Below are 113,909 nucleotides of genomic sequence, written 5' to 3'. Positions count from 1 at the left end.
CCCTGGGCTGCATCACGCTGGCGCCCGCCGCGCAGGCCCAGGACTTCTTCTCGCAGCTGTTCGGCGGCTTCACGCAGGGCCGCCCGCCAGTCATCCGGATGCCGTTCGATGACGGCGCGCCGGTCGTGCCGCGGGCCGAACGTCCGCGCTACAGCAGTGGTGGCGGCCAGGCCTATTGCGTGCGGACCTGCGATGGGCGCTACTTTCCGCTCGCGGCGACCGGCCGGCAGAGCAAGGAGGAGGCTTGCAACAGCTTCTGTCCGGCGTCCGCGACCGAGGTGGTCTATGGCGGCAGCATCGACAGCGCCGAGACCGAGGATGGAAAACCCTATTCGGAGCTGCCGAACGCGTTCCGCTATCGTGATGCGATCGTCGCGGGCTGTACCTGCAACGGCAAGGATCCGGTCGGGCTCGCGTCGGTGAAGATCGAGGACGATCCGACCTTGCGCAAGGGCGACATCGTCGCCGGCAAGGACGGGCTGATGTCGGTCACCCGCATCGACCGTCGCAGCGCCGAGGTGAACTTCACCCCGGTCCCGGACCGCATCCGCGCCAAGTACCTGCGGCCGCCGGTGGTGGCGCGGGAGTGATCTGTCGTCCTCAGGCTTGCCTCGTCGCTGAAGGAGCTTTGCGGTTCCGCAGTAGGGAACCCGTCGCCGTGTCGCACGTTAGGAAAGGGCTAACAGCACTTTTCAGTGCCATCAGGGGGCCCGCATGCTCGTCGGCGTACTCGTCACCTTCGTCGTCGTCATTCTCGTTCTTTATCTGATCAACATGCTGCCGCTCGACGGCCGCGCCAAACAGATCGCACGCGCGGTGGTGATCATCATCGGCATCGTGTCGCTCTTGAAATATCTCGCGGTGTTCTAGCGGGGCGTCGCCAGGGGCGAAGCGCCGTCCGATTTGGATCGCGAAGCCACTGTTCGTTCCGTCATCCTGAGGTGCTCGCGTAGCGAGCCTCGAAGGATCGACGGCCACCAGCCGGGCCGTGCATCCTTCGAGTCTCGCAAGAGCTCGCACCTCAGGATGACGGTGGGAGGGTGTGCGCAGAAGTACACGCCCAACAAAAAGCCCCGGCGGTGGCGCCGGGGCTTTTGCTGTTATGGCGCTGCCGATCAGCCCGCGGCCTTGGCCTCGCGGCGGCGGGCGGTGAGGATGTATTCGGTGTAGCCGTTCGGCTGGGTGCGGCCCTCGAACACGAGGTCGCAGGCGGCCTTGAAGGCGACACCGTCGAACGACGGCGCCATCGGCTTGTAGAGGCTGTCGCCGGCGTTCTGCTTGTCGACCACGACGGCCATCCGCTTCAGCGATTCCATCACCTGGTCCTTGCTGATGACGCCCTGATGCAGCCAGTTCGCCAGATGCTGGCTGGAGATGCGCAAGGTGGCGCGGTCTTCCATCAGGCCGACATCGTGGATATCGGGCACCTTTGAGCAGCCGACACCCTGATCGATCCAGCGCACGACGTAGCCCAAAATGCCCTGGCAGTTGTTGTCGATCTCCTGCTTGACGTCGTCCGGTGCCCAGTTCGACTGCGACACCGGGATGGTGAGGATGTCGGAGAGCTTGGCGCGCGGCCCGCCCTTGGCGAGCTCCTGCTGGCGGGCTGTTACGTTGACCTGGTGATAGTGCAGCGCGTGCAGCGTCGCCGCGGTCGGCGACGGCACCCAGGCTGTGGTGGCACCGGCCTGCGGATGGCCGATCTTCTGGGTTAGCATATCAGCCATCTTGTCGGGCGCCGCCCACATGCCCTTGCCGATCTGGGCATGGCCGGGCAAGCCATCGACGAGGCCCATATCGACGTTCCAGTCCTCATAGGCCTTGATCCAGGGCTGCGTCTTCATGTCGTTCTTGCGGATCATCGGACCCGCTTCCATCGAGGTATGGATCTCGTCGCCGGTGCGGTCGAGGAAGCCGGTGTTGATGAACATGATGCGCTTGGAGGCGCGCTGGATGCAGGCCTTGAGGTTCACCGTGGTGCGGCGCTCCTCGTCCATGATGCCGACCTTGATGGTGTTCTCGGCGAGCCCGAGCATCTTCTCGACCTCGGCGAACAGGTCGCAGGTCAGCGTCACCTCGTCGGGGCCGTGCATCTTCGGCTTGACGATATAGACCGAGCCGGTGCGGCTGTTCTTCGTCTTCGAATTGCCCTTCAGATCGTGGATCGCGAGCAGGCCGGAGACGGCCGCGTCGAGAATGCCTTCCGGAATCTCCTCGCCCTTGGCATCGAGCACCGCATCGGTGAACATGTGATGGCCGACATTGCGCATCAGCAAGAGGCTGCGGCCGTGCAGCTTCAGCTCGCCGCCTGCAGGCGTCTTGTAGATGCGATCGGCGTTGAGCGCGCGGGTCATGGTCTTGCCGCCCTTCTCGAAGTCGGCGGACAGCGTGCCATTCATCAGGCCGAGCGTATTGCGATAGACCAGCACCTTGTCCTCGGCGTCGACGGCGGCGACCGAGTCTTCCATGTCGAGAATGGTGGAGACCGCCGATTCCAGGATCATGTCGGCGACGCCGGCGGCGTCGTCCTTGCCGATGACGTTGTTGCGGTCGATCTTGACCTCGACATGCAGGCCGTTGTTGACCAGCAGGATCGCAGACGGTGAGGCCGCGTCACCCTGATAGCCGGCGAACTGCGCGGCGTTCTTCAGTGCAGTGGAATTGCCGCTCTTCAGCTTGGCCGAGAGCTGGCCGGCGATCACGCTGTAGGAGACGACGTCGGTGTGGCTGCCGGTCGCAAGCGGCACTGAAGCGTCGAGGAAGGCCTTGGCCTTCGCGATCACCTTGTCGCCGCGGGCCTTGTTGTAGCCCTTGCCGGCCTCGCTCGGATCATGCGGGATCGCGTCGGTGCCGTAGAAGGCATCGTACAGCGAGCCCCAGCGCGCGTTGGCGGCGTTCAGCGCGTAGCGGGCATTGGTGAGCGGCACCACGAGCTGCGGGCCGCAGATCTTGCCGATTTCCTCGTCGACATTGGCAGTCTCGACCGTGTGGGTCGCCGGCTCGGGGAGGAGGTACCCGATCTCCTTGAGGAACGCGGTGTAGGCGTTGATGTCGAACGCCTTGCCCTTGTGGGCGCGGTGCCAGTCGTCGATCTTGGCCTGCAGCGTGTCGCGGAACGCGAGCAACTCGCGGTTCTTTGGTCCGAGCTTCTGGAGGATGGCGGCGAGCCCGGCCCAGAACGCATCCGGCGCGATCCCGGTCTTCGGGGTCGCTTCCTTGGCGATGAAATCGAACAGGACAGGGGCGATCTTCAATCCGTGGGCATCGACACGAGTCATGATGGGCTTTCTCAGAAAAACCGGGCGTTTTGAGGCTGTTTTCGACAGAAATCAGCAAAAAACGCGCCAAAGGGCCGCGTTCACGGCCCTTTTAGCCTTAAAGCCACGGCTCTGAGAAGGCCCCTTTGTCACCCAGCATTTCGTCGTCATGCCCCGCCTTGAGCGGGGCATCCAGTACGCCGCGGCAGTGAGGCTGGAGCGCAACCGTCGCTGGGATACTGGATCGACCGGTCGAGCCGGGCGACGACAAGCGGCTAGATGTTCGCCGCGAGGTCGGTCAGCTCGTCGAACAGCACGCCGGTCTTCGCCAGCATCTGCTCGATCTCTTCGGTCGCCTCGGCGACCGAGCGGATCGAGGTGTCGATGGTCAGCTCATTGCCGGTCGGCGGCTGGTAGTCGTTGCCGATGCCGGTGAAGCCCTGCAGCGTGCCGGCGCGAGCCTTGGCGTAATGGCCCTTGGGATCGCGCTGCTCGCAGATCTCGGCGGGCGTTGCGACATAGATTTCGCGGAACGCGCTGTCGGCGATGCGGCGCGCGGCGGCGCGATCGGCGGCCGACGGCGACACCGCGGCCACGATGGCGATATGGCCGTTGCGTGCAAGGTGCGTCGCGACTTCGGCGAGGCGGCGGATGTTCTCGGCGCGATCCTGCGGCGAGAAGCCGAGGTCGCCGTTGAGGCCTGCGCGCAGCGTGTCGCCGTCGAGCAGGATCGGTGAGCCGCCATTGCCGAACAGCCGCCGTTCGAGCGCGCGCGCCAAGGTCGACTTGCCGGAGCCGGGCAGGCCGGTCAGCCAGATCACCGCGCCGTTGTGGCGGTAGCGCGCCGAGCGCTCGTCGGGCCGCAGCGCGGATTCGACGGGGACGATATCGACCGGCACTGCAGGACGGCCGGCGTCGACCGACAGCACGAGGCCGCCGCCGGCGATGCGGCCGTTGACCTCGATCACGAGGCGCCCGGTGCGCGGATTGTCGGTGTAGGGATCGGTCGCCACCGGCTGCGCCAGCGAGATGTCGATCTCACCAACATGGTTGCGCGCGATCGCGGTGTTCTCCTCGTTCGACAGCGCGCCGGGATCGATCGCCTTCTCGATCGCGACCACGGTGGCGCGGCTTTCCTTGGTGCCGAGGCGGATCACGATCTGCTCGCCCTTGGCGAGCGGCTTGTCGTGCAGCCAGAAGATCCGCGCGCGGATGCGGCGGGTGTCGCGCGGGCTCTGCCCGGAATGTCCGATGATGTCGCCGCGCTCGAGGAACAGCTCGCGGTCGAGCGTGATGCCGACCGAGCGCCCGGCGCCCTGCGGGCCCTGCAGCGGCGTCACCGGCCAGCTCTCGACGGTCTTGATCTTCGCGATCTTGCCGGCCGGCATGATGACGATCTCGTCGCCGGCCTTGAGGCTGCCGGATTCGATACGGCCGGCCACGATGCGGCGGTCGTCGAACTTGTAGATCGCCTGCACCGGCAGGCGCAGCGGCAATTCGGCCAGCGGCCGCGCCGGCTCGAGCGCATCGAGCGCGTCGACCACGGTCGGCCCCTTATACCAGTCGATCCGCGGCGTGCGCTCGGCGACGCCGTCGCCGTCACGCGCCGAGATCGGGATCACGGCGGTCGGCTTGACGCCAAGGCCGGTCAGATGTGCCGAGATTTCGTCGCTGATCTCCTTGAAGCGTTCGGCGCTGAACGCGACGCGGTCCATCTTGTTGACGACCACCGCGACCTGCTTCACGCCAAGCAAGTGCAAAAGATAGCCGTGGCGGCGGGTCTGGTCGCGCACGCCTTCGAGCGCGTCGATGATCAAGACCGCGCCGTCGGCCTGTGAGGCGCCGGTGATCATGTTGCGCAGGAATTCGGCGTGGCCGGGCGCGTCGATCAGCACGACGTCGCGCGAGCGGGTGCGGAAGCGGATCTGGGTGGTGTCGATGGTGATGCCCTGGTCGCGCTCGGTCTGCAGCGCATCGAGCAGGAACGACCATTCGAACGGCATACCGCGCCGCGCGCTGACCGCCTTCAGCATCTCCAGCTTGCCATCCGGCAGGCTGCCGGTCTCATGCAGCAGGCGCCCGACCAGCGTCGACTTGCCGTGGTCGACATGGCCGACGATGACGATGCGCACTTGCGGCCGCGTGGTGCCGTTGGGCGTTGCCGAGATCGCGGCGGTGGGGAGGATCATGTTCATCGGAACGCTCGCACCAGAGTAAAGCTAACAGGGATCAGAGATAGCCGGCGACACGCAGCCGCTCGAACGCATCCTCGGTCTCGTGGTCGAGCGCGCGGCCCGCGCGCTCCGGCACCTTGGTGCCGTCGAGCTCGGTCAGGATCTCGTCGATGTTGGAGGCGGTGGAAGCGACCGGGAAGGTGATGTCGGCATCGCCGAGCGAGCGGTAGCGCTTGCCGTCCTTGGCGAGATACAGCGGGATGATCGGGATGTTCTCGCGCTTGGTGTAGGCCCAGATGTCGGCCTCGGTCCAATGCAGGATCGGATGGATGCGCAGGTGCGCGCCGGGCGGCGGCGAGGCGTTGAACTGGTCCCAGAACTCCGGCGGCTGGTCGCGCACGTCCCATCCGCCCTCGGTGCCGCGCGGCGAGAACACGCGTTCCTTGGCGCGCGTCGCCTCCTCGTCGCGGCGGATGCCGGCGATCAGTCCGTCAAAACCATATTTGTTGAGGGCGAGCTTCAGCCCCTCGGTCTTGCGCGCGGCGGAGCGCGCGGCCGGCGGCAGGGTCGGGTCGACGCTGTCGATCGGCGGGCAGGGCTCGACGCGGAGGTCGAGATCCCATTCCTTTCCGAAACGGTCGCGGAACGCATACATCTCCGGAAACTTCTTGCCGGTGTCGACATGCAGCGCCGGGAACGGGACGCGGCCGAAGAACGCCTTGCGCGCCAGCCAGATCATCACGTTGGAATCCTTGCCGAGCGACCACAGCAGCGCCAGCTTCTTCAGCCGGGCGAACGCCTCGCGCAGGATGTAGATGCTCTGGGCCTCCAACTCGTCGAGATGGTCCATTGACGGGGGTTGGGCGGCGGCAATTCCCGGCACGGAAGATGCTTGGGCGAAGAGCGCGGGCCGCGATCCGGCAGCGGCGGATTCGTTGTCGAGAAGATGCATCTATCGGCCCTTGGCCTTTGGGGGTGAAAATTCTAAAGTTGCGCCGCAATATAGAAGAAATAATTTTCTATTTGTCGGCCTTGATCGAGAGATAAATAGAAAATAATTTCAGTCAACCCCCAAGTTGGGGAAGCGAGTGTCTGATGCGATACCTGCCTGTGTTTTTGGATCTGCAAAGCGGCAAGGTGCTGCTCGTCGGAGCGGGCGAACTCGTGCGCGCCAAGCTGCGGCTGCTCGCGGCCACCGGCGCCGCGGTCCGCTGGTATGCGACCGACGGCGATCATGACCTCGCGGGTCTTTCGGCCGAGCACGCCGCGCGCATCGAGCGCGCCGAGGGCGATCCGCTCGCGGCCGATCTGTCCGACGTCATCGCGGTGCTCTGCGCCGGGGCCGGCGACATCGGCGTTGCGATGTCGGCGCGCGCCAAGGCCGTCGGCCTGCCGGTCAACGTGATGGACGACCTCGCGCATTCCACCTTCATCATGCCGGCGATCGTCGATCGCGGCGATGTCGTGGTCGCGGTCGGCACCGGCGGCACGTCGCCGGTGGTGGCACGCCGCATCCGCGAGCGCATCGAGGCGGTGCTGCCGGCGCGGATCGGCGACCTCGCCGGCTTCATCGGCCAGTTCCGCAAGCAGGTTCACGCCCGCATCGCCGAATTTCCGCTGCGCCGCCGCTTCTGGGAGCGCATCATCGACGGCCCGATCGGCGCGCTGGTCTTGGCCGGCCGCAGGGACGAGGCCGAGCGGGCGCTGGACGCGGTCGCCGATCCGGCCGCATTCGCCGGCGCTGACGTCGAAGGAAAGGCTGTCGGCCACGTCACGCTGGTCGGCGCCGGTCCGGGCGATCCCGATCTGCTCACCGTGAAAGCGCTGCGCGCGCTGCAGGATGCCGACGTCGTGTTCTATGACGAACTGGTGTCTCCCGAGATTCTCGACCGCATCCGCCGCGATGCGTCGCGCATTCCGGTCGGCCGCCGCGTCGGCAAGCCCGGCATCGGCCAGGATGCGATCAACAAGCTGATGATCGAGGCGGCACAGTCCGGCCAGCGCGCCGTCCGGCTGAAGGGCGGCGATCCCTTCATCTTCGGCCGTGGCGGCGAGGAGATCGCGGCGCTGCGCGATGCCGGCGTCGCTTATTCCATCATTCCCGGCATCTCCGCCGGCCTCGGCGCCGCAGCACAGTTCGAGGTGCCGCTGACCTATCGGCACGAGGCGCTGCGCATCACCTTCCTGACCGCGCACAAGGCGCGCGATGCCGAAGTGGTCGACTGGTCGGTGCTCACAGACAAGAAGATGACCGTGGTCGTCTACATGGGCATGACCGCGGCGCCCGCGATCCGCGCCGGCATGCTCGCCGCGGGCCGCTCGCCGGAGACGCCAGTCGGCGTGTTCGCGCGCGTGACGCGGCCGGACGCCAAGGCCGCGGTCGGCACGCTGGCGCGGCTGCCTGAACTGGTCAAACAGGTCGATGGCGGTCCCGCCATTCTCGTTATTGGCGACGTGGTCGCGCATTCCGCGCCGTGGAGCCGATCCAACGTCACCCAACTCTTCTCCAACCAGATGTTCTCCGAACTGCTGAAGGCTGCCGAATGACCTCTCCGCTCGAACAGAAGAAAATCCGGATCACAGGCCCGTCGGTGGTGACCGCCAACCGCACCTGGGATGGCGCCGTCGTGTACCGGACCGCGCAAAAGGGCTGGTCCACCGAGCTCTCCGATTCCGCCATCGTCAGCACATCCGATGACGCCCGCGCGCTGCTGGCCGAAGCCGCCGCCGACGATGTCGGCGCGGTCGGTCCCTATATCGCGCCGGTCGAGCTCAAGGACGGCGGCAAGGTCAAGCCGGGCAATCTCCGCGAACAGATCCGCGCCAAGGGCGTCACCATCGATCTCCAGGTCCCTGCTTAAGGCGCGCCGGCGCAAGGCTCATCCATCATGTATGCATATGACGAACTCGACCGCACGCTGATCAACGAGCGTGTCTCGGAATTCCGCGATCAGGTGAAGCGCCGCCTCTCCGGCGAGCTCACCGAGGACGAATTCAAGATCCTCCGCTTGCAGAACGGCGTGTACCTGCAACTGCACGCTTACATGTTCCGCGTCGCGATCCCCTACGGCACGCTGTCGACCAAGCAGCTGCGCCGGCTCGCCCATGTCGCGCGCCGCTACGACCGCGGTTACGGCCACTTCACCACGCGGCAGAACATCCAGTTCAACTGGATCAAGCTCGCCGAACTGCCGGACGCGCTGGCAGATCTTGCCGAAGTCGGCATCCACGCGATGCAGACCTCCGGCAACAATATGCGCAACGTCACCTCGGATCAGTGGGCCGGCGTCGCGCCCGGCGAGATCGAGGATCCACGCATCTGGTCGGAGCTGATCCGCCAGCACACCACGCTGCATCCGGAATTCTCGTTCCTGCCGCGCAAGTTCAAGATCGCGATCACCGCTTCCGAGCACGATCGCGCCGCGATCAAGATCCACGACATCGGCCTGCGCCTGCACAAGAATGCCGACGGCGAGACCGGTTTCGAGGTGCTGGTCGGCGGCGGCCTCGGCCGCACGCCGTTCATCGCCAAGACCATCAAGCCGTTCGTGCACGGCCGCGACGTCCTGAGCTACATCGAGGCGATCCTGCGGGTCTACAACCAGTACGGCCGCCGCGACAACATCTACAAGGCGCGCATCAAGATCCTGGTGCACGAGCTCGGCATCGAGAAGTTCGCCAAGGAGGTCGACGAAGAGTGGCGGCAGATGGGCGATAGCGAGCTGCGGCTCGATCACCGCGCCATCGAGGAGGTGCGCTCGCGCTTCTCCTATCCGGCTTACGAAAAGCTGCCGCACATGCCGGACGAATTGAAGCAGGCCGCGCACGATCCGCTGTTCGAGCGCTGGCGCAAGAACTCGGTGTCGGCGCACAAGGTGCAGGGCTATTCGATCGTGACGCTGTCGCTGAAGCCGGTCGGCGGCCCGCCCGGCGATGCCACCGCCGAGCAGATGGACGCGCTCGCCGATCTCGCCGATAAATATTCATTCGGCGAAATCCGCGTCGGCCACGAGCAGAACCTGGCGCTGCCGCATGTCGCCAAGCGCGACCTGCCGGCCCTTTTCAAGGCGTTCGACCGCCTTGGCCTGGCGACGCCGAACGTCAATCTCGTCACCGACATCATCGCCTGCCCGGGGCTGGATTACTGCTCGCTGGCCAATGCGCGCTCGATTCCGATCGCGCAGGAGTTGACGCGGCGCTTCGCCAATCACGACACCGCCGGCCTGATCGGCCGTCTGCATATCAACATATCCGGCTGCATCAATGCCTGCGGCCATCACCATGTCGGCCATATCGGCATTCTCGGCGTCGAGAAGAACGGTGAGGAATTCTACCAGATCACGATCGGCGGCCGCGCCGACGAGAACGCGCAGATGGGCACCTTGATCGGCCCGGCCGTTCCCTATGCGGAAGTCGCCGACGTGATCGAAGACATTGTCGAAGCCTATCTCGCGCTGCGCGACCGTCCCGAGGAATTGTTCGTCGATACGGTGAAGCGTCTGGGCGTCGAGCCTTTCAGGGAGCGGGTTTATGCCACTCGTTAAGCAGGGAAGAATCACGACCGATCTGTTCGTGCACGTCGCCGACGGCGCCGAATTGCCGGGCGACGGCGCGGTGCTGGTGACGGCGGAGCGTTTCCTCGCCGATCCGGAGGCGCTGCTGCGCCGCGCCGGCAAGACCGGCGTGATCTGGCCGAACAACCGCAACCTCGACGATCTCGTGCCGTGGCTCGACCGGTTGGCGTCGGTCGCGCTGGTGTTCCCGACCTTCCGCGACGGTCGTGCCTACAGCCAGGCGCGCCTGTTGCGCGAGCGTCATGGCTATGACGGCGAGCTGCGCGCCACCGGCCAGATCCTGCGCGACCAGTTCGTGTTCATGACGCGGGCCGGCTTCGACGCCTTCGAGGTGAAGAAGGATGCCGACGCCGATGCCTTCGCCGAGACCATGAAGCGCTATTCGGTGTTCTACCAGCCGACCGGCGACGGCCGCGTCACCGCACTCAACCGCCGCATGCAGCTGCGTTACTCGGAGAGTGCCGGCCAGTGAGCACGCTCGCACCAGAGCTCGCACAGCAGCCGGCAGCGGATGCGCTCGACCGCGCGCTGCGCACGGCATCGCCCGCCGAGGTGATCGCGGCGGCGCTGCAAGCGGTCGGCCGCGAGAGACTGGCGCTGGTGTCGTCGTTCGGCACCGAGTCCGCCGCGCTGCTCAAGGTGATGGCCGACGTCGATCCGTCGATTCCGGTCGTCTTCCTCGACACCGGCTGGCTGTTCGAGGAGACGCTGGCCTATCGCGACACGCTGATCGAGACGCTCGGCCTCACCGATGTGCGCTCGATCAAGCCCGACGAGCAGGTGCTGGCACAACAGGATCCGGATCGCGAGTTGTGGTTCACCGATCCCGACGCCTGCTGCCGCATCCGCAAGGTCGAGCCGCTGGCGCGCGCGCTCGAGCCGTTCGCGGGATGGATCAACGGCCGCAAGCGTTTCCAGGGCGGTGCGCGCGCCGATATCCCCGTGGTCGAGGATGACGGCGTCAGGTTGAAATTCAACCCGTTCGCCAATGTTTCCCGCGAGGACATCGAGGCGATCTACGCCCTCGCAAAACTGCCGCCGCATCCACTTGTCGCATCGGGATATCAGTCGGTCGGGTGTATGCCTTGCAGCAGCCGGTCCGCTGCCGGCGAGGATGCGCGCGCCGGCCGCTGGCGCGGCCGCGCCAAGACGGAATGCGGCATCCATACGATGAAGATGTCGTAGAGCAGGCGCGAACAAAGAGCCGCACGACAAAGCCTTCGCAACGCAGCGCCTACGTAGCAAAACCGCGTTGCGCGGTCGCAAACAAAGAAAATCGGTTCCGTTGACTTACACCCACTTCGCCGCGAGTTATGTCAGGCGTGCTCCCTGACATTCTCAGGTTGAATGGAGACAGAAATGATCCGTCGTATGCTGCCGCTGGTCGCGGGACTGTTGTGGGCGAGCTCGGCCTTCGCCGCCGACGTGTCGCTGCTCAACGTATCGTACGATCCGACCCGCGAGCTCTATGTGGATTTCAACAAGGCGTTCGCCGCGGCCTATCAGAAGGAAACCGGCAAGAGCGTCGAGATCAAGCAGTCGCATGGCGGCTCCGGCTCGCAGGCGCGCGCCGTGATCGACGGGCTGCAGGCCGACGTCGTCACGCTGGCGCTCGCCTACGACATCGACGCGGTGGCCGGCAAGGGCCTGGTGGCCGCCGACTGGCAAAAGCGGCTGCCGCTCAACGCCTCGCCCTATACCTCCACCATCGTCTTTCTGGTGCGCAAGGGCAATCCCAAGGGCATCAAGGATTGGGACGACCTGATCAAGCCCGGCGTCAGCGTGATCACGCCGAATCCGAAAACCTCGGGTGGTGCGCGCTGGAATTATCTTGCCGCTTGGGGTTATGCCCAGAAGAAGTATGGTTCTGCCGACAAGGCCAGGAAGTTCGTCGCCGACCTGTTCCAGAACGTCCCGGTGCTCGACACCGGCGCGCGCGGCTCGACCGTCACTTTCGTCGAGCGCGGCGTCGGCGACGTGCTGCTCGCGTGGGAGAACGAAGCCTTTCTGGCGCAACGGGAATTCGGCAAGGACAAGTTCGAGATCGTGGCGCCGCCGCAGTCGATCCTGGCCGAACCGCCGGTCGCCGTGGTCGACGCGGTCGCCGACAAGAAGGGCACCCGCGCCGTCGCCGAGGCCTACCTGAAGTACTGGTACACCAAGGAAGGCCAGGAGATCGCCGCCCGCAACTCCTACCGGCCGCGCGACCCTGAAATCGCGAGGGAGTACGAAAAATCTTTCGCCAAGGTCGAACTTTTCACTATCGACGACGTTTTTGGTGGTTGGACCAAGGCGCAGAAGGAGCATTTTGCCGAGGGCGGCATCTTCGATCAGATTTACAAGAACTGATTGAAGCTCCGCGCATGATCCGAAAAAGTGTGAACTGGATCGCGCGCGAAACAAAGGACCGAAGCACGATCATCGCGCTTCGGGTCGAACAGGGGGATTTGTGAGCACAGCGGTTGCACGGCGCAGTACCCTGCCGGGATTCGGTCTCACCATGGGACTGACCCTGACTTGGCTCTCCGTCATTATCTTGATTCCGCTGGCCGGCCTGTTCCTGAAGACATTCGAGCTCAGCTTCGAGCAGTTCTGGGGCATCATCACCAGCCGCCGCACTTTGAACGCGCTGAAGATTTCGTTCGGCCTGTCGTTCGCGGCCGCCTGCGTCAATCTGGTGATGGGCACCATCATCGTCTGGGCGCTGGTGCGGTACCGCTTTCCGGGCCGGCGGCTGTTCGATGCCATCGTCGATATCCCCTTTGCTCTGCCCACGGCGGTTGCCGGCGTCGCGCTGACACAGCTGTTCGCGCAGAAGGGCTGGCTCGGCGCGCCGCTTGCCGAACTCGGCATCAAGGTCGCGTTCACGCCGATCGGCATCTTCATCGCGATGGTCTTCATCGGCATCCCCTTCGTCGTGCGCACGGTGCAGCCGGTGCTGATCGATCTCGACCCCGAGATCGAGGAGGCGGCGGCGAGCCTCGGGGCCAATCGCTGGCACACCGTCTTCCGTGTCATTCTGCCCAGCCTGATCCCGGCGCTGCTCACCGGTTTCGCGCTCGCCTTCGCCCGCGCCATCGGCGAGTACGGCTCGGTGATCTTCATCGCCGGCAATCTGCCGAACGTTTCCGAGATCGCGCCGCTCCTGATCGTGATCCGGCTATCCGAATTCCGTTACGCCGACGCCACCGCGATCGCCGTGGTGATGCTGCTGGCCTCTTTCCTGATCATCTTCGTGATCAACCGCCTGCAGCGTTGGGCGCAAACCCGCATTCCCGCGCATTGAGGCTCTAGATGTCGATGCAATCGGGATTGGCTCCTTCCACGTCGCAGTTGCAGGCTTACGCAGCCGCGACCGACGTCAGCGTCGCGGTTCCGGCGCCGCTGCTCGAGGTGGCGCGCATCCAGCCCGTCACCGCGCCGCGCGACCTGCGCACCGAGCCCGGCCCGATCCGCTTCATCATCATCACACTGGCGATCGCCTTCCTCAGCATCTTTGTCGTGCTGCCGCTGGTGGTCGTGTTCGCATCGGCCTTCTCGAAGGGCATCATGGCCTATTTCGCCGCGCTGGCCGAGCCGGAGGCGATGGCCGCCATCAAGCTGACGCTGCTGATCGCCGCGATCTCGGTCACCCTCAACCTCGTATTCGGGGTGATCGCGGCCTGGGCGATCTCGAAGTTCGAGTTCACCGGCAAGACCTTCCTGATCACGCTGATCGACCTGCCGTTCTCGGTCTCGCCCGTGATCTCCGGCCTCGTCTTCGTGCTGCTGTTCGGCGCGCAGGGCTTCTTCGGCCCGTGGCTGCAGGCGCACAACGTGCACATCCTGTTCGCGGTGCCCGGCATCGCGCTGGCGACGATCTTCGTCACCTTCCCCTTCGTGGCGCGCGCGCTGATCCCGCTGATGCAGGAGCAGGGCACCCAGGAAGAAGAGGCGGCGATCTCGCTCGGCGCCTCGGGCCTGCAGACCTTCTTCCGAATCACGCTGCCCAACATCAAATGGGGCCTGCTCTACGGTGTGCTGCTCTGCAACGCGCGCGCGATGGGCGAGTTCGGCGCGGTCTCGGTGGTGTCGGGCCATATCCGCGGCGAGACCAACACGATGCCGCTGCTGGTCGAGATTCTCTACAACGAATACCAGTTCGTCGCGTCGTTCGCGATCGCATCGCTGCTGGCGATGCTGGCGCTGATCACGCTGGTCATGAAGACCATCCTCGAGCGGCGGCTGGATGAGGCAGAGGTGAGCGATGGCGATTGAAGTCAAGAACATCGTAAAGACGTTCGGCAGCTTTGCCGCGCTCGACAATGTCGATCTCAAAGTCGCCGACGGCGAGCTGCTGGCGCTGCTCGGTCCGTCCGGCTCGGGCAAGACCACGCTGCTGCGGATCATCGCCGGCCTCGACTGGCCTGACTCGGGCGAGGTCGCGATCGATGGCGAGAACGCGCTCTCCCGGGGCGCCAGCGAGCGCCAGGTTGGCTTCGTGTTCCAGCATTACGCGCTGTTCCGCCACATGACGGTGTTCGAGAACGTCGCCTTCGGCCTGCGCGTGCAGCCGCGCGCGATCCGCAAGGACGAGGCGACGATCCGGGCCCGCGTCAAGGAATTGCTCGATCTGGTGCAGCTCGACTGGCTGGCCAATCGCTATCCGAGCCAGCTGTCCGGTGGCCAGCGCCAGCGCATCGCGCTGGCGCGCGCGCTCGCGATCGAGCCGCGCATCCTGTTGCTCGACGAACCGTTCGGCGCGCTCGACGCCAAGGTGCGCAAGGAGCTCAGGCAATGGCTGCGCTCGCTGCACAACGAGATCCACGTCACCTCGATCTTCGTCACCCACGACCAGGAGGAGGCGCTCGAGGTCGCCAACCGCGTCGTGGTGATGGACAAGGGCAAGATCGAGCAGATCGGCTCGCCCGGCGAGGTCTATGACAACCCGGCGACCGCCTTCGTGCACGGCTTCATCGGCGAATCCATCGTGCTGCCGGTCGATGTCGCCGGCGACGCGGTGCGGCTCGACGGCCGGTCCCTCAACTTACCGGCGCTGGGCGCGGCCTCGGGCGCCGCAAAACTGTTTGTCCGCCGCCATGACATGGCGATCGGACCGGCCGGCAGCGGCGCCTTGGAGGGCGCCATCCGCCATGTCCGCTCATTCGGCCCCATCCAGCGCGCCGAAGTGGCGCTGTCGGGCGGCGAGGGCCAGACCGTGATCGAGATCGACGCCCCCCGCGACCGCGAGCTGCAGGCCGGCGAGATCGTGTCCCTGCAACCCCGCCGCTACCGCATCTTCGCCGCCCAGGATTAAGGGCCGCAGCCCCGTAGCCCGGATGGAACGGAGCACAATCCGGGGTCCTCGCCGTGCGGCTGATGTTCCCGGATTGCGCTCCGCTCCATCCGGGCTACAAGGCACCGGCCCCGGAACGGTGGCATTTGACCGCCAAAAGTCAGCCCCCGTTCACCATTCAGCCACGGTTGGTATGCAACAACGGCGGGCCAACTTTGGGGGTCTTCTCTAGTGAAACGGACGACGGTTGCCCTGTTCGGGCTTCTGGTGCTTGCCGGCTGCGCCGCGGACACCAAAATCCCGGAAGAACCGGCCATGTATGTCAACCTGGCGCAGCCGGGCGCGGTGCTGGATGCCCAGGCGGCGGCGATCCTGTTCTCGCAATACCGCCAGAACAATGGGCTCGGCACCGTCGTGGTCGACCCGAACCTGGTGAAGCTCGCCGAGCAGCAGTCGCAGGCGATGGCCGCCCGCAACAAGATGGACCACGACGTCAAGGGCCCGCTCGGCAAGCGGCTGGAGGCCGGCGGCTATCCGGCGACCGTGGCGGTCGAGAACATCTCGGCCGGCTATCACACGCTGGCCGAAGCGTTTTCCGGCTGGCGCGATTCCCCGCCGCACAAGGCCAACATGCTGAAGAGCGGCGTCACAAAAATGGGCATCGCGGCGGTCTATGCTCCCAACACCAAGTACAAGGTGTTCTGGACGCTCATCCTGGCGGCAACCTGATTTCGATAAATTCCGCGTGAACACGATCCGGAGAAGTGTGATGCGCTTTTCCGAAACGATCACCCTTTGATGAGAGCCATGTCGCCGATTGACGCCGTGGCCAACAGACGCCACGCTGCGCTGCAACGTATTTTCCTGACCGAACGGTTTTCGAATGAATAGCTCGGATACCGCGCCGGACACGGCGCCCGCGCAAGCCCATCGCGTGCTGGTTCTCCAGGGTGGCGGCGCGCTCGGCTCGTATCAGGCCGGCGCGTTTCAGGCGCTCTGCCACGCCGGCTTCGAGCCGGAATGGATCGCCGGCATCTCGATCGGCGCCATCAACGCCGCGATCATCGCCGGCAACGAGCCGGCCAAGCGCGTGCCGCGGCTGAAGGAATTCTGGGAGATGGTGTCCTCGCCGGTGTCCTGGAATCCGGTCGCCAAGGGCGAGCATGCCCGCTCGCTGTTCAACGAGACCAGTGCCGCCCTGATCGCGACCTTCGGCGTGCCCGGCTTCTTCACTCCGCGGATTCCGCCGGCGCCGTTCTGGCCGCCGGGCAGCTCCTCCTCGCTGAGCTATTACGACACCGCGCCGCTGAAGAAGACGCTGGAGCGGCTCGTCGACTTCGATCGCATCAACGATCTGAAGACCCGCCTCTCGGTCGGCGCGGTCGGCGTCACCTCGGGCAATTTCTGCTACTTCGACAATTACGAGTTCAAGAAGCGCGGCAAGAAGATCGGCCCGGAGCACATCATGGCGTCCGGCGCGCTGCCGCCGGGCTTCCCGGCCGTCGTGATCGACGGCGAGCATTACTGGGACGGCGGCATCGCCTCCAACACCCCGCTCGACTTCGTGCTCGACGAGGAGACGACGCGGGACCTTTTGATCTTCCAGGTCGACCTGTTCAGCGCGCGGGGCGAGCTGCCGCAGACCCTGCTGGAAGCCGCCGAGCGCGAAAAGGACATCCGCTATTCCTCCAGGACGCGGATGAACACCGACAAGAACAAGCAGATCCACAACGCCCGCATGGCGGTGCGCGACCTGATCAGCAAGCTGCCGGATTATCTGAAGAACGACCCGTCGGTCGAGCTGCTGCGCAAGGCCTCCAAGGAGAACACCGTCACGGTGGTGCACCTGATCTACAAGAGCAAGAATTACGAGACCAATTCCAAGGACTACGACTTCTCCCATGTTGCGATGGTCGAGCACTGGGGCGCCGGCGTGCGCGACGTGCATTTGTCGATGCGTCACAAAGAATGGCTAGAACGGCCGCAGTCCGGGGAAACCATGGTGACTTACGACCTCACGGGGGATCTATCCAAGCCCCCGGAAAGCAAATAGGAGCGAATAGGAATGGGTACGCTGACAGGCAAGACCGCCGTTGTGACCGGCTCGACCAGCGGCATTGGACTGGCGATCGCGCGCGCCTTCGCAGGCGCCGGCGCCAACATCGTCCTCAACGGCATGGGAGTGCCGGCCGACATCGAGAAGGAGCGTTCCGGCATCGAGACCGACTTCAAGGTCAAGGCAGTGCATTCGCCGGCCGACATGACCAAGCCGGCCGAGATCGCCGAGATGGTTGCGCTCGGCGAGAAGACCTTCGGCTCGGTCGATATCCTCGTCAACAATGCCGGCATCCAGTTCGTCGCGCCGATCGAGGAGTTTCCGCCGGAGAAGTGGGAAGCCATCATCGCGATCAATCTGTCGTCGGCGTTCTACGGCATCCGCGCCGCCGTCCCCGGCATGAAGAAGCGCGGCTGGGGCCGCATCATCAACACCGCCTCGGCGCACTCGCTGGTCGCCTCGCCGTTCAAGTCGGCCTATGTCTCGGCCAAGCACGGCATTGCCGGCCTGACCAAGACCGCCGCACTCGAGCTCGCCCAGCACAAGATCACCGTCAACTGCATCAGCCCCGGCTATGTCTGGACTCCGCTGGTCGAGCACCAGATTCCGGAGACCATGAAGGCGCGCAACATGACCAAGGAGCAGGTCATCAAGGACGTGCTGCTCGCCGCGCAGCCGACCAAGGAGTTCGTGACCTCGGAGCAGGTTGCCGCGCTGGCGCTGTTCCTGTGCAGCGACGACGCCGCGCAGATCACCGGCTCCAACTACTCGATCGACGGCGGCTGGACCGCGGAATAATTCGCGCCGCCGGATTGTCGGCCACCAGCAAGAGCCGGTCCCTGATTGGATCAGGGGCCGGCTTGTTTTCCGGTCTGCTGCCTGGCGCTTGATGATCGGAGGCGCGATGGTATCAGCGCTTGCCGAACGCCAGCACGTGCAGGCCGAGGCGCGAGCGCACCACGTAGAACAAGAGGATCGTCTCGAACGTGAGCGACAGCGATGTCGAGGCCGCGGCGCCCATGCCGCCGTAGCGCGGCACCAGCGCGACGCAGAGCCCGACATTCATCAGGAACGACACCGCATAGGCCATCGCGCAGATGTTCTGGTGGCCGAGCATGTTGAGCAGGCGCTCGACCGGGCCGATCGCCGAGCGCACCACGAGCCCGATCGCGGAGACGAACATGATCTCGTAGCCGTCGACGAATTTCGGCCCGAACAGCCACAGCAGCGGCTTGCCGAACGCCAGCAGCGCGATCGTGGCGAACAGCGACGGCCAGAACGTCCAGCTGATCGCGTGCGCGACATAGGCCGACAGCCGGTCCTTGTCGCCGAGCGCATGGAATTCGGCGAAGCGATGCGCCGTCGTCGCCGCCATCGCGTAGTGGATGAAGGAGACCAGGGCCAGCGTCTTCACCACGGCAAAATAGATGCCGACCTCCTCGGACGAGCGGAACTGCTGCAGCATCAGCACGTCGGTGTAGCCGAGCAGGAGATAGAAACTCTCGACCAGCATGATCGGCAGCGACACCGCGAACCAGCCCCTGACGTCGTAGCTCTTCTCGCCGTGTCCGACATGGGCGGCGAGGCGGCGGTTCAGCACGACCATCTGGCCGATCGCGGCGATGTACACCGCGGCGGCGCTCGCCAGCATCGCGGCGGTGGCGCCGAGATCAAGGCCGAGCGCCAGCGCGCCGGCGGTCAGCGCGATGATCAGGCCCTGCCGCACGATGAATTGCGGCATCAGGCCGAGCTGCATCCAGTCGTGCGCGCGCGAGATGCCGTCCTGGGTGTTGGCGACGACGAAGGGCGGCAACGTCAGGCAGCCGATATAGAGCGGCACCACCGCATGCGGGTCGATCAAGGGCGAGGCGAGGTGGATCACGCCGGCAAGCAGCAGCGCTACCGCGCTCGACGTGGCCAGCGTCATCCAGCGGCTGCCCGAGAGGAAGCCGCGCAGCGCGGCGATGTCGCCACTGGCGCGATATTCCGGAATGATCTTTTGCGCCGAGGGGGCGATTCCGAAATCCATGGTGCTGCCGAGCAGCAGCACCCAGGTCCAGACGTAAACGTAGATGCCGTAGTCCGAGCCGCTCATCCAGCGCGCCAGCAGGATCTGCGCGAGATAGGCGATCGCCGCGCTGACGACGCGGATGATGAAGATGGTGCCGGCGAGCCGGTTGGTGACCGAGGCCTCATGGCTGGAGCCGACCATGCGCGCAACGAGGCCGCGCAGTCGCATGACCGGGCCCGACGGCTCAGGGATTGCGGATCGGCTCTCCATCACGGCCACGAAGGAAAATTCCTAAAGCGCCGCGAGGCGGCAATGGCCTCGACCTATCAACGAAACGTTAAGATTACGTTGGGCGGGGGTGTTCCCCGCGGTCGTCCTGGCGGAAGCCAGGACCCATAACCACAGGGAGCAGTTGGTGCGCAGACTGTAACCCCCAGCCTGCCAGAAACGGCGGCCGCGGCGTATGGGTCCTGGCTTCCGCCAGGACAACGACGGGGAGACGATCATTCAGTTCAAAGTGACGTTGAACTCGTAACTCTTGTCGCCGCCGACAAGCGTCAGCTTCAGCGCAGCGCCGTCGGCCTTGGCGCCGGGTGGCAGACCGTCGAGCTCGAAGCTGAAGCGCTTCACGCCGGGCGGCGATTGCGCCATGAGCTTCGGCACCGGCAGCGCCCAGTCGGGGGTTGGGCCCTCGACGAAGAGGCTGAGGTCTTTCGCCTCGGGCGCGGCGACGTCGACCAGCACGTTCTTTCCGTCGCGCTTGATGTCGCGGATCGTGAGCGGGGTGGGATCGCCGATATTGGCCGGCTTCGGCACCGCGTTGAGCGCTTCCGACAGCGTGGCATCTTCGGTCGAGGCGACACTGGCGAAGGCGAGCTCGGCGGTTGCCTCCACCGGCACGCACAGCTTCTCGCACACCGCGTAGTTGATATCGGCGCGCAGCACCAGCGGCTTGTCCGGGTTCTTGGCGACGATGCGCAGCGGCAGCACGACCTGCTTCTTGTAGCCGAGCGAGGTGCCGCCGGCGCCGTCATCGAATTGCCGCGGCGCCGGCCACATCACGGTGACGGCCTCGACATTGTCGGACTTCGAGAAGTCGAACCGCGGCGGCACGCCGGAATCGCCCGGCGTCCGCCAGTAGGTTTTCCAGCCGTCCTGCAATTGAATCGCGATGCCGCCGAGCAGCACCGCGCCGCTGCGCGATCCCGCGAGCAGCCTGACCGCGGAATGCTTGTCCTGCTGCCACGGCGAGGCGTCGTCGGCATGCGCCTGCGCTGCCACACACGCGACGGACAAGGCGGCGAAGCAGAGCGCGACCCGCAGGGGAACTATGACGGTCATGAGACGTCTTTACCTGCAACTTTCGTTGCAAACTATTGAATTGCTTGTGATGGATCGTCGCGGCAGGGGCGAAGCTTGATTGACAGAAGGGCCACCCAATATCAGGATGCCAAATCAGCAGGAAAGGCCTTTTGCGGATGAGCCCTGAAGGCAGAACAGGCAAGACACGCAAGACCGTCGCCGACCGCGGCGCCGGCGTCGGTCACAACCACGCCGAAGATGGCTATCTCGATGGCCAGTTGCTGATCGCGATGCCTGTCATGAGCGATCCGCGCTTCGAGCGGTCCGTGATCTACATGTGCGCGCATTCCTCCGAAGGCGCGATGGGCATCATCGTCAATCGCCCGGCCGGCAGCATCGACTTCCCCGGACTTTTGGTGCAGCTCGACATCATCCAGAAGGCCGACCAGATCCACCTGCCTGAAAATGCCGAGATGATGAAGGTGATGAAGGGCGGCCCGGTCGATACCGGCCGCGGCTTCGTGCTGCATTCCAGCGACTTCTACATCCAGGACGCGACGCTGAACATCGATGACGGCATTTCGCTGACCGCGACCGTCGACATCCTCAAGGCGATCGCCAAGGGCTCGGGTCCCAAGCACGCGATCCTCGCGCTCGGCTACGCCGGCTGGGGGCCGGGCCAGCTCGAGACCGAGATCCAGCATAATGGCTGGCTGCACTGCGACGCCGACCCGGAGCTGATCTTCGGCGACGACGTCGACGAGAAATACGCCCGCGCACTGCGCAAGATCGGCATCGAGGCCGGCATGCTCTCCAACGACGCCGGCCACGCGTAAGCCGTCGCTATCTCCTCCGCGTCGTCTGGGTCCCGGCCTTCGCCGGGACGACAGTGGAGGGGGCAAACAACCTACTCCGCCGCCTCCTGCGCTACCGTCGGATGGGTGCCGGCCACCGTGGCGCGGCGCATGTCGCGGGGCTGCGACTGGTCGTAGCGGCGGACGCGGTGCATGGTCTGGCGGTTGTCCCACATCACGAGGTCGTGCACGGTCCATTTGTGGACGTAGACGAACTCCGGCTGCGTGGCGTGCTCGGTGAGATCGCGCAGCAACAGCCGCCCTTCCGGCACGCTCATGCCCCTGATCGCGCCGGCATGCGACGACAGATACAGCGACTTGCGGCCATGCACCGGATGCGTGCGCACCAGGCGCTGCAGCACCGGCTTGAACATCTGCTTCTCCTCGTCGGTATAGTCGAGGAAGCCGAGCGAGCCGCGCGAATACATCAGCGAGTGCTCGCAGATCATGTCTTCGATCTCGGCCTTGGTGTCGTCGTCCAGCGCGTCATAGGCCGCGCGCATGTCGGCGAATTCGGTGTTGCCGCCTTTCGGGTTCACCACCCGCGCCGACAGCAGCGAGAATTTGGCCGGGATCGGCCGGAACGAAGAGTCGGAGTGCCACAGGCTGTTGCCGAGGTTGAACAGATGGGTGCGATGATCCTTCGGCAGCGGCTTGCCGTCCTTGCCGAGGTTGCTGACGTCGTTCAGTCCGGCGGAGAGGCGATAGTCCTCCTTCTTGGCCACGGTCCCGCCGCGGGATTCCTCGCGCTCGCCGAAGTTCAGCGCGAACGCCATCTGCTGCTCGTCGGTGATGTCCTGGCCGTGGAATACCAGCACGGCGTATTTGTCCATGCCGGCCTCGATGTCTTCAGCCTCCTGCTTCGTCAGCGGCTTGCGCACATCGACGCCGGAGACCTCGCCGACGAAGTGCTTGTGAAGCTGCCGGATCAGGACCGTCATTGGCGTATCTCCCCGTGCTTGCGGGCGGTTGTCCGCTTTGTTTGACGGAAAGGCTACTCCCGATGTGCGGTCTGTCAACGCTTCGCAGCCGCGCGCGGGTCAGGCATTCCGCGCCATCAACCCGCCGTCGACCTGGATCACGGCACCGGTCAGGAACGATGCGGCGGGCAGACACAGGCTGAGCGTCATGTGCGCGACCTCTTCCGGATCGCCGTAGCGGCCGAGCGCAGTGCGGCGCTTGGCGTAGATCGTCTTGTGCTCCTCGGAGATGCGGTCGGTGATCGCGGTGCGGATCGGCCCCGGGCAGATGCAGTTCACCGTGATGCCTTCACGGCCGAGCTCGACGGCGAGTGAGCGGGTCAGGCTGGTGACGCCGCCCTTGGCCGCGGAATAGGGGCTGTGCAGCGCGGTCGCACCGAGCGCCTCGGTCGAAGCGATGTTGACGATGCGCGGCGATTTCGACTTGCGCAGATGCGGCAGCGCGGCGCGGATGATGCGCGGATGTGCCGTCAGCATCACCGCGATCCCCTTGGCCCACGCGTCTTCGTAAGCGGGATCGTCGATCGGCACGCGCACCGAGATGCCGGCATTGTTGACGATGATGTCGAGGCCACCGAACTGCGCCGCGACGTCGTTGACCACCTTGGCGATCGCATCGCGATCGGCGACGTCGAGCACCCAGGCCTTCGCCGAGCCGCCCGCGGCGGTGATCTCGTTGACCACCGCTTGCGTCGCCTCGCTGTTCAGATCGGTGACCGCGACATTGGCGCCTTCATCGGCGAACACCCGCGCGGTGGCGCGGCCCATGCCGCTGGCGGCGCCGGTGACGAGAACGGTGAGGCCCTTCACCGAACGGCTGAGCTGCTTGTAGTCCGACATGGCGATCCCGGCTGATTTTCTTGTTGTAAGGGCCACGACGCTGGCACCGATCGAGAGGCGCGTCAAACCGGTGGCTCGTTTCCACCGCGCGCGCAGCGCGTCAACGCAAGTCCGGCGTTGGCTTTTCGCAAAGGATCATGCTGAATCAAGAAAATGGCGAGAGAGGAACACGCGATGAATGAGCTCGATTTCAGCGGCAAGCAGATGTTGGTGGTCGGCGGCTCCAGCGGGATCGGCAACGGCATCGCGCAGGCGTTCCGCGCCAAAGGCGCGCGCGTTGCGGTGTGCGGCACCCGCGCGCAGGCCAGCGACTATTCCGCCGACGAAGGCTCCGATCTTTCGGGCCTCACCTACGCGCAACTTGATGTCGGCAACCCGCAGGCGATCGACGCGTTCAAGCCGTCGTTCGACCGGCTCGACGTGCTGGTGCTGGCGCAGGGCGCGGTGATTTACCGCCGCGGGGAATTCGCGATGGACGGTTTCCGCAAGGTGCTCGAGGTCAATCTGATGAGCCTGATGGCCTGCGCGACCAAATTCCACGACCTGCTTAGCGCAAGCAAGGGATCGCTGATCATCGTCAGTTCGACCGCGGCCTACCATTCCACCATGGGCAACCCGGCCTACAATGCCTCGAAGACCGGCGCGATGGGACTGACGCGCACGCTCGGCGAGGCCTGGGCCGAGGACGGCATCCGCGTCAACGGTATCGCGCCCGGCCTCGTCGACACCAAGATGACCAAGGTGACGACGGCAAATCCGAAGCGGCTCGAAGGCGCGCTCGAACGCATTCCCTTGAAGCGGCTCGGCACGCCCGCCGACATGGCCGGTGCCGCGCTGTTCCTGGCCTCGCCGCTCGCCTCCTACATCGTCGGCCAGACTCTCATCGTCGACGGCGGGCTCATTCTGTAGCAACAGGAACTTGCGCAGAATTCGCAGGTTAGCTCCCTGATAAATGCAGGGAGCTTTTTCATGATGGACAAGGATCGGATTGTCGGAACGGCAAAGGAATTCGCGGGCAAGGCCGAAGGCGCTGTCGGCGACATGACTGACGACAAGCAGACGCAGGCCTCGGGCCGCGCCCGCGAGGCGGCCGGCGCCGTGCAGGATCTTTATGGTCAGGCCAAGGACACCGTGCGCGATGCGGCCGACACCGCGGCCAGCTATGCCAAGGATGCCTATGAGCATCGTGGCGAGACCATTCGCAGCGGGCAGAAGGCGATGACACAGGCGGTGCACGACAATCCGGTCGGCGCGCTCCTGATCGCCGGCGGAATCGGCTTCGCGCTCGCGCTGCTGATGAGCCGCCAGCCGCGCCGCCCGCCGCCACGCTGGCGCTATTACGGTTGAGTTGAAGGCGCAGGCCGAACGAGGCTCCGTTCGACTTACTGCACCGCCGCCGACCGTCCGACATTGCCCGGCGGCCGCGGTGGGCGCGGCGCCAGCGGGCGCTGCGGCTGCGGCGATCCGCCGAAGCCGAACAGGTCGCGCAGCCAGGGCTGCGGCTGGGCCTGCGGTGGCGCCTGTTGCGTCTGGGCCGGGCGGAAGATCCGCTTCTGCGCCGGCTTTTGCGGCGCCGTGATGATGCTGCCGTCAGGGGCGATTGCGGTGGTCGAGGGCGGCGGATTGGCAGGCGCGGTCTTTTCCGTTGCGGCCGGCTGGGTCGCGGCGACCGGGACGTCGCCCTTGGCCTGCTCGCGGCCCATTTCACGGCGCGGCCAGGCGTAATCGTCGGCGCGGCCGGCAGGGGCCGCCAGTGCCTCGCCTTTCACCAGCGTCCGCGCGGCGAGCGCGTCGACCGAGGCGGGCCGCGAGCCCGGTCCGCCAAGCAATTGATCGGTGCTGACCGTGGAGGCGACCAGCGGCAGCACCGGACCTGCCAGCGGCCGCGGCGCGGGCTTGCCCGGCTCGGTGCTGGTGTCGGGCGTTGCCGGCTCGCTCGGCAGGGCGATCGGGCCGGAGCGCACGGCGAGCAGCCGCGTCACCTCGCGCTCGACATAATGCGCGAGCTTGCGCGCGCCGGCCTTGGTGAAGAACACGCCGTCATAGGTGCGCAGCTGGCGGATCTGGCCTTCGAAGTCCGGGCCCTTCTGCATGAAGCGGCCGGCCTCATCGACGAAGCCGTCCCAGACGTCGACGTAGGTGATGCCGGCCTTGCCGGCGGCGTCGCGATAGAGCGCGTCGAGGAACAGCATGTCCGACGTGCCCTTCTGGCCGCGGATCGCGGGCAGCCCGACCCACAGCACCGGCACGCCCTTGCTCTTCAGCACGTTGATCATTTCCTCGATCTTCTTGCTGTAGAGCTCGACCCAGCGGTCGTCGCGGAATTCGGTGAAGCCGGTCGGCGAGCGCGCGGTCTTTTCCGGTGCGCTCTGCGGCGCGTCGTCGGCGTCGTCGGGCGACAGTTCGGTGTCGACCGGCTTGTCGTCGGGCTTCGCCGCGGTGTCGCCGGGTTTTGCGTCCGGTTTGCCGTCGGGCTTGGCGCGGGCGTCTTTCTTCTCGTCTTTCTTGTCGGCCTTCTTCTCAATGGCCGCCTCGCGGATCGAGGTGCGGTCGTTGAGGCCGAGCATTACGACGATGGCGTCGGGCTTCTCGGCCGCCAGAATGCCCCGCGCGGCCGCGGCCCAGTCCGCCGGATCGCCCTTGGGCTGATAGCGGATCAGGCCCGACACTGTCTTGTGCTTGCGGATCACGCCCATGTCGGGCTGGTCGGAATAGGCATCCTCGAGGCCATAGGCGAGCCAGTCGGCCATGGCGTCGCCGAGCACCAGCACGTTACGTTCGGCGGTCGCCTCGCGCTTGGCCGGCGCCGGGGCGCGCGAGAAATCCTCGCGCGGGCGCTGCTGCTGTTGTTGCGATTGCGGCGCCTGCTGCTGGAACGGCGCGAAGAAGTCGCCGCCGAACCAGCCACCGCCACCGCCGCGTGGCGGTGCATGGCGCGGGGGTGGCGCTGGAGAGCCGAAGCCCGGGAAGCCGAAGAACTGCGCCGAGGCAGGCTGCGCGATGCCGACCAAAAGCGCGAGCGCAACCGCCAGCGCGACCAGCGGGCCGGCCTCGGTGAACACGCGCAAAAAGGACTTTGGCTTCGGCATCGGGTTCGGTCGCAATGGTCCTGGAAGTACGTGAGCATACTAGCGGAATCGGGCCGCAAGCGGGCAGCTTTTCCACCATAAGTCGGGCGCCTCCGGCAGCCGTCAAGACGCCGGCCAAATATCGGCTTTCACGGTTACTTTTGGGGGCCGCCGTTGGTCCCGTAGCCCGGATGGAGCGGAAAGCGCAATCCGGAACAGTCGACCCGAGGGGCGAGAACCCGGACTTCGCTGCGCTGCTTCCGGGCTACGGGAGCTGCCCGCTACCGCCCGCGCAGCCGGTCCAGCACCTCTGACGTGGCAAATCCGTCCGCTGGCGCCCCGATCGAGGCCTGGAAGCCGCGCAGGGCCTCGCGGGTCTGGCCGCCGAACTGGCCGTCCGGGGTGCCCTTGTAGAAGCCGCGCTGCGCCAGCAGCTGCTGCAGTTCCAGCCGCTCGGCCCGCGATAGCACCCGTTCCTGGCGCGGCCAGGGCTGCACCAAAGGCGGCCCGCCCCGCAGCCGGTCGGCGAAATGGCCGATCGCCAGCGCATAGGCCTCGGCCGGGTTGTACTTCATGATCACGCGAAAGTTCTGCAGCATCAGGAAGCCCGGGCCCTCGGCGCCGGCCGGCGCCAGCAGGTAGGCCTTCTCGGCCGGGTGCGGGTACGGCTGGCCGTTGGCGCGCTTGAGGCCGAGATGCTCCCACTGCGACAGCGGCATCGCCTTGGCGCGGTCGGCCAGCATGTAGTTGAAGCCCTTCGGAAGCACGACCTCGTAGCCCCAGCTCGCACCGCTCTGCCAGCCGTCCTTCTTCAGGTTGTTGGCGGTCGAGGCGATCAGGTCGCCCGGATCGTCGACGACGTCGCGGCGGCCGTCGCCATCGCTGTCGACGGCATAGCGCTTGAACGCGGTCGGCATGAACTGGGTCGGGCCGAACGCGCCGGCCCAGGAGCCGCGCATCTGCTCGGGCTTCAGATCGCCGCGGTTGAGGATCTCCAGCGCCGACAGGAACTCGTCCTTGAAATAGGCCTGGCGACGACCGATGCAGGCGAGCGTCGCGGTCGACTGGACCACGCTCCGGTCGCCCATCTGGGTCGAGTAGTTCGACTCGATGCCCCAGATCGACGCGATGATGTAGCGGTCGACGCCGTAGGCCTTCTCGGTGGCGTCGAACTGCGTCTTGTACTTGGCAAGGATCTCGCGGCCCTTGGCGAGCCGGTTGTCGTTCACGAGGATGTCGAGATAGTCCCAGATCGCCTTGGTGAACTCGGGCTGCGAGTCCAGGAGATCCATGATGCGCAGATCGGGCTCGAGGCCGGCGGTGAAGCGCTCGAAATTCTCCCGCGTGATGTTGCGCCGTGCGGCATCCGGCCACATGCCGGCGACGCAGTTCGGAAAGTTCGATGCCGCCTCGCGGATTGCAGCCGCGGTCATCAGCGGATGGCCGGAGGCGCCGTCCTCACCGCTCCAGGGCGGCGGCGCGCCGCCCGGTCCGGTCGCGGCCTGTGGCGGCGGCCCCGAGAAGATGCTGTCGATCAGGCCGGTCAGCCCGTTGCCCGCGGATTGGGCCGAGGCCGTCGCCGGCAACAGCAGCGCGATCAGGATCGCGCTGACACGGCTGATCCTCGCACGGCTGATCGTCGATGTTCCCGTCGAGCGCATTGTCATCTGCCTGCCAAAAACTGCCGTTTCAGAAGGCCCGGCCACGGTTTCCAACAGCTTAACATGGGCGAGATTTTGTTGCCCGGCGCGGTTTCGCCGCTGGAAGCGGTGAAAAGATGCCGCACCACACATCCGCCTTTGTTAGCGGCTGCAACCGGGTTACCAAGGTGCAATGATTGCGTGTTCGAGCGAAGTTTAATCCGGTTCGCGCGACGAAGACGCATCAGAGCCAAAAGAGTTCGCGCAATCCCAACCGTTGCAAGGCTTCCGATCTCCATGAAAATCCGCAAAGCCGTCTTTCCCGTCGCCGGTCTCGGCACCCGCGTGCTGCCCGCCACCAAGGCCATGCCGAAGGAAATGCTGACCATCGTCGACAAGCCCCTGATCCAGTACGTGGTCGACGAAGCGCGGGAAGCCGGCATCGAACACTTCGTGTTCGTCACCGGCCGCAACAAGGGCGTGATCGAGGACCACTTCGACCGCATGTTCGAGCTCGACACCACGCTGGCGGCGCGCGGCAAGAAGGCCGAGCAGGACATTTTGGCGCAGAGCCAGCCCGAAGCCGGGGCGATGAGTTTTACGCGGCAGCAGGCGCCGCTCGGTCTCGGCCATGCGGTGTGGTGCGCGCGCGACATCGTCGGCAACGAGCCGTTCGCGGTGGTGCTGCCGGACGAATTGGTGCTGAACACGCCGGGCTGTCTGAAGCAGATGATCGAGGCGGCCGGCCAGCTTGGTGACAACGCCAACGTGCTCGCGGTCGAGGCAGTGCCCGATCATCTGACCCATCAATATGGCATCTGCGGCGTCGGCAAACGCACCGGCAAGATGTTCGAGGTCGACGGCATGGTGGAGAAGCCGCCGAAGGGCACGGCGCCATCCAACCTGTCGATCACCGGCCGCTACATCCTGCAGCCGGAGATCTTCAAGATTCTGGAGACCCAGGAGCGCGGCGCCGGTGGCGAAATCCAGCTCACCGACGCGATGATCGGACTTGCGAAGTCGCAGAAATTCTACGGCGTCGAGTTCGAAGGCGAGCGCCATGATTGCGGCTCGAAAGCCGGCTTCCTGCGCGCCAACATCGCCTACGGCCTGAAGCGCCCCGAACTGCGCGACGGGTTGATCGCCGAGATGAAGAAGTATCTGGGGGAATGAGGCAGCTTTGTCCTCAACCACGGCTGTCATCGCCCGGTCAAGTGTTCAAGCCGGGCGATGACCGAGCAAGTTGAGCAACCGACCCGTCATCCCTGAGAGGATGTGAATGTATTCACGGTCGCCTTGGCGAAAGCCAGGACCCATTACCCCAATCGCCTGTTGTCGTGCGACGCTAGAGCCGCTATCCCGCTCTCAATCGAATTCGGTGGCTATGGTCTTGGCTTTCGTCAGGACGACGACCTGGGCAGGCTGCTCGCTACAATTCTCACACCGTGACACCCTCTCAGGATGACGGTCACGCAGTTGCGCCCAACGACGATGGAGCACGCAGCTCCCACGGCATCAGCGAATCTGCGACGCCAGCCGATCAGGCCGCGCTTCGGTTCTCCTCCGGCGATCGCTGTTGCTCGGCCTTCCAGGCGTTGAGGTCTCCGGGCAGCAACTCGGGTTCGTCCTCGGCTCGTTTCCTTGAGCCGAAGGCCAGCCCGACGAGCCCGACGATCACCAGAAGGGCGCCGACAATGATCAGCCAATGCGGCAATTCCAACAATGGCATGGCGACACCTCGCTGCCCTTGATGAATACACACCTGCGAGTATCAGCCTATGCCTGCCGGCGGCCTACCGCCATATGCCATGTTGGTTAACGTCGATGCTGCCGGCGGCTCCCGGGGCGCTGGTCATCGCGCGGAGTCGTGCAACGTGTGGGCGTGAATCCGCGCTACGCCACCAGCGCGATCTTCTGCGTGCTGGCGAGCACCGACCGGTTGCGGCCGTTAGCCTTGGCGGCGTAGAGCGCCTTGTCGGCGGCCTCGACCAGGTCGGACCATTGCTGCGCGGCGGTCGGCTTGATGCTGGCGACGCCGATGCTCACCGTCGTGATCAGCTCGCCCTCGCACCATTGCTCGACTTTCATGCGGATGGTCTCGGCGACGTTGAACGACTCGATCGGGCTGGCACCGGGCAGCAGCACTGCGAATTCCTCGCCGCCGAACCGCGCGGCGCAGTCGCCGGCGCGGCGCACCGCATCCGAAATGCAGATCGCGATTCCGACCAGCACCTGGTCGCCGGCCTGGTGGCCGAAAGTGTCGTTGTAGGCCTTGAAGTGATCGGCATCGATCATCAAGAGCCCGATCGGCTGGCCCTGCCGCGCCGCGCGGCGCCATTCGAGCTCGATCTCGGCATCGAATTTGCGCCGGTTCTTCAGGCCGGTGAGGGCGTCGGTCGTCGCCATCTCCTCGAGCTTGTCCTCGGCGTCAGCGCGGCGGCCGATCTCGCGGGCGAGCACCAGCGCCGTCGAGAGCACGAACACGATCAGCGCCGCCATGATGGCGCCGATCCGCATCACTTCGGTGTGCCAGAGGTTGAACACGCTCTCGAGCGGCTTGCCGACCACAACATAGAGCGGGCTCGCGCTGTTGCGCCTGACATAGAGCCGCGGCGTCGCATCCACCGGGCCCTTGCCAGCAAAAGCGCCGCCCTCCTTCAGGTTCTCCGCCTTCCAGTCCAGCTGTTGTGCGAGATTGCGGCCGATCACGTCGAGATCGAACGGCGTGCGCATGATGATGGTGCGGTCGCGGCGCAGCACGGTGATGGTGTCGCCGGGCGCGAGATTCAGCCGGCCGAACAAATCGTGGAAATAGCTGAAGCGGATCGAGCCGACCACGACGCCGAGGAAGCGGCCGTCCTCGTCGCTGATGCGCCGGCTCAGCACGATGGCATAGGCGCCACGATGCAGCATCGGCCGGCTGATGAACAGGCCGGTGTCGGGATGGTCGCGGTGAACCGTGAAGTATTCCTCGTCGCTGCGGTTCTCCGGTCGCGGATCGAGGCTCGCGGCGTCGATCGAGAGGTTGCCCGCCGGGTCGAACACCTGGATCGCGCCGAAATGCTTGGCGGTCGCGGCGTGATCGAACAGGATCAAATGGCGGAGCTCCTTGCTGACATTGCGGATCGCCGGCATTTCCAGATTGCTGGCGACCGCGCGCAGCGACAGGTCGTAGAGCTCGATATTGCGGCTGATGTCGGCGTCGATGCCGGCGGCGAGGTTCTCCAGCGTCTGGCGGGCGATCTCCTCCTCGCTGCGGCGCATGTCGAGCATCACGCTGGCGCAGATCGCCGAGAAGCCGATCACGGTCGCGACCGACGAGACGATCAGCAATTTTGCCGAAAGCCGCCAGCGCCGTCTTGCCTCTTTTCCCCGTTGAAATGGCATTTCCCGCTCCAGGGCGCCGTCATGCATCGGGAAACGTTGTTGTCGCCTTAAGTGGCGACAGCGGCCGCCGAATGGGTTAACGGGTGGTTGCCGGAAGGCTGAACCTTGTCACCGAGGACGTTGTGAACGACTACGACGCGCTGCGCGACTATCTGAAGAAGCAGCATTTGCCTGAATTCGTGCTGACCTTCGACGAGATCGAGGCGATCATCGACGCCGCGCTGCCGCGCGCCGCGCATCGGGCGTCGTGGTGGGACACCTTGCGCAGCCCGCAGGAGAAGATGCCGCAACGCGAGGCCTGCCTCGATGGCGGCTACATCGCCACCCGCCAGGCGGATGGGAAGAGCGTGAAGTTCAAGCGGATGCCGAAGCCGCGGTAGCTCGAGCGACGAGCCACGATAGGAGCCGCAGCGAAAGTGCGCTCCCTCGCCCCGTTCTTACGGGGAGAGGGTTGGGGTGAGGGGCTGTCTCCTCGTCAACGGTGACAAGATCATCTGCGGAGGTTCCCCCTCACCCGGAATTCAAGCTGCGCTTGAATTCCGACCTCTCCCCGCAGGCGGGGCGAGGTGAAGAGGCAAGTCGTTCGACCCTAGCTCGCCGCTTCGAGCCGTTCCTCGGTGAGCAGCCGCGTCGCGGCGTCGGCGTCCATCGGCTCGCCGAAGGCGAAACCCTGCGCGTATTCGCAGCCGAGCTGATAGAGCTCGACCGCATCCGAATCCGTCTCGGCGCCTTCCGCGACCACTTCCATGCCGAGGTCGTGCGCCAGCGCGATAATCGATTTCAGGATCACCGGGCGGGTGCCGCGGCTGGTGGTGCGGACGAACGACTGGTCGATCTTGATGGTGTCGAACGGGAAGCGCTGCAGATAGGACAGCGAGGAGTGGCCGGTGCCGAAATCGTCGAGCGACAGTCCGGTGCCGAGCTCGCGGATCCGCGCCAGCATCTGCGCGGCGTGCTCCGGATTCTCCATCACCAGCGATTCCGTCAATTCAAGCTTGAGCGTGCCGCGCGCCACCGAGGAGCGCGACAGCACGGTTCTGATATCGTGGATCAGGTCGTGGCGCAGCAGCTGCCGCGACGAGACGTTGACCGAGGCGAAGATCGGGTCGCGCGCGCGCATCGCGCGCTGCCACACCGCGAGCTGGCGCGCGGTCTGGTCCATCACGAACATGCCGAGATCGACGATCAGGCCGGTCTCCTCGGCGACATTGATGAATTCCGACGGCGACATCCGGCCGAGTTTTGGATGGTCCCAGCGCGCCAGCGCCTCGAAGCCGGCGATCGCGCGATCCTCCAGCCGCACGATCGGCTGGTACAGGATGGTGATCTCCTGGCGCTCGATGGCGCGGCGCAGGTCGCTCTCCAGCGTCAGACGGTCGGTCTTGCGCGCCCGCATCGCCGGCTTGTAGACGTCGATGCGGTCGCCGCCGATCCGCTTGGAATGATACATCGCAACCATCCGCGCCAGCGTGTCTTGCGGCTTGAGGATGCGGGTCAGCCGCCGCGCCAGCGTCAGCAGGATGGAATCGCCGACCGCAATGCCGACGGAATCATTGACCTGCTTGAAGCGGTCGAGGTCGATCACCATCAAGGTCGGCCGAAGGTTCGGCACCGTCTTGGCGAGGTTCGCCACCGCGCTGAGGCGGTCCATGAACAGCTTGCGGTTCGGCAGGCCGGTCAGATTGTCGTGCACGGAGTCATGCAGCATCCGCTCTTCGGAGTTCTTGAACTCGGTGACGTCGGTGAGCGTGCCGACCACGCGCGAGACCTCGCCGTCGGAGCCGACCACGGGCCGCGCCTTCAGTGCGAACCACATGAAATGGCCGTCAGGCGTGCGCAGGCGGAAATCCTGCACCAGGCGGCCGCGGCGCTGGTCGAGTACGCTGTCGAGCGCGGCGCGGAAGCGGTCCTGGTCGAGCGGGTGCAGCACCTCGAGCCATTTCGCGGCCGGACCTTCCAGCGTGCCGCGCTTCAGCCCGAGCAGCGCCTCGGTTTCGGGGCTGGTGAACACCTTGTCGGCGGAGACGTCCCAGTCCCAGATCAGGTCGCCCGAGCCGGTCAGCGCCAGCGCGCGGCGCTCGACATCGGAGACGATGCCGGTGGTGGCGCCGCCGCCGGCGAACGCGTGCTGCATCACCGTGAAGCCGATCAGCATCACGATCAGCACGAGGCCGCCGAGCAGCGCCGGGCCGACGATGTCGTTGGTGACCGAGCCCGCCACCGTCATGCCCGCCGCGACCACCCAGACCACCAGCAGGAACCAGGTCGGGATCAATAGTACGGCGCGGTCGAAGCCGTGGGTCGAGAGATAGACAATCAGCGCAAAGCCGGCGAACGCGATCATCACCAGCGACATCCGCGCGATGCCGGAGGCGACCGCCGGATCGAACAGCGCCAGCGCCACCAGCGCGCCGAGGAACACCAGCCAGCCGAGCGTGATGTGCGAATAGCGCACATGCCAGCGGCTGAGATTGAGGTAGGCGAACAGGAATACCAGCAAGGTCGCAGCGAGGATCGCCTCGCCCGCCGCGCGCCAGACGCGCTCGGCGTTGTTCGACATGTCGAGCACCTTGCCCCAGAAGCCGAAGTCGACGCCGATATAGACCAGCACCGCCCAGGCCAGCGCCGCCGCGGCCGGGAACATGATGCTGCCTTTGACCACAAACAAAATCGTGAGCACCAGCGCGAGCAGACCGGAGATGCCGATCACGATGCCCTGGTAGAGCGTGAACGAGTTGACCTTGTCCTTGTAGGCCTCGGGTTCCCACAGATAGAGCTGCGGCAGCTTGTCGGTGCGCAGCTCCGCGACGAAGGTGACGACGGCGCCGGGATCGAGCGTAATACGGAACACGTCGGCGGTCGGGCTCTCCTGCCGCTCGGGGCGGTCGCCGACCGACGGCGTGATGGTCGCGATGCGCGACAGGCCGAGGTCGGGCCACAACAGGCCGGACGAGACGATGCGGTAATGCGGTGCAACGATCAGGCGGTCGAGCTGGTCGTCGGTGTTGTTGGCGAGTGCGAACACCACCCAGTTCTGGCCGCCTTCGCGGGCACGCACCTCGATGCGGCGCACGATGCCGTCGGTTCCGGGCGCGGTGGAGACCTGAATGCGGTCGGTTTCACTGCGCTGATGGTCGAGGACGGCGGTGAGGTCGATCGCTGGCGCATCGCTGCGGACGCTGACGGCGTCGATCGCATGCGCGGCAGGCGCAGCGGCAAACATCATGAGGCCCAGCGCGAGCAGCGCAAGGCACCTGATCAGACGCAATGTCAGTACTCCGCGATCGACAAACTGCCCGGGCCTTGCGAGCGGCTCGGTGGTGGCGCGATAAATGACACGAAAGCGAAGGGAATCAAAGGGTTTCCGCCCTCGCTCCCGCCGTCATCGTTGAACCGCCAACACAATTTTGCCAATATGTGCGCTGGTCTCCATGCGGCGGTGCGCGTCGGCAGCCTTTTCCAGCGGGAATGTGCTGTCCATCAGCGGTTTGACGCGGCCTTCGCGCAAGAGCGGCATCACCTTGGCCTCGATCGCGGCGACCATCGCCGCCTTGTCCGCATTACTACGGGGGCGCAGGGTCGAGCCGGTGTGATGCAGCCGTTTCACCATCAGCTTGGCGAAATTGGCCGACGCCTTCGGTGTTCCCGAGAGGAACGCGATCTGCACGATGCGGCCCTCGACGGCGGCGGCTTCGTAGTTCCGGTCGATATAGTCGCCGCCCACCATGTCGAGGATGACGTTGGCCCCGTTGCCGCCGGTGATTGTCTTCACCGCTTCGACGAAGTCCTCGCTCTTGTAGTTGATCGCATGATCGGCGCCGAGCTTGAGGCAGGCATCGGCCTTGTCCTGCGAGCCGACGGTGACGATCACCTTGGCGCCGAACGCCTTCGCGAGCTGGATCGCCATCGTGCCGATGCCCGACGAGCCGCCATGGATCAGCAGCGTCTCGCCGGCCTGCAGCGCGCCGCGCTCGAACACGTTGTGCCACACCGTCATCAGCGTTTCCGGAATCGCGCCGGCTTCCTGCATCGACAGTGACGGTGGCACCGTCATCGCCTGCGCGTCCTGCGCGATGCAATATTGCGCGTAGCCGCCGCCGGCGACCAGCGACATCACCTTGTCGCCGATCTTGTGCCTGGCGCCTTCGCCGAGCGCGACGACTTCGCCCGCGATCTCGAGGCCGGGCAGGTCGCTCGCACCGGGCGGCGGCGGATAGGAGCCGGAGCGCTGCGCGACGTCGGGACGGTTGACGCCGGCGGCCGCGACCTTGACCAGGATCTCGCCCGGCTTCGGCACCGGCAGCGCGCGGGTTTCCGGCACCAGCACCTCGGGGCCGCCCGGCTTGCTGATGGCGACGACGGTCATTTGCGCGGGCAGGTTCGTCATGGTGCGTCCTTGGGTCAGGAAGGGGATTTGGCGATGGCATATCGCGTTTCCCGCCGAACGGAAACGCGGTCAAGCCCCGAACCGCACAGCCAGTTGGCCTGCTCGCTCAGGCGTGATCTTCTTGACCAGCGGACCGAGCTTTGGGGCCGACTTGCCTCCATGTCATCCGGCAAGATTGCGAATGGGCCACTGGGCCAGTGCGGAACGATGTAGATGGCGGCCAAGGAAACTTGGCAATAGAATGCCATCGTCAAGGTAGCTTGGTGAAGCGTGAGAATCTGAATTGGGAGCCCAAAAATTGGGGCACGCTTGAGGCCGCAAATTTGTACCGATCTTTAAGGACGAGGCCGTGATGCGACTGCGTGCGGCGATTCGAGAGATAACCGGGAACACCAAGCATCTGCTTGGTGTGCGGGTTGGCGACGAGTTGAAAATGGCGGTTTTGCCTGATCCAGACTTTATCGAGATCGTCGAGGAAAATGGCGCCGTGTATCTACTCCGCTTTGACCAACAGGGGGAATGTATTACAGACACTTGGCACGAGACCGTCGAAGCGGCGAAGGGGCAAGCCAACTTCGAGTTCGGGGTCGAAAACAGCGACTGGAGAGACGTCGAGGCTTACCGCCACTATCGGAGCCTTGGCTGGTCGCGAGCCGCCAGATCATCATTGCCGGAAGCCATATGCCGATTGAGGATGACGACCGTCCCAGGAAGAAGATCACGCACGAGATCGGACAGGATCTCTCGCTGCTGTCGGTCGAGGAATTGACCGAGCGCATCGCGCTGCTCAATGCCGAGGTTGATCGTCTGAAAGAGGCGATGACGAAGAAGCGCGCCTCGAAGGACGCTGCGAACGCGTTCTTCAAGACGTAGCACTGATCTCTCTGGGGCTACGCGCTCCTTCACCGCCCCTTAAAAGGGGAGGTCGCTTTGCTCGTCGGAGCAAAGCGGGTGGGGATCTGCTCTCTACATCCGCTGGTGTCTGCGGCCGACCCCCATCCCGACCTCCCCCTTGTAGGGGGAAGGAGAAGAAGCACGCCCCTGTGCCAAACTCGGTCAATGGCCGACATGGCAAACAAAGCCTGAAGAAATCAGTTCATTTACGGTCGGTTAAGCTTTCTCGAATATGACTGCATTGTCCTCGTTTGGACACCGAGTGGCTCCTGTCCACTCTGTTTGACGCCTCCCTGTTATCAACTTCAAAAGCCGCCGGAAACGGCGGCTCTTTTTTGCGTGCCCGGCCGCCGGAAACCATAAATCCGCTTGCGGCTGGACTCTTGGCCGCCCTCGCGCAATGATTTGTTCATCATAAGCCGGCGCGACAGACGCCGGTGGGCGTTACGGTGGTGTGAGGGCGTTAACCATGGCGGATCGTTCCCAGAGCGAGTCCGGTCTCGTGCTGTTCAGTGAACGGCTGACCAATTCGGCGGCATTCGGCGTCTTGTTTCGGGAAGGCATGGACCTGGTCGAGCAGACCGCGGCCTATCTCGACGGCGACGGCCGCACCGAGGCCAAGGCGCTGGAGCGCTCCGTCAGCCTGACCTATGCCACCGAAAGCATGCGCCTCACCACCCGCCTGATGCAGCTCGCCTCCTGGCTCCTGCTGCACCGCGCGGTCAAGGAAGGCGAGATGACGCTCACGCAAGCCAACCGCGAGAAGACCAAGGTCAAGCTCACCGCCGCCGATCCCGGTCCCTCCGACATGATCGCGAAGCTGCCCGAGCAGTTGCAGCAGCTGATCGCCCGCTCGATGGATTTGCAGGCGCGCGTCCGCCGCCTCGACACCACGATCCATGCCCCGGCGCCGGACCGCTCCTCGATCGGCAACCCGCTGGTGCCGCAGCTCAACCGGCTGAAGGCGGCGTTCGAGCGGTAAGGCCGGCGCTTCTTCCACGGACGACGGACCTGACCATCGGCTGCTTTGACGCTATTCTGGCGCCGACAGCGAGAGGTCTCTCACGTATCTGCCGCCGCACTTCAAGATCGACGAGCTCGGCGCGATCCACGCCGCAATGCAGGCGTCGCGGCTGGCGCTGAGGCTTCGGCGGACAAGTCGCTCCGCTCGCAATGACGGCGGAGGGTATTGATGGAATTGTACCTTGCCTTCGCGGTCACGACCGCGACCTTCGCGCTGATCCCGGGTCCGGCCATGCTCTACGCCGCCGCGCGGACATTGGCAGGCGGCCGGCGCGCCGGGCTGATGGCCTCGCTCGGCCTGCATCTCGGCGGCTATGTCCATGTCATCGCCGCGGCCGCCGGCCTGGCGCTGCTGTTTCATGCGGTGCCGCCGCTGTTCATGGCGATGAAGCTCGCCGGGGCCGGCTATCTGGTCTGGCTCGGGCTGTCGCTGTTTCGCGATGGCGGCGATACGGCGCGGCCCGAACTGGTGCCGCTCTCGGGAAAACGCGCCTTCGCGCAAAGCATCGTCGTCGAGGTGCTCAATCCGAAGACCGCGATCTTCTTCCTGGCCTTCCTGCCGCAATTCGTCGATGCCTCGGCAAGCCTGCCGGTGTGGGCGCAGCTGTTCCTGCTCGGTGCGATCGTCAATGTGACGTTCTCGCTGGTCGATATCATCTGCGTGCTGTTCGCCAGCGCCGTGATGGCGAAGCTGCAGCGCTCCCGGAGCTCGCAACGCATCATGCAGCGGATCGGCGGCGGCATCCTGGTCGCGCTCGGCGCACGGCTCGTGTTGCAGGACCGGTAGGCGCGTCATTCCGGGGCTCGCGAAGCGAGAGCCCGGAATCCATCAGGCCGCAAAGTTGGTGGATGAATGGATTCCGGGCTCGCGCCACGGGCGCGCACCGGAATGACGGAGGGAGGTGCAATTCACCCACTTGCTGTCATCGCCCGGCTTGACGGGCGATCCAGTGCGCCGCGGCCTCTCGTTCAATCACTGACGTCTCTGGAATACTGGATCACCCGCCTGCGCGGGCGATGACACCGCGCGTGTGGAAGCTCCCGAAAACAAAAACGCCCCCGCGAGCGGAGGCGTCTGGATCGGCCCACGAAGGAGCGATTGGAGCTGAGCTCAATCCTTCTTGAGGAAGCCCGAAAACTTCTTCTGGAACCGCGACACGCGGCCGCCACGGTCCATGATCTGCTGGGCGCCACCGGTCCAGGCCGGGTGCGACTTGGGATCGATGTCGAGGTTCAGCGTGTCGCCTTCCTTGCCCCAGGTCGAGCGCGTCAGATACTCGGTGCCGTCGGTCATGACGACCTTAATCGTATGATAATTCGGATGAATATCGGCTTTCATGGCAGTTCCTTCGGCGCGCCGGCGCCCATCTTGCGATGTCTGGGATACGGGATTTGGGCGGCTCTATACCCGAAGGGGAACGCCAAAACAAGTCAGGAAACCGGCGGCAAACCGCCCTCAAGCCCATCACCGCATCGGGACGTTCGGTCCATTTGCCAGCCGGGGGTCCGCGGGCCTATTTGGGGGCAGTAGAACCGGTCCAGATTGATGAGCGTAGCCGAACAGCTTGAGACCCCTCGCGGCAATCCGCAGCCGCCCCGCGATGCGCTGCTGGAGGAGGAGGCTTTCATCGAGAGCCAGATCACCGAGCCGGCGAAGAGCCGCGCCCGCCTGCGGCCGCTGCTCGCGCTGGCGCCCTATGTCGCGCGCTACAAGGGCCGCGCCATCCTCGCGCTGATCTCGCTGACGGTTGCCGCGATCACCACGCTGATCGTGCCGGTCGCGGTCAGGCGGATGATCGACATGGGCTTCACGCCCGAAGGTATCGCGATGATCAACAGCTATTTCAGCGTGATGATCGCGGTCGTCGCGGTGCTGGCCGGCGCTAGCGCCTCGCGCTACTACCTCGTGATGACGATCGGCGAGCGCATCGTCGCCGATCTCAGGCGCGACGTGTTCGCGCATCTGATCTCGCTGTCGCCGTCGTTCTTCGATTCGGCGCGCTCGGGCGAACTGGTGTCGCGGCTCACCGCCGACACCACGCAGATCAAGTCGGCGGTCGGCGCCTCGGTTTCGATCGCGCTGCGGAATATGATGCTGTTCATCGGCGCCGCCGCGATGATGGTGATCACGAGCCCACGGCTGTCGCTGTTCGTGCTGCTGGCGATCCCGATCATCGTGATCCCGCTGGTCGCGTTCGGCCGCTGGGTGCGGCGGCTGTCGCGCAATGCGCAGGACACGCTGGCCGACGCCAGCGCCTACGCGTCCGAGCTCGTCAACGCGATCCGCACCGTGCAGGCCTATACCGGCGAGCGGCTGGCGCGGACGCGCTTCGCCGGCGAGCTCGAGCAGGCCTATGAGGCGGCGCGCAGCTCGACCAAGGCGCGCGCCGTGCTGACGCTGATCGTGATCTTCATCGTGTTCGCCAGCGTCGTCGTGATCCTCTGGGTCGGCTCGCACGACGTGCTGGTCGGCACCATCAGCCCAGGCCGGCTTGGCCAGTTCATCCTCTACACGGCGTTCGCCGCCAGCGGCCTCGGCCAGCTCAGCGAGGTCTGGGGCGAGGTCTCGGCCGCGTCGGGCGCCGCCGAGCGGCTGTTCGAGATCCTGCGCGTCAAGCCGGAGATCGCCGCTCCCGCCGCGCCGCGCGCGCTGCCGCAGCCCGCGCGCGGCGATGTCGGTTTTGACAATGTCAGCTTCGCCTATCCGACCCGGCCCAACGCGCTCGCGGTCGACGGCGTGTCGCTCGAGGTGCGCTCCGGCGAGAAGGTCGCGATCGTCGGTCCCTCCGGCGCCGGCAAGAGCACGCTGTTCCATCTGCTGCTGCGCTTCTACGATCCGAAGTCCGGCACCATCTCGCTCGACGGCGTGCCGATCAGGCAGGCGGATCCGGCCGAGGTGCGCGCGCGCATCGCGCTGGTGCCGCAGGATTCCGTGGTGTTCGCCGCCAGCGCCCGCGACAACATCCGCTTCGGCCGGCCCGATGCCAGCGATGCCGAAGTTGAGCGTGCCGCCGATCTCGCCCACGCCACCGAATTCCTGCGCCGGCTGCCCGATGGCTTCGACGCCCAGCTCGGCGAGCGCGGCGTGACGCTGTCCGGCGGCCAGCGCCAGCGCATCGCGATCGCGCGCGCGATCCTGCGCGATGCGCCGCTGCTGCTGCTCGACGAGGCGACCTCGGCGCTCGACGCCGAGAGCGAGACGCTGGTGCAGACCGCGCTGGAGGAGCTGATGCGCCACCGCACCACGCTGGTGATCGCGCACCGTCTCGCCACCGTCCTGTCCTGCGACCGCATCCTGGTGATGGACCAGGGCAGGATCGTCGAGCAGGGCACCCACGCCGAGCTGGTCGCTGCGAATGGTCTCTATGCCCGGCTGGCCCGGCTGCAGTTCGAAGGTATCTAAGGAGCAGGTAGCTCGGCAATCCGAGGCTCCGCCGCGCGCCGGATATTCCGTCACAGCATGTCGCCACAACCCTGACCCGGTTGCTGCGATGGGTGCGATGCGCTTCTCTGTGCCAGAGAAGAGGTCGGTCGGTTTCGGGATGCGGGAGTGGCGCAATGGGTGGTTTGGTGATCAGCGGCGGCCGGGTGGTGGATCCGGCCAGCGGAATGGATGCGGTCGGCGACGTCGCGGTCGTCGACGGCAAGATTGCCGCTGTCGGCACCGGGCTCGGCGGCGCCGAGCGGCAGATCGACGCGACCGGGCTCGTGGTGGCACCCGGCTTCATCGACCTGCATGCCCACGGCCAGACCATCCCGGCCGACCGCATGCAGGCCTTCGACGGCGTCACGACGACGCTCGACCTCGAGGCCGGCGTGCTGCCTGTTGCCTCCTGGTACAAGCGGCAGGCCGAGAAGGGCCGCGTGCTGAACTACGGCGCCGCCGCCAACTGGGCGTTCGCGCGGATCGGCGCCATGACCGGCTCCAATGCGGAGAGCTCGCTGGAATCGTTCGGCGCCGCGATGCGCGACCGGCGCTGGATCGAGAATGTCGCGACCGAGAGCGAGGTCGGCGGCATCCTCGAGCGTCTCGCCAATGGTCTGAACGAGGGCGGCATCGGCATCGGCATTCTCAACGCCTATGCGCCGGGCGCCGGCGTGCAGGAGCTGACCGCGGTGTGTCAGCTCGCGGCCACGCATGCGGTGCCGACCTTCACCCACGTCGCCTACATGTCGCGGATCGATCCTGAAAGCGCGGCCGAGGCCTATATCCGCCTGATCGGCTATGCCGGCGCCACCGGCGCGCACATGCACATCTGCCACTTCAACTCGTCGAGCAAGACCGACATCGAACGCTGCGTGGCGCTGATCGCGAAGGCGCAGGCGCAGGGCCTGCCGATCACGGTGGAGGCGTACCCGTACGGCACTGGCTCGACCGTGCTGGCGGCGACCTTCTTCAGCGATCCCAAATTCGAGGAGCGCAATGGCCTCGGCTACGACTCCGTGCAGCGCGTCACCGACGGGCACCGCTTCGGCAGCCGCGAGGAACTGCTGGCGGCGCAGGCCGAGGATCCGTCCGCATTGGTGCTGTGGCATGTGCTCGACATCGAGAACAACGCGCATCACCGCGACCTGCTCGACATGGCGGTGCTGTATCCCGGCGGCGCGATCGCCTCGGACGCGATGCCGTGGACGCTGTCGAACGGCAAGCCGTACAGCGGCGATGCCTGGCCGCTGCCTGACGATGCCACCTCGCATCCGCGCTCGGCGGGCTGCTTCACCCGCTTCATCCGCGAGTGGGTGCGCGAGCGCAGAAAAATCCCGCTGCTCGAGGGCATCCGCAAATGCGCGCTGATCCCGGCGGAGATTCTCTCGGCCAGCACGCCGGCGATGCGCAGCAAGGGCCGGTTGCAGGCCGGGGCCGATGCGGATGTCGTGGTGTTCGACTATGAGACCTTGAGCGACCGCGCGACGTTCTCGGCGATGAACCGCCCTGCGGAGGGCGTGCGGCATCTCGTCGTCAGCGGCCAGCCGCTGATCTCGGACGGTATCCTGGATGTGGCGGCGCGGCCTGGCCGGCCGGTGCGCCGGCCCGTCGTGGCAGGCTGATGATGCAAGTTCAAGTCCTGCCGGTCCCGATCCTGCTGGTCGCGGGGTTCCTCGGGGCGGGCAAGACCACGGTCGTCAACCATCTGCTGGCGCATGCCGAGGGCAAGCGGATCGCTGCCGTGGTCAACGACTTCGGTGCGATCAATATCGATGCCGAGCTGATCGCGGGCGCCAGCGACGGCGTGGTCAGCCTCAGCAATGGCTGCATCTGCTGCACGCTGGAGGGTGACCTGATCCGCACTCTCGCGGGGTTGCTGCGGCGTGATCCGCGGCCCGAGTTCATCGTGATCGAGACCAGCGGCATCGCCGATCCCGCCGACATCGTGCGCAACCTGATGGACCCGGTGATCTGGAAGGAGGCGCCGCTGGACACCGTGCTGTGCGTGGTGGATGCTACGCAGCCGGCGGCCGCGCTCAACGACGCGCTGCTGCGCTCCCAGCTTCGCGCGGCCGACATCGTGGCGCTGAGCAAGGTCGATCTCGCCGATGCGGCCGCGCGCTCAGCGATCCGTGATGCGATCCGCGCGCAGCGTCCGGCGGCCGTGATCGTCGATGCCGTGCAGGGCGAGGTGCCCACGGCGCTGCTGTTCCCGATCGACCCGGATCGAATGCCCGTGCCGCGCGAGGTCGAGCCGCGCCGGCCTGCGGCCGAGCGGTTCGAGACATTGAGCTGGACGTCGGACCGGCGCGTGCATTTGCCGCGCTTGCAGCAGGCGATCGTCCGGCTGGCGCCAAAACTCGCGCGCGCAAAAGGCTTGTTCGAGACGGTGGAGCAACCCGGGCGGCTCACCGTGTTTCAACTCGCCGGCGGCCGCGCGACGCTGGCCGCAGGCGGCACGCCCGCGCCGGATGTGCCGCGAACGCGAATCGTCTTCATCGCCGAGATGGGCGCGCTGTCGCGCGGTGAGATCGATGCGCTGATGGAGGGATGCGTTGAAGCTGAGTAGGTGCGCGTCCCGTCACCCTGAGCGAATGTGAATGTATTCAGCGTCGTCCTGGCGAAAGCCAGGACCCATTACCCAATCGCTTGTTGTCGTGCGACGCTGGAGCCGCTATCCCGCTCTCAATCGAATTCGGTGGTATGGGTCCTGGCTTTCGCCAGGACGACGATGTGGGCAGGCCGCTCGCTACAATTGTCACACCCTTATCCTGAGGTGCGAGTGCAGCGAGCCTCGATGGGGCGCCGGCCGGGCCGTGCATCCTTCGAGACGCCACCTGCTCCTCAGATGACGGGTTCGTTTGCTCAACTTGCTCGGTGTCATCGCCCGGCCTTCACCGTGTCGCCGCCGCCGCGCCGTCGTGCAAACGGCGTCACGTCGAATTGACAGTGCATCACGCGGCCCATATCGTCCCGCTCGACGGTTCTCCTTCGGGAGATCAAAAGGGAATGCGGTGCGGGAGCGATCCCAAGGCCGCAGCTGTCCCCGCAACTGTAAGCGGCGAGCCTCTCGTCAATTTGCCACTGGACCGTCCGGTCCGGGAAGGCGGCGACAGGCGACGATCCGCGAGCCAGGAGACCTGCCGTCAGTCGTGGTCACACGCGAGCACATCGGGCGGGGCGTCCTGGTGGGGATCGGCGCATTGTCTCTGGGGCGATGCGGTGTCCGCGTTCGCGGTGACGTGCCACGTTAGCCGCGAGTCCTTTCATGTCCCCGTCTTCTCCCGTCGCGCGCCGGATGCGCCTCGGCTTCGTCTGCTCCCTGTCCTCGCTGTTGTTGCCGGCCGAAGCGTTCGCGCAGAGCGCACCGCCAACCCGGCTCGATCCGGTCGAGGTCTCGCCGTCCTCGGCCTCCAGGCCGAAGCGCCCCGAGCGCAGCAGCAGCGCAGGCGCCGCGCCGCGGCTCCGTCCGCGACCGGCGATAGCCGCGGCCGCCGGTGGCGCGGCGCAAGCGGGAGCATCGTCCGCAGCCGCATCTGCGACCCTCAACGCCACCAAGCCGGAGAGCACCGGCAGCCGCCTCGACCTGACGCCGCTGCAGACACCGGCGAGCGTCGAGGTCATCACCGCGCAAACCATCGAGCAACGCGGCCAGCACAATGTGACCGACGCCGTCACCCAGAATGCGGCCGGTTTCATCGCAACTCCGGCGCCCGGCAATGGCGGGCTGTCGCTCAGCACCCGTGGCTTTGCCGGCAGCAATTCGGTCATGACGCTTTATGACGGCACCCGCTTCTACATCGGCTCCGGGACCCTGACCTTTCCCTACGATACCTGGTCGGCGCAACGCATCGAGGTGCTGCGCGGTCCGGCCTCGGTGCTGTATGGCGAAGGCGCGATCGGCGGCGTCATCAACGTGCTCCCGAAGAAGCCGCTCGATACGCCCTACAACCAAGCCGCTGTCACGCTCGACAGCAACATGACGAAGCGGCTCGCAGTCGACAGCACCGGCCCGATCAATCCCAATGTGTCCTACCGCATCAACGCCACCGGCAACATGTCGGACGGTTTCGTCGATCGCGACAAGACCTCGAACGCAGCGGTCTCCGCCGCGGTGCGGGTGCAGGCCTCCGACAATCTCGCCTTCACGCTGTGCGAGGACTATGGCGACCGCAGCCCGTCGCGCTATTTCGGCACGCCGCTGGTCAATGGTGTGATCCAGGACGCGCTGCGCTTCAAGAACTACAACGCATCTGATAGCGCGATCCGCTATCGCGACAGCTGGACCCAGTTCAAGACCGAGTGGGATGTCGCCGACGGCATCAAGATCAACAACACGCTGTATTACCTGACCAGCGAGCGGCACTGGCGCGACATCGAGAACTACGCCGTCAATCCGAAGACGCAGCTGATCGATCGCTCCAGCTATATCGAGATCTTCCACGACCAGAAGCAGTCCGGCAACCGGATGGACGCGACGTTCAGCGGTCACATCTTCGGCCTTGCCAACCAGTTCGTTGCCGGCTTCGACGTCAATCACATCGAGTTCTTCCACACCAACAACTCACCCTATGGCGGCGCGTCGTCGGTGAACCCCTACGTGTTCGATCCCGGATCGTTCTTCGCCACGACGACCGCGACGGCGCCGGGCTTCGGTTCGATCGTCAATCAATACGCGCTGTTTGCAGAGGACCGGCTGAAGCTGACCGATCAATTGTCGCTCGTGACCGGCGTCAGGTACGATCGCCCCGAGATCGATCGCACCGACTACAAGACCCCGGCGAACAGTTTTGAGACCACGCTGTCGGGCACCAGCTGGCGTACCGGCCTCGTCTACGAGCCGATCAGCAATCTCGCGCTCTACGGCCAGTATGCGGTCGGCGTCGACCCGGTCGGCAACCTGATCTCGCTGTCGGCCGCGCAGAAGAGCTTTCGGCTCTCTACCGGCAAGCAGACCGAGATCGGGATCAAGCAATCGTTCCTCGGCGGCCGCGGCGAGTGGACGCTGGCGGCCTATGAGATCGTCAAGAACAACCTGCTCATCGCCGACCCCGGCAATCCCGGACAATCGTTGCAGGTCGGCCAGCAGTCCTCCCGCGGCGTCGAAGGGACGATCGGGCTGGCATTGGATGACGGCTGGCGTATCGACGCCAATCTGGCGGTGTTGCGCGCCAGATACGACAACAACAGCCAGCTGGTCGGCGGCAAGATCGTGAGCTACGCCGGCAACGTCCCGGTCAACGTGCCGCAGCAGGTCGCGAACGTCTGGCTGACCTGGAATTTCGCGCCGAACTGGTCGGCCTATGGCGGCGTGCAGATGGTCGGCGCGTTGTATTCCGACCTCGCCAACGCCCAGCTGCGGCCGGGCTACAACGTGGTCAATGGCGGCATCAGGTGGAAGCCGGATGACCGCACCACGGTCGCGCTCCGCCTCTACAACCTGTTCGACAAGGTCTATGCCGTGACCGCGAACGGAACGGGGCAGTGGCTGCTGGGCATGCCGCGCACAGCGGAGCTCTCCGTCAGCGTGAAGTTCTGATCATGCGGCGCGCATGGATCCGGCGGGGACGACGGTGGCTCTATGTGATCCACCGCTGGATCGGCATCGCGACGTGCCTCCGGCCTCGTCATGATGTATGTGGCGTGGTCTGGCTGCTGTCGCTGGTCGGCACCATTGTCTCGATCCGCGGCATCATGATCGGCTGGCGAAGGTTGCGGCCGAGGCGAGCGCCGGCAACGAGGCGCTACGGATCCAGCTCCGTATCCCAGTAGAGATAATCGAGCCAGCTCTCGTGCAGATAGTTCGGCGGGAACAGGCGGCCGTTGCGATGCAATTGGTGCACGGTCGGTGCGTAGGGCGTCTGCTTCGGAAACATCTTGGCCTGCTGCGGCGTCAGATTGCCCTTGCGCAGGTTGCACGGCGAGCAGGCGGCGACGACGTTCTCCCAGGTGGTCTGGCCACCCTTGCTGCGCGGGATGATGTGATCGAAGGTGAGGTCGTCCGCGGACAGGCAGTACTGGCAACAGAAGCGGTCGCGCAGGAAGACGTTGAACCGGGTGAAGGCGGGGTGGGTGGTCGGCTTGACGAAGGATTTGAGGGATACGACGCTGGGCAGCTGAATCTCGAAAGACGGACTTCGTACCGCCCTGTCGTAATATTCGACGATGTTGACACGATCGAGGAACACCGCCTTGATCGCGTCCTGCCAGGACCAGAGCGACAGCGGGTAATAGCTCAGCGGCCGGAAGTCCGCATTCAGCACCAGAACCGGCCAGCCGCCTTGTGAGACATGTGCGTTCAAATAACGCTCCTGACTCCCATTAGCTGCGAAGCAGCATGCACTCACATACTACAGGCAGCGTGACGGGATTGTGAAGAGCTATGAGCGGCTTATCCGCGGCGCGCTTGCCATGTTCCTGCCCGGATTGCCACCCGCCGGCGAGGCCCGTAAAGGGAGCCGCAGAGGCCCCTGATCGGCCACTGACGGACCTGCCGATGACCACCACGTCCAGCTTTCTCGAGGCGCCGCGCCGCTTGCGTGCATTCGTGCGCGCGCACGAGACGAGCCTCGTGGTGCTGGCCGTGCTGATCGGTGCCATCGGCGGCCTCGTGGTCGCGACCATGAGCGCCCTGGTGACGGTGCTGCATGCGGTGCTGTTCAATTTGCCGTTAGGCGACCGGCTGTCGAGCCAGCCGAGCATCGATCCGCTGCGCGCGCTGCTGGTTCCATCGGTCGGCGGGTTGCTGCTCGGCGTCGCGTTCCTGCTGCTGCTGCGGATCCGGCCGGCCCGCGAGATCGATCCGATCGAGGCCAACGCGCTCTATGGTGGTCGGATGTCGTTCCGCGGCAGCGTCATCGTGGCGTTGCAGACGGTCTGGTCGAGCGGCGTCGGCGGCTCGGTCGGGCTCGAGGCCGGCTACACCCAATTGTCGAGCGGGCTCGCCGCCTCGCTCGGCCGCGGCTTTCACCTCAGACGGAACGACCAGCGAATCATGGTCGGCTGCGGCGCCGCCTCGGCGATCGCCGGCGCTTTCAGCGCGCCGCTGGCGGGCGCGTTCTATGCGTTCGAACTGGTGATCGGCGGCTACACGCCGGCGAGCCTGACCCCGGTCGGCGTCGCCGCGGTCACCGGCTATTTCGTCGCCCACGCATTCGAGCTGCTGCCGCTCGGCGTCGGGGTCGGCATGGTCGGCGACGTGCTCGGGCGCGACCTTGCGATCGCCGCGCTGCTCGGCATGGCCGCGGCGCTGACCGGCATTGCGATCATGCGCGGCGTCACGCTGTGCGAATCGCTTCTGGCCAAGAGCGGGCTGTGGCCGCCGCTGCGGCCGGCGCTCGGCGGGCTTGCGGTCGGCGCGATGGCGCTGCTGACGCCGCAGGTGATGTCCTCGGGCCACGGCGCGCTGCGTTTCGCCGGCATCGTGGCGATGCCGCTCGCCTTCATCGCCGGCGTGTTCGTGCTGAAGGCGATCGCCTCGATCGTCTCGCTCGGCTCGGGTTTCCGCGGCGGCCTGTTCTTCGCGACGCTGTTCATGGGCGCGCTCGGCGGCCGGCTGTTCGCCGCCGGCGTCGACATCGCCTGGCCGGGGCTGAACCTCGATCCCAACGCCTATGCGGTGATCGGGATGAGCGCGCTGTCGGCCTCGGTGATCGGCGGTCCGCTGACGATGTCGTTCATCGCGCTGGAATCCACCGGCAATCTCTGGCTCACCACGGCGGTGCTGGTCGCGGTCATCATCTCGACGACGATCACGCGCGAGCTGTTCGGCTATTCGTTCGCGACCTGGCGGCTGCATCTGCGCGGCGAGACGATCCGCAGCGCCGCCGACATCGGCTGGATCCGCGATCTCACCGTCGGCAAGATGATGCGCCAGGACCTGACGACGGTGGACGCGTCGATCCCGATCGAGGCGTTCCGCAAGAAATTCCCGCCCGGCTCGAAGACGCAGGTGGTCGCGGTCGACGGCGAGGGACGCTATGCCGGGCTCGCGCTGGTCGCCGAGGCGCACGCGCCCGACATCGAGATGGAGAAGGGCCTGGCCGGCATCCTGCACCATGCCGACGTGGTGCTGCATCCCGGCATGAACGTGCAGGAAGCGATCGCGGTGTTCGACGCGGCCGAAGCGGAATCGCTCGCCGTGATCGAGGGCGACGGCGACCGCCGGCCGATCGGCCTGCTCACCGAGGCACATGCGATGCGGCGCTACGCGGAAGAATCCGAGCAGCGCCGCCGCGAGGTGATCGGCGAGATTTGATGTATCTCTCCATGCGTCGTCCCGGCGAAGGCCGGGACCCATAACCACCGATGGTCATGGTTACGCGGCGCTGGAGCCACAGCGTTCTTCAGTAACTCGATCCTGTGGTTATTAGGTCCCGGCCTTCGCCGGGACGACCCGTGGAGAGAGCTACGCCGTCACCCGCTCCAGCTTCTGCAGGCACCGCGTCGCGCGCACCGCGGCCGGCATCTCGGTGTCGGGAAAACTCGTCTTCCAGTCGGTGACGCCGACCTCGCCGACATAGATGTCGCCCTTCGAATCCAGCGCGAGGCCGTGCGGCGCCAGGAATTTGCCGGCCTCGATGCCCGGACCACGCTCGCCGCCGAGGCGGGCGATGCGGTTGCCCCTGGTGTCGACGATCGACAGCCGCGGGCCGAGATTGGGCACCTTGCGGTTGATGGCCATGCCGGGGCCGAGCTCGCCGACGATGAAGGTCGGCTGCTTGCCGCCGCAACGACACAGCGCGCACGGGCGGTGCAGATTGTTCCACTGCGTCTCGTATTTGCCGTTGCCGTCGAACACCTGCACGCGGTGATTCTCGCGGTCGGCGACATAGACATACCCGTCGGCGTCGGTCGCGATGTTGTGCACGATGTTGAACTGGCCGGGATCGGTGCCGGGCTCGCCCCAGCTTCTGATCAGCTTCCCATCCGGCGTGTATTTGTGGACGCAGGCGTTGCCGTAGCCGTCGGAGACGTAGATCTCGCCCTGCGGCGACAGCGCGGTGTGGGTGCAGCGGTGGAACGGCTCGCCGCTCATGAACGGCGCCGGCTTGTGCGGGATGCCGATCGTCAGCAGCACCTTGCCCTCGGTCGAGCATTTGCGCACGGTGTGGTCGCCGTCGTCGGTGCAGTAGAGATTGTCGTCGGCGTCGATATGCAGGCCATGGGCGCGCGAGAACAGGCCTTCGCCCCAGCTGCGGAGGAAATTTCCGTCGCGGTCGAGCACCACCATCGGATGTTCGCCGCGGTTGAAGACGTAGATGCGGTCACGGCTGTCGACCGCGACCGAGGCGACGTCGGTCAGGCTCCAGCCGTCGGGCAGCTTTGCCCAGTTCTCGACGACGCGGTAGCGATGTTCGCCGGTGCCCAGGATGGTTGGCATGCGTTCTCTCCCCTTTCGTCACTCCGGGATGCGCGCAGTGCAGGCCCGGAATCCATTTTTCAGCAGAGTTGTGGCGGGATGGATTCCGGGCTCGCGCTGCGCGCGCCCCGGAATGACGGTGGTGCTATCTGAGCGCCGCCACCGGCCCGACATCGCGCGGCAGCAGCCCCTCCTCGATCGCCTTGATCTGCAGCGCGAGGAAGCGCGAGTTGATGCGGCATTGCGCGAGGCTGCCGGCGATGAACCAGAGGCCCGGCTGCGGCGTGCGGGTGTACATGTTGCGGAGCTCCTGGCCGTCGCCAAAGCCCCAGATCGGGCCGACGCGATCAGCCATCGCGGCGCCGAACAGCTTCTTCACCAGCTCTTCCTGCGGCCGATATCCGGTCGCGAGGACGATCAGATCGGCCGCGACCGTCTCGCCGTTCTTCAGCCGCGCGCCCTCGGGCACGAAAGTCTCGATATCGGCAAACTGCCTCAGCTTCACAGCACCGCTGGCGACAAGGTCGGAGCAGCCGACATTGAAGTAATAGCCGCCGCCGCGGGTCAGGTACTTGAACTGCCAGCCGGTGTTGCCGTCGCCGAAATCGAGCTTGAAGCCAACCCGGGTAAGGCTATCGAGCAACGGCTTGTCGAGCTCCTTCGATTTCTCGGTGATCAGCACATGGCTGCGCCGCGCGAGCGCGAGCGGCATCGAGGTCGCGATCAGATCGTTGTCCTCGAGCGTGCCCTCGTTGTAGGCGGCGTAGGCAAGCTGCGCCGACGGCTCGATATTGGTGACGAGGGTCGAGGAGCGCTGCACCAGCGTGACCTCGGCGCCGGAGGAATGCAGGTCCTGCGCGATGTCGTGGCCGCTGTTGCCGGTGCCGATCACCAGCGCGCGCTTGCCGGCCCAGTCCTCGCCATCCTCGTAGCCGCTGGAATGCAGCACCTTGCCGGAAAAATTCTTCAGCGAGGGAATGTCGGGCCGGTTCGGGATACCGCTGACGCCGGTAGCCATCACTATATGGCGGGGCTGCATCTTGCGCGTGGTGCCGTCGGCGCGGCGCAGCTCCACAGTCCAGCGCCCCTGCGCCTCGTCATAGCTGCCGCCGAGAAACTCCGTGCCGGTCCAGAAGTTCAGCTCCATGGCATCGACATAGGCCTCGAACCAGTTCGCCAGCTTGTCCTTCGGGATGTAGGTCGGCCAGTTCGGCGGGAACGGCATGTAGGGCAGGTGATTGACCTGCACCTGGTTGTGCAGGGTCAGCGCATGATAGCGCTTGCGCCAATTGTCGCCGACGCGCGCCTCGCGGTCGACGATCAGGGTGTCGATGTTGAGCTGTTGCAGCCGCGCAGCGATCGCGAGCCCGGCCTGTCCGCCGCCGACCACCAGCACATCGGGATCGCGATCGGCATAGGCGGCGGAGGTCTTGCGCTGGTCGAGCCAGTTGGGTCCGCGAAAATCGCGCGAATAGGCCTGCCCGCGCGGCCGCCGGTCGCCCTGCTGCTCTTCGAACCCTTTCAGTTCCTCGAGCGCGGTGAGCAGCGTCCAGGCCTTCAGCCTGCCGTCATCGGCGGCATCGCCGATCAGCCGCACGATGCCGTGGCCGCGGCCGACCGCGGTCTCGAACTTGAAGATCGCCTCGATCGCCTCGGTGCCGGCGCGCATCACCTTGCGCGGCGGCGCGCGGTCGGCAGCAATGCGGAAACCAGTCGGCTGGCTGCGCCGCGCATGCGCGGGCAGCTCTTCCAGGATCGCGAAGGCGCGGCCAACGGTCTGGATGTTCCAGCTCAGCGCCAGCACGTCGCGCCAGTAGCTGTCGGGGTGGAACAGCGGCCGCAACAATACGTCGTCGGGGCTTGCCAGCGCGTCCTCGAACTGCACCAGCCAATCGTCGGCGGCGACCGAAATATCGTCCGTCTTGTCGAGCATCGCGCGTTCCCGTCACCTTGGCGGCGTTTCCCTGCCGGGAAGCCTATACCGATCGGCGGGAGCGCAGAAAGGCCGTGACGGGATGCCGCCTATTCGGCCAGCGACAGGATCAGGCCTTGATCCGGCGGCACGCGGCCCTCCAGGGTCTTGAGATAGGCCTCTCGCACCGCCGCAGGCCCGCGCCGCTCGACGACCTTGATCCAATCAGGCAGATGCGGCGCGAGCTCGGCCCATGCGGCGCCGAAACGCTGGTCGACGCCGCCCGGTCCCCACTCCCTGGCGCGCTTGCGGATCTGGTCGGGGGCGAAGAACCACACCGGCCTGGCGCCTGGCAGCGCCGGCTCGTCCGGCTCGCTGGCGCGATGGGTCAGCCCGACGCGACCGGAATAGACCATCTGCGCGCCGAAATGCCGGTGCAGCGTCTCGCGCAGCGCGCTGTTGCCGGCCATATCGACATAGGCGACGGGTTCCGCCTGCGGCATCGCGGTGACCTGATCATAGGTGACGACCTCGTCGTAGCAGCCGAGCGAGGTCACGAAATCGACATTGCCCTTGGAGGTCAGCCCGATCACGCGAAGACCCTTCCGCTTGTGCAGCAGATGGGCGAGGCCGAATGCGGTCTTGCTGGAGGCCGAGGACAACACGACGCGCCGGGCACCGTAGAATTCGTTCTCGGCGAGGAAGTCATCGACCAGGAACGACAGCATGAACAGCGGCAGCAGCAGCGCACGATAGTCGCCATTCCGGCCGGCATAGGTCGGGTCGCCGGAGACGCGGCTGTAGGCATTGTAGACCGGCGACACCTGCTGGCGGTGCGCGGCCGCATCGCGCAGGCCGCGCTTGCTGACATCGGCGGCCTCGATCACCAGATGCGACGCCATCGGGAAATAGCCGAACAGCGTTTCGCCGACGGCGACGTTGGGATGCTTCGAGGCGATCACCTCGCCAAGGCCCCACACCGGGATGATGCCGTAACCTTCGGGCGCCGGAAACAGCTGCCAGTATTTCAGCTGCTCGCCGATCACGGCGTAAGTGATGTTGTTGGCGGTCAGCGCAAACCGCGTGACCTTCACCAGCAGCGCGTCGGCCGGCAGCGCCGCGGCGTCGGGCAGTTCGGTCTCGATCACCTTGCATTGCTGCAGGTCGTTGCGGACCACGATGAAATCGGTCGCGTTCATTTTGCTGACTCCGGCTTCTTGCGCACGTGATCCTTGCCTTGTCCGTGGGCGGATCCGCAACAGCAACAAAGTTTGAAACGTTGTTCGGTGTCCTGTTTTCGCGCGGCTGCGCTCGCGCTCCTTGAGCCCGGACCGCAGCGCGGCACTGGCACTTCTCGCGGATGCTGCAAATTGTCGCGCTCAAGTGTCGTTCATTTCATAACAACCACAGCTTGTCGTGTGGCATTCATGCGTGTAGGTTAGTCATATTTCAACTACGAGTTTTTTGGCCGTTTCGGAGGTTCAATTATGACCTCATTCGCTCGTGTGCAGGAAATCCTGGATAAGATTGTCGCGGACTGGTCGCTCGAGCACGAGCGGCCTCCCAATCTGCGCCGGCACGGATTGTCGTTCGGCTGGCGCACCAAGGACGAACTGCTGCAGAGCAGCGCGTTCGGCAAGCCGCTGATCGCCCCCGACGTGATCAGCAACAAGGCGGGCGACACTGCAAACCTGGTCGTCGCGCTGCGGACCGGCGTGTCGCCGTTTCCCAAAATGCCGCTGGGGGGCCCGTTCGCGGACGACCCCGAAATTCTAGAGATCGTGGATTGGATCAATAGCGGAACTCCGGATTAGGAGATCGACATGCCATGGACCCGGGGCCTCGTCGTGGGGCTGATGCTTGCCGCCGCGCCCGCAGTCTTGATGGACCGCGCAGCGGCGCAAACCAGGGAGCCGGGAGGGACTCCCGAGGCCGCCGTGCAGGCCTTGTCGAATCCGCATGAATTCGCCTGGCAGCTCTTTCTCTACCTGAATCGGCAGGCCCGCGCCGGGGTCGCCGGCGAGGTCGACGAGACAAAGCGTTCGATCGCAGAATTCGATCCGGACCGTTCGGTGGTTTGGGAGACCTGGGGACTGGCCAGCGGGCTGGACATCGACTTCAGCGCCGATCCCCCGGCCATCACCGCCAACAAGAGCGAGGTCTTCAAGAACCCGGCTACCGAGCCGGTGCCGTGGGAAGCGCTGGACCGCGGCGCGGGTGTCGCCAAGACGCTCTCGGCTCCGTTCAAGTCCTCGCCGCTGGTCGCATCTGGCATCAACCGGCTCGTGCCGCGCAAGCAGTTCGGACCTCTGATCGCGCCTCCGGGGACCAATCCGAGGTCGGATGAAACACGGATGAACCGGTCGACCTATGAGACCGTTCGCTCCAAGGGACTTTACAGCGTCGAGGGCCTCGAAGCGGCGGCGGCGAAGGCCAAGGCCGACAACGCGCGGGCGCTGGTCAATTTCGAGCCGGCGGCGAAGGAAGTGAAGGCGCGCTGGATCCGGTTGCGCCAATGCGACGCCAATCCCGACTGCGCGGAGAAGGCGAGGTATCATTGGCGCTCGGTGCAGACCGCGGCCGGCGCTACCCAGATCTACGGATTGATAACGCTGCACATCATCACCAAGGATCTGCCGAACTGGTTCTGGGCCGATTTCGGTCACATCGATTGCGAGAAGCCGGAAGGCGAATGCGCGCATCCGGCCGTGGAGGGCAGGCCGGCCATGACGCCCTTGGTCGATCCGACGACCAAGGCCACCGGCGGCCAGCGGCCGGAGACGAAGAACACCAATTGGGCAAACTATCGGCTCCGCGGCGTCCAGATCGACTTCGTCACCAGCACGGGCACGCCGACGATCCTCTCGAATCCGGTGATCGAGGCAACCTTCCAGAACTCGTCATGCATCACGTGCCATTCGAATGCGACCGTCGGCATCCGCAGCCTGGCCAGCAATGCTGCTGTGAGCCTGCCGTTCTTCGCCGGCCGGAAATCGGTTCTCAACGCCAAATTCATTGCGGAGGAAGTTGGCAGGCCGGATTGCCAGCGCTTCGTCAACAAGGCGGAGGAAACCTTCACGGTGCCGTGCCCAGGCATCTTCGACGACCAGTCCAAGACGATCTACTTCCAGACCGACTTTCTATGGTCGTTGCCGTTCCGTGCGTTCAGCGCGACCGATCAGTGACTGCCCAGGGAGATGAGCGATGGCCTACGAATACAAGGTAATGGGGCAAACCGTTCGGCTGGAGGTTGACCCGAACACCGTTGCGGTCCGATTTCAGCCGACCGCCCCGAAGAGCCTTCGCGCCAACGCGGCGCTGACCGCCGGTCTGTCCTCGTTTCAGGACCGGACGGAGATCCCCGACGAGGGCATTACGCTGATGCCCGCAACCGGTCATACTGCCGCGGCTCCTGTTTCCGACCGTATTTCCAACCTGACCGCGCGCCCGGAAGTGGTGCGGGCAACCCCGGTGTTTCGTCTGGGCGACAACAGGATCGTGCCCAGCGACCGTATCCTGGTCGGCTTCAAGGACGTCGGCGCGCGGGATGCACTCGTCAGCAAATACGGCTTGTCGGTGATCCGCAATCGCGACGCCGAATATCTGTTCAAGGTGCCGGGCGACCGCGACCCGCTGCAGCTCAGCCGGGAAATCGCCGAGTTGCCGGGCGTGGATTATTCCGAGCCGGACTTCATCACGGTCGGACGGCATCTGCCGAAATTCATGCCGCCGCAGCGTCGCGCCGCTGCGGTCGCACCGGCTGCGGCCGCGCAAGATCCGCTGCTGCCCCGGCAGTATGCGATGACCATCACCGGCGCGACGGCGGCCTGGGGGCTGGTCCAGGGAAGTCGTGACGTTCGTATCGCAATCCTCGACGAGGGCGTTCAGACCACGCACCCGGATCTGGAGCCAGCCGTGGTCGGCACCTATGACGGCACCGACGACGACACCCATCAGGAACCGAATCCCTGGGATGGTCACGGCACGAGTTGCGCCGGACTGGCAGCCGCCATCGGCAATTCGATCGGCGTCAAGGGCATCGGCGCGGGGTGTTCGGTGCTCGCGGTGCGGATCGCCTATTCGCGCGCGCCGGACAGCGACTGGATCACGACCAACGAAATCATCGCGCGGTCGATCGACTGGAGCTGGAAGAACGGCGCGTGGGTCCTCAGCAATAGCTGGGGCGGCGGGGTGCCTTCGAATGCAATCGCCGCCGCCTTCGAGCGTGCGCGGACCATGGGCCGCGACGGCAAGGGCTGCGTCGTGGTGATCGCCGCCGGCAACGCCAGCGGACCGGTCAATTTCCCCGCGACGCTTCCCAATGTTCTCGCGGTCTCCGCGTCCAACGAGTTCGACGAGTTCAAGAGCAAGACGAGCCGGGACGGCGAAGACTTCTGGGGATCGTGCTTCGGGCCGCAGATCTCGATCGCGGCGCCCGGTGTCCACAATTACACGATCGATATTGCCGGATCGGCGGGCTACGACCCGTCCGACTATACGGGCACGTTCAATGGAACGTCTTCGGCGACGCCGCTGGTCGCGGGCGCCTGCGCCCTGATCCTCTCGGCGGCTCCCAATCTTCGGGAAGATCAGGTGAGGAAGCTGATCGTCGAATCCGCGGACAAGGTCGGAGCCGCTCCCTACGTGGACGGACGAAACGATTTCTTCGGCTTCGGCCGGCTCAACGTGCTGCGCGCCATCCAAGCGGTGCAGCAGGTTGCTTGATCACGTCATGATGAGAGCATGATGTGATTAGATAGAACAAGGGCGGCATCGAAGGTTCACCTCTCCCCGCTGGGGAGAGGTCGGCGCGCAGCGCCGGGTGAGGGCTCTTGCTCTCTCGATAGACCGTAACCCTCACCCGGTTTGCTGCGCAAATCGACCTCTCCCAAGGGAGAGGTGCACCGAACGCGAGGCCAAACCGATTCAACTGACTCATCCCGCTTTACCCTACGAGAACGCCCTCGCGCTTCTTGAGTGTGCGGTAATACGCCCACCAAAGATGCGCCGCCGCGCCGCGCAGCGGGCGCCACGGTTCGGCGAGCGGCGCCATCTGCTTCGGCGTCGGCCGCTGCTTCAGTCCGAGGCCGGCCTTGACGGCTTCCTGCACGGCGAGGTCGCCGGCGGGCCAGGCGTCGCCATGGCCGAGGCAGAACAACAGATAGATGTCGGCGGTCCAAGGGCCGATACCGGGCAGCGCGGTCAGCGTGTTGTGCGCGGCATCGGCCTCCTCATTGGCCAGCACGTCGAGGTTCAGCCGCTCCTCGGCGAGCTCGCGCGCGATGTGCTTCAGCGTCTTGATCTTGGCGGCGGACAGCCCGAGCCGGCCGAGCCGGTCGGCGCGCGCCTTGCGGATCGCGTCATGGTGGAACGGATCGAACGCCTTGCTGACGCGGCCCCAGATCGCCGCCGCGCTCGCCGTCGAGAGCTGCTGGCCGCAGATGATCGCAGCGAGCCCGGCAAAGCCCGGTTCGCGCTGGCGGATCGCCGGCATGCCGGTCAGTTCGAGGATCGGCCGCAGGCGGCGGTCCTGATCGACCAGCTTGTGGATGGCGTCGTCGAGATCGGCCTGGGTTTCGAGGTGGATCAGCATCGGTGGACTGCTTCAATTTGTCATGCGCGGGCTTGACCCGCGCATCCATCTCCTATCGTAGCAGAGTCTCATCGAGATAGATCGTCGGGCATACGACGCTCTCCTTCAGACGGCTATGCCCGGCCATGACGCGCGACTGACCGCCATGCCACCCGTTTTCCGTTTTGCGCCGAGCCCGAACGGCTACCTGCACCTCGGCCATGCCTACTCGGCGCTGCTCAATTTCGATCTCGCCCGGCAGTCGGGCGGGCGGTTGCTGCTGCGGATCGAGGACATCGATGCGACGCGGTGCCGGCCGGAGTTCGAACAGGCGATCTATGAGGATCTGGCCTGGCTCGGCATCGGCTGGGAGACGCCGGTGCGGCGGCAGTCCGAGCATTTTGCCGCCTATCGCGCGGCGGTCGAGCGGCTGGCGGCGCAGGGCCTGGTCTATCCGAGCTTCGAGAGCCGCGCCGAGATCGCCCGGCTGGTGGCCGGGAAGGAGGCCCGCGGCGCCTGGCCGCGCGATCCGGACGGCGCGCCGCTCTATCCGGGAACGGCAAGATCACTAGGGCCCGAGGAACGCGACCGGCTGATGGCACACGGTCTGCCGTTCGCCCAGCGGCTCGACATGGCGGCCGCCTGCGCGCGCGCCGGTCGCCTCAACTGGCGTGAAGCCGGCGAGGGGCCGGGCGGCGAGACTGGGGAGGTGGCGGCCCGCCCGGAGGCCTGGGGCGACGTCATCCTGGCGCGCAAGGAGACGCCGACCAGCTACCATCTCTCGGTCGTGATCGACGATGCCCTGCAGGGCGTCACCGACGTCGTGCGGGGCATCGACCTGTTCTGGTCGACCAGCGTCCATCGCCTGTTGCAGACGCTGCTTGGCCTGCCGCAACCGGCCTACCGCCATCACCGGCTGGTCCGCGACGCGGCGGGGCAAAAGCTGTCCAAATCGACCCGCGCGACCGGGCTGCGCGAATTGCGGGCAGAGGGGGCGAGCCCGGCCGACATCCGCCGCATGGTCGGCCTGCCGTAGTCCGGCGCGGCGCAGCTGTGCTCCCGGCTTGCCCCGGGGCCGAGGTGTTTGCAGGATTTCGGAATAATGGAAGATTACCGGTGAGTTGCCCGACCGTGTCAAGTCGCCGTATCGCTCGCCGGCAGCCGCTCGGCTCCTTTGCATGGGGTTGTTTTCCATGTTTTGGCGACGCGCCCTGGTTCCACAAGTCGACAGGAGCGCTTACCATCATCCTGATTTGACCTGGCGCCTTCCAAACGGCGCCGTGACTTTGCCACGCCTGACATGCCATGCTGGCGCCGGGGCGGGGTCACGGAGATCATGGCGAAAGCATCGCGCGGAGGGCGCAGCAAGCGGCGAGCCAAGAGGCCGCCACCGAAGACGCGCGACCCGAAGACAAGGGCCCGAACGGCCAAGGCCCGCGCGGCAAAGGTGGCCGCGAAGCCGCGCCGCAAGGTCTCGAAGCCCTCCCCGAAGTCCGGCTCCGGCATGGTCGACATCGCGCTTGCCGCGTTCGCCCACGAGGTGCGGACACCGCTGACCGGCATCCTCGCGATCAGCAACCTGCTCGCGACCTCCGATCTCGGCGAGCGCGAGCGGCGCTGGGTCGACACCATCAAGGCCGGCGCCGAGCATCTGGCGAGCCTCGCCACGCTATTCGTCGATGCCGCCCGCAGCGGCGGGCCGGGGCTGGAGATCCGGCAGGATTTCTTCGATCTGCGCGCGCTGGCGCGACATGCCGCGGATTCGCTGGCCGGCCGCGCGGCGGCCAAGGGGTTGCAGTCTTCGTTCGAGCTCTCGGACCGGCTGCCCGCCTTCGCCGTCGGCGATGCCGTGCGGCTGCGTGCGGCGCTGGAGAACCTGATCGACAATGCGGTCAAGTTCACCGAGCAGGGCGCGGTCGCGCTCCACGTCACGCCGTCGCGCGCACCGGAGGGCCGGATCGGCGTCGCCTTTGCGATCTCCGACAGCGGCATCGGGCTGTCGCTGGCCGAGGTGAAGCGCCTGTTCAAGCCGTTCTCGCAGGCCAACGTCTCGATCGCCTCGCGGTTCGGCGGCGCCGGGCTCGGCCTGTCCTCGGTCAGGCAGCTTGCCCATGCGATGGGCGGCGACATCGTGGTGGCGCAGCGCCGGGGCGGCGGCACCACTTTCACGCTCAGTGTGCTGCTGGCGCCGGCCGATGGCCCGGTGAGCGTGATGTCCGACGACCGCGCGGCAAAGGCCGCGCAGGGGCTGCATCTGCTCAGCGTCGAGGACAATCCGTTCGGCCGCGTCGTGCTCAACACCATCCTGACCGAGCTCGGCCACCACGCCGAATTCGTCGGTCAAGGCGAGGCCGCGCCCGGCAGGCTCCACCAGGGCGCCTTCGACGCCGTGCTGATGGACATGGTGCTGCCGGGCATCGGCGGCGTCGAGGCAATCAGGCGGATCCGCGCGCTGCCGCCGCCGCACGGCCATGTCCCGATCATCGGGATTTCCGGGCGCGCCGAGGACGAGGCCGCCGCGCGCGCCGCTGGCGCCGACGCCTTCCTGATCAAGCCTGTGTCGCCGAGGGCGCTCGCGACTGCCCTGCTTGAAGCGACGCGGCGCGCGGCAGCCGCGACTTGATGATCGCCGCGTTCAATTCGCCGCCGAACACGAAGATCGCCGAGATGAAATAGAGGAACACCAGTGCGATCACCACCGAGGCGAGCCCGGCATACATCGTGACGTAGTTGTTGGCGAAGCGCGCCAGATACATGCCGAAGCCGATGCCGGAGAGCAGCGAGGCCACGATGGTGAAGACGATGCCGGGCAGGATTTGCAGGAAGCTGCGGCGGCCCGCCGGCAGCCATGCGTGCAGGATGAACAGCGCGATGATCAGCGCCAGGATCGTGATGCCGTAGCGGGCGGTGTTGAGCAGGCTCTCGTTGGATTCGACGAAGAACGGGATGTAGCGCCGCGCCGATTCGATGATCAGCGGCCCGAGCACGATCAGGAACGCCATCGCCAGCGAGGTGACGGCTGCGACCAGCGTGTAGCCGATCGACTCCAGCCGCAGCCAGTACCAGCTCCGCATCTCGACCACGGCATAGGCCCGGTTCAGCGCGACCCGCAATGCCTCGACGCCGTTGGAGGCGAAGTAGATCGCGAGCACCGCGCCGATCGTCAGGATGTCGCCGCGCGTCTTCGTCAGCACGTCGTGGATTTCACCGGACAGCGAGTCGGCGACCTGCTGCGGCCAGACCTGCAACAGCAGGCCGACCGCGCCGTCGGCAAGCTGCTTGGAGCCGAAGAAGCCGGCCAGCGAGGTCAGCACGATCAGGAACGGGAACAGCGCCATCAGCGTCGACAGCGCGATATGGCTCGCGATCGCCCAGCCGTCGTCGGCGAGGAACGTGTAAAAGGCATCCATCACGACGCGGTAGACGTAACGAAGCTGTTTCACATTCCACCCGGCATTGTCGACAACCGCTCGATCCGAGAAGCGGTGCAGCTTCGGATATTACGCGCCGAAAAGCCAGTTGGTTGCATCGCCGCCCTGTGTGGAAGTCGGCACGATGCGGTGTTATGTAGCTGGGATGACAACTGCCCTCTCGACGTTCATCCTTCCCCTCGCAGTTGGCGCCGTGGCGCTGGTGCTGCTCTTTGGCCTCATCAACATGATGAGGGGCGGCTCGCCGAACACCTCGCAGAAGCTGATGCGGCTGCGCGTTCTGTTCCAGTTCGTCGCCATCGTCATCGCGATGCTCGCGGTCTGGGCGATGGGGCGATAGTTGCGGTAGACTCTTCACCTCTCCCATAGGGAGAGGTCGGATCGCCATCGGCGATCCGGGTGAGGAGGGGAGGTCCATCATTAGACTGTAACCCCTCACCCGCTCGCAAGATGCTCGCGACCTCTCCCTGTGGGAGAGGTAGAAACGAACACCGGAGCCAGTCATGGTCGTTCTCAATCGGATCTACACGCGCACCGGCGATGACGGCAGCACCGCGCTCGGCTCCGGCGAGCGGCGGCCGAAATACGATCTGCGCGTCACTGCCTATGGCACCGTCGACGAGACCAATGCGGCGATCGGCGTGGTGCGGCTGCATCTGACCGGCAGCCCCGACGTCGACGCGATGCTGGCGCGGATCCAGAACGATCTGTTCGATCTCGGCGCCGACCTCGCGGTGCCCGAGCGCGAGGGCAAGGCGGAGCGCCTGCGCGTCTTGGCGAGCCAGGTCGAACGGCTCGAGCGCGACATCGACAGCCTGAACGATCAGCTCGCGCCGCTGACCTCGTTCGTGCTGCCCGGCGGCACGGCCGCGTCCGCATATCTGCATCTCGCCCGCACCATATGTCGCCGGGCGGAACGCATCATGGTGGAACTCGCGGCCCGCCCCGACGAAAAGGTCAATGCGGCTGGCATCCAGTATATGAACCGCCTGTCGGATTTCCTGTTCGTTGCCAGCCGCTTCCAGAACGACAAGGGGGCGGGAGACGTGTTGTGGGTGCCGGGCCAGAACCGTTAAACTGGTTCAAATCCCGGGGACGGATTTTTGGCCCGGGCGCGTTGACCGGGGGTAGCGGGACCTTTAGGTTCCGCGCCAGCCAACCGAAACCCATAAAATCAAAGCGAAAGAGGATCGATGAAGGTTCTTGTGCCGGTAAAGCGGGTCGTCGACTACAACGTCAAGGTCCGCGTCAAGAGCGACGGGACGGGCGTGGAGCTCGCCAACGTCAAGATGTCGATGAACCCGTTCGACGAAATCGCCGTCGAGGAAGCGCTGCGGCTGAAGGAAGCCGGCAAGGCGACCGAAGTGGTGGTGGTGTCGATCGGACCGGCGCAGGCCTCCGAGACCATCCGCACCGGACTTGCGATGGGCGCCGACCGCGGCATCCTGGTCAAGGCCGAGGGCAACGTCGAACCGCTTGCCGTCGCCAAGATCCTCAAGGCGGTGGTCGAGGCGGAGCAGCCCGGCCTCGTCATTCTCGGCAAGCAGGCGATCGACGACGACTCGAACCAGACCGGCCAGATGCTGGCCGCGCTGCTCGGCTGGTCGCAGGCGACCTTCGCCTCCAAGCTCGAGGTCGAAGGAAGCGACTTCAAGGTCACGCGCGAAGTCGACGGCGGCCTGCAGACCATCAAGCTGAAGGGCCCGGCGATCGTCACCACCGACCTCCGCCTCAACGAACCGCGCTATGCGTCGCTGCCCAACATCATGAAGGCGAAGAAGAAGCCGATCGACGACAAGAGCGTCGCCGACTACGGCGTCGACGTGACGCCGCGTCTGGAAGTGCTGAAGACCGCGGAACCGGCGGGCCGCAAGGCGGGCGTCAAGGTCAAGGACGTCGCCGAACTCGTAAACAAGCTCAAGACGGAAGCCGGGGTTCTCTGATGACGACGCTGCTGATTGCTGAACACGACCACGAGACCCTGAAGGACGCCACCAACAAGGCGCTGACCGCGGCTTCGCAGCTTGGCGGCGCCGTCCACGTGCTGGTCGCCGGCGGCGGCCAGGGCACCAAGGCGGCGGCGGAAGCCGCAAGCAAGCTCGCCGGCGTCACCAAGGTGCTCGTTGCCGAAGGCCCCGCTTACGAGCACGACTTGGCCGAGCCCCTGGCTGCACTTATCGTCGCGCTGGCCGGCGGCTATGACGCCTTCGTCGCGCCCGCGACCTCGCGCTTCAAGAACGTGATGCCGCGCGTCGCAGCATTGCTCGACGTGATGCAGGTGTCGGAGATCATCAAGGTGGTCGCGCCCGATACGTTCGAGCGGCCGATCTATGCCGGCAACGCGATCCAGACCGTGAAGTCGAAGGACGCCAAGAAGGTGATCACCGTGCGCACCTCGACCTTCGCCGCCGCCGGTGAAGGCGGCAGCGCTGCGATCGAGAACGCCGCATCGGCCGCCGATCCCGGCCTGTCCACGTTCGTCGGCGAGGAAGTCGCCAAGAGCGACCGTCCGGAGCTGACCTCGGCCAAGATCATCGTCTCGGGCGGCCGCGCGATGCAGAGCCGCGAGAACTTCGCCAAATATATCGAGCCGCTCGCCGACAAGCTCGGTGCCGGCGTCGGCGCATCGCGCGCCGCGGTCGATGCCGGCTATGCGCCGAACGACTGGCAGGTCGGCCAGACCGGCAAGGTGGTTGCCCCGGAGCTGTATGTCGCGGTCGGCATCTCCGGCGCGATCCAGCATCTGGCCGGCATGAAGGACTCCAAGGTGATCGTCGCCATCAACAAGGATGAGGATGCACCGATCTTCCAGGTCGCCGATTACGGTCTGGTCGCCGACCTTTACCAGGCGGTTCCGGAGCTGACCGACGCGCTCGGCAAGCTCGGAAAGTAAGCGACACGACACCGGCCGGATGGATAAGCTCCGGCCGGTGTTTTTTATTTCGAGGGCCTGATCCGGCAAAGCGGAGCGCGGTTTCCGTAGAGATCGGTGCTCAAACAAAAGAGGCCACGTTCCGGCGATTGGGCACCCGGACAGGCGCGTTTTCGGGTATCGTTGGAATTGGGCAGGCGCGATGTGCGCGCCGTTCCGGTGGATGACAGGGATGACGGTGGCAATCAAGAAAGTCGGCGTGATCGGTTCGGGCCAGATGGGCAACGGTATTGCGCATGTGGCGGCGCTGGCCGGCTTCGACGTGGTGCTCAACGACGTGTCCGCAGACCGGCTGAAATCGGCGCTGGCGACCATCAACGGCAACCTGACCCGTCAGGTCGCCCGGAAAAGCATCAGCGATGCCGAGCGCAAGCAAGCGCTCGACCGCATCACCTCCGCCGAGACCCTCGATGCGCTAGCGGATTGCGATCTCGTGATCGAGACCGCGGTCGAGAAGGAAGAGACCAAGCGCAAGATCTTCCACGATGTCTGCGCGGTGCTGAAGCCGGAGGCGATCGTGGCCTCGAACTCGTCGTCGATCTCGATCACCCGCCTTGCGGCGTCGACCGACCGGCCCGAAAAATTCATCGGCATTCACTTCATGAATCCGGTGCCGGTGATGGAGCTGGTGGAACTGATCCGCGGCATCGCCACCGACGACACGACATTCGACACCGCGAAGGCGTTCGTCGGCAAGCTCGGCAAGCAGGTCGCGGTGTCGGAGGATTTCCCGGCCTTCATCGTCAACCGCATCCTGCTGCCGATGATCAACGAGGCGATCTACACGCTCTATGAGGGCGTCGGCAATGTCGAGGCGATCGACGCCGCGATGAAGCTTGGCGCGCACCATCCGATGGGCCCGCTCGAGCTAGCCGATTTCATCGGCCTCGACACCTGTCTGTCGATCATGCAGGTGCTGCATGAGGGCCTCGCCGATTCCAAGTACCGGCCGTGTCCGCTGCTGGTGAAATACGTCGAGGCCGGCTGGCTCGGCCGCAAGACCCAGCGCGGCTTCTACGACTATCGCGGCGACCGCCCGATCCCGACGCGATAGGCGCGCTCAATCGGTCCTGCGCTTGCAGCCCGGATTGCGCTTCGCTGCATCCGGGCTTCGCTCGCGCTTCCACTCACTCGGTCAGCCGGCAGCCTGCGCGCTTCAGCATGTCGCGGATAATCAACGGCGTGGCCGGCGTCTCCGTCGCGGCGGTGCCCGCCGCGCCCGCGATCGCATCGCGCGCCTGCTGAGCGTCGAGCGTCAGCCGCCGCGCACAGGGGGGCGCGCCGCGATCGTGCGCGGCATCGAGCAGCCATCCCGCCGTCTCGCCGGCGCCGCCGAGATAGGCGGTCAGCACCTGCCGCGCCGTCGGATTGGTCGGGGCCTGATCCAGCATGGCCCTGACCTGCGCGACCGAGATCTGGCCGCGCGCTGTGGAAGGCTGAGCGGCGGCAATCGTGGCCGTGAGGACAACGCCGCTGAATACGGCAGTGGCGGCGAGCAGGGGAGGAAGGGGCATGATATCACCCACCTTGGTCGTTGACTTACAGATATTAATTATCGTAGGACAATAATACTGCGTCAACAGCTTCGAGGCCCTGCATGCCCGCGTCCCTCTCGTCAGAACTTTCCGAATCTGCCCGGCCCGCGCGCCTTGCGCGGATCCGCGCCGTCAGCCGTATCCTCAGCCCCGCCTGTACCGCCATCTCGCTGGTGCTGTCAGCCGGACTGCTGGCCTATTGGGTGCTGACCCCGGGTGAGGCGATCTTGCGCGATGCAGGGCTGACCGGCATCGCATTCCATCCGATCGGCTCGCTAGTCCGCATGGCAGGTCTCACAGTCTCGGCGCTTCCGCTGGCCTGTCTGATCTGGGGACTGTCGCGCGTGCGCGGCTGTTTCCTGCAGTTCGCGCAAGGTCACTTCTTCACCGCAGGGAATGTCGCACGGCTGCGCGATCTTGCGATCGCGATGCTGGTCTCAACGCTGCTGAAGCCGGTGATAGGCGCGCTGCTCTCTATCCTGCTGAGCTGGCAGACCTATGCGCAGGGCAAGGCGATCGTCGTCAGTCTCGGCTCCGAGACGCTGCTGGCCCTGCTGTTCGCCGGCCTCATCGCGGTGACGGCCTGGGTGATGGCCGAGGCCAATGCGATCGCTGACGAGCAGGCCCAGTTCGTCTGAGGCGCGCGCGATGCCGATCCATGTCCGGCTCAACGTGGTGCTCGCCGAGCGCAACGTGAAATCCAAGGAACTCGCCGAATATGTCGGGATCACCGAGGCCAATCTGTCGCTGCTCAAGCAGGGCAAGGTGAAGGGCGTCCGGTTCGACACGCTGGAGCGGATCTGCGCCTATCTGAAGTGCCAGCCCGGCGACCTCCTGCGCTTTGAAGACGATGCGCCGGCCTGATTACCCGGCATTAACTTTCCCGCGCTACGTCGTGCGCTGTTCTGGGAGTACCGCGCATGGACATGATGAGCATGGTCACGAGCATCCTGTCGATGCAGCAGGGCAATCTGCAGAACGAGATCGCGACCCGGATCACCAAGCAGAACATCGACGCGGAAAAATTTGCGGTTCAGACCCTGCTCGGCGCGCCCTCGACCGCGAACCTCGCCTCCGGCGTCGGCGGCAACCTCAACGCCGTCGCCTGATCAAAGCCCCGCCGCGGCTGGCGCCATGGCGGCCTTCACCAGCTTGATCGCGTCGTCGCTCGCCCATTCGGCGGGGCCGGCGATGTTGGCGATTTCGCAGCCCTTGCCGTCGACGAGCACCGAAGTGGGCATGCCCAAGGCCTTGCCTATGTTCTTAAGATCCTGGAACACCTTGGCTTTTTGGTCGCTGAAATAGCCGAGGCTGGTCAGATTGGCCTCTTTCAGGAAATTCTTCGGCTTATCCGGGTCGCGGGTGTCGATGTTGATCGCCACCACCTCGAAATCCTTGCCGCCGAGCTTGGTCTGCAGGCTGTCCAGCGCCGGCATCTCCTTGCGGCAGGGCACGCACCAGGTGGCCCAGAGGTTGACCAACAGGGTCTTGCCGCGGAAGTCCGAGAGCTTCTTGGGCTGGCCGCTGGCGTCCTCGAAGGCAAGGTCAGGCAGGCGAAGAGGGGTGGTCGCCATGGTCAGCGCTGCAACTTCGCCATGGGCCAGCGGAGCGATCTTCCTGGCCAGGTCGACTGCGCCGTTGCAGGCGATGTCGCCGCTCGGGGCACGCTTGAGGCTGGAGACTCCGAGATAGCCGATCACGGCCCCGGCCAGCACCGCGCCGATCACCAGCGGGATGCGCCATCCGGCGGTTGGCTTGGCAGCCGGCGGGGGCGGGGTCGTCTCGGGCATATCGTTTGTCATCCTGGGTCAGATATGGCTAAGCAGTGGCTAGGAATACGATCGGAACCGCCACGCTGTTTCGCCGAAGAAACAGCAGGCCTGCAATACAAAGTCGTGAGCGAGAAGTCATGAGCAACAAGATGTGGGGCGGCCGGTTCTCGGAGCGTCCCGACGCCATCATGGAGGAAATCAACGTCTCCATCGATGTCGACCGTCACCTTTATGCCCAGGACATCACGGCGTCCAAGGCCCATGCGGCGATGCTGGCCGCGCAAGGCATCATCACGGCTGCTGATGCGAAAAATATCGGCAAAGGTCTAGACACGATTTTGTCAGAGATCGGCAACGGCGGCTTCGACTTCAAGCGCGCGCTCGAGGACATCCATATGAATGTCGAGAGCCGCCTGTCCGAACTGATCGGCCCCGCCGCCGGCCGGCTGCACACCGCGCGCTCGCGTAACGACCAGGTCGCCACCGACTTCCGCCTCTACGTCCGCGACACGATCGACGAGACGGACGCGGCGCTGGCTGCGTTCCAGCAGGCGCTGGTCGCCCGCGCGCTGGAGCATGCCGGAACCGTGATGCCGGGCTTCACGCATCTGCAGACCGCGCAGCCGGTGACCTTCGGCCACCATCTGCTGGCCTATGTCGAGATGGCCTCGCGCGACCGCGGTCGCTTCGCCGACGCGCGCAAGCGGCTGAACGAATCGCCGCTGGGAGCAGCCGCACTGGCCGGCACTTCGTTCCCGATCGATCGCACCGCCACGGCGAAGGCGCTCGGCTTCGACCGCCCGATGGCGAATTCGCTCGATGCGGTGTCGGACCGCGATTTCGTGCTGGAGACGCTGTCGGCGGCCGCAATCTGCGCCGTGCACATGTCGCGCTTCGCCGAGGAGATCGTGATCTGGACCTCGCCGTTGGTGGGCCTGGTCAGGCTCAGCGACAAGTTCACCACCGGCTCCTCGATCATGCCGCAGAAGCGCAACCCGGACGCCGCCGAGCTGGTGCGCGCCAAGACCGGCCGCGTGATCGGCGCGCTCACCGCGCTCCTGATCGTGATGAAAGGCCTGCCGCTCGCCTATCAAAAGGACATGCAGGAGGACAAGCAGGGCGCGATGGAGGCCTTTGCCGCGCTCTCGCTCGCGATCCGCGCCATGACCGGCATGGTCGAGGACCTTGTCCCCGACGAGGCGAAGATGAAGGCCGCTGCCGGCGAGGGCTACGCCACCGCGACCGATCTCGCCGACTGGCTGGTGCGCACCCTGAAAATGCCGTTCCGCGACGCCCACCATGTGACCGGGCGAATTGTTGGCCTCGCCTCGCAGCAGGGCATCGCGCTGCACGAATTACCGCTGCAGGCGATGCAGGAGGTCGAGCCCAAGATCACCGCCGATGCACTCAAGGTGCTGTCGGTGGAATCCTCGGTGAAAAGCCGCACCTCGTTCGGCGGCACCGCGCCGAAGAACGTGCTGGCGCAGGCCAAGGCTTGGGCCAAGCGGCTGGAAAAAGAGCGAAAATTGGGCTGAACGGGGAAAATTCGTCGTGATTTCGCCGCCGTCCGGGGCTCGCCAGAGCGCGCCAATGTTTGTATGGTGCCGCCGCATTGGGGATTTCGTCGTGACTAGCAAGCATCGCCCCACCCCGTCGGGATGGGCCATCATTGTGCTGAGCGTTTGCGCGCTGGCGCTCGGCGCCTGCGGCCGCAAGGGACCGCTCGACCTGCCGCCGACCGCGAACGCCGTGCCGGCGGCGCCCGGCGATACCGAGGTGGAGCGGCAGGCGCAGCCCAGCGTATTCAACCCGACCTACGGATCGGATGCCGGACCGAGCGCGCCAAAAGGCGCCAAGAAGTCCTTTATCCTCGACCCGCTGCTCGGTAATTAAATCCTCCCATGAACCATTTCGACTATCGCAACGGCGTGCTGCACGCCGAGGCGGTCAATCTCATTGAGCTGGCGGAAGCCGTCGGCACGCCGTTCTATTGCTATTCGACGGCGACGCTCGAGCGCCACTACCGTGTCTTCACCGAAGCCTTTGCCGGCGAGAAGACGCTGGTCTGCTACGCCATGAAGGCGAATTCGAATCAATCGGTGCTGCGCACGCTGGCGAGGCTCGGCGCCGGCGCCGACGTGGTGTCGGGCGGCGAATTGAAGCGGGCGCTCGCGGCCGGCATTCCGCCCTCGAAGATCCTGTTCTCGGGCGTCGGCAAGACCGAGGGCGAGCTGCGCGCCGCGCTCGCCGCCGACATCCTCTGCATCAACGTCGAGTCCGAGCCGGAGCTCGAACTGCTGTCGCGCCTCGCGGTCGAGATGAAGACCACCGCGCGGATTTCGGTGCGGGTCAATCCCGACGTCGACGCCGGCACCCATGCCAAGATCTCGACCGGCAAGTCCGAGAACAAGTTCGGCATTCCGCTGGCGCGGGCGCGCGCGGTCTATGCCCGTGCGGCGAAGCTGCCGGGCATCAAGGTGACCGGCACCGACGTGCATATCGGCAGCCAGATCACCGATCTCGGCCCGCTGGAGGCCGCCTTCCGGCTGCTCGCCGAATTCGTGCAGGAGCTGCGCGCCGACGGCCACGATATCTCGCATGTCGATTTCGGCGGCGGCCTCGGCATTCCCTATCATCTGGATCGCGCTGCGCCGCCGGTGCCAGCGGCCTATGCCGCGATGGTCAAGCGCGTCACCCACAATCTCGGCTGCACGCTGATGTTCGAGCCGGGCCGCATGATCGTCGGCAATGCCGGCATCCTCGTCACCCGCGTGATCTATGTGAAGCCGGGCGATGCCAAGAACTTCGTCATCATCGACGCCGCGATGAACGACCTGATCCGCCCGACGCTGTACGAGGCGCATCATGATATCCTGCCGGTGCGTGAACCCGCGCCGGGTGCGCCGACCATGATCGCCGACGTCGTCGGCCCGGTCTGCGAGACCGGCGACTACCTCGCGCTCGACCGTTCGCTGCCGCAGCCGAAGGCCGGCGATCTCCTCGCCATCATGACCGCCGGCGCCTATGGCGCCGTGCAGTCCGGCACCTACAACACGCGGCCGCTGGTGCCGGAAGTCCTGGTCAAGGACGACCAGTATGCCGTGATCCGCCCGCGCATCGACGTCGACGCGCTGATCGCGATGGACAAGCCGGCGCCTTGGCTGTGAGGGCGCGCGATTGCGCCGCAATCTCCCTGTCGTCCCGGCTTGCGCCGGGACGACACCATCCATTTTGGTGTTTGGCGGCTGCCGACGAACCCAAAAGCTCGCCAGGGCCGCACACGTCTCATGGTCCGTATTTCGGTGCCGGCGTCTGATTGAACTCGTCGTCGTGAACGACGCAGGCGAAATTCGCCGCCTTGCTGGCGTCGCCGCTGCCGCTGTATTTCGGCACCTTCGGGAAGACGCAGAGCGGCCGCGTCATCTGCACCGCGGGCGGCGTATCGGCCACGAACTTGGTCGCGAGGATGGTTTCCGGCGGTGTGCCGGTCTCGACCCAGGTCACGAGCGGCGTCAGCGCATCGAACGTGTTCGGGCCGGGTCCGCCGGAGCAATGGTACATCCCGGGCACCATGAACAGCCGCGCGTAGCTCTGGGTTCGCCGCAACGCCGGGTTGCTGCCGCCTCCGGGGAAGAAGCTGGCCTGCTGGACCCCGCGGTTCTCGTTTCCGACCAGCGCGTTGAAGTAGTTGATGCTGCTCTGCGAGGGAATCAGCGGGTCGGCCCAGCCGTGATACATGATGAGCTTGCCGCCATGCTCGCGGAATTCACCGAGATCGGTGCTGGTCGCGTTCAGCACATCGGCGAGCTGATCGTCGACCTTCTTGATGTCGTGATGGAAGTCGAAATTGGCAAAGCTGACCGGGCTTGACGGGTAGCCGAAGCTCGGTCCGAACACCCAGTAGAACAGGCCGTCGAAGGCCGGCTCGGGTAGCCGCTCCTGGAATGCGAGGCCGAGTGCGAGCACATCGTCGGTCTCGTTGCCGCGTTGCGAACCCGGATTGACCAGCTGGCCGTTCACCGGGTCGACGGTGCCGGCGTAGTATTTCTGCATGGTCGTGACCTGGTCGGCAGTCAGGCATGCGGGCGGCACCTTGCCGCCGGTGCAGAGCAGGATCTTCGGATCGAAGCGGCAGGCGCGCGGGTCGGTCAGGAACTGATCGGTGCTGGCGCCGCCGTCACGGCCGACGCACTGCTTGAGCACGGCCTGATTGACCAGCGTCATCTGGCCGGCCTGGATGAAGCGGCCCGGGCTTGCATGCGCGTTCTGCCAGCTGAAAAGCCCGGCCATGTGCAGGTGGGTGCGGTTGAACGCCGGCGCGCCCGCCAGGATGCCGTCATAGTCGTTGGGGAAGCGCTGCGCCTCCATCAGGGCGTTCTGTCCGCCGGTGGAGCAGCCGGCGAAATAGGCCCGTTGCGCGCGCTGGCCGTAGAACGCGTTGACGATCTCCTTGCCGCGCACGGTCATCAGGTGAATTGCGCGGTAGCCGAAATCCTTGATCCGCTCGGGATGCCCGAACAGGCCGGTCGACGGCGCGGCCGGATCGCCGAACTGAATGGCGAGCGGATTGCCCATGTTGCCGGCCGAGCCGCAGAACAGCGGATTGCATCCGGAGGAGCCGGTGCCGAGATCGCTGTTGGTCGCCGCAAAGCCGCCCTTGAGGCCGTTGGCGAGCGAGGCGTAGGTGATCACGCCCTGGAAACCACCGCCGCCGGTGCCGAGGAATCTGCCGTTCCATCCGGTCTTGGGCAACCAGACCTCGACCTTGATGCTGGAATCCGAACTCGGGATCAGCGTCGCGACGACCCGGCAGAACGGCGGCAGGCCCGTGATCGTCGTCGGTGGGTTGCCGGGCGCGACGAAGGTTCCGGAATCATTGTCGGTCGCCGAATTGATGGTCGTGTGCTGCAGTTGCAAGGATTGCAGATTGGTGCACGGCGTTGCCGCCGCTTGCGTGCTGTTGATCGCGACGCCGGCAAACAGGGCTACGATCGCGCCGACGAAAGGTCGATGGCACCTCATTCACTCCTCCCTGATTTTTTATAATTGCAGGATAGCCGACAGAGATGACAACTCAAGGGTGAATGCGCATAGCGAGCGTATCGCGCTGCAACGCACGGAATGGTTGCGTCTGATCGCGCCGTGAACGCGCAGCCCGGATGCAGCGAAGCGAGATCCGGGACGGCCAATCAGAGCGAACCCGGATTGCGCTGCGCTGCATCCGGGCTGCGCGTTTCATTTCGCGGCGTGCGCGCCGCCCTTGCCGCCGCCGACGATCACGCCCGCCGCCTTCTCGATCGGCTTGATCGCGGCGGTGAAATCCGATTCCGGGCCCTGGTCGCGGATGATGACTTCCCAGAGCCGGCCGACCGCCTCGGCGACTTCCATCGACAGCCCGAGCGAGCGCATCTCCTCGACGGCGAGCCGCACGTCCTTCACCATCAGTCCGGTGGCGAAGCCGAAGTCGAAGCTGCGCGGCAGCACCGCGCGCGGAAACTTGTCGCGGCTCGCGGTGTTCAATCCGGAGCCGGCATTGATCACGTCGATCATCACGGCAGGATCGAGCCCGGACTTCACGCCCATCACGACGGCTTCCGAGGTCGCCACCATCGCGGTCGCGGAAAGGAAATTGTTGGCGAGCTTCATGGTCTGGCCGGAGCCCGGCTTGGTGCCGATGAAGAACACTTTGCCGATCACGTCGAGCGCCGGCTTGACAAGATCGAAATCGGCCTTCGGGCCCGACACCATCACCGCCAGCGTGCCCTTCTCGGCGCCGGAGACGCCGCCCGAGACCGGGCTGTCGATCTGCACGATGTTCTTCTCGGCGAGCAGGTCGTGGATCTTCACCGCCATCTGCGAGCCGACGGTGGAGAGATCGATGAAGCGCCTGACGCGCTTGCCCTCGATCACGCCGCCTGCGCCGGTCGCGACGTCGAGCGAGGCCTGCAGCGAGGGCAGGCTCGCCATCACGGTCTCGACCCGGTCGGCGATGTCCTGCGGCGATGACGCGGCCGCGGCGCCGAGCGCAACGAGCTGGTCGACGGCGGCCTTGCGGGTGTCGAACACGGTGAGCGTGTGGCCGGCCTCGATCAGCCGCCGCGCCATCGGGAAGCCCATCTTCCCGAGGCCGATGAATCCGATTTCCATGGTGTTTCTCCTTGCGTCATTGCGAGGAGCGAAGCGACGAAGCAATCCATGCTGTCCCGTGCGGAATATGGATTGCTTCGCTTCGCTCGCAATGACGGCGTCAAATGCTGATGCAGATGCGGTTGCCTCACGCCTTGCCGTCGAGTTCGGCGAACACCTCGCGCGCGATGCGGAAGCTGTCGACGCCGCAGGGGATGCCGGCATAGATCGCCGCCTGCATGAATATCTCGCGGATCTCATCGCGGGAAACGCCGTTGGTCAGCGCGCCCTTGATGTGCGCCCGCAATTCGTGCGGCCGGTTCAGGATCGCGATCATCGCGAGGTTGAGCATGCTGCGGGTCTTGCGCGGCAGCTCCTCGCGGCCCCAGACCGCGCCCCAGCAATATTCGGTGACGAGTTCCTGGAACGGCTTGTTGAAGCTGTCCGAGTTCTTCAGCGCGTTGTTGACATAGTCTTCGCCGAGCACCGCCTTGCGGATCTCCAGGCCCTTGTCGTGCGTTTTCTGGTCCATACGTTCCCTCGTAGGTTCATGCGGCGGTTCGGGCCGGGACGTTACGGGCTAGGACGGCGGCAGTCACGCCTTCGTGTTATGCGTATTTCCCGGTGTGGGTTTCGCCCCGAAACGGGTGCCTCAATGCCGCCGCTGTGCTAGGCTGACGTGCTGGTAACCCGGAGATTTTATTGAGCGGTGCCAACCTCGACCCGTCAGAGACCCCCTCTCGCGCGACGCGCGACAGCGATGTGACTGCGCGGCTGAAGCTGACGCAATCCAAGCTGACGGAGGCCCTGCAGCGGGCAACATTTGCGATTGCGTGGGAACGGGCCTGGCCGCATCTGGCGCGGTTCCTGACAGTCGTGGGCTTGTTCCTGGTCGCGTCATGGGCCGGGCTGTGGCTGGTACTGCCGTTTGCCGCACGGGTGACGGGCACCGCGCTGTTCGGGCTTGCCGCGCTCGCGACGCTGCTGCCGCTGGTCCGCTTCCGCTGGCCGACCCGCGACGAGGCCCTCAGCCGGCTCGATCGCGGCGCCGGCATCCGGCATCGTCCCGCGACCACGCTCTCCGACACGCTGACGACGCAGGATCCGTTCGCGGTGGCGCTGTGGCAGGCGCAGCGCGAGCGCACGCTGGCCTCGATCAAGCGCATCCGTGCCGGGCTGCCGCGGCCGCGCGTCTCGCTGCACGATCCCTGGGCGCTGCGCGCGCTGGTCATCGTGATGCTGGTCGCCACCTATGTCGCGGCCGGCGACGAGCGCGGCCTGCGCCTCGTCTCGGCATTCGACTGGAACGGCATCATGGCGCCGGCCAATATCCGGGTCGATGCTTGGGTGACGCCGCCGAACTACACCGGCAGGCCGCCGATCATCCTGTCCAATGCCAACAAGGACGCCGCAGCGGCGGACAGCGGCCCGCTGGCGGTTCCGGCCGGCTCCACGCTGCTGGTGCGCTCCAGCGGCGGCAACATCGACGTCGCGGTCGGCGGCGGCGTGGCCGAGGTCGCACCCGCCGAGGCGGCGCCGAAGGGCACCAACGAGCGGCATTTCAAGATCACGGCCGACGGCACCGCGCATGTCCGCGCCCCGGCCGGCCAGCCGCAGTGGAAGTTCATCGCCACTCCCGATCGTCCGCCATCGATCGCGCTCGCCAAGGATCCGGAGCGGCAGGCGCGCGGCTCGCTGCAACTATCCTACAAGCTCGAGGACGATTACGGCGTCAGTGAAGCCCGCGCGCAGTTCGCGGCGCGTCCGAGCGACGTCAAGGATCCGAGCCGCGACGCCGGCAAGGCGGTGCAGCCGCGTCCGCTGTTCGAGCCGCCGCAATTCGCGCTGGTGCTGCCGAATGCGCGCACCCGCAACGGCGTCGGCCAGACGCTGAAGGATCTCACGGAAGATCCCTATGCCGGCGCCGACGTGACGCTGACGCTGACCGCCAAGGATGAAGCGGGCAACGAGGCCAAGAGCGATCCGTTCAACATGCGGCTGCCCGAGCGGCTCTTCACCAAGCCGCTGGCGCGCGCGCTGATCGAGCAGCGCCGTATCCTGGCGCTCGACGCCAACCAGAACGGCCAGGTGTTCGCCGCGCTCGAAGCGCTGCTGATCGCGCCGGAGATGTTCACGCCGGATGCCGGCCAGTATCTCGGCCTGTTCAGCGTCAGCCACCAGCTCGAGGCGGCGCGCACCGACGACCAGATGCGCGAGGTCGTCGCCAGCCTGTGGGCGCTCGCCGTCACCATCGAGGACGGCAACATCAGTGACGTCGACAAGGCGCTGCGCGCGGCGCAGGACGCGCTGAAGCAGGCGCTGGAACGCGGCGCCAGCGACGAGGAGATCAAGAAGCTCACCGACAATCTGCGCGCCGCGCTGGACAATTTCCTGCGCCAGATGGTCGAGCAGTTCCGTAACAACCCGCAGCAGCTCGCCCGGCCGCTCGATCCCAATGCCAAGGTGCTGAGCCAGCAGGACCTCAAGAACATGCTCGACCGCATGGAGCGGCTGTCGCGCTCCGGCGACAAGGAGGCGGCACGGCAACTGCTCGAGCAGATGCAGCAGATGCTGGAAAACCTGCAGATGGCGCAACCCGGGCAGGGCGACGACGGCATGGAGCAAGCGCTCAACGAACTCGGCGACATGATCCGCAAGCAGCAGCAGTTGCGCGACAAGACCTTCAAGCAGGGCCAGGATTCGCGCCGCGACCGCATGCGCGGCAAGCAGGGCGAGCAGTCGATGGGCGACCTGCAGCAGGATCAGCAGGCGCTGCGCGACCGCTTGAAGAAGTTGCAGGACGAGCTCGCCAAGCGCGGCATGGGTCCGGATCAGCGCGGCCAGAAGGGTCAGAAAGGCCAAAAAGGCCAGAAGGGCGATCAGGCCGAGCAGGGACAGCAGGGCGGCGGCGATCAGGGCGACCAGGGTGACGACGACGGCGATGGTCTCGATCAGGCCGATTCCGCGATGGGTGATGCCACCGGACGGCTCGGCGAAGGCAATGCCGACGGCGCGGTGGATTCGCAGGGCCGCGCGCTCGATGCGTTGCGCAAGGGCGCCCAGAGCCTCGCCGAGTCGATGCAGCAGGGCGACGGCGACCAGCCGGGCGACAGCCCCAGCAACCGCGCCGGCCGCCAGCAGAGCGGCGGAAACCGCACCGATCCGCTGGGCCGGCCGCTGCACGGCCGCGATCTCGGTGACGACTACACGGTGAAGATCCCCGGCGAGATCGACGTCCAGCGCGTCCGCCGCATCCTCGAAGAGCTCCGCCGCCGCCTCGCCGATCCCTCACGGCCGCAGCTCGAGCTCGACTACATCGAGCGCCTGCTGAAGGATTATTGAGCCAGCCGTCATTGCTACGACGGACGAGGACGCTCCCCATCCCCTCCGCTGTCATCGCCCCGGCCTGTGCGCAATTGCGCACATGGACCGGGCGATCCAGTATCCCGCGGCCTATCGGCTCAATAGCGACTGCCTCTGGAATACTGGACGTCGAGCAAGTTGAGCAAACCAATCCGTCATCCCCGCGCAAAGGCTTCGCCTTTATCGCTGGAGTGCGAGCACCTCAGGATGACGGTGTGAGAATTGTAGCGAGCGGCCTGCCCACATCGTCGTCCTGGCGAAAGCCAGGACCCATAACCACCGAATTCGATTGAGAGCGGGATCGCGGCTCCAGCGTCGCACGAAAACAAGCGATTGGAGAAATGGGTCCTGGCTTTCGCCAGGACGACGCTGAATACATTCGCATTCTCTCAGGATGACGGTTCTAGAGCAGGTGGAGGGAAGCTAGCTCGCCTTCCTTGCCGCCAGCGCGTCGGCCACCGCGGTGCGGATGTCGGCGACCGCGAACGGCTTGGTCACGACGTCGTGCACGATCGCCTCGAGGCCCGAGGCGCGCTCGCGCTGATGGGCGAAGCCGGTCATCAGCAGGATCTTCAACGCTGGGAAATCGCGCGCCGCGGTCAGCGCCAGTGCGATGCCGTCCATTACGGGCATCTGAATGTCGGTGAGCAAGAGGTCGAACGCGCCCTCGTCGCGGGTCAGCATTTCCAACGCCTCGGCGCCGTCCTGTGCAGTGACGGTCTCGTGGCCATCCATGGCGATCGCGCGCGCCACCAGCGTGCGCATGGAGTCTTCGTCGTCGGCAATCAGGACACGCGGCATGAGCTCATTTCCGAAAAGCGAATCGCGGGTGGCCTCAGGCGCGGCCGCCGGCGAGGTCCCGCTTGTTGAAGAAGCGTACATCGATATTGCGGCCTTCAGGCGGCGGCGAGGCGAGGCGTGACTTGAAGAAGGCGCGTTCGCCGGGATTGAGCACCGACTGCTCCAGCACCGCATTCCAGGCGTAGATTTCAGCACCCTGCGCGTCGCGCACCGAGAAGCGCAGCCGCGGCAGCTCGACCGGCTTCCGGGTCTGGCCGACGATCATGCCCTCGATGACCAGCACGGGCTTGCCGTCGACGGTTTCGTTGGTGATCTTGAGGTCCTTGAATGCGAGCCCGCGCAGGTTCACCTCGAGCCCGACCATCCTGTAGAACAGCGCCGTCTGCGGCAACAAGCGCACCACGTCGTTGCGCCAGACCACGAGCGCGACGATCAGTGCCGCCATCGCCGCGCAGGTAGTGGGCAGGGCGCCGACCACGGGCATGAAGGGGATCCGGGGCAGCGAGGGCCGGCGGAATAGGCCGGAAAGCCGGGGCAGGCGGAAGCCGCGCTTGGTTCCGGCTGTGCTCAGGCTCTCGGCATGATCGGTGGCATCCTGCTGGGCCAGCTCCGGCCAGTCGGTGCCGTGGCCCGCCCGGTCGCCCTCGCCGGGCCAGTCGGCCGAAATCGGGGGGCTTTCGACGATCGGGGGTTGCCCGTCATGGTCCTGCCGTTCCATCGCCTCCCACTCGCCGGCCGCGTCGCTGCCGGCGGGCACCATCGGCGGTACGGCCTCGCGCGCATCCTCCGGCCGCGCCAGCCAGACCTCCTTGCAGCGGGAACAGCGGACGGTGCGTCCGGCCTCGCCCAGGGTGGCGAGCTGAATGGCGTAGGATGTTGTACAATGCGGGCAAACGATATGCATGGAGCCGAATCTCTACCGTGACTCTGCCCGGATGCTATCTAGCGACCGTTAACGAATCGGAAACCATAACCGAAGCACAACCCGTCTGCGCGGTGCGCGGCCGGTCCGCCGGCCGGGGTGCCGCTGGCGTGGGGTATCGGGCTCTCGGCCCTCTCGAACGGAGCTAGGCTTGGTTCGGTTCGAACATGTAGGTCTTCGCTACGGGCTCGGCCCGGAGATTCTGCGCGACCTCTCCTTCACGGTCCCGGCGCACTCGTTCCAGTTCCTCACCGGTCCCTCGGGGGCGGGAAAGACCTCGCTGCTGCGGCTGTTGTTCCTGTCGCTGCGGCCGACCCGTGGACTGGTCAACCTGTTCGGCCACGACGTCTCGTTGCTGAGCAAGGATCAGGTCGCCGAGCTGCGCCGGCGCATCGGCATCGTGCTGCAGGATTTCCGCCTGCTCGACCACATGACCACCTACGAGAACGTGGCGCTGCCGTTCCGCGTGATGGGCCGCGAGGAATCGAGCTATCGCCGCGAGGTGATCGATCTTCTGAAATGGGTCGGCCTCGGCGAGCGCATGGATGCCTTGCCGCCGATCCTGTCGGGCGGCGAGAAGCAGCGCGCCGCGATCGCGCGCGCGGTGATCTCGCGGCCGCAACTATTGCTGGCGGACGAGCCGACCGGCAGCGTCGATCCGACGCTCGGGCGCCGCCTGCTGCGGCTGTTCATCGAGCTCAACAAATCCGGCACCGCGGTCATCATCGCGACCCACGACATCACGCTGATGGACCAGTACGAGGCGCGGCGTCTGGTGCTGCACCAGGGACGGTTGCACATCTATGAATAAGGCCGGCGACGAGAAGGTGCCGCTGGTCGATCTCGGTCGCGAACGCCCGCAGGTCCCGGCCACCGCGCGCAACATGTCGCCGATCGTGCCGCGCGCCTCGATCGCCGGCCGCGCGCTGGTTGCCGTCGTCGCGATCATGACTTTCCTGGCCTCGCTGACCACGGGCACCGTGCTGCTGGTCAGCGCCTCGGCGGCCGAGTGGCAGTCCGAGGTCGCAAGCGAGGTCACCATTCAGGTGCGGCCTCAGGCCGGCCGCGACCTCGACCGCGATGCACAGGCCGCAACGGAAGCGATGCGGGCGCAGCCCGGCATCCTCGAGGTGCGGCCGTTCAGCAAGGAGGAATCCTCAAAGCTGCTCGAGCCGTGGCTCGGCAGCGGGCTCTCGATCGATGAATTGCCGGTGCCGCGCGTCATCGTGGCGCGGGTGCAGCCGGGCACCACGCTCGACCTCGCAGGCTTGCGCGCCCGGGTGACGCAGGTCGCGCCGACCGCCAGCGTCGACGATCACCGCGCCTGGATCGAGCGGATGCGCTCGATGACCGGCGCCACGATGTTTGCCGGCGTCGGCATCCTCATCCTCGTCATCATCGCCACCATCATCTCGGTGTCGTTCGCCACCCGCGGCGCGATGGCGGCCAACCGGCCGATCGTCGAGGTCTTGCATTTCGTCGGCGCCGGCGACAGCTACATCGCCAACCGCTTCCTGCGCCACTTCCTGCGGCTCGGCCTCGAAGGCGGGCTGATCGGCGGCGGCGCGGCGATGCTGGCATTCGGCTTTTCTGAATCGATCGCCAACTGGTTTTCCGGCACGCCGGTGGGCGATCAGTTCGCGGCCCTGCTCGGCACCTTCTCGCTGCGGCCGTCGGGCTATCTGGTGCTGGCGCTGCAGGCGGTGCTGATCGCGGCGATCACCGCCTGGGCATCGCGGCGCACCCTGTTTGCGACGCTCGATGACATCGACTGACCGCCGTGAGGCCGCGCTGTGCGGTACCGTCATCGGGATCGCACCGGCCGCCCGAATGTGACATTGCGCGCAGATGCCCGGTCTTGCGGCGCGGCAAAACCGGTTTCCACTTTTTAGCTTCATGTTCTAGAATTCCTCGGGGGGAAGGACTACCGCATCACATGAGTTTGGAGACCGACGATACGTCGCCGAACGGCCGTGCCGCGCGCCTGCGGGGCTGGCTGCGCGCGGCCATCGTCGCGCCGCTGGCACTGGCTTTTGTCGCCGCCGGTATCGGCTTTGTCGGCTTCCTGTCGCAGCTGCGCGGGGTCGAGACCGATCCGCCGCAGAGCGCCGACGGCATCGTGGTGCTGACCGGCGGTTCCTCGCGGGTATCAGACGCGATGGAGCTGCTCGCCGCAGGCTACGGCAAGCGGCTGCTGATCTCCGGCGTGCATCCGACCAATGACGCGAGCGACATCTCGCGCTCGCTGCCGGACAGCCAGCGGCTGATGAGCTGCTGCGTCGATCTCGACCGTTCCGCGGTCAACACCCGCAGCAATGCGGCGGAGACGCGACGCTGGGCGCGCGATCGCGGCTTCAAGTCGCTGATCGTGGTGACCTCGAACTATCACATGCCGCGCGCGATCGTGGAACTGTCGCATGCGATGCCCGACGTCACGCTGATTCCGTTTGCCGTGGTCGGCGAGAAATGGCGTGACGAGCCGTGGTGGACAAGTGGCGCGACGTTCCGTCTCCTGCTATCGGAGTACGCCAAATACGTCGCCGCCGAGGTGCGGGTGCGGCTGGCCGATGTCGGTCTCGAGCTGAGGCCCGATCCCGGCGAGCCGCCAAGCGCCCCGCGCCGCCCGGCCACGGCGCAGGCGAATTGATACTGGGACAGAGATGACGTCGATCTTCCTGCGCTCGCTGATCTTCAACGTGCTGTTCTATCTGGTGCTGGTCTTGCTGTGCATCGTCGCGATCCCGACGCTGCTATTGCCGCGGGGCGCGCTGATGGCGCTGCAGGCGGCATGGGCCGACATCAGCCTGTTCCTGATGCGCGTGATCTGCAACATCCGGATCGAATTCCGCGGCGTCGAGAAGATCCCGCAAGGGCCGCTTGTGATCGCCTCGAAGCACCAGTCGTTCTGGGAGACCTTTGCGCTGGTGCGCTTCTTCGAGCACCCACTGTTCATTCTCAAGCGCGAGCTGATGATGATCCCGGTGTTCGGCTGGCTCCTGAAGAAGGCCGGCATGATCTCGGTCGAGCGCGGCGGCGGCCCGCGCTCGCTGCTCAAGACGCTGAAGCAGGCGGCGGCCGAGGTGAAGCAGGGACGCCAGCTCGTGATCTTCCCCGAGGGCACCCGCACCGCGCCGGGCGCGCCGCCCGCCTACAAGGCCGGCGTCGCCCAGATCTATGTCGAGAGCGCCGTGCCCTGCCTGCCGATCGCGCTCAACTCCGGCCTGTTCTGGCCGCGCCGCACCTTCATGCGCTACCCCGGCACGCTGGTGGTCGAATTCCTCGATCCGCTGCCGCCGGGCCTGCCGCGCGACGAATTCATGACCCGGCTGCGCGACCAAATCGAGACCGCCACCACCCGCATCGTCGACGCCGCCCGCGCCGAGCAGGCGCAATTGTTCGGCAGCGTGCCGAGCCCGGCGAAGGGGTAGGGCAGGCGCGGACGAGACGCTACTTCCTCGCGAGCAGGCCGGCGAGGCCGGTGTAATTTCCTGGCCGGAGTGCCCTGAGCTGCGCCTTGGTGTCCGGGCTGATATCGAGGCCGTCGATGAACGCCGCGAGGTCTTCCAGCGTGACCTGCTTGCCGCGCGTCAATGCTTTCAGCTTCTCGTACGGCATCTCGACGTCGGCGACGCGCAGCACCGTCTGTATCGCTTCGGCCAGGACCTCCGGATGAGCCATGAGCGCATCGCCAAGCGCCTGTTCATTCACGCCGATCTTGCTGAAGCCGCGTGCGAGCGCGTGATAGCCGATGAGTGAATGGGCGAATGCGGTGCCGAAGGTCCGCGCCACGGTGGAGTCAGAGAGGTCGCGCTGCAGGCGCGAAACCGGCAGCTTTCGCGAGAGGTGCTCGAACAGCGCGTTGGCGATGCCGAAATTCCCTTCCGCATTCTCGAAATCGATCGGGTTCACCTTGTGCGGCATGGCGGACGAGCCGATCTCGCCGTCTTTCGGCTTCTGCGTGACCCATCCGTCCGAGATGTAGCGCCACATGTCCTGCGACAGGTCGAGCAGGACCGTATTGATGCGGCGGAGATTGTCGAACATCTCCGCGTAGGTGTCGTGCGGCTCGATCTGGGTCGTCACCTCGTTGAGCTCGAGGCGAACGAAATGCGTGTTGCCCGCGCCTTGCGCATTCAAGCGCTCTGCAAAGGAATGCGCAAAGGCGAGCCAATCGACCTGCGGCAGGGCCACCATCTGGGCGTTGTAGTTGCCCGACGGCCCGCCCCATTTGACCAGAACGGAACTGTTCCTGAGCGGCGTGATTTGCTTTTCGAGGCGCTTTGCAAAGACGTTCATTTCCTTGCCGAACGTCGTCGGTGTCGCGCTCTGGCCGTGGGTGCGGGCGAGCATGGCCGTGTCCGCATGAGCCCGGGCGAGGCCAACGATCTCATCGTGCACTCTCTTGAGCGCCGGCAGCATGACCGCTTCGAGCGCGCCGCGGAGCGCGAGCGCGTGGGCGACGCTGTTGACGTCCTCGGAGGTCAGCGCGAAGTGGACCCATTCGAGCACGTCGGCAAGGCTCGAGTCCTTGAGCCTGAGCTTGATGAAATATTCGATCGCCTTCACATCGTGGTTCGTTGCAGGAATGCCGCCATAGCCATCCCGCTCGATCTGCTTGACGATCTGTGCGTCTTCGACCGTGATATCCGGCAACGCCCGGAGCATCGTCTTCTCGGCCGGGGTCAGCGGGCGCATCCCGATGCCCTTGGTATCCGAGAGCGCAATGAGATATTGGCATTCGGCGATCAGGCGCATCCTGATCAGCGCGTACTCGCTGAAATACTCCGCCAGCGCTTCGGCGGTCGCACGATAGCGGCCATCGACGGAACTTATTGCAGTCAGCGGTTCGAGATGCATCGGGATCAGCCATTGCTCCGGGTCTGGCTTGGCAATAACAACAACGACGGATGCATTCTAGCAATTTCGTTACGACGGACGTCGCCGACCTCGGTCGAGCGCCGAAGGGGAGATTGCTACCTGAGGGAGCCGCAATAGATCGCGGCCGCTTACAGCATCGCCGAGGCGATCTTCTCCGCCGACATCAGGACCGGGAAATTGGTGTTGGCGCATGGCACCACGGGGAAGATCGAGGCGTCGACGACGCGCAGGCCCTGGATGCCCTTGACGCGGCCCTGAGTGTCGACGACAGCCATCGGATCGTCGTCCCGCCCCATGCGGCAGGAGCACGAGGCGTGCCAAACGCCGATGGTGCCCTTGCGCACGAACGCCTCCAGCGCCTCGTCGTCGTTGATCACGTCGTCGAAGCTGAAACCTTCGACCACGAAATTGTCGATCATGTAGTGGCGCAGCGCAGCCGGGCCGTCCATCAGCACCGCGGCGATGCTGGTCAAAATCCGGTTTTTGTTGCTGACGACGCCGATCTTGCGGACGCGGTCGGTGTAGGACGCCGGGAACGGCTTATCGGTCACCGCCTTCACGGCATCGCTCATCTGCACCGCCGCCATCTTGCGGAAGCCGCTCATCAGGCGGTCGAGGTCGCGCCGGTCCGAGAGCAGGTTGAACTCGACGATCGGCTCCGCCTCGGGTTCGCGCGAGGCCAGCTTGACCTGACCGGTCTCGGAATAGGTCTTGTTGACGAAGGTCAGCAGCGAGCCGATCTGCGCGCCGACCGCGTGCCAGGCCGACTTGCTGAGCACGACGACGAACATGTCGCCCTTCGGGACATCAGGCAGCCCGGAGGAATAGCGCAGGCCGAGCTGCATGTGGCGCCTGGTGTGCCCGTTCATGCGTGCGCCGCGGCGGACAAAGGACGAGAGCGAAATCGACGGATGGTCCATCAGGCGCTGACCAACGCCTGCGAGGCCCATCCGGACCGGAATGCCCATGTCCCGGAGGTGGCCGACCGGCCCGATGCCGGCGCGCAACAGATGCGCCGGCGAATGGATCGCGCCGCTGGAGAGGATGATCTCGCGGCCGCGGAATTCCTGCTCGCGGCCATCGACCTTCGCCTTGACGCCGACGCACTGCGTGCCTTCGAACAGCAATTCCCTGACGTGCGTATTGGTGGAGATCGTGAGGTTGGCGCGCTTGCGCGTGTCGCGATCGAGATAGCCCATCGCGGCGGAGACGCGCTGCTCGGCCTGGTTTGAGTGGGTCACCGGGAAATAGCCGTCGACGAACTCGCCGTTCTGGTCCGGAATGAATTGATGGCCGGCCTGCCGGAATGCCTCGGCGAACGCCTGCGAATGCCGCGTCCAGTGCTCCATTGGGATCCGGCGGACGGGAATGCGGCCGTCCTTGCCGTGGTACGGCCCGTCGAAATCAAGGTCGCGCTCGACCTTCTTGAAGAACGGCAGCACGTCGTTCCAGCTCCAGCCGGCGGCGCCGCGCGATTCCCATTCATCGTAATCGGTCGGTGCGCCGCGGTTGGCCATCTGGCCGTTGATCGACGAACCGCCGCCGAGCACGCGCGCCTGCTCGTATTTGCGCAAGGGAGGACGTGGTTCGTCCGGATTGTTGTGACTGACGATTTGGGTCGTGACCTTGAGCTCGGTCCAGTGGAAGCGCGGATCGAAATAGGCGGTGCCCGGATAGCTGTCGCGGATTTCGGCCGGCTCGTTGCCGGGCGGCGTGTCCTGCCCGGCTTCGCAGAGCAGGACCTTGTTGGCGCTTTTTGCGGACAGCCGGTGTGCCAGCACCGACCCTGCCGAGCCGCCGCCGACGATAATGTAGTCGTACACGATGGACGTTTCCTTTTTTGATTTTTGTCCGGAAACGATAGCGGGATATTATCTCGACGTCACGCGGCTGGGATGCGGCAGTTCGCGCGACCGCGCAGCAAGGTCGCTGTTCGGTCGGCATTTTTCGCACCTGGCGGTCATCGCTTCGGGGCGCGCCCGCGGATGTGGTCAAAGCCCTGCTTGATCGCGGCGAAGCGCGCTTCGACGAGCGGCTCGAATTCGAGATCGGTGAAGATATACGGCCAGTCCTCTTCGATGCCTTCGCGGACGAGTTCACCGACATAGATCGGATCGATGCCCTGAGAAACGCGTTCCCGGATCAGATTGATCCGCTCGGCAAGTGGGCCCGACGTCGGCGGCGCGCGGACCGCGCCCTCGAAGCGCCTGGGGAGGTTGCGCCCCGAGTTCACGATTTGCGTGCGGATGAAGCCGGGGCACAGCACCGAGACGCCGATTCCGCGCGGCGCGAGCTCAGGCCGGAGTCCTTCGGACAGCGCGACGACGCCGTACTTCGAAACATTGTATGGATTGCTCGCCCCTGAAATAAGACCGGCAATCGAGGCTGTGGAGACGATGTGTCCGCCCTCGCCATGCTGCTCGATCAACGGCCCGAAAATCTCGATTCCCCAAACGGTCGCCATCAGGTTGACGCCCATGGTCCAATCCCACGCCGCATCGGTCCAGGTGCCGTAGGGCCCGCCGCCACCAACGCCCGCGTTGTTGACGAGGATGTGCACCTTGCCGTAGCGGGCAATCGTGGCTTCGGCGGCCGCCACGAGTTCGGCTTTGAGCGAAACATCCGCTTTGACGCCGTCGACATCGACATTGGTGAGCTTCAGTTGCGCGAGCGCCGCGGACAACGCCGCTTCCTCGATATCGCAAAGCATGACTTTCGCCCCGGCCTGGGCGAGAGCGGTCGCGATTCCCAGTCCAATGCCCGAGGCCGCGCCGGTCACGAACGCGGTCTTTCCAGCGAGTTCTTTCACGCGCAGTCTCCCCCATGTCAGCCGACACCTCGCCCGAAAGCGCCACGTGTCCCGGAGCAGCATTTGACCGCACTTTCGCGCGATTGGAAAGCGTGCCGGCGGATATCGATACGACCTGTTTGAGCTGCGGAGAGCCAATTCCGAACAGCGGAATTGCGCATCCCAGGTCCCGCACGATGCTCATGGTTCTTGCCGCTCTCCGTGCCACCGCATTCAGGAGCATGTCAGCCCGTGCTCGCTGAATTATCAGCCACATTTTGGCCATAGCCGGTTACTTAAAGGCCTCCGCGGGCCTTTGCCCGCCCTGTCATTGCGTCGTCCGGCCGATGCGGTCGCTTCGCAAATTGATCGCGGGATCATCCGCGAATCCCTCTCCCACATGGATGGTCTCCGCCAACAGCAAGAAGGACTATTGTCATGCGTAAAATCCTCGTTGCGGTTGCCGTGTTCTCGGCGCTTGCTTCATCGGCTGCCGAAGCCCGCGGCCGGCATCATCATCACCGCCATTATGCACATTCGGGACGTCCGGCTGCGTGGTGCGGCTGGTACATGCGCACGCAGGTCGGCAGCGATCCGGGCCCGCAGTTCAACCTGGCGCGATCCTGGGCGCGGTACGGCAGCAATGCGGGCGGCCCGTCGATCGGCACGATCGTGGTCTGGCGTCATCACGTCGGCAAGATCGTCGGCCAGCAGAACGGTCAATGGATCGTGCAGAGCGGCAATGACGGGCACGCCGTTCGCACCCGGCCGCGCTCATTGGCCGGCGCCATCGCGTTCCGCAACGCTTACGCTTCGTTCTAACCTCATCGCGCATTAGCGAAAACGGCTCGCCAGTATACGAACCGTTCATCAACGCCACCTAGGTTGGCTGTGGCTTCGCCAGAAGCCTCTCAGACAGGCGCCGTCGTCCGTGTTGACCGGACGGCGGCGCCGCTTCGAATGGCCGCACATGCCCAAGAAAGCGAAGAAGGCTGCTATCCCTGCATTCTGGTCGGCTGCCTATTTCAGCGTCTGGAACGGCGTGGCCGTCGTCGCCGTGACGACCGGCGTGCTTGGCTTCTTGCTCGTCGCCAAACACTATTTGTGAGAGCAGGTCCGGGGCCGACGCCGGAATGCTGCATGCCGCCGAACGGCATCATGTGGCTGATGGCGCGGTAGGTGTTCACCCACACCGTGCCGGCGCGCAGCTGCTTCGGCGCGCGGATGGTGCGGGCGAGATCCTTGGTCCAGATGCCGGCGGCGAGGCCATAGATGGTGTCGTTGGGATCCGGATGGCGTCTTCCTCCGTGTCATCGCCGCGCCGGGGTCAGGACGCGCGCGCCACCCGGCGGGCGCGGCGTGCCACCCGCTTGCGCTGGGTCCAGAGCCGGGCGCGGTCGAGATAGAGGTAGACCACCGGCGTCGTGTAGAGCGTCAGGATCTGGCTCAGGATCAGGCCGCCGAAGATCGCGATGCCGAGCGGCTGGCGCAGCTCGCTGCCTTCGCCGAAGCCGATCATCAGCGGCACTGCGCCGAACAGCGCGGCGAGCGTCGTCATCATGATCGGCCGGAATCGCATCAGGCACGCCTCGAAGATCGCATCGCGCGACGACAGGCCGCGCTGCCGCTCGGCGTCGAGCGCGAAGTCGATCATCATGATCGCGTTTTTCTTGACGATGCCGATCAGGAGGATCACCCCGATCGCGCCGATGATGTCGAAATCGGTATTCGACAGCATCAGCGCCGCGACCGCGCCGACGCCGGCCGAGGGCAGCGTGGAGAGGATTGTCAGCGGGTGGATATAGCTCTCGTAGAGCATGCCGAGCGAGATGTAGATCGTCGCGAACGCCGCGATGATCAGATAGATCTCGCTGGCCAGCGCCTGCTGGAAGATCTTCGCCGAGCCCGCGAACCCGCCGTGGATTCCCGCCGGCATGGCGATCTCGTGCATGACCCTTTCGATCGTCTCGGTCGCCTTGCTCAAGGAGACGCCGGGCGGCAGGTTGAAGGAGACGGTGCTGGCGACCAAGAGGTCCTGGTGGTTGACCGCGAGCGGCGTCTCGCCGTGCTCGAACCGCGCCACGCTCGACAGCGGGATCATGGTCTCCTGGCTGGTGCTGACGGCGCTGCCGGTCGACGCCACGCCCTTGCCGGTGGCGCCGATCGAGTTGGTGGCCTGGTTGCGCACCACGCTGGCCGCGACCGAGGCGACCGAGCTCTTCTGCGATGCGGAGGAGACCGTGCCGGCGATCGCGTTGCTGCTCTGGCTGCCGCTCGCCGCTCCGCCCGCGGTCGAGATGTAGACCTCCTTCAGGGTCTCCGGATCCTGCGAGTAGCGCGGCGCCACCTCCATGATGACGTGGTACTGGTTGCGCGCGACGAAGATGGTCGAGACCTGACGCTGGCCGAACGCGTCGTACAGCGTGTTGTCGACCTGACTCATCGTGATGCCGAGGCGGGCGAGGGCGTCGCGGTCGATGACCAAGTTGGATTGCAGGGCGCCGGCGACTTCCGCCAGCCGGTCGCGCAGCCGCTCGATCACCTTGTCGGCGCGCAGTTTGCGTTCGGCCATCGGCTTCAGCGAGGCGAACACCGTGCCGGTGTTGGTGGCGCCGCCCGGACCCGCACCGCCGCCGCCGGTAAAGCCGACCGCGGTATCGACCGCCGGATCGCTCTTGACGATGTCGATGTACTGCGTGAGCTTCTGCTTCATCAGCTGGAACGAGGTGCTCTGGTCGGCCTGGATCGAGCCGATCAGCAATCCGGTATCCTGCTGGGGCACGAAGCCCTTGGGCACCACCGCGTAAAGGTGGAAGTTCAGGTAGAGCGTGGTGCCGAGGATCAGCATCACGAGCAGCGGATGGCGCAGTGCGACCGCGAGCGTCGCTCGGTAGCCGCGCAGCATCAGCTCGAACACCCATTCGCTGAACCGGTAGATCCGCCCGTGCTGCAGGCCGCGCTCGCTTCTCAGCAGCACGGCACACATCATCGGCGTCGTGGTCAGCGAGACCACCAGCGAGATCGCGATCGCGATGGTGATGGTCATGGCGAATTCGCGGAACAGGCGACCGACCAGTCCGCCCATCAAGAGGATCGGCACGAACACCGCGATCAGCGACACGCTCATCGACAGCACGGTGAAGCCGACCTCGCGCGAGCCGAGCAGCGTCGCCTCCAGCCGCGACATCCCGGCATCCATGTGGCGGGCGATGTTCTCCAGCACCACGATGGCATCGTCGACCACGAACCCGGTCGCGACCGTCAGCGCCATCAGCGAGAAGATGTCGAGGCTGTAGCCGAGCAGATACATCACCGCGAAGGTGGCGATCAGCGAGACGCCGACCGCCACCACCGGCACCAGCGTCGCGCGCGCGTTGCGCAGGAACGCGAACACGACCAGGATCACCAGCGCGACCGCGACCAGCAGCGTGATCTCGACGTCATGCAGCGAGGCCCGGATGGTCTGCGAGCGGTCGACCGCGAGCGTGAGGTCGATCGCCGGCGAGACCGAGGCCTTGAGCTGCGGCATCAGCCCCTTCACCTGGTCGACCATCTTGATGATGTTGGCGCCGGGCTGCCGGTACACGATCATCACCACCGCCGGCTTACCGTTGGAGAGGCCGAGCGTGCGGACGTTCTCCACGGAATCGATGACGTCGCCGACATCGGTGAGGCGCACCGCGGCGCCGTTGCGGTAGGCGACCACCAGCGGCTTGTAGTCGTTCGCCTTCCGCGCCTGGTCGTTGGCGTAGATCTGGTAGCGCTGGTCGCCGACGTCGATGCCGCCTTTCGGGCTGTGCGCATTGGCGCTGGTCAGCGCGGCGCGGACGTCCTCGAGCCCGATGCCGTATTTGTACAGCGCCGCCGGCGTCAGCTCGACCCGCACCGCGGGCAGCGATCCGCCGCCGACCGAGACCTCGCCGACGCCCTCGACCTGCGACAGTTTTTGCGCGAGCACGGTGGACGCGGCGTCATAGAGCTCGGCCGGAGTCAGCGTGTCCGAAGTGAGCGTGTAGATCAGGATCGGTGCGGAGGCGGGGTTGAACTTGCGGTAGGTCGGATTGCTGCGCAGGCTGGTCGGCAGATCGGCGCGTGCCGCGTTGATCGCCGCCTGCACGTCGCGCGCCGCTCCGTTGATGTCGCGGTTGATGTCGAACTGCAACGTGATGCGCGCGGATCCGAGCGAGCTCATCGAGGTCATCTCGGTGACGCTGGCGATCTGGCCGAGATGCCGCTCCAGCGGGCTTGCCACGGTCGCCGCGACGTCGGCGGGGCTGGCGCCGGGCAACGTTGCCTGCACCATGATGGTCGGGATGTCGACATCCGGCAGCGGCGACACCGGCAGCTTGAAGAACGCGATGACGCCCGCCACCACGAGCCCAAGCGACAGCAGCGTGGTGCCGACCGGCCGGCGGACAAAGGGGGCGGAGAGGTTCATGCTTTCAGCGGTCGACGTCGTTGCCCGCCAGCTTCTATCCGTCGGCGTTGTAATGCAAAAGCCCAAATGTCACAGCCCGCCGCCACACCTCCGCCGCGATCGGCCGGATGTACGGCACGAGGTGCCGAAATCGATGGAACAAGCAACAACTGGCAACAATGGTGTAGAGTGGGCAAGCCAATCGCGATCGAGGACCATAACCACAGGGCTTGGTTGTCAAGGCAGGCTGCGGCTCAGTGTGGCGCAGCAATGCGCAGTGGTGGTTATGGGTCCCTGCTTTCGCAGGGACGACACAGAGAATCCTTCGCTCCACCCATCCTACGGGCCTCAGCCCTGCTCGGCTTCACCTACCGCGCGCATCGTGGTGCAGCGTGCCGGCGTCGCGCAGCATCGCCGCGAGCTGGTGCAGCGGCGCGTCGCGAAAGCCTTGCTTTTCGATCGCGGCCACCGTGGAGAGCACGTAGTCGCGGTTGTCGCCGGAGCGGCCGTGGCCCTGCTGCACCAGGCGCAGTTGCTCGGTCAGCGACAGCCGTCCGGCATATTGCACATGGCCGCGGTCGACCACGTAGGCCAGCGCGCTGACGCGCTGCCGCGCCTCGTTCTCCAGCCACACCGAGCGCGTCACCTCGCGATAGACGTTGGTGGTCTGCTCGCGGGAGCGCAAATAGGCGACGGTGTCATTGCGCAGATGCGCCGCGACGCGAAAGGCGATGCCGCGGCAGGCGCCGCCGCGGTCGAGGCCGAGCACGAGACCCGGCTTCTCCGGTGTGCCGCGGTGATCGAACGAATAGACGCAGAGCGCGCGGTGCTCGCCGATCAGACGCGCCGGCACCTGTTCCAGGAACTCGAAGCCCGGCTTCCACATCAGCGAGCCGTAGCCGAACACCCATAGCTCGCCGTCAGCGCTGTCGGATTGGGAAATATTTGCTGGCATGGCGCTGATGGGCTAGCAGAACGCTCCGCCCAAGCGAAGCAAATTCCGTTCTGTTTCCAAGGCTTAACCTTTCGATCGCCGCACCGGCGCTTAGATTTGACAAATTCGCACGCCAAAGGACCCGCATGTCCGACCTGACCTCAACATCGCGCCGGCGCTCGCGTTTCGGCCTCTACGCCGTGCCCGTCGTGGTCCTGATCGCCGCGCTGGCGTGGAGCGGCTTCTGGTGGTTTGCCGCCTCGCAGGTCGGCGTCCAGGCCGATGCTTGGCGGGCGCAGGAGGCCAAGGCCGGCCGGATCTATGATTGCGGCAACCGTTCGGTGGCGGGCTACCCGTTCCGGTTTGAAGTCCGCTGCACCGATCCGAGCGTGATGCTGGTCTCGCAGACCGCCTCGCCGCAAATGGCGTTCGTGGCACGCCTCGCCGAGATCCTGGTGGTGGCGCAGGTCTATGATCCGAAACTCGTGATCGCCGAGTTCAAAGGGCCGGCCAGCATCGCCGAGCGCGGCGCGCAGCCGTCGCTGTCGGTGAACTGGCGACTCGGGCGCAGCAGCGTGGTTGGGCTGCCGGCGGTGCCGCAGCGTGTCTCGCTGGTATTCGACGATCTCGCGCTCGACCGGATCGCCGGCGCAGTGCCATCGCCGCTGGCGCGCGTCGGCCATATCGAGCTGCATGGCCGGCAGGTCGAGGGTTCTGCGCCGGACAGCCCGGCGATCGAAACCCAATTGCAGATCAACGGCGGCACATTGCAGGACGTGCATCCGCTGCTGGCGCAGCCGTTCAATGCCGACATCCATGCGCGGCTGAACGGGCTGAAGGATTTTTCGCCAAAACCCTGGCCCGACCGTTTCCGCGAGATCCAGGCGGCCAACGGCAGCGTCGAGATCCAGCAATCGCGGATCGAGCAGGGCGATTTGCTCTCGGTCGCCGCCGGCACCTTGCGCCTCAATGCGCAGGGGCGCATCGAGGGCGAGCTGCAGATGACGGTCGCCGGGCTCGAGCGCGTGATCCCCGCGCTCGGCATCGAGAAGATGCTGGAGGAGGGCGTGCCGCAGGCGACGCTCGATCGAGTCGCGCCCGGCGTGAAGAGCCAGGACATCAACAATCTGTTCGGCGCGCTGGATCGCGCGGTCCCCGGCCTCGGCAAGGTGATCAAGCAGAACGCCAATGCCGGCATCACCGCGGGCATCAATTCGCTCGGCAAGGACGCCGTGCTCGAAGGCAAGAAGGCCCGCAGCTTTCCGCTGCGCTTCGCCGACGGCGCCGTGTTCATGGGCCCGCTGAAGGTGGGACAGGTCCCGCCGCTGTTTTGAGGACTCGCTGCATCCGGGCTACGCAGTACGCGTCGTGGCTGAGGCTCTCGCCCCATCGTCGTCCCGGCGAAAGCCGGGACCCATAACCACAGGATTGTGTTGTTGAGGCAAGCTGGGGCCCCTGCGACCCACAACAATACACAGCGGTGGTTATGGGTCCCGGCTTTCGCCGGGACGACACCGAATTTTGTTTCGGTGCCGCGCCGATTTCGTGTTGATCCGCTGCGCCAATCTGTCCCGTGGCCGCGGCCGGGCGATACGCTACCCTTCCGGAAAATTCGAGGGAGGACATATGCCGACGCATCTCAATCGCCGTCGCTTCATCGCTGCCGGTTCGGCGGCCGCCGCGATGCCCTTGGTATCGCGCAGCGCCTTCGCGCAGGCCTGGCCATCGCGGCAGATCCGCATGATCTGCAGCTACCCGGCGGGCGGGCAGACCGACCTGTTGGCGCGTGCCTTCGGCGAATACATTTCCAAGCAGGTCGGGCAGACCGTCGTCGTCGAGAACAAGGCGGGGGCCTCGGGCTCGATCGGCGCGGCCGAGGTCGCGCGCGCGGCGCCGGATGGACACACCATCCTGTGCTCGATCTCGACCACCTATGTGATGAACCGGGCGATGATGAAGAACCCCGGCTACGACATGGACAAGGACCTTACGCTGGTCAGCGTCATCCCCGGCGCCGGGCTGCTGCTGGTGGCGCATCCGAAGCTCGGCATCAAGAATCTCGACGACTTCGTCGCCTTCGCGCGCAGGACCGGCAAGGTGAATTTCGGCACCTACAGCGCGGGCTCCGCGCCGCACATGACGATCAACGAGCTCAACAAGCAGTATGGCCTCATCATCGAGCCGATCCATTATCGCGGCGAAGCGCCGATGTGGACCGGGCTTGCGGAAGGCACGCTCGACGTCGCGATGGGCAGCTACACGGCGGCGCAAACCGTCCTGCAGGGCGATCGCGGCGTCGTGTTCGCGGTGCACACCAAGAAGGTCGACGCGATCCCCCATATCAAGACGCTCCCGGAGCAGGGCGCGACCTCGAAATTCTTCACCGTGAGCGGCTTCTCGGGCTGGGCGGTGCCGAAGGCGACGCCGCAGCCGATCGTCGATCGACTGTCCGAGCTCTGCGTCGCCGCCAACAACGATCCGAAAGTGAAGGAGGTTCTCGCCACCTTCGTGCTGGAGCCGGCGATCGGCTTCAAGGAGAGCAATGCACTCTACCAGCGCGAATTGCCGGTCTGGATGGAGGCCGCGCAATCGCTCGGCCTGCCGCCGGCGTAGACCGCGGCCTTGCGATCGCAGGGACGGCGGCGAATAGGAGGCTGACGTCAGCCCGGCTTCTGCAAATTCGCATGCGGGCGGCCGAAATCCGGCGCGGCGGAATCCTGGCCGGTCTCGACGATGCCGCGGCGGATGGCGCGGGTGCGGGTGAAGTGGTCGAACAGCGCCTCGCCGTCGCCGCGGCGGATCGCGCGGGTCAGCTTGGAGAGATCCTCGTTGAAGGTGCCGAGCATCTCCAGCACGGCTTCCTTGTTGGCGAGGAACACGTCGCGCCACATCGTCGGATCGGAGGCCGCGATGCGGGTGAAGTCGCGGAAGCCGCCGGCGGAGAATTTGATCACCTCGGACTCCGTCACCTGCGCCAGCTCGTCGGCGGTGCCGACGATGGTGTAGGCGATCAGATGCGGCAGATGGCTGGTGATCGCGAGCACGAGGTCATGATGATCCGGCGTCATGATCTCGACCTTCGCGCCGAGCGCGGCCCAGAACGCGCGCAGCCGGTCGGTGGCGGCGGGATCGGTGCCTTCGGGCGGCGTCAGAATGCACCAGCGGTTGATGAACAGCTCGGCGAAGCCGGAGTCGGGGCCGGAGTGCTCGGTCCCGGCCACCGGATGCGCCGGCACGAAATGCACGCCGTCAGGCAGATGCGGCGCCATGTCCTTGACCACCGCGCCCTTCACCGAACCGACGTCGGAGATAATCGCACCACGCTTCAGATGCGCAGCGATCTCGGCCGTGACCGGGCCGCAGGCGCCGACCGGGATGCAGAGGATGACGAGATCGGCATCCTGCACCGCCTCGGCATTGGTGGCGACCACCTTGTCGACGATGCCGAGCTCGGCGACGCGCGCGCGCGTCTTCTCCGAGCGCGCGGTGGTGACGATCTCGCCGACCAGGCCCTGCGCGCGGGCGCCGCGCGCGATCGAGCCGCCGATCAGGCCGAAGCCGATCAGCGCGACGCGGTTGAAAATCGGAGGCGTGCTCACGTCCACCATCACTTTCCGGCCAGGAAGTCGCGTAGCCCCTCGACCACGAGGCGGTTGGCTTCTTCGGTGCCGATGGTCATGCGCAGCGCATGCGGCAGCTGGTAATTCTTCAGCGCGCGCAGCACGAGGCCGCGCCGGGTCAGATAGGCGTCGGCCTCGTCCGCCGTCCTACCCTTGTCGGTCGGGAAGTGGATCAGCACGAAGTTGGCGACGCTCGGCGTCACCTTCAGGCCGAGCTTGCCGATCTCCTCGGTCAGCCAGTTGCGCCACTGCTCGGTGTGCGCCTTCGACATCTGCACATGCGCGGTGTCCTCGATCGCCGCCACCGCCGCCAGCATCGCCGGCGTCGTGACGTTAAAGGGACCGCGGATGCGGTTGCAGGCATCGACGATATGTGCCGGCCCGAACATCCAGCCGACGCGCAGCGCGGCGAGGCCGTGGATCTTCGAGAAGGTGTGGGTGACGACGGTGTTTTCCGTGGTTGCGACCAGCTCGATGCCGAGCTCATAGTCGTTGCGCGAGACATAATCGGCATAGGCGGCGTCGAGCACCAGCAACACATGCGGCGGCAATGCGCCACGCAGCCGCTTGACCTCGTCGAACGGGACATAGGTGCCGGTCGGGTTGTTCGGGTTGGCGAGCCACACCAGCTTGGTCTTCGGCGTCACCACCTTGAGGATGGCATCGACATCGGCGGTGTAGTTGGTCTCGGCGGCGATCACGTTCCTGGCGCCGTTCGCCATCGTGGCGATCGGGTAGACCAGGAAGCCGTGGGTGGTCGAGATCGCTTCGTCGCCGGGCGCGAGATAGGTGTGCGCGAGCAAGTTGAGGATCTCGTCGGAGCCGGCGCCGCAGATGATGCGGTCGGGATCGAGGCCGTAGGCGCGGCCGATCGCTTCGCGCAACACGCGCGAGGTGCCTTCCGGATAATCCGCGAGATGGTCGGCCGCCGCCTTGTAGGCCGCGATCGCCTTCGGCGACGGGCCGAATGGCGTCTCGTTGGCCGACAGCTTGAACACCTTGCGGCCCGGTTCCGGCGTCGGGGTCTTGCCGGGCGTGTAGGGCGCAATATCGAGAATGCCGGGGTTCGGCACGGGGCGGGACATCATCAACTCCTAGAGCGTTTTCCAGCGAAGTGGATACCGGTTCGCCGCAAGAAAACGCGTCAAAACAAGAATCTGGTCGGGCCTAGCCTTTGGCCGTCCCGTTAGAAGGCACCGTATAGCGCGTTGCGTGGCTGCCGACGAGGGCCGACGAGCGGACCGAGGCGCCGGCCTTGATCAGGGCCGTCTTGATGGTCTCGAAGCCCGGCTCGGTGACCGAGATCAGGAGCGCCGCGCCGTCGAAGGCGGTGTCGGGCACGGCGACGATCTCGGCGAGCGGCGCCACCGCGCGGGCGACGTCGGCGGTCCAGCCGGAGACGCGCACGCTCCAGGTCTGGACTTCGGTGACCATGGCATCGTCGGCGACCCGCGAGATCACGAACACCGGCAGCGCGGCCGGATGATCGGCGCGCTCGAGAAACGGCAGCCGCGCGATGATCTTCGGCGCGCCGTCGGCTTCGAGCGCATTCCACCACGGCGTGCGGCTCGCGATCGCAGAGACCAGCGCGAGGTCGCCCTTGGAGGCGGCCACCGCCTCGACCGCGGCCTGGGCGCTGAAGTGCGCAACGTAAGGCACCACGAAGCCGAAGTGGAAGCGCGCGGAGTCGCGCATCGCCGACTCGCCGACGGATATGTCGGCATGCACCGCGAAGGGCGCCTGCACGTAGGTGAAGGTCGAGATGATGACGCGCCAGATGCTCTCGATGGTGTCGAGCGGCAGGATGCCGCGATGCCGCTGCACCAGTTCGCGCATCATGCTGGCCTCGCGCGCCGGACGGAACGCGGAGCCGACCTCCTGGGTCTTCTTGACCTGGATCAGGCGGTCGATGATGTCGCCGCGCGCCATCAACAAGCGGTGAACCTGCTCGTCGATCGCGTCGATCTCCTTGCGCAGATCGGCCAGCGATGGCGGCGACGGGGGTGGGTTGGACATTGCGAAAACCTTGGCGACAAACCGTGTTGGTCCGGGTGGTCGGACGCGGCCCCCGACAGGTCCCTGATTAGGAAAGACGGCCGCCGAAAGCAAAGAGAAACCTCGCAGGCGAGCCTTCCGCGAAGGGTTAACCACGCGCCTCGCGGACCGGCTGTCTTGACGAGGGGGGACCTGAGGACTAGTTTCCAACCGTCCCGTGGTCATTTGAGCCGGCCGGCTTGCAGCCACGTTAAACAACTCGCTAAACAGGCCGGGGACAGATCGCTCCCGGCCGAACCTATCGTTCAGGCCGGGTTTTTTATGGCCGGATTTCTGTCCAAGGCCTCCCACGCGGAGGCGAGGTCGCCTAGATGAGCAACGTGCGTCCGATAACCAGCCAACCGGTCCCGAGCGACGATCGCGCCCATGAGGCCGATCACCCGACGTCATTGGTGGCGAAGTTCGGCATGGACCAGCCGCTCAAGCTCGATTGCGGCGTCGATCTCGCGCCGTTCCAGATCGCCTACCAGACTTATGGCACGCTCAACGCCGAGCGCTCCAACGCCATCCTGATCTGCCACGCGCTGACCGGCGATCAGCACGTCAACAACATTCATCCCGTCACCGGCAAGCCGGGCTGGTGGGACACGATGGTCGGCGCGGGGAAGCCGCTCGATCCCGACAACTACTTCATCATCTGCTCCAACGTGATCGGCGGCTGCATGGGCTCGACCGGGCCGGCCTCGCACAATCCGGCGACCGGGAAGGTGTGGGGGCTCGATTTTCCCGTCATCACCATTCCCGACATGGTGCGCGCGCAGGCGATGCTGATCGATCGCCTCGGCATTGACACCTTGTTCTGCGTTGCCGGCGGCTCGATGGGCGGCATGCAGGTGCTGCAATGGACCGCGGCCTATCCGGAGCGGGTGTTCTGCGCGCTGCCGATCGCCTGTGCGACGCGTCATTCGGCGCAGAACATCGCGTTTCACGAGCTCGGCCGCCAAGCCGTGATGGCCGATCCGGACTGGCGAGGCGGCCGCTATGTCGACGAGCATACCCATCCGCATCGCGGGCTCGCCGTGGCCCGCATGGCCGCGCACATCACCTACCTGTCGGACGCAGCGCTGCATCGCAAGTTCGGGCGCCGGATGCAGGATCGCGAGCTGCCGACCTTCTCGTTCGACGCGGATTTCCAGGTCGAGAGCTATCTGCGCTATCAGGGCTCGTCGTTCGTCGAGCGCTTCGATGCCAATTCCTATCTCTACCTGACCCGCGCGATGGACTATTTCGACATCGCCGCCGACCACAACGGCGCGCTGGCGAAGGCGTTCACCGGCATCAAGACGCGGTTCTGCGTGGTGTCGTTCACCAGCGACTGGCTGTTTCCGACTTCGGAGTCGCGCGCGCTGGTGCATGCGCTGAACGCGTCGAGCGCGCGGGTGTCGTTTGCCGAGATCGAGACCGATCGCGGCCACGACGCCTTCCTGCTCGACGTGCCGGAATTCTTCGAGATCTCCCGCGCGTTCCTGCAGGCCGCGGGCAAGGCGCGCGGCCTCGCCAGCGGTGAGGGCCAGTCATGAGCATGCAGCAGACACTGCCCTTGCCGGGCGTCACGCCGGAGCGGACCGGCGGCCATCGCACCGACCACCTCCTGGTCGCCGACATGGTGCGGCCTGGCTCGCGCGTGCTCGATGTCGGCTGCGGCGACGGCGAATTGCTGCAGCTGCTGGAAAGCCGCGGCATCGACGGCCGCGGCATCGAGCTGTCGCGCGAGGGCGTCAACCGCTGCGTCGCCAAGGGGCTGGCGGTGGTGCAGGGCGATGCCGATACCGACCTCGTCAACTACCCTGACGACGCCTTCGACTACGTGATCCTGTCGCAGACGCTGCAGGCGACGCGGCAGCCTCGCGTGGTGCTGGAAAACCTGCTGCGCATCGGCCAGCGCGCCATCGTCTCGTTCCCGAATTTCGGCTTCTGGAAGATGCGGCTGCAGCTCCTGGTCGGCGGCCACATGCCGCGTACCGAGAATCTGCCGGCGACCTGGTACGACACCGCCAACATCCATTTCTGCACCATCAAGGATTTCGTGCAGCTCTGCGACGAGATCAACGTCAAGATGGAGCGTGCGGTGGCGCTCGATCTCTATGGCCGCCCGGTGCCGCTCAATCTGCCCTGGTGGGTTTGGAACATGTTCGGCGAGCAGGGCGTGTTTTTGCTGAGCCGGGGCGGCGGGAAGTGAGAGCCGCGGGATAAATCACGTTCATCATTCCGGGGCGATGCGCAGCATCGAGCCCGGAATCCATTCACCCACGGAACCTGCGGCTCGATGGATTCCGCTCTCGCTTCGCGAGCCCCGGAATGACGGTGGCTCACACCGGCGCCGCCACCAGCGACCTCGGATCGCGCACCGGCCAGCGGCCGGCCTCGACCAGCGCGATGAAGCGCTCCACCATCCCGTTGAACAGCGCCGGCTCCTCGAGGTTGAGCACGTGTCCGGACTTCGGGAAGAACGCCAGCCCTGCGGCCGGCAGATGCTGTTTCAGGAATAGGCTCGGCGCGATGCAATTGTCGTCCTCGTCGCCGCACAGGATCAGCGCCGGCGTCGGCACGCGGCGGATCGCCTCCGTCATGGTGTAAATCGAGGGCCGGCCGCCCTGAAAACTGCGCATCGTGTTGGCCGAGCCCTTGGCGTCGTGACGCGCCAGCGCGGCGTAGAAATCGGCATGGCCGCGCGGATCCTTCAGCAGGAAGGGAATCCGGCTCGGCGCCTCGCGTGTCAACTTCGCGACTTCGATCGAGCCGATCGCTTCATATTGCTCGGCATTGGCGCGGCACTGCGCGCGGAAGGCGTCGAGATTCTCGAGGCTGGAACCGGAGCCGACGGCGGCGAGCGTCATCGACAGCGCGCGTTCCGGCGCGTTCAGGGCGACCTGCAGCGACGAATAGGAGCCCATCGAGAGCCCGACGAAGTGCGCCCTCTTGATATCGAGGTGATCGAGCACGGCGAGCGCATCGGTGTAGAAGTGCTTGTAAGTGTAGACCTCGGCACTCGGCGGCACGTCCGACGGCGTGTAGCCGCGCGCCGAATAGGCGATGCAGCGGTGACCGCGCGAGAAGTAGCGCAACTGCGGCTCCCAGTTGGTGTGGTCAGCCGCGAATTCGTGCAGGAAGATGATCGGAGTGCCGCTGCCGGCCTCTTCGAAATAGAGGCGGACATTATCTTTCGCCGTGGCGTGGGGCATTGAACATTCCTCTCGTGGGCCGCGCTCAGATTTGCAGTTAATTTTCCGGGCTGCAATGCGGCAGCACCGGTTATTTTTGGCCACCAGATCTGCGCGGAATGACCCCGAAATCGTTCCCGCAACGCCGCATGAAATCTTCCTCTCGCCACATCCCGACTTTCAAAACCGCCGCCGCGTTCCGCTGGAACGCGATGGGGATCGGGGGGTCTATAGAGGATCAAGTCAGGAATGGTTCAGTTGCTTGCGTATCGCCGGTCGCTTCGTGTGTTGGCGCTGGCTCTGTGTTCGCTCTCTCTCGCCGTCATCTCCGCCGCTCCGGCGTCTGCCCGTCCCCGCCACTCGCATCACGCGCATTCTGCTCATGGCGGCACTCACGCGCGGCATTACGCGCATCATCACACGCGACATGCAGCGCGGCTGTCGCGCGCCGAGCGCAGGGCGGCACGAATGCAGTCCGACGATCTCGCCGAGGCCAACGCGCCCTTCACATCGCAGGCGGGCGTCGTGTCTCGGGCGGACGTCGTGCCGAACACCGGCGGGGTGACGTTCGAAAAGAGCTACAGCACCGCGAGCAGTTTCGGCTCGTCCAACCTCGTGATGGAGGCGCGGCGCTATCTCGGCGGCAACCCGACCGACCGCCGCAGCCTGTGGTGCGCGCGCTTCATGAACATGGTGCTGCAGCATACCGGCCATCGCGGCACCGGCTCCGACATGGCGAACTCGTTCGCCAAATATGGCCGTCGCATCTCCGGCCCGCAGGTCGGCGCCATTGCTGTGATGAGCCGCCGCGGCGGCGGCCATGTCGGCATCATCACCGGCATCGATGCCAAGGGCAATCCGATCATGATCTCGGGCAACAACGGCAATCGCGTCCGCGAGGCGCCGGTGTCGCGCGGCCGTATCTACGCCTACGTGATGCCGTCGAACTGAGGCGTCACTGCCAGACGTGTAGGGTGGGCACGGCGCAAGCGCGCCATTGCCCACCCTACGAGGCTACGACGCAGCGGCGATCGTGTCGCCCAGGGCGGCGCCGCCGTCGCTGATGATCTCGGCATAGATGCCGCATTCGTTGTGGCCGAACTGCTGCAGCAGCGTCTGCGGTACCTTGAGGTCGCGGACGCCGGTGTCGGGATCGACATTGACCGCCGCGCAGCGGGTGATGCGCTTCACCACCTGCGCCCGCGCGCTGCCGATCGTAATCGTCCGGTCGAGCAGGCCGGCCTCATGCCAGGCCGGCCAGCCCTCGACATAGAGGTTGGCGCGGAAGCGCAGCGGATGGACCGGCGCCTGCACCATGCTCTCGATGGCGCGCAGGCTGGCGAGGTTGATGATCGAGACCACCTTGCGGGGGACGTCGGAGAAGCTGTGCCCGGGGCTCACCAGCACCTTGGGCGGTCCTTTGATCTGGTCCGGATGGCGATCGGCGAAATAACGCTCGATCGCAGCGCGACCCTCAGCGGTCTCGAGATCGCCCTGCGCCAGCATCGCGCCGTCCCGGTGCAGCGTCAGTACGTGACTGTCGTCGTCGAAATGGGCGCGCAGCGGCGCCAGCCATTCGTCCCGCTGCAGCATCAGGAAATGCGGCTTGGCCAGCCATGTCGGCGCCGCCGGATCGAAGCCGCTTGGGCCGTTCTCGATTGCATAGCGGCGGTCGGCGCGGAGCGTCTCGCCGGTCTTGAGATCGGCGCGCGGCAGCGACTCGGGCGTAAGGCCCTTAACAGGATAGCGGTAGATGCCGGTGATCCGGGCGGAGGGATTCGTCTGTTCCATCGGCTCGCTCTAGCTTGTTTGGCGGGCGAGGAGAACCGCCGCTGGCGGAACGGCAGCTAGTCGGCGCGGGCAGCGCCCGGCGTGTCCAGCACGCGCTGCATGAACACCAGATCGAGCCAGCGGCCGAACTTGCGTCCGACCTCCGGCATCCGTGCGACCTCGACAAAGCCTGCCTGCGCATGTAGCCGCAGCGAGGCGGGATTGCCGCCGTCGATGCCGGCGATCATGACGTGCTTGCCCAGCGCCCGCGCAGCGGTCATCAGTTCGTCGACGATGGTGCGGCCAAGCCCGCGGCCGCGATGATCGGCATGGATGTAGACGCTGTGCTCGACGCTGTAGCGATAGCCCGGGAACGCCCGGAAATCGCCGAACGTGCCATAGCCGAGCACCGCCGGACCTTCGGCGGCGATGAGCACCGGATAGCCCAGCGCCTGCCGCGCTTTCATCCAGGCGAGCCGCTCGGCCTCGGAATCCTGCTTCTCTGTCCAGATCGCGTTCGAGTTGACGACCGCCTCATTGAAGATCGCGGTAATCGCAGGAATGTCCTGCTCGGTAGCGGGGCGGATGATCATGGACGGTTCCCTGGCAAAGTCTCTTGAATAGGATGGATCGTCCATTATATAAGACGGCATGTCAATTATAGAAGACAGTGCCGACGCGGCCCTCGGGCGGCGCGTGCGCGCCGAGCGGGAGGGCCGGGGCTGGTCGTTGGCGGAACTCGCCGGCCGGGCCGGCGTGTCGAAGGCCATGCTCAGCAAGATCGAGCGGGCCGAGGCAAGCCCGACGGCGGCGACGCTGTCGCGGATTGCCACGGCCTACGGCCTGACCATGGCCGCCCTGTTCGAGGTGGCGGCGACCGAGACGTCCCGCCTGCAGCGGGCCAAGGATCAGCCGGTCTGGCGCGATCCGAAGGCGGCCTATCTGCGGCGGCAGGTGTTTTTGCATCCCGCCAATCCGCTGGAGCTGGTGGAGATCGAGCTGCCTGCGAAGCAGGAGGCCGGCTTTCCGGCCAGCGCCTATCATCTGATCCGCCAGGTGATTTGGGTCATCGATGGCCGCCTCACCCTGATGGAGGGGACGCTGCGTCACGACCTCGCCGCGGGCGACCGCGTCGAGCTCGGCCCGCCGTCGGACGTCGTCTTCCGCAATGAGACCGCTCAGCCCTGCCGCTACCTTGTCGCCATCGTGCGGCGCTGAGCTTCATCGGCAAATCGCAAGTGTGGCTCTTCCGTTTCGGAACCAAGTGCCCACATCTGCGGCAAGCCTGAAAAATGATGGCGACGACCAGAGGCTGGTTGAGGAATGTCAACGCGGCCCGCGGAAACCCAATGAAGATGCCGTTGTCATGCCTGATGGGTGACGACGGCAGGCCGAGGGAAACAAAATGAACGTAGAGAAGTACACCGAGCGCGCGCGCGGATTCATCCAGTCTGCCCAGTCGCTCGCAATGCGTGATGGTCACCAGCAGTTTTCGCCGTTGCACCTGTTGAAGGTGCTGCTGGACGACAGCGAGGGGCTCGCCGGCGGTCTGATCGACCGCGCCGGCGGCAATTCCCGAGCGATCCTCAAAGCAACCGAAGATGCGCTGAACAAGCTGCCGAAAGTGTCGGGCAGCGGTGCCGGACAGGTCTACCTGTCGCCGGAGCTGGCGCGCGCCTTCGATGCGGCTGAGAAGGCTGCCGACAAGGCCGGCGATAGCTTTGTCACCGTCGAGCGCCTCTTGCTCGGGCTTACGCTCGAGAAGAGCAGCGAGGCGGCCAGCATCCTGAGCAAGGGCGGGGTCACCGCGCAGAACCTGAACGCGGCGATCGAAGCGCTGCGCAAGGGCCGCACCGCCGATTCGGCGACCGCGGAAAACGCTTACGACGCGCTGAAGAAATATGCCCGCGACCTGACCCAGGCGGCGCGCGACGGCAAGCTCGATCCGGTGATCGGCCGCGACGAGGAGATCCGCCGCACCATCCAGGTGCTGTCGCGGCGGACCAAGAACAATCCTGTGCTGATCGGCGAGCCCGGCGTCGGCAAGACCGCGATCGTCGAGGGCCTGGCGCTGCGCATCCTCAACGGCGATGTGCCAGAGAGCCTGAAGGACAAGAAGCTGCTCTCGCTCGACATGGGCGCGCTGATCGCCGGCGCGAAATACCGTGGCGAGTTCGAGGAACGGCTGAAGGCCGTGCTGCAGGAGGTCACCGCCGCCGAGGGCGGCATCATCCTGTTCATCGACGAGATGCACACGCTGATCGGCGCCGGCAAGGCGGACGGCGCGATGGACGCGTCCAACCTGTTGAAGCCCGCGCTCGCGCGCGGCGAGCTGCACTGCATCGGCGCGACCACGCTCGACGAGTACCAGAAGCATGTCGAGAAGGATGCCGCGCTGGCGCGGCGGTTCCAGCCGATCTATGTCAGCGAGCCGACGGTCGAGGACACCATCTCCATCCTGCGCGGCCTGAAGGACAAATACGAGCAGCACCACGGCGTGCGCATCGCGGATTCGGCGCTTGTCGCCGCCGCCACGCTGTCGAATCGCTACATCACCGACCGCTTCCTGCCCGACAAGGCCATCGATCTGATGGACGAGGCGGCGGCGCGGCTGAAGATGCAGGTCGATTCCAAGCCGGAGGAGCTGGATTCGCTCGATCGCGACATCATCCGGCTCAAGATCGAGCAGGAGGCGCTGAAGAAGGAGAGCGATGCCGGCTCCAAGAGCCGCCTCGAGAGCCTGGAGAAGGAACTCGCGGATCTCGAGGAGCGGTCGGCGGCGCTGACGGCGCGCTGGAGCGCGGAGAAGAACAAGCTCTCCAACGCCCAGAAGCTGAAGAGCGAGCTCGATGCGCTGCGCGTCGAACTGGCCAATGCGCAGCGCCGCGGCGAATTCCAGAAGGCGGGCGAACTGGCCTATGGCCGGATCCCCGATCTGGAAAAGAAGCTCGCGGACGTCGAGGCACGTGAGAACGGCGGCGAGATGATGGAGGAGGCGGTCACCGCCAACCACATCGCGCAGGTGGTCTCGCGCTGGACCGGTGTGCCGGTCGACAAGATGCTGGAGGGCGAAAAGGACAAGCTGCTGCGGATGGAGGACTCGCTCGCCAGGCGCGTCGTCGGCCAGGCCGAAGCAGTGCGTGCAGTGGCGACCGCGGTGCGCCGTGCCCGTGCCGGCCTGCAGGACCCGAACCGGCCGACCGGCTCGTTCATGTTCTTGGGCCCGACCGGCGTCGGCAAGACCGAGCTCACAAAAGCGCTCGCCGCTGATTTGTTCAACGACGAGACCGCGATGGTCCGTCTCGACATGTCCGAGTTCATGGAGAAGCACTCGGTCTCGCGGCTGATCGGCGCGCCTCCCGGCTATGTCGGCTACGACGAGGGTGGTGCGCTGACCGAAGCAGTACGGCGCCGGCCCTATCAGGTCGTGCTGTTCGACGAGATCGAGAAAGCGCATCCGGATGTCTTCAACGTCCTGTTGCAGGTGCTCGATGACGGCCGCCTGACCGATGGTCAGGGCCGCACCGTCGATTTCCGCAACACGCTGATCATCATGACCTCGAACCTCGGTTCGGAGTTCCTGGTGAATCAGCCCGAGGGCGAGGACACGGGTGCGGTGCGCGATCAGGTGATGGGCGTCGTGCGGGCGCATTTCAGGCCGGAATTCCTGAACCGCATCGACGAGATCATCCTGTTCCACCGCCTGCAGAAGAGCGAGATGGGCCGCATCGTCGAGATCCAGTTCGCGCGGCTGACCAGGCTGCTCGAGGATCGCAAGATCGCGCTCGAGCTCGACGGCAAGGCGCGCGACTGGCTCGCGGAAAAGGGCTGGGATCCGGCTTACGGCGCCCGTCCGTTGAAGCGGGTGATCCAGCGCAGCGTGCAGGATCCGCTGGCCGAGATGATTTTGGCCGGCGAGGTCAAGGACGGCGACCGGGTCAAGATCTCGGAGAAGGGCAACGTGCTGACCTTCAACGGCAAGGTGCCTGCAACCGCCGAGGTCGTCCAGTTCGATGCACCGGTCCCGAGGCGCAAGCTGAACTAAAGCATGATCCGGAAAAGCGCGAAGCGGTTTTCCGAGAGGATCATGCTCAAACGAAGAGGCAAGGCGCGATGACGATTCGATCGAATCTCATCGCGCTTTAAGCATCGGCCTCGCGCCATAGGCGGGGCACGAGCGGGCCGTCATTCCTGCGGAACACTGGGCGGCGCAGGGCCGCCGGGCTCCTCTTCCTCCGCAGCCTCGAGCTCGGACAGGATGTCGACCAGCTCGCGGGCGCGGCCGGTGGCCAGCGGCTTGCCGGCGTTCATCAGCGGCTCGTCGTTGGCCAGCCAAGCCTGTGCCTCGGCAAGTTCCGTCACGGTCGCGCCTGATGCGATGATCCTGGCGATGGTGACGTCATCGGCTTGGCCGACGGCTTTCAGCACGTCCTCGCGGGTCAGGTGGGGCATGGCGCAAATCCCTCGTTGAGCGCAGTCTTCTCCGCCCGCTGCCGATCCCGGCAGCGGGCGAGAGTGCAAGACCTCGGTGCCTCAGCTGTGCGTCGTGAGCCGAGGCGGCTGCTGCGACATCGCCCAGATCTCGATCGCGGCAAGGATCGCCACTGCGGCGCCGATCACCACATGCACGGTCATCGCGGTGGTCCCCTGGAAGCCTACGACCCATGGCGAGACCAAGGCCCAAAGCCCAACGATCAGGTTCAGCCATTCTTCCCAGACCGCGTAGGCGGCAAGGGCGGCGACCGCGAGGATCGCGATGGCGAGGCCGGTCATGTAGGCGTTGGTGGACACCATGCCGGCGTCGAACTTGAACAGCCACGGCGCCAGGAACAAAATCGCGCCGAGGACGAGGTTCGCGACGTCGCACAGCTTTGCGTTCGTCCAATTCGTCGAGTTCATCCAGTTTTCCATGACACCCTCCATTGGAGGTTTCACTGCTAAATCAACTGGATGATTGGTGTTCCGGTTCCCGCTCGATGACGTGAAATTTGATGCAAGGGGCCTGCTGAGAGGGGGCCTCTGCCGACCGGTCAGGGCGCGATCAGCGGTTGCTGACGGAGCGGGTCTGCGGCGTCGCGCTCGACGCATCGGAGACGACGCGCGAGCTGCCGCGGCTGTTCATTTGGGCGTCGATCCCGTCGCGCACCTTCTCGAAGGCTGCCAGCATCGGGCCTTCCAGCGAGCGGCCGCGCGGCAGCTTCACGCGCATCGGATCGACGAAGCGGCCGTTGACCAGGATTTCGTAATGGACGTGCGGGCCGGTGGATTGGCCGGTGGAGCCGACGAAGCCGATCACCTGACCTTGCCGGACCTTCTTGCCGGTCTCCATGCCCTTGGCGAACGCCGACATGTGGCCGTAGGCGGTCTCGTAGCCGTTGGCGTGCTTGATGCGGATATATTTGCCGTAGCCGCCTTCGTAGCCGACCTTCTCGATCATGCCGTTGCCGGAGGCGAAGATCGGCGTGCCGTAGGCGGTCGCCCAGTCGACGCCGGTGTGCATCTTCACATAGCCGAGGATCGGGTGGCGGCGGCCGCCGAAGCCGGAGCGCATGATCGCGTTGTTGACGGGCTTGCGGACCAGGAATTTCTTCGCGCTCTTGCCGGTCTCGTCATAGTAGTCGACGATGCCGTCGTCGGAACTCTGGAAGCGGTAGTATTTCTTGGTCTCGCCGCCCACGGTCAGCGCGGCGTAGAGCACTTCGGTCTTTTCCGTGCTCGTCGCGCCCTCGTCCTCGCCGGCATAGTAGACGTCGAAGGAATCGCCGGGCTGCACCTTGCGCTGGAAGTCGACGTCGTAGGAATAGATCTTGACCATATCCTCGATCACGGTCGGCGGCACCTTGTTGCGCATCGCGGTCTCGTAAATGCTCTGGTAGAGCCGCACGCCGCTGCCGTCATCCTCGTCGTCGTCATCCTTGGAATTATCCGCGGTGTCGGTGACGGTGTTCATGCTCTGCACGTCGACGGCGACATACTTGCCCATGTCGGACAGCGCGGCGACCGCTTCGATGACGGATTCGTTGGCGACCACCACGCGATAGGGCTGCAGCCTGACGCCCGGTCCGGGCGCGGCCGGCGCCATCAGGATCCGTACCTTCTGGCCTTCCTTGAGGCCGCCGTCGCGGCCGCGCGGGCCGAGCATCGCGGCGATCGCCCTGGCCTCGTCGGGCGTCGCGCCCTGGTCGCGCAGGATCGAGGTGATGGTGTCGCCTTTCCTGACGATGTGCACGCGCTCGCCGACCGGGTTGCCGCCGGTGACCTGCTCCTTGGTCTTCGGCAGCAGGGTGACGTTCTCCGGCACCACGCGGGTCTCGAAGCCCGCATAGGGATCGGAGACGTTGCCCTCGGCGGCATAGGCCATCTTGATGTCGCCGGCGGCGCCGGTCGCATCCGCGGTGGCGTTGGCCAGCGTGTAGCGCACCGAGGCGCCGGAGCCGCGCCAGTTGGCGGCATCGCGCACCCGCATCAGCACGTCGTCGAGCGCGACGACGGCGGCAAGCTTCGCCTTCGGCAGCACGCTTCCCAGATCCTTGGTGACGAAGGAGACCTCGGCGTCCGGCTCGACGGCTTCGGGATTGGCGGTCGGATCCTCGGCGGTCGCCGGCGTGTCGGAGCCGACATCGGCGAGCAGGCGCTGGGCGTTGAAGGCGGGAATCTTCGCCGACAAATCGCTCGTGGTCATCGAGAGATTGCCGGAGATCCGGATATAGGGCCGCACCCGCATCACGTCGCGATTGCCGACGCGGGTCGCGGTCGAGACGCGGATCACGCTGCGGGAGGCGGACGATTCACTTGGCGGCGGCAGGCGGTCGCCCTTGTGCAGGCTGACGACGCGGTCGTTCGCGCCGAATGCGCCGCGCAGCGCGCCCTCGACGCGCTCCGGCACTTTGGCAAACGTCATCTCGCCGTCGAGCGACGCAAATACGGCGCCGCCGATCAGGGCCGCGCCGCACAGGCCGGTGAGGATGGTGCCGCTGAACCATTGAACGGAGACACGGCGGCGGTCGATCACCGCGGCCTCGGTGCCGTCGACCGAAAGCGGCGGCTCGTGACCGAGATCGATCATCCCGGTCTCGCGTCCGTAACCGCTGCCGCGTGACGCCCGTTGGCTCAAGCCTGTATCCCCCCAAATTCCATCAACACCGCTCGACCTTTGCTCGTCCTGTCCCCACCGTCATCCTCTTGCAAGAGGAATACGGCAGTCTGGCGAGCCATACACGTCGAAGTCCGGGAGACGATGGGCCATTGGCGCGGCCGCGATCTCGAACATCGACGGGTGTGTAGATCTCTCGATATTGCTCGGCCGTGAAGGGAAAGAGGCGACGGGTTTGTGGAGAGATCGCCTGTTTTCCCCGATAAACCGCTCAAGCCCCCACTGGTTCGAGCGGTTCAGTGCATACGTATCGCGAGAACGTCGCAGGATTGTGGCTCAAGTGCGGCATTCCAGGTGGAAAAACTTCCTGGACCAGGTCGGGTACGGCCCGGCCCTGGCGGGGCGGCCGGACCCCTTTCGAGGGGCGCTCGAGGGCCTCACAGGGGTCCTGCGCCCCAAACTTTTTTCAAGTTTTTTACCACGCCGGTTGCCGAGCGAATTTTTACCTCCGACCTAAGCCACAGAAAATACGGGCACTTTTCCGCACTGCACAAGCGATTTTGACGTGCGACGATTTGTTGACAATGGGCGTTGACAATTCCGAGGGGCCGGGACTATAAACCAACCACTGAGCGCGGCGCCGCCGGGTCACTGACCAAGGCGAGCGAACGCGCCACTGATGCTCCTCACCTCGCTGAGTGACACAACAGCCGATCCAAATCGGTTGGAGTACATTCATCGTCGCTAAGGGTGTCGGGACCCTTCCTCTCAGGAAGGTTGGGGCCTTCGGTCCCGGGCTGTTTGACAAGTGAAGATGAAGAAAGAGAAACGTGGACGGCGGAGTCCTTGCGTCTCTCGGAATACTCGAAAGCTTCGGCATTTGAGTTCTGAGGGTGGACAAAAGACTTCGGCGGTACACGTTTCAAAGGTTACACCATCGTTGCCAGCGATGTGAATCGCAGGCAGCTCGTCGATTTCGGTCGATGAAGAATGGTGGGACCTCGTCAAACGTTGTGATCAGCCGGTTCAAAGTTCAAGTCCAACTTGAGAGTTTGATCCTGGCTCAGAGCGAACGCTGGCGGCAGGCTTAACACATGCAAGTCGAGCGGGCGTAGCAATACGTCAGCGGCAGACGGGTGAGTAACGCGTGGGAACGTACCTTTTGGTTCGGAACAACTGAGGGAAACTTCAGCTAATACCGGATAAGCCCTTACGGGGAAAGATTTATCGCCGAAAGATCGGCCCGCGTCTGATTAGCTAGTTGGTGAGGTAATGGCTCACCAAGGCGACGATCAGTAGCTGGTCTGAGAGGATGATCAGCCACATTGGGACTGAGACACGGCCCAAACTCCTACGGGAGGCAGCAGTGGGGAATATTGGACAATGGGCGCAAGCCTGATCCAGCCATGCCGCGTGAGTGATGAAGGCCCTAGGGTTGTAAAGCTCTTTTGTGCGGGAAGATAATGACGGTACCGCAAGAATAAGCCCCGGCTAACTTCGTGCCAGCAGCCGCGGTAATACGAAGGGGGCTAGCGTTGCTCGGAATCACTGGGCGTAAAGGGTGCGTAGGCGGGTCTTTAAGTCAGGGGTGAAATCCTGGAGCTCAACTCCAGAACTGCCTTTGATACTGAAGATCTTGAGTTCGGGAGAGGTGAGTGGAACTGCGAGTGTAGAGGTGAAATTCGTAGATATTCGCAAGAACACCAGTGGCGAAGGCGGCTCACTGGCCCGATACTGACGCTGAGGCACGAAAGCGTGGGGAGCAAACAGGATTAGATACCCTGGTAGTCCACGCCGTAAACGATGAATGCCAGCCGTTAGTGGGTTTACTCACTAGTGGCGCAGCTAACGCTTTAAGCATTCCGCCTGGGGAGTACGGTCGCAAGATTAAAACTCAAAGGAATTGACGGGGGCCCGCACAAGCGGTGGAGCATGTGGTTTAATTCGACGCAACGCGCAGAACCTTACCAGCCCTTGACATCCCGGTCGCGGACTCCAGAGACGGAGTTCTTCAGTTCGGCTGGACCGGAGACAGGTGCTGCATGGCTGTCGTCAGCTCGTGTCGTGAGATGTTGGGTTAAGTCCCGCAACGAGCGCAACCCCCGTCCTTAGTTGCTACCATTTAGTTGAGCACTCTAAGGAGACTGCCGGTGATAAGCCGCGAGGAAGGTGGGGATGACGTCAAGTCCTCATGGCCCTTACGGGCTGGGCTACACACGTGCTACAATGGCGGTGACAATGGGATGCTAAGGGGCGACCCTTCGCAAATCTCAAAAAGCCGTCTCAGTTCGGATTGGGCTCTGCAACTCGAGCCCATGAAGTTGGAATCGCTAGTAATCGTGGATCAGCACGCCACGGTGAATACGTTCCCGGGCCTTGTACACACCGCCCGTCACACCATGGGAGTTGGTTTTACCTGAAGACGGTGCGCTAACCGAAAGGGGGCAGCCGGCCACGGTAGGGTCAGCGACTGGGGTGAAGTCGTAACAAGGTAGCCGTAGGGGAACCTGCGGCTGGATCACCTCCTTTCTAAGGATGATCCTTCAGCTAGCTTCGGCTAACTATCGGATCGTTTTAGAAACATTCAGGGGCCATCGATCGCCAGATCGTTGAGCTCCATTGGCGGGACCTCGCCGTCTACGTTTCTCTTTCTTCGCGGACGAACACGCGCCAGGGGCTGCGCGCTGTGCGATGCGCCGGCTTGAGGCCGGTTGCGCGCTGGCGAGCTCCGACATCTCGCGAGAGATGAGCGTTAGGGGCTTGTAGCTCAGTTGGTTAGAGCGCGCGCTTGATAAGCGTGAGGTCGGAAGTTCAAGTCTTCCCAGGCCCACCACTTTGATCGAGTGCGGAGCATTCGTCTTCTGGCTACGGGGCCATAGCTCAGCTGGGAGAGCGCGTGCTTTGCAAGCATGAGGTCGTCGGTTCGATCCCGTCTGGCTCCACCAGCCTTCGCAGGCCTTGCCTGCTTCGGCTCGGCAAGCCAGTCGGTAGCGAAGGCTGTCGCGTCGAAGCTCGATAGAGCGAAGACGGGCTGATCGCCACGACGCCGTAACCAAAACCGTCCGCGAAACATCACTTCGCATTGCGTGATCCTCACCAGGATCTGCACTGCGTGTTTTCTGACATCGTAAAGAGGAGATCGATCCGAGTTTGGATCAAGCGAAGCAATTCGCCTGAGCCATTCATTATCTCCGGATCATTTCGGCGCTCGCTTCAGTCGTGAGATTGAACGCGGGTTGTAAATGATCCTTTCAGCGAAGCTTGACCGCCTCGCTGTCGGGCCGATCTTACGAAGCAAGCTGGTCTTTCTAGTCAATGTCCGGCTGCGACAATCGCATTCATCGAGGATGCGTGCCTTTGATGGCAGTTGCGCAGACAACATTCTGCCGAGTGTGTGGACATTGATAATGAGAGCAATCAAGTGCCTTAAGGGTGTTCGGTGGATGCCTTGGCGCTGAGAGGCGATGAAGGACGTGCTACGCTGCGATAAGCCGTGGGGAGCTGCGAAGAAGCTTTGATCCGCGGATTTCCGAATGGGGAAACCCACCTTCGATAGCCGGAACTCCAAGACCTTGGGTTTTGGGGTTTGACCAGAAATGATCGGGACCATGACCTCTTGAGGTTTTGGATTTCCGGTTATCAAGAGAAGGTATGAGACCTCTGAATAAAATAGGAGGTTTTAAGCAAACCCAGGGAACTGAAACATCTAAGTACCTGGAGGAAAGGACATCAATCGAGACTCCGTTAGTAGTGGCGAGCGAACGCGGACCAGGCCAGTGATACATCAAAGACAATCGGAACCTGTCAGGAAAGCAGGGCCTCAGAGGGTGATAGCCCCGTACGAGTAACGCGATGATGTATCCACGAGTAAGGCGGGACACGTGTAATCCTGTCTGAACACGGGGGGACCACCCTCCAAGCCTAAGTACTCCTCAGCGACCGATAGCGAACCAGTACCGTGAGGGAAAGGTGAAAAGCACCCCGACGAGGGGAGTGAAATAGACCTGAAACCGGACACCTACAAACAGACGGAGCCCAAGATACGTTCTGGGTGACGTCGTACCTTTTGTATTATGGGCCAGCGACTTAATTTAACGAGCAAGCTTAAGCCGATAGGCGAAGGCGCAGCGAAAGCGAGTCTGAACAGGGCGCTAAGTTCGTTGTATTAGACCCGAAACCTAGTGATCTAGCCATGAGCAGGTTGAAGGTGAGGTAACACTCACTGGAGGACCGAACGGGTGCCTGTTGAAAAAGGCTCCGATGACTTGTGGTTAGGGGTGAAAGGCCAATCAAACTGGGAAATAGCTGGTTCTCCGC

At 65.4% G+C, this 113,909-nt stretch carries 97 protein-coding genes, 2 tRNA genes, 2 rRNA genes, 1 pseudogene and 2 riboswitches (2 of these 104 cut by a window edge); of the genes and pseudogenes, 60 read left to right on the top strand and 42 right to left on the bottom strand.

Features of this window, described 5'->3' with window-relative positions; genetic code table 11:
- Positions 1–590, top strand: the 3' portion of a protein-coding gene (locus J6500_RS24025; protein ID WP_225715200.1) for a DUF2865 domain-containing protein. The gene continues 40 nt to the left of window position 1, outside the view; 590 of the gene's 630 nt are visible here — the last part of the coding sequence; the start codon falls outside the window, past its left edge; its stop codon occupies positions 588–590.
- Positions 591–714: 124 nt separating this feature from the next.
- Complete coding sequence (locus tag J6500_RS24020) at positions 715–870, top strand: Thivi_2564 family membrane protein (RefSeq protein WP_225715168.1); 156 nt, start codon at positions 715–717, stop codon at positions 868–870.
- A 245-nt stretch (positions 871–1,115) separates the two neighbouring features.
- Here the strand turns inward: J6500_RS24020 and J6500_RS24015 are convergent, their stop codons facing one another.
- The 3 genes from J6500_RS24015 to cysD form a co-directional block, all read right to left on the bottom strand.
- Entirely contained in the window at positions 1,116–3,278 is a 2,163-nt protein-coding gene (locus J6500_RS24015) for a malate synthase G (RefSeq protein ID WP_225715167.1), read from the bottom strand.
- A 254-nt stretch (positions 3,279–3,532) separates the two neighbouring features.
- The gene (gene cysC, locus J6500_RS24010; protein WP_225715166.1) at positions 3,533–5,452 is read right to left on the bottom strand and encodes an adenylyl-sulfate kinase; all 1,920 of its coding nucleotides are present in this window, start codon (positions 5,450–5,452) and stop codon (positions 3,533–3,535) included.
- A gap of 34 nt (positions 5,453–5,486) precedes the next feature.
- Positions 5,487–6,281 carry a sulfate adenylyltransferase subunit CysD gene (cysD, locus tag J6500_RS24005; protein WP_376707850.1) on the bottom strand — a complete coding sequence of 265 codons (795 nt, stop codon included), beginning with the start codon at positions 6,279–6,281 and terminating at the stop codon, positions 5,487–5,489.
- 245 nt (positions 6,282–6,526) lie between these two features.
- On the opposite strand from cysD, the gene cysG reads away from it, so the two are divergent.
- The 12 genes from cysG (at position 6,527) to J6500_RS23945 (ending at position 18,134) form a co-directional block, all read left to right on the top strand.
- Positions 6,527–7,978, top strand: a complete 1,452-nt coding sequence (gene cysG, locus J6500_RS24000) for a siroheme synthase CysG (RefSeq protein ID WP_225715164.1) — start codon at positions 6,527–6,529, stop codon at positions 7,976–7,978.
- Positions 7,975–8,292, top strand: a complete 318-nt coding sequence (locus J6500_RS23995) for a DUF2849 domain-containing protein (RefSeq protein ID WP_225715163.1) — start codon at positions 7,975–7,977, stop codon at positions 8,290–8,292. Before cysG ends, J6500_RS23995 begins: the two co-directional genes overlap by 4 nt.
- Positions 8,293–8,319: 27 nt before the next feature.
- A complete protein-coding gene (locus tag J6500_RS23990) occupies positions 8,320–9,975 on the top strand; it encodes a nitrite/sulfite reductase (protein ID WP_225715162.1) in 1,656 nt (551 codons plus the stop codon).
- The gene (locus J6500_RS23985; RefSeq protein WP_225715161.1) at positions 9,962–10,477 is read left to right on the top strand and encodes a DUF934 domain-containing protein; all 516 of its coding nucleotides are present in this window, start codon (positions 9,962–9,964) and stop codon (positions 10,475–10,477) included. Before J6500_RS23990 ends, J6500_RS23985 begins: the two co-directional genes overlap by 14 nt.
- Complete coding sequence (locus tag J6500_RS23980) at positions 10,474–11,190, top strand: phosphoadenylyl-sulfate reductase (RefSeq protein WP_225715160.1); 717 nt, start codon at positions 10,474–10,476, stop codon at positions 11,188–11,190. The genes J6500_RS23985 and J6500_RS23980 overlap by 4 nt, the downstream gene beginning before the upstream one ends.
- A 174-nt stretch (positions 11,191–11,364) precedes the next feature.
- Positions 11,365–12,354, top strand: a complete 990-nt coding sequence (locus J6500_RS23975) for a sulfate ABC transporter substrate-binding protein (protein ID WP_225715159.1) — start codon at positions 11,365–11,367, stop codon at positions 12,352–12,354.
- Positions 12,355–12,484: 130 nt separating this feature from the next.
- Positions 12,485–13,291: a sulfate ABC transporter permease subunit CysT gene (cysT, locus tag J6500_RS23970; protein ID WP_225715199.1), complete on the top strand. Its 807-nt coding sequence runs from the start codon at positions 12,485–12,487 to the stop codon at positions 13,289–13,291.
- Positions 13,292–13,299: 8 nt separating this feature from the next.
- The gene (cysW, locus tag J6500_RS23965) at positions 13,300–14,262 is read left to right on the top strand and encodes a sulfate ABC transporter permease subunit CysW (protein ID WP_225715158.1); all 963 of its coding nucleotides are present in this window, start codon (positions 13,300–13,302) and stop codon (positions 14,260–14,262) included.
- Entirely contained in the window at positions 14,252–15,301 is a 1,050-nt protein-coding gene (locus J6500_RS23960; protein ID WP_225715157.1) for a sulfate/molybdate ABC transporter ATP-binding protein, read from the top strand. Before cysW ends, J6500_RS23960 begins: the two co-directional genes overlap by 11 nt.
- A 210-nt stretch (positions 15,302–15,511) precedes the next feature.
- Complete coding sequence (locus tag J6500_RS23955; protein ID WP_225715156.1) at positions 15,512–16,009, top strand: CAP domain-containing protein; 498 nt, start codon at positions 15,512–15,514, stop codon at positions 16,007–16,009.
- A 154-nt stretch (positions 16,010–16,163) separates the two neighbouring features.
- A complete protein-coding gene (locus J6500_RS23950; RefSeq protein WP_225715155.1) occupies positions 16,164–17,333 on the top strand; it encodes a DUF3734 domain-containing protein in 1,170 nt (389 codons plus the stop codon).
- A 12-nt stretch (positions 17,334–17,345) separates the two neighbouring features.
- Positions 17,346–18,134 (top strand): 3-hydroxybutyrate dehydrogenase, encoded by a 789-nt coding sequence (locus J6500_RS23945; protein WP_225715154.1) that lies wholly within the window; start codon positions 17,346–17,348, stop codon positions 18,132–18,134.
- Positions 18,135–18,246: 112 nt separating this feature from the next.
- Here J6500_RS23945 and J6500_RS23940 read toward each other — a convergent pair whose 3' ends face one another.
- Complete coding sequence (locus J6500_RS23940; RefSeq protein ID WP_376707849.1) at positions 18,247–19,575, bottom strand: oligosaccharide flippase family protein; 1,329 nt, start codon at positions 19,573–19,575, stop codon at positions 18,247–18,249.
- A 279-nt stretch (positions 19,576–19,854) separates the two neighbouring features.
- The gene (locus tag J6500_RS23935; protein WP_225715152.1) at positions 19,855–20,688 is read right to left on the bottom strand and encodes a protein-disulfide reductase DsbD domain-containing protein; all 834 of its coding nucleotides are present in this window, start codon (positions 20,686–20,688) and stop codon (positions 19,855–19,857) included.
- Between the two features lie 137 nt (positions 20,689–20,825).
- Here J6500_RS23935 and J6500_RS23930 point away from each other — a divergent pair, with 137 nt between their 5' ends.
- A complete protein-coding gene (locus J6500_RS23930; protein ID WP_225715151.1) occupies positions 20,826–21,485 on the top strand; it encodes a YqgE/AlgH family protein in 660 nt (219 codons plus the stop codon).
- A gap of 71 nt (positions 21,486–21,556) precedes the next feature.
- Here the strand turns inward: J6500_RS23930 and J6500_RS23925 are convergent, their stop codons facing one another.
- Positions 21,557–22,444 carry a TauD/TfdA dioxygenase family protein gene (locus tag J6500_RS23925; RefSeq protein WP_225715150.1) on the bottom strand — a complete coding sequence of 296 codons (888 nt, stop codon included), beginning with the start codon at positions 22,442–22,444 and terminating at the stop codon, positions 21,557–21,559.
- Between the two features lie 99 nt (positions 22,445–22,543).
- Positions 22,544–23,323, bottom strand: coding sequence for an SDR family NAD(P)-dependent oxidoreductase (locus J6500_RS23920; RefSeq protein WP_225715149.1), 780 nt, complete (start codon positions 23,321–23,323; stop codon positions 22,544–22,546).
- Positions 23,324–23,497: 174 nt separating this feature from the next.
- Here J6500_RS23920 and J6500_RS23915 point away from each other — a divergent pair, with 174 nt between their 5' ends.
- On the top strand, positions 23,498–24,232 hold the full coding sequence (locus tag J6500_RS23915) for an SDR family NAD(P)-dependent oxidoreductase (RefSeq protein ID WP_225715148.1): 735 nt from the start codon (positions 23,498–23,500) through the stop codon (positions 24,230–24,232).
- A 63-nt stretch (positions 24,233–24,295) separates the two neighbouring features.
- Positions 24,296–24,670, top strand: a complete 375-nt coding sequence (locus J6500_RS23910) for a CsbD family protein (RefSeq protein ID WP_225715198.1) — start codon at positions 24,296–24,298, stop codon at positions 24,668–24,670.
- Positions 24,671–24,705: 35 nt separating this feature from the next.
- Here J6500_RS23910 and J6500_RS23905 read toward each other — a convergent pair whose 3' ends face one another.
- Entirely contained in the window at positions 24,706–26,412 is a 1,707-nt protein-coding gene (locus tag J6500_RS23905; RefSeq protein WP_225715147.1) for an SGNH/GDSL hydrolase family protein, read from the bottom strand.
- A 260-nt stretch (positions 26,413–26,672) separates the two neighbouring features.
- Positions 26,673–28,052, bottom strand: coding sequence for a lytic murein transglycosylase (locus J6500_RS23900; RefSeq protein ID WP_225715146.1), 1,380 nt, complete (start codon positions 28,050–28,052; stop codon positions 26,673–26,675).
- A 276-nt stretch (positions 28,053–28,328) separates the two neighbouring features.
- Between J6500_RS23900 and galU the strand changes: the two genes are divergently transcribed.
- Complete coding sequence (gene galU / locus J6500_RS23895; protein WP_225715145.1) at positions 28,329–29,204, top strand: UTP--glucose-1-phosphate uridylyltransferase GalU; 876 nt, start codon at positions 28,329–28,331, stop codon at positions 29,202–29,204.
- A gap of 367 nt (positions 29,205–29,571) precedes the next feature.
- On the opposite strand, the gene J6500_RS23890 is transcribed toward galU, so the two are convergent.
- Positions 29,572–29,760 (bottom strand): hypothetical protein, encoded by a 189-nt coding sequence (locus J6500_RS23890; RefSeq protein WP_225715144.1) that lies wholly within the window; start codon positions 29,758–29,760, stop codon positions 29,572–29,574.
- Positions 29,761–29,924: 164 nt separating this feature from the next.
- The gene (locus tag J6500_RS23885; RefSeq protein WP_225715143.1) at positions 29,925–31,418 is read right to left on the bottom strand and encodes a GGDEF domain-containing protein; all 1,494 of its coding nucleotides are present in this window, start codon (positions 31,416–31,418) and stop codon (positions 29,925–29,927) included.
- Between the two features lie 122 nt (positions 31,419–31,540).
- Here J6500_RS23885 and J6500_RS23880 point away from each other — a divergent pair, with 122 nt between their 5' ends.
- The gene (locus J6500_RS23880) at positions 31,541–31,798 is read left to right on the top strand and encodes a DUF7662 domain-containing protein (protein WP_225715142.1); all 258 of its coding nucleotides are present in this window, start codon (positions 31,541–31,543) and stop codon (positions 31,796–31,798) included.
- A 209-nt stretch (positions 31,799–32,007) separates the two neighbouring features.
- Here the strand turns inward: J6500_RS23880 and J6500_RS23875 are convergent, their stop codons facing one another.
- Together J6500_RS23875 and J6500_RS23870 are read right to left on the bottom strand one after the other, a co-directional pair.
- Positions 32,008–34,686 carry an EAL domain-containing protein gene (locus J6500_RS23875; protein ID WP_225715141.1) on the bottom strand — a complete coding sequence of 893 codons (2,679 nt, stop codon included), beginning with the start codon at positions 34,684–34,686 and terminating at the stop codon, positions 32,008–32,010.
- A gap of 114 nt (positions 34,687–34,800) precedes the next feature.
- Positions 34,801–35,805: an NAD(P)H-quinone oxidoreductase gene (locus J6500_RS23870; RefSeq protein WP_225715140.1), complete on the bottom strand. Its 1,005-nt coding sequence runs from the start codon at positions 35,803–35,805 to the stop codon at positions 34,801–34,803.
- Positions 35,806–36,486: 681 nt separating this feature from the next.
- Between J6500_RS23870 and J6500_RS23865 the strand changes: the two genes are divergently transcribed.
- From J6500_RS23865 to J6500_RS23855, 3 genes are all read left to right on the top strand, one after another.
- Positions 36,487–36,678 (top strand): DUF1192 domain-containing protein, encoded by a 192-nt coding sequence (locus J6500_RS23865; RefSeq protein WP_225715139.1) that lies wholly within the window; start codon positions 36,487–36,489, stop codon positions 36,676–36,678.
- A 490-nt stretch (positions 36,679–37,168) separates the two neighbouring features.
- Positions 37,169–37,681, top strand: coding sequence for a protease adaptor protein RcdA (gene rcdA, locus J6500_RS23860; RefSeq protein ID WP_225715138.1), 513 nt, complete (start codon positions 37,169–37,171; stop codon positions 37,679–37,681).
- 210 nt (positions 37,682–37,891) lie between these two features.
- On the top strand, positions 37,892–38,509 hold the full coding sequence (locus J6500_RS23855) for a LysE family translocator (protein ID WP_225715137.1): 618 nt from the start codon (positions 37,892–37,894) through the stop codon (positions 38,507–38,509).
- Between the two features lie 324 nt (positions 38,510–38,833).
- Here J6500_RS23855 and rpmE read toward each other — a convergent pair whose 3' ends face one another.
- Positions 38,834–39,061 carry a 50S ribosomal protein L31 gene (rpmE, locus tag J6500_RS23850; protein WP_225715136.1) on the bottom strand — a complete coding sequence of 76 codons (228 nt, stop codon included), beginning with the start codon at positions 39,059–39,061 and terminating at the stop codon, positions 38,834–38,836.
- Between the two features lie 207 nt (positions 39,062–39,268).
- Here rpmE and J6500_RS23845 point away from each other — a divergent pair, with 207 nt between their 5' ends.
- The 4 genes from J6500_RS23845 to J6500_RS23830 all read left to right on the top strand — a co-directional run bounded on the left by J6500_RS23845 (position 39,269) and on the right by J6500_RS23830 (position 46,688).
- Positions 39,269–41,125 (top strand): ABC transporter ATP-binding protein/permease, encoded by a 1,857-nt coding sequence (locus tag J6500_RS23845; RefSeq protein ID WP_225715135.1) that lies wholly within the window; start codon positions 39,269–39,271, stop codon positions 41,123–41,125.
- A 155-nt stretch (positions 41,126–41,280) separates the two neighbouring features.
- Positions 41,281–42,771 carry an amidohydrolase family protein gene (locus J6500_RS23840; protein WP_225715134.1) on the top strand — a complete coding sequence of 497 codons (1,491 nt, stop codon included), beginning with the start codon at positions 41,281–41,283 and terminating at the stop codon, positions 42,769–42,771.
- A gap of 17 nt (positions 42,772–42,788) precedes the next feature.
- Entirely contained in the window at positions 42,789–43,718 is a 930-nt protein-coding gene (locus J6500_RS23835; RefSeq protein ID WP_225715197.1) for a CobW family GTP-binding protein, read from the top strand.
- A gap of 395 nt (positions 43,719–44,113) precedes the next feature.
- Positions 44,114–44,311, top strand: a riboswitch (cobalamin riboswitch).
- 106 nt (positions 44,312–44,417) lie between these two features.
- Positions 44,418–46,688 (top strand): TonB-dependent receptor, encoded by a 2,271-nt coding sequence (locus J6500_RS23830; RefSeq protein WP_225715133.1) that lies wholly within the window; start codon positions 44,418–44,420, stop codon positions 46,686–46,688.
- A gap of 205 nt (positions 46,689–46,893) precedes the next feature.
- Here J6500_RS23830 and J6500_RS23825 read toward each other — a convergent pair whose 3' ends face one another.
- On the bottom strand, positions 46,894–47,451 hold the full coding sequence (locus tag J6500_RS23825; RefSeq protein ID WP_225715132.1) for an HNH endonuclease: 558 nt from the start codon (positions 47,449–47,451) through the stop codon (positions 46,894–46,896).
- Positions 47,452–47,645: 194 nt separating this feature from the next.
- Here J6500_RS23825 and J6500_RS23820 point away from each other — a divergent pair, with 194 nt between their 5' ends.
- Positions 47,646–49,406, top strand: coding sequence for a chloride channel protein (locus tag J6500_RS23820; RefSeq protein WP_225715131.1), 1,761 nt, complete (start codon positions 47,646–47,648; stop codon positions 49,404–49,406).
- Between the two features lie 150 nt (positions 49,407–49,556).
- On the opposite strand, the gene J6500_RS23815 is transcribed toward J6500_RS23820, so the two are convergent.
- The 3 genes from J6500_RS23815 to J6500_RS23805 form a co-directional block, all read right to left on the bottom strand.
- Positions 49,557–50,531, bottom strand: a complete 975-nt coding sequence (locus J6500_RS23815) for a peptidyl-alpha-hydroxyglycine alpha-amidating lyase family protein (RefSeq protein WP_225715130.1) — start codon at positions 50,529–50,531, stop codon at positions 49,557–49,559.
- Positions 50,532–50,655: 124 nt separating this feature from the next.
- Positions 50,656–52,443: a flavin-containing monooxygenase gene (locus J6500_RS23810; protein ID WP_225715129.1), complete on the bottom strand. Its 1,788-nt coding sequence runs from the start codon at positions 52,441–52,443 to the stop codon at positions 50,656–50,658.
- An 89-nt stretch (positions 52,444–52,532) separates the two neighbouring features.
- Entirely contained in the window at positions 52,533–53,621 is a 1,089-nt protein-coding gene (locus J6500_RS23805; RefSeq protein WP_225715128.1) for a DUF2855 family protein, read from the bottom strand.
- Between the two features lie 288 nt (positions 53,622–53,909).
- Here J6500_RS23805 and J6500_RS23800 point away from each other — a divergent pair, with 288 nt between their 5' ends.
- The 3 genes from J6500_RS23800 to J6500_RS23790 are packed head-to-tail and all read left to right on the top strand — an operon-like array spanning position 53,910 to position 57,147.
- On the top strand, positions 53,910–54,236 hold the full coding sequence (locus tag J6500_RS23800) for a hypothetical protein (RefSeq protein ID WP_225715127.1): 327 nt from the start codon (positions 53,910–53,912) through the stop codon (positions 54,234–54,236).
- A gap of 9 nt (positions 54,237–54,245) precedes the next feature.
- On the top strand, positions 54,246–55,607 hold the full coding sequence (locus tag J6500_RS23795; protein WP_225715126.1) for a hypothetical protein: 1,362 nt from the start codon (positions 54,246–54,248) through the stop codon (positions 55,605–55,607).
- A 19-nt stretch (positions 55,608–55,626) separates the two neighbouring features.
- A complete protein-coding gene (locus J6500_RS23790) occupies positions 55,627–57,147 on the top strand; it encodes a S8 family serine peptidase (protein WP_225715125.1) in 1,521 nt (506 codons plus the stop codon).
- Between the two features lie 220 nt (positions 57,148–57,367).
- On the opposite strand, the gene J6500_RS23785 is transcribed toward J6500_RS23790, so the two are convergent.
- Positions 57,368–58,015, bottom strand: a complete 648-nt coding sequence (locus J6500_RS23785) for a DNA-3-methyladenine glycosylase family protein (protein ID WP_225715124.1) — start codon at positions 58,013–58,015, stop codon at positions 57,368–57,370.
- Between the two features lie 145 nt (positions 58,016–58,160).
- Here J6500_RS23785 and gluQRS point away from each other — a divergent pair, with 145 nt between their 5' ends.
- Entirely contained in the window at positions 58,161–59,030 is an 870-nt protein-coding gene (gene gluQRS / locus J6500_RS23780) for a tRNA glutamyl-Q(34) synthetase GluQRS (RefSeq protein ID WP_225715123.1), read from the top strand.
- Between the two features lie 300 nt (positions 59,031–59,330).
- Complete coding sequence (locus J6500_RS23775) at positions 59,331–60,617, top strand: ATP-binding protein (protein ID WP_225715122.1); 1,287 nt, start codon at positions 59,331–59,333, stop codon at positions 60,615–60,617.
- Here the strand turns inward: J6500_RS23775 and J6500_RS23770 are convergent.
- Complete coding sequence (locus J6500_RS23770; protein ID WP_249781636.1) at positions 60,544–61,404, bottom strand: YihY/virulence factor BrkB family protein; 861 nt, start codon at positions 61,402–61,404, stop codon at positions 60,544–60,546. The two genes, J6500_RS23775 and J6500_RS23770, sit on opposite strands and share 74 nt — an antisense overlap.
- A gap of 166 nt (positions 61,405–61,570) precedes the next feature.
- Between J6500_RS23770 and J6500_RS23765 the strand changes: the two genes are divergently transcribed.
- From J6500_RS23765 to J6500_RS23745, 5 genes are all read left to right on the top strand, one after another.
- Entirely contained in the window at positions 61,571–61,765 is a 195-nt protein-coding gene (locus tag J6500_RS23765; protein WP_225715120.1) for a twin transmembrane helix small protein, read from the top strand.
- Positions 61,766–61,928: 163 nt separating this feature from the next.
- Positions 61,929–62,501 carry a cob(I)yrinic acid a,c-diamide adenosyltransferase gene (locus J6500_RS23760; RefSeq protein ID WP_225715119.1) on the top strand — a complete coding sequence of 191 codons (573 nt, stop codon included), beginning with the start codon at positions 61,929–61,931 and terminating at the stop codon, positions 62,499–62,501.
- Positions 62,502–62,618: 117 nt separating this feature from the next.
- Positions 62,619–63,368 carry an electron transfer flavoprotein subunit beta/FixA family protein gene (locus J6500_RS23755; RefSeq protein WP_016845285.1) on the top strand — a complete coding sequence of 250 codons (750 nt, stop codon included), beginning with the start codon at positions 62,619–62,621 and terminating at the stop codon, positions 63,366–63,368.
- Positions 63,368–64,318, top strand: a complete 951-nt coding sequence (locus J6500_RS23750) for an electron transfer flavoprotein subunit alpha/FixB family protein (protein ID WP_225715118.1) — start codon at positions 63,368–63,370, stop codon at positions 64,316–64,318. The genes J6500_RS23755 and J6500_RS23750 overlap by 1 nt, the downstream gene beginning before the upstream one ends.
- A 211-nt stretch (positions 64,319–64,529) precedes the next feature.
- Positions 64,530–65,411 carry a 3-hydroxybutyryl-CoA dehydrogenase gene (locus tag J6500_RS23745; RefSeq protein ID WP_225715117.1) on the top strand — a complete coding sequence of 294 codons (882 nt, stop codon included), beginning with the start codon at positions 64,530–64,532 and terminating at the stop codon, positions 65,409–65,411.
- A gap of 73 nt (positions 65,412–65,484) precedes the next feature.
- Here the strand turns inward: J6500_RS23745 and J6500_RS23740 are convergent, their stop codons facing one another.
- Positions 65,485–65,871: a chlorophyllide reductase gene (locus J6500_RS23740; RefSeq protein ID WP_225715116.1), complete on the bottom strand. Its 387-nt coding sequence runs from the start codon at positions 65,869–65,871 to the stop codon at positions 65,485–65,487.
- Positions 65,872–65,954: 83 nt separating this feature from the next.
- Here J6500_RS23740 and J6500_RS23735 point away from each other — a divergent pair, with 83 nt between their 5' ends.
- The 3 genes from J6500_RS23735 to J6500_RS23725 are packed head-to-tail and all read left to right on the top strand — an operon-like array spanning position 65,955 to position 67,001.
- Positions 65,955–66,530, top strand: coding sequence for a DUF2975 domain-containing protein (locus tag J6500_RS23735; RefSeq protein WP_225715115.1), 576 nt, complete (start codon positions 65,955–65,957; stop codon positions 66,528–66,530).
- A 10-nt stretch (positions 66,531–66,540) separates the two neighbouring features.
- Positions 66,541–66,756: a helix-turn-helix domain-containing protein gene (locus J6500_RS23730; RefSeq protein ID WP_225715114.1), complete on the top strand. Its 216-nt coding sequence runs from the start codon at positions 66,541–66,543 to the stop codon at positions 66,754–66,756.
- Between the two features lie 56 nt (positions 66,757–66,812).
- A complete protein-coding gene (locus J6500_RS23725; RefSeq protein ID WP_225715113.1) occupies positions 66,813–67,001 on the top strand; it encodes a putative motility protein in 189 nt (62 codons plus the stop codon).
- Here J6500_RS23725 and tlpA read toward each other — a convergent pair whose 3' ends face one another.
- Positions 67,002–67,682: a thiol:disulfide interchange protein TlpA gene (gene tlpA, locus J6500_RS23720; RefSeq protein ID WP_225715112.1), complete on the bottom strand. Its 681-nt coding sequence runs from the start codon at positions 67,680–67,682 to the stop codon at positions 67,002–67,004. It abuts the gene before it with no gap.
- Positions 67,683–67,801: 119 nt separating this feature from the next.
- On the opposite strand from tlpA, the gene argH reads away from it, so the two are divergent.
- The 3 genes from argH to lysA all read left to right on the top strand — a co-directional run bounded on the left by argH (position 67,802) and on the right by lysA (position 70,831).
- Complete coding sequence (gene argH, locus J6500_RS23715; protein WP_225715111.1) at positions 67,802–69,199, top strand: argininosuccinate lyase; 1,398 nt, start codon at positions 67,802–67,804, stop codon at positions 69,197–69,199.
- A gap of 91 nt (positions 69,200–69,290) precedes the next feature.
- Positions 69,291–69,557: an LPS translocon maturation chaperone LptM gene (lptM, locus tag J6500_RS23710; RefSeq protein WP_225715110.1), complete on the top strand. Its 267-nt coding sequence runs from the start codon at positions 69,291–69,293 to the stop codon at positions 69,555–69,557.
- An 8-nt stretch (positions 69,558–69,565) separates the two neighbouring features.
- Positions 69,566–70,831, top strand: coding sequence for a diaminopimelate decarboxylase (lysA, locus tag J6500_RS23705; protein ID WP_225715109.1), 1,266 nt, complete (start codon positions 69,566–69,568; stop codon positions 70,829–70,831).
- 118 nt (positions 70,832–70,949) lie between these two features.
- Here the strand turns inward: lysA and J6500_RS23700 are convergent, their stop codons facing one another.
- The 3 genes from J6500_RS23700 to J6500_RS23690 all read right to left on the bottom strand — a co-directional run bounded on the left by J6500_RS23700 (position 70,950) and on the right by J6500_RS23690 (position 74,322).
- Positions 70,950–72,686, bottom strand: coding sequence for a tannase/feruloyl esterase family alpha/beta hydrolase (locus tag J6500_RS23700; protein WP_225715108.1), 1,737 nt, complete (start codon positions 72,684–72,686; stop codon positions 70,950–70,952).
- 213 nt (positions 72,687–72,899) lie between these two features.
- Positions 72,900–73,811, bottom strand: coding sequence for an NAD(P)-dependent oxidoreductase (locus J6500_RS23695; RefSeq protein WP_225715107.1), 912 nt, complete (start codon positions 73,809–73,811; stop codon positions 72,900–72,902).
- 127 nt (positions 73,812–73,938) lie between these two features.
- Complete coding sequence (locus J6500_RS23690) at positions 73,939–74,322, bottom strand: carboxymuconolactone decarboxylase family protein (protein WP_225715106.1); 384 nt, start codon at positions 74,320–74,322, stop codon at positions 73,939–73,941.
- Positions 74,323–74,492: 170 nt separating this feature from the next.
- Here J6500_RS23690 and J6500_RS23685 point away from each other — a divergent pair, with 170 nt between their 5' ends.
- A complete protein-coding gene (locus J6500_RS23685) occupies positions 74,493–77,132 on the top strand; it encodes a TIGR02302 family protein (RefSeq protein WP_225715105.1) in 2,640 nt (879 codons plus the stop codon).
- 444 nt (positions 77,133–77,576) lie between these two features.
- Here J6500_RS23685 and J6500_RS23680 read toward each other — a convergent pair whose 3' ends face one another.
- Positions 77,577–77,954, bottom strand: coding sequence for a response regulator (locus J6500_RS23680; protein ID WP_225715104.1), 378 nt, complete (start codon positions 77,952–77,954; stop codon positions 77,577–77,579).
- 34 nt (positions 77,955–77,988) lie between these two features.
- Positions 77,989–78,858, bottom strand: a complete 870-nt coding sequence (locus J6500_RS23675; protein ID WP_225715103.1) for an MJ0042-type zinc finger domain-containing protein — start codon at positions 78,856–78,858, stop codon at positions 77,989–77,991.
- 169 nt (positions 78,859–79,027) lie between these two features.
- On the opposite strand from J6500_RS23675, the gene ftsE reads away from it, so the two are divergent.
- The 4 genes from ftsE (at position 79,028) to J6500_RS23655 (ending at position 82,304) form a co-directional block, all read left to right on the top strand.
- Positions 79,028–79,687: a cell division ATP-binding protein FtsE gene (gene ftsE / locus J6500_RS23670; protein ID WP_225715102.1), complete on the top strand. Its 660-nt coding sequence runs from the start codon at positions 79,028–79,030 to the stop codon at positions 79,685–79,687.
- Positions 79,680–80,651, top strand: coding sequence for a cell division protein FtsX (locus tag J6500_RS23665; RefSeq protein ID WP_225715101.1), 972 nt, complete (start codon positions 79,680–79,682; stop codon positions 80,649–80,651). Before ftsE ends, J6500_RS23665 begins: the two co-directional genes overlap by 8 nt.
- A 161-nt stretch (positions 80,652–80,812) precedes the next feature.
- The gene (locus J6500_RS23660) at positions 80,813–81,523 is read left to right on the top strand and encodes a YdcF family protein (RefSeq protein WP_225715100.1); all 711 of its coding nucleotides are present in this window, start codon (positions 80,813–80,815) and stop codon (positions 81,521–81,523) included.
- A 13-nt stretch (positions 81,524–81,536) separates the two neighbouring features.
- The gene (locus tag J6500_RS23655) at positions 81,537–82,304 is read left to right on the top strand and encodes a lysophospholipid acyltransferase family protein (protein ID WP_225715099.1); all 768 of its coding nucleotides are present in this window, start codon (positions 81,537–81,539) and stop codon (positions 82,302–82,304) included.
- 19 nt (positions 82,305–82,323) lie between these two features.
- Here J6500_RS23655 and purB read toward each other — a convergent pair whose 3' ends face one another.
- The 3 genes from purB to J6500_RS23640 form a co-directional block, all read right to left on the bottom strand.
- Entirely contained in the window at positions 82,324–83,733 is a 1,410-nt protein-coding gene (purB, locus tag J6500_RS23650) for an adenylosuccinate lyase (RefSeq protein ID WP_225715098.1), read from the bottom strand.
- Between the two features lie 149 nt (positions 83,734–83,882).
- Positions 83,883–85,577: a GMC family oxidoreductase gene (locus J6500_RS23645; RefSeq protein ID WP_225715097.1), complete on the bottom strand. Its 1,695-nt coding sequence runs from the start codon at positions 85,575–85,577 to the stop codon at positions 83,883–83,885.
- A gap of 137 nt (positions 85,578–85,714) precedes the next feature.
- Positions 85,715–86,563: an SDR family NAD(P)-dependent oxidoreductase gene (locus J6500_RS23640; protein WP_225715096.1), complete on the bottom strand. Its 849-nt coding sequence runs from the start codon at positions 86,561–86,563 to the stop codon at positions 85,715–85,717.
- A 417-nt stretch (positions 86,564–86,980) separates the two neighbouring features.
- Between J6500_RS23640 and J6500_RS23635 the strand changes: the two genes are divergently transcribed.
- On the top strand, positions 86,981–87,364 hold the full coding sequence (locus J6500_RS23635) for a C40 family peptidase (RefSeq protein ID WP_225715095.1): 384 nt from the start codon (positions 86,981–86,983) through the stop codon (positions 87,362–87,364).
- A 203-nt stretch (positions 87,365–87,567) separates the two neighbouring features.
- On the opposite strand, the pseudogene J6500_RS23625 reads toward J6500_RS23635, so the two are convergent.
- The 3 genes and pseudogenes from J6500_RS23625 to J6500_RS23615 all read right to left on the bottom strand — a co-directional run.
- Positions 87,568–87,854 (bottom strand): annotated as a pseudogene (locus tag J6500_RS23625) (aldehyde dehydrogenase family protein); the annotation flags it as partial.
- 15 nt (positions 87,855–87,869) lie between these two features.
- Positions 87,870–90,980 (bottom strand): efflux RND transporter permease subunit, encoded by a 3,111-nt coding sequence (locus tag J6500_RS23620; protein WP_225715093.1) that lies wholly within the window; start codon positions 90,978–90,980, stop codon positions 87,870–87,872.
- Between the two features lie 343 nt (positions 90,981–91,323).
- Entirely contained in the window at positions 91,324–91,914 is a 591-nt protein-coding gene (locus J6500_RS23615) for a gamma-glutamylcyclotransferase (protein ID WP_225715092.1), read from the bottom strand.
- A 125-nt stretch (positions 91,915–92,039) separates the two neighbouring features.
- Between J6500_RS23615 and J6500_RS23610 the strand changes: the two genes are divergently transcribed.
- Positions 92,040–93,227, top strand: coding sequence for a DUF2125 domain-containing protein (locus J6500_RS23610; protein WP_225715091.1), 1,188 nt, complete (start codon positions 92,040–92,042; stop codon positions 93,225–93,227).
- Positions 93,228–93,519: 292 nt separating this feature from the next.
- A complete protein-coding gene (locus J6500_RS23605; RefSeq protein WP_225715090.1) occupies positions 93,520–94,506 on the top strand; it encodes a Bug family tripartite tricarboxylate transporter substrate binding protein in 987 nt (328 codons plus the stop codon).
- Between the two features lie 47 nt (positions 94,507–94,553).
- On the opposite strand, the gene J6500_RS23600 is transcribed toward J6500_RS23605, so the two are convergent.
- From J6500_RS23600 to J6500_RS23590, 3 genes are all read right to left on the bottom strand, one after another.
- Entirely contained in the window at positions 94,554–95,492 is a 939-nt protein-coding gene (locus J6500_RS23600) for a prephenate/arogenate dehydrogenase family protein (protein WP_225715089.1), read from the bottom strand.
- Positions 95,493–95,500: 8 nt separating this feature from the next.
- The gene (gene hisC, locus J6500_RS23595; RefSeq protein ID WP_225715088.1) at positions 95,501–96,598 is read right to left on the bottom strand and encodes a histidinol-phosphate transaminase; all 1,098 of its coding nucleotides are present in this window, start codon (positions 96,596–96,598) and stop codon (positions 95,501–95,503) included.
- Positions 96,599–96,680: 82 nt separating this feature from the next.
- On the bottom strand, positions 96,681–97,529 hold the full coding sequence (locus J6500_RS23590) for a chorismate mutase (RefSeq protein WP_225715087.1): 849 nt from the start codon (positions 97,527–97,529) through the stop codon (positions 96,681–96,683).
- Positions 97,530–97,715: 186 nt separating this feature from the next.
- Positions 97,716–97,795: riboswitch (SAM riboswitch) on the top strand.
- An 84-nt stretch (positions 97,796–97,879) separates the two neighbouring features.
- On the opposite strand from J6500_RS23590, the gene metX reads away from it, so the two are divergent.
- Both metX and metW read left to right on the top strand, forming a co-directional pair.
- Complete coding sequence (gene metX / locus J6500_RS23585) at positions 97,880–99,088, top strand: homoserine O-acetyltransferase MetX (protein WP_225715086.1); 1,209 nt, start codon at positions 97,880–97,882, stop codon at positions 99,086–99,088.
- Positions 99,085–99,747, top strand: a complete 663-nt coding sequence (metW, locus tag J6500_RS23580) for a methionine biosynthesis protein MetW (protein WP_225715085.1) — start codon at positions 99,085–99,087, stop codon at positions 99,745–99,747. The genes metX and metW overlap by 4 nt, the downstream gene beginning before the upstream one ends.
- A gap of 130 nt (positions 99,748–99,877) precedes the next feature.
- Here metW and J6500_RS23575 read toward each other — a convergent pair whose 3' ends face one another.
- The gene (locus J6500_RS23575) at positions 99,878–100,750 is read right to left on the bottom strand and encodes an alpha/beta fold hydrolase (RefSeq protein ID WP_225715084.1); all 873 of its coding nucleotides are present in this window, start codon (positions 100,748–100,750) and stop codon (positions 99,878–99,880) included.
- Positions 100,751–100,978: 228 nt separating this feature from the next.
- Between J6500_RS23575 and J6500_RS23570 the strand changes: the two genes are divergently transcribed.
- Positions 100,979–101,680 (top strand): TIGR02594 family protein, encoded by a 702-nt coding sequence (locus J6500_RS23570; RefSeq protein ID WP_225715083.1) that lies wholly within the window; start codon positions 100,979–100,981, stop codon positions 101,678–101,680.
- Between the two features lie 63 nt (positions 101,681–101,743).
- Here the strand turns inward: J6500_RS23570 and J6500_RS23565 are convergent, their stop codons facing one another.
- Together J6500_RS23565 and J6500_RS23560 are read right to left on the bottom strand one after the other, a co-directional pair.
- Entirely contained in the window at positions 101,744–102,520 is a 777-nt protein-coding gene (locus J6500_RS23565) for an MOSC domain-containing protein (protein WP_225715082.1), read from the bottom strand.
- 56 nt (positions 102,521–102,576) lie between these two features.
- Positions 102,577–103,092 carry a GNAT family N-acetyltransferase gene (locus J6500_RS23560; RefSeq protein ID WP_225715081.1) on the bottom strand — a complete coding sequence of 172 codons (516 nt, stop codon included), beginning with the start codon at positions 103,090–103,092 and terminating at the stop codon, positions 102,577–102,579.
- Between the two features lie 58 nt (positions 103,093–103,150).
- On the opposite strand from J6500_RS23560, the gene J6500_RS23555 reads away from it, so the two are divergent.
- Both J6500_RS23555 and clpB read left to right on the top strand, forming a co-directional pair.
- Positions 103,151–103,717: a helix-turn-helix domain-containing protein gene (locus tag J6500_RS23555; protein ID WP_225715080.1), complete on the top strand. Its 567-nt coding sequence runs from the start codon at positions 103,151–103,153 to the stop codon at positions 103,715–103,717.
- Positions 103,718–103,904: 187 nt separating this feature from the next.
- Positions 103,905–106,544: an ATP-dependent chaperone ClpB gene (gene clpB, locus J6500_RS23550; RefSeq protein ID WP_225715079.1), complete on the top strand. Its 2,640-nt coding sequence runs from the start codon at positions 103,905–103,907 to the stop codon at positions 106,542–106,544.
- Positions 106,545–106,684: 140 nt separating this feature from the next.
- Here the strand turns inward: clpB and J6500_RS23545 are convergent, their stop codons facing one another.
- The 3 genes from J6500_RS23545 to J6500_RS23535 form a co-directional block, all read right to left on the bottom strand.
- Positions 106,685–106,951, bottom strand: a complete 267-nt coding sequence (locus tag J6500_RS23545) for a hypothetical protein (protein WP_225715078.1) — start codon at positions 106,949–106,951, stop codon at positions 106,685–106,687.
- A gap of 81 nt (positions 106,952–107,032) precedes the next feature.
- Positions 107,033–107,398, bottom strand: coding sequence for an SPW repeat protein (locus tag J6500_RS23540; protein WP_225715077.1), 366 nt, complete (start codon positions 107,396–107,398; stop codon positions 107,033–107,035).
- A gap of 142 nt (positions 107,399–107,540) precedes the next feature.
- Positions 107,541–109,613 carry a M23 family metallopeptidase gene (locus J6500_RS23535; protein WP_376707848.1) on the bottom strand — a complete coding sequence of 691 codons (2,073 nt, stop codon included), beginning with the start codon at positions 109,611–109,613 and terminating at the stop codon, positions 107,541–107,543.
- A 1,019-nt stretch (positions 109,614–110,632) separates the two neighbouring features.
- On the opposite strand from J6500_RS23535, the gene J6500_RS23530 reads away from it, so the two are divergent.
- From J6500_RS23530 to J6500_RS23515, 4 genes are all read left to right on the top strand, one after another.
- Positions 110,633–112,121, top strand: a 16S ribosomal RNA gene (locus J6500_RS23530).
- A gap of 227 nt (positions 112,122–112,348) precedes the next feature.
- Positions 112,349–112,425, top strand: a tRNA-Ile gene (locus J6500_RS23525).
- Positions 112,426–112,461: 36 nt separating this feature from the next.
- Positions 112,462–112,537: transfer RNA gene (locus J6500_RS23520), tRNA-Ala, on the top strand.
- 470 nt (positions 112,538–113,007) lie between these two features.
- Positions 113,008–113,909: ribosomal RNA gene (locus J6500_RS23515) — 23S ribosomal RNA — on the top strand (it continues 1,941 nt past the right edge of the window).
- The 16S and 23S rRNA genes sit together here with 2 tRNA genes alongside, the layout of an rRNA operon.

Source organism: Bradyrhizobium semiaridum, from assembly GCF_020329505.1.
GTDB lineage: Bacteria > Pseudomonadota > Alphaproteobacteria > Rhizobiales > Xanthobacteraceae > Bradyrhizobium > Bradyrhizobium semiaridum.
The sequence above is the reverse complement of the archived record's forward strand: the minus strand, read 5'-3'. Positions and strand labels throughout refer to the sequence as shown.

What these genes read in the sequence shown, in the direction of transcription:
- J6500_RS24020 (WP_225715168.1), top strand. Translation starts at nt 715, where the DNA reads ATGCTCGTCGGCGTACTCGTCACCTTCGTCGTCGTCATTCTCGTTCTT.
- J6500_RS24015 (WP_225715167.1), bottom strand. Translation starts at nt 3,278, where the DNA reads ATGACTCGTGTCGATGCCCACGGATTGAAGATCGCCCCTGTCCTGTTC.
- cysC (WP_225715166.1), bottom strand. Translation starts at nt 5,452, where the DNA reads ATGAACATGATCCTCCCCACCGCCGCGATCTCGGCAACGCCCAACGGC.
- cysD (WP_376707850.1), bottom strand. Translation starts at nt 6,281, where the DNA reads ATGGACCATCTCGACGAGTTGGAGGCCCAGAGCATCTACATCCTGCGC.
- cysG (WP_225715164.1), top strand. Translation starts at nt 6,527, where the DNA reads ATGCGATACCTGCCTGTGTTTTTGGATCTGCAAAGCGGCAAGGTGCTG.
- J6500_RS23995 (WP_225715163.1), top strand. Translation starts at nt 7,975, where the DNA reads ATGACCTCTCCGCTCGAACAGAAGAAAATCCGGATCACAGGCCCGTCG.
- J6500_RS23990 (WP_225715162.1), top strand. Translation starts at nt 8,320, where the DNA reads ATGTATGCATATGACGAACTCGACCGCACGCTGATCAACGAGCGTGTC.
- J6500_RS23985 (WP_225715161.1), top strand. Translation starts at nt 9,962, where the DNA reads ATGCCACTCGTTAAGCAGGGAAGAATCACGACCGATCTGTTCGTGCAC.
- J6500_RS23975 (WP_225715159.1), top strand. Translation starts at nt 11,365, where the DNA reads ATGATCCGTCGTATGCTGCCGCTGGTCGCGGGACTGTTGTGGGCGAGC.
- cysW (WP_225715158.1), top strand. Translation starts at nt 13,300, where the DNA reads ATGTCGATGCAATCGGGATTGGCTCCTTCCACGTCGCAGTTGCAGGCT.
- J6500_RS23960 (WP_225715157.1), top strand. Translation starts at nt 14,252, where the DNA reads ATGGCGATTGAAGTCAAGAACATCGTAAAGACGTTCGGCAGCTTTGCC.
- J6500_RS23950 (WP_225715155.1), top strand. Translation starts at nt 16,164, where the DNA reads ATGAATAGCTCGGATACCGCGCCGGACACGGCGCCCGCGCAAGCCCAT.
- J6500_RS23945 (WP_225715154.1), top strand. Translation starts at nt 17,346, where the DNA reads ATGGGTACGCTGACAGGCAAGACCGCCGTTGTGACCGGCTCGACCAGC.
- J6500_RS23940 (WP_376707849.1), bottom strand. Translation starts at nt 19,575, where the DNA reads ATGCGACTGCGCGGCCTCGTTGCGCGCATGGTCGGCTCCAGCCATGAG.
- J6500_RS23935 (WP_225715152.1), bottom strand. Translation starts at nt 20,688, where the DNA reads ATGACCGTCATAGTTCCCCTGCGGGTCGCGCTCTGCTTCGCCGCCTTG.
- J6500_RS23930 (WP_225715151.1), top strand. Translation starts at nt 20,826, where the DNA reads ATGAGCCCTGAAGGCAGAACAGGCAAGACACGCAAGACCGTCGCCGAC.
- J6500_RS23925 (WP_225715150.1), bottom strand. Translation starts at nt 22,444, where the DNA reads ATGACGGTCCTGATCCGGCAGCTTCACAAGCACTTCGTCGGCGAGGTC.
- J6500_RS23920 (WP_225715149.1), bottom strand. Translation starts at nt 23,323, where the DNA reads ATGTCGGACTACAAGCAGCTCAGCCGTTCGGTGAAGGGCCTCACCGTT.
- J6500_RS23915 (WP_225715148.1), top strand. Translation starts at nt 23,498, where the DNA reads ATGAATGAGCTCGATTTCAGCGGCAAGCAGATGTTGGTGGTCGGCGGC.
- J6500_RS23910 (WP_225715198.1), top strand. Translation starts at nt 24,296, where the DNA reads ATGGACAAGGATCGGATTGTCGGAACGGCAAAGGAATTCGCGGGCAAG.
- J6500_RS23905 (WP_225715147.1), bottom strand. Translation starts at nt 26,412, where the DNA reads ATGCCGAAGCCAAAGTCCTTTTTGCGCGTGTTCACCGAGGCCGGCCCG.
- J6500_RS23900 (WP_225715146.1), bottom strand. Translation starts at nt 28,052, where the DNA reads ATGCGCTCGACGGGAACATCGACGATCAGCCGTGCGAGGATCAGCCGT.
- galU (WP_225715145.1), top strand. Translation starts at nt 28,329, where the DNA reads ATGAAAATCCGCAAAGCCGTCTTTCCCGTCGCCGGTCTCGGCACCCGC.
- J6500_RS23890 (WP_225715144.1), bottom strand. Translation starts at nt 29,760, where the DNA reads ATGCCATTGTTGGAATTGCCGCATTGGCTGATCATTGTCGGCGCCCTT.
- J6500_RS23885 (WP_225715143.1), bottom strand. Translation starts at nt 31,418, where the DNA reads ATGCCATTTCAACGGGGAAAAGAGGCAAGACGGCGCTGGCGGCTTTCG.
- J6500_RS23870 (WP_225715140.1), bottom strand. Translation starts at nt 35,805, where the DNA reads ATGACGAACCTGCCCGCGCAAATGACCGTCGTCGCCATCAGCAAGCCG.
- J6500_RS23865 (WP_225715139.1), top strand. Translation starts at nt 36,487, where the DNA reads ATGCCGATTGAGGATGACGACCGTCCCAGGAAGAAGATCACGCACGAG.
- rcdA (WP_225715138.1), top strand. Translation starts at nt 37,169, where the DNA reads ATGGCGGATCGTTCCCAGAGCGAGTCCGGTCTCGTGCTGTTCAGTGAA.
- J6500_RS23855 (WP_225715137.1), top strand. Translation starts at nt 37,892, where the DNA reads ATGGAATTGTACCTTGCCTTCGCGGTCACGACCGCGACCTTCGCGCTG.
- rpmE (WP_225715136.1), bottom strand. Translation starts at nt 39,061, where the DNA reads ATGAAAGCCGATATTCATCCGAATTATCATACGATTAAGGTCGTCATG.
- J6500_RS23845 (WP_225715135.1), top strand. Translation starts at nt 39,269, where the DNA reads ATGAGCGTAGCCGAACAGCTTGAGACCCCTCGCGGCAATCCGCAGCCG.
- J6500_RS23840 (WP_225715134.1), top strand. Translation starts at nt 41,281, where the DNA reads ATGGGTGGTTTGGTGATCAGCGGCGGCCGGGTGGTGGATCCGGCCAGC.
- J6500_RS23830 (WP_225715133.1), top strand. Translation starts at nt 44,418, where the DNA reads ATGTCCCCGTCTTCTCCCGTCGCGCGCCGGATGCGCCTCGGCTTCGTC.
- J6500_RS23820 (WP_225715131.1), top strand. Translation starts at nt 47,646, where the DNA reads ATGACCACCACGTCCAGCTTTCTCGAGGCGCCGCGCCGCTTGCGTGCA.
- J6500_RS23815 (WP_225715130.1), bottom strand. Translation starts at nt 50,531, where the DNA reads ATGCCAACCATCCTGGGCACCGGCGAACATCGCTACCGCGTCGTCGAG.
- J6500_RS23810 (WP_225715129.1), bottom strand. Translation starts at nt 52,443, where the DNA reads ATGCTCGACAAGACGGACGATATTTCGGTCGCCGCCGACGATTGGCTG.
- J6500_RS23805 (WP_225715128.1), bottom strand. Translation starts at nt 53,621, where the DNA reads ATGAACGCGACCGATTTCATCGTGGTCCGCAACGACCTGCAGCAATGC.
- J6500_RS23800 (WP_225715127.1), top strand. Translation starts at nt 53,910, where the DNA reads ATGACCTCATTCGCTCGTGTGCAGGAAATCCTGGATAAGATTGTCGCG.
- J6500_RS23795 (WP_225715126.1), top strand. Translation starts at nt 54,246, where the DNA reads ATGCCATGGACCCGGGGCCTCGTCGTGGGGCTGATGCTTGCCGCCGCG.
- J6500_RS23790 (WP_225715125.1), top strand. Translation starts at nt 55,627, where the DNA reads ATGGCCTACGAATACAAGGTAATGGGGCAAACCGTTCGGCTGGAGGTT.
- J6500_RS23785 (WP_225715124.1), bottom strand. Translation starts at nt 58,015, where the DNA reads ATGCTGATCCACCTCGAAACCCAGGCCGATCTCGACGACGCCATCCAC.
- gluQRS (WP_225715123.1), top strand. Translation starts at nt 58,161, where the DNA reads ATGCCACCCGTTTTCCGTTTTGCGCCGAGCCCGAACGGCTACCTGCAC.
- J6500_RS23775 (WP_225715122.1), top strand. Translation starts at nt 59,331, where the DNA reads ATGGCGAAAGCATCGCGCGGAGGGCGCAGCAAGCGGCGAGCCAAGAGG.
- J6500_RS23770 (WP_249781636.1), bottom strand. Translation starts at nt 61,404, where the DNA reads ATGGATGCCTTTTACACGTTCCTCGCCGACGACGGCTGGGCGATCGCG.
- J6500_RS23765 (WP_225715120.1), top strand. Translation starts at nt 61,571, where the DNA reads ATGACAACTGCCCTCTCGACGTTCATCCTTCCCCTCGCAGTTGGCGCC.
- J6500_RS23760 (WP_225715119.1), top strand. Translation starts at nt 61,929, where the DNA reads ATGGTCGTTCTCAATCGGATCTACACGCGCACCGGCGATGACGGCAGC.
- J6500_RS23755 (WP_016845285.1), top strand. Translation starts at nt 62,619, where the DNA reads ATGAAGGTTCTTGTGCCGGTAAAGCGGGTCGTCGACTACAACGTCAAG.
- J6500_RS23750 (WP_225715118.1), top strand. Translation starts at nt 63,368, where the DNA reads ATGACGACGCTGCTGATTGCTGAACACGACCACGAGACCCTGAAGGAC.
- J6500_RS23745 (WP_225715117.1), top strand. Translation starts at nt 64,530, where the DNA reads ATGACGGTGGCAATCAAGAAAGTCGGCGTGATCGGTTCGGGCCAGATG.
- J6500_RS23740 (WP_225715116.1), bottom strand. Translation starts at nt 65,871, where the DNA reads ATGCCCCTTCCTCCCCTGCTCGCCGCCACTGCCGTATTCAGCGGCGTT.
- J6500_RS23735 (WP_225715115.1), top strand. Translation starts at nt 65,955, where the DNA reads ATGCCCGCGTCCCTCTCGTCAGAACTTTCCGAATCTGCCCGGCCCGCG.
- J6500_RS23730 (WP_225715114.1), top strand. Translation starts at nt 66,541, where the DNA reads ATGCCGATCCATGTCCGGCTCAACGTGGTGCTCGCCGAGCGCAACGTG.
- J6500_RS23725 (WP_225715113.1), top strand. Translation starts at nt 66,813, where the DNA reads ATGGACATGATGAGCATGGTCACGAGCATCCTGTCGATGCAGCAGGGC.
- tlpA (WP_225715112.1), bottom strand. Translation starts at nt 67,682, where the DNA reads ATGCCCGAGACGACCCCGCCCCCGCCGGCTGCCAAGCCAACCGCCGGA.
- argH (WP_225715111.1), top strand. Translation starts at nt 67,802, where the DNA reads ATGAGCAACAAGATGTGGGGCGGCCGGTTCTCGGAGCGTCCCGACGCC.
- lysA (WP_225715109.1), top strand. Translation starts at nt 69,566, where the DNA reads ATGAACCATTTCGACTATCGCAACGGCGTGCTGCACGCCGAGGCGGTC.
- J6500_RS23700 (WP_225715108.1), bottom strand. Translation starts at nt 72,686, where the DNA reads ATGAGGTGCCATCGACCTTTCGTCGGCGCGATCGTAGCCCTGTTTGCC.
- J6500_RS23695 (WP_225715107.1), bottom strand. Translation starts at nt 73,811, where the DNA reads ATGGAAATCGGATTCATCGGCCTCGGGAAGATGGGCTTCCCGATGGCG.
- J6500_RS23690 (WP_225715106.1), bottom strand. Translation starts at nt 74,322, where the DNA reads ATGGACCAGAAAACGCACGACAAGGGCCTGGAGATCCGCAAGGCGGTG.
- J6500_RS23680 (WP_225715104.1), bottom strand. Translation starts at nt 77,954, where the DNA reads ATGCCGCGTGTCCTGATTGCCGACGACGAAGACTCCATGCGCACGCTG.
- J6500_RS23675 (WP_225715103.1), bottom strand. Translation starts at nt 78,858, where the DNA reads ATGCATATCGTTTGCCCGCATTGTACAACATCCTACGCCATTCAGCTC.
- J6500_RS23665 (WP_225715101.1), top strand. Translation starts at nt 79,680, where the DNA reads ATGAATAAGGCCGGCGACGAGAAGGTGCCGCTGGTCGATCTCGGTCGC.
- J6500_RS23660 (WP_225715100.1), top strand. Translation starts at nt 80,813, where the DNA reads ATGAGTTTGGAGACCGACGATACGTCGCCGAACGGCCGTGCCGCGCGC.
- J6500_RS23655 (WP_225715099.1), top strand. Translation starts at nt 81,537, where the DNA reads ATGACGTCGATCTTCCTGCGCTCGCTGATCTTCAACGTGCTGTTCTAT.
- purB (WP_225715098.1), bottom strand. Translation starts at nt 83,733, where the DNA reads ATGCATCTCGAACCGCTGACTGCAATAAGTTCCGTCGATGGCCGCTAT.
- J6500_RS23635 (WP_225715095.1), top strand. Translation starts at nt 86,981, where the DNA reads ATGCGTAAAATCCTCGTTGCGGTTGCCGTGTTCTCGGCGCTTGCTTCA.
- J6500_RS23620 (WP_225715093.1), bottom strand. Translation starts at nt 90,980, where the DNA reads ATGAACCTCTCCGCCCCCTTTGTCCGCCGGCCGGTCGGCACCACGCTG.
- J6500_RS23615 (WP_225715092.1), bottom strand. Translation starts at nt 91,914, where the DNA reads ATGCCAGCAAATATTTCCCAATCCGACAGCGCTGACGGCGAGCTATGG.
- J6500_RS23610 (WP_225715091.1), top strand. Translation starts at nt 92,040, where the DNA reads ATGTCCGACCTGACCTCAACATCGCGCCGGCGCTCGCGTTTCGGCCTC.
- J6500_RS23605 (WP_225715090.1), top strand. Translation starts at nt 93,520, where the DNA reads ATGCCGACGCATCTCAATCGCCGTCGCTTCATCGCTGCCGGTTCGGCG.
- hisC (WP_225715088.1), bottom strand. Translation starts at nt 96,598, where the DNA reads ATGTCCCGCCCCGTGCCGAACCCCGGCATTCTCGATATTGCGCCCTAC.
- J6500_RS23590 (WP_225715087.1), bottom strand. Translation starts at nt 97,529, where the DNA reads ATGTCCAACCCACCCCCGTCGCCGCCATCGCTGGCCGATCTGCGCAAG.
- metX (WP_225715086.1), top strand. Translation starts at nt 97,880, where the DNA reads ATGAGCAACGTGCGTCCGATAACCAGCCAACCGGTCCCGAGCGACGAT.
- metW (WP_225715085.1), top strand. Translation starts at nt 99,085, where the DNA reads ATGAGCATGCAGCAGACACTGCCCTTGCCGGGCGTCACGCCGGAGCGG.
- J6500_RS23575 (WP_225715084.1), bottom strand. Translation starts at nt 100,750, where the DNA reads ATGCCCCACGCCACGGCGAAAGATAATGTCCGCCTCTATTTCGAAGAG.
- J6500_RS23570 (WP_225715083.1), top strand. Translation starts at nt 100,979, where the DNA reads ATGGTTCAGTTGCTTGCGTATCGCCGGTCGCTTCGTGTGTTGGCGCTG.
- J6500_RS23565 (WP_225715082.1), bottom strand. Translation starts at nt 102,520, where the DNA reads ATGGAACAGACGAATCCCTCCGCCCGGATCACCGGCATCTACCGCTAT.
- J6500_RS23560 (WP_225715081.1), bottom strand. Translation starts at nt 103,092, where the DNA reads ATGATCATCCGCCCCGCTACCGAGCAGGACATTCCTGCGATTACCGCG.
- J6500_RS23555 (WP_225715080.1), top strand. Translation starts at nt 103,151, where the DNA reads ATGTCAATTATAGAAGACAGTGCCGACGCGGCCCTCGGGCGGCGCGTG.
- clpB (WP_225715079.1), top strand. Translation starts at nt 103,905, where the DNA reads ATGAACGTAGAGAAGTACACCGAGCGCGCGCGCGGATTCATCCAGTCT.
- J6500_RS23545 (WP_225715078.1), bottom strand. Translation starts at nt 106,951, where the DNA reads ATGCCCCACCTGACCCGCGAGGACGTGCTGAAAGCCGTCGGCCAAGCC.
- J6500_RS23540 (WP_225715077.1), bottom strand. Translation starts at nt 107,398, where the DNA reads ATGAACTCGACGAATTGGACGAACGCAAAGCTGTGCGACGTCGCGAAC.